111 protein-coding genes, 8 tRNA genes and 1 other RNA gene (1 of these 120 only partly in view) are annotated in these 114,879 nt (G+C 48.8%); 69 read left to right on the top strand and 51 right to left on the bottom strand.

Annotated features, from left to right (window positions below):
• The 10 genes in view from Q365_RS0109045 to Q365_RS0109000 are tightly spaced (at most 44 nt apart) and all read left to right on the top strand, a layout consistent with a single transcriptional unit that may run on beyond the window.
• Window positions 1-2,054 carry the 3' portion of a chemotaxis protein CheA gene (locus tag Q365_RS0109045; protein ID WP_028023038.1) on the top strand. The gene continues 25 nt to the left of window position 1, outside the view, so only the last 2,054 of its 2,079 coding nucleotides appear in the window; its start codon lies beyond the left edge, outside the window; it ends in the stop codon at window positions 2,052-2,054.
• A gap of 9 nt (window positions 2,055-2,063) precedes the next feature.
• Window positions 2,064-2,570 carry a chemotaxis protein CheW gene (locus tag Q365_RS0109040; RefSeq protein WP_028023037.1) on the top strand — a complete coding sequence of 169 codons (507 nt, stop codon included), beginning with the start codon at window positions 2,064-2,066 and terminating at the stop codon, window positions 2,568-2,570.
• Window positions 2,571-2,579: 9 nt separating this feature from the next.
• On the top strand, window positions 2,580-3,053 hold the full coding sequence (locus Q365_RS0109035; protein ID WP_028023036.1) for a chemotaxis protein CheW: 474 nt from the start codon (window positions 2,580-2,582) through the stop codon (window positions 3,051-3,053).
• A gap of 5 nt (window positions 3,054-3,058) precedes the next feature.
• Complete coding sequence (gene aer2, locus Q365_RS0109030) at window positions 3,059-5,443, top strand: aerotaxis transducer Aer2 (RefSeq protein WP_028023035.1); 2,385 nt, start codon at window positions 3,059-3,061, stop codon at window positions 5,441-5,443.
• Window positions 5,444-5,445: 2 nt separating this feature from the next.
• Window positions 5,446-6,297, top strand: a complete 852-nt coding sequence (locus tag Q365_RS0109025; protein WP_035024720.1) for a CheR family methyltransferase — start codon at window positions 5,446-5,448, stop codon at window positions 6,295-6,297.
• Window positions 6,298-6,341: 44 nt separating this feature from the next.
• Window positions 6,342-6,983, top strand: coding sequence for a chemotaxis protein CheD (locus tag Q365_RS0109020; RefSeq protein WP_035024718.1), 642 nt, complete (start codon window positions 6,342-6,344; stop codon window positions 6,981-6,983).
• On the top strand, window positions 6,983-8,026 hold the full coding sequence (locus Q365_RS0109015; RefSeq protein ID WP_028023032.1) for a protein-glutamate methylesterase/protein-glutamine glutaminase: 1,044 nt from the start codon (window positions 6,983-6,985) through the stop codon (window positions 8,024-8,026). The genes Q365_RS0109020 and Q365_RS0109015 overlap by 1 nt, the downstream gene beginning before the upstream one ends.
• Window positions 8,019-9,185 (top strand): methyl-accepting chemotaxis protein, encoded by a 1,167-nt coding sequence (locus tag Q365_RS0109010; protein ID WP_035024717.1) that lies wholly within the window; start codon window positions 8,019-8,021, stop codon window positions 9,183-9,185. Before Q365_RS0109015 ends, Q365_RS0109010 begins: the two co-directional genes overlap by 8 nt.
• An 8-nt stretch (window positions 9,186-9,193) precedes the next feature.
• The gene (locus tag Q365_RS0109005) at window positions 9,194-9,493 is read left to right on the top strand and encodes an STAS domain-containing protein (RefSeq protein WP_028023030.1); all 300 of its coding nucleotides are present in this window, start codon (window positions 9,194-9,196) and stop codon (window positions 9,491-9,493) included.
• A gap of 44 nt (window positions 9,494-9,537) precedes the next feature.
• Window positions 9,538-11,229: a SpoIIE family protein phosphatase gene (locus Q365_RS0109000; RefSeq protein ID WP_028023029.1), complete on the top strand. Its 1,692-nt coding sequence runs from the start codon at window positions 9,538-9,540 to the stop codon at window positions 11,227-11,229.
• A gap of 273 nt (window positions 11,230-11,502) precedes the next feature.
• On the opposite strand, the gene Q365_RS0108995 is transcribed toward Q365_RS0109000, so the two are convergent.
• The 7 genes from Q365_RS0108995 to mutY form a co-directional block, all read right to left on the bottom strand.
• Window positions 11,503-11,578, bottom strand: a tRNA-Asn gene (locus tag Q365_RS0108995).
• Between the two features lie 52 nt (window positions 11,579-11,630).
• Window positions 11,631-11,706, bottom strand: a tRNA-Phe gene (locus Q365_RS0108990).
• Window positions 11,707-11,744: 38 nt separating this feature from the next.
• Window positions 11,745-11,820, bottom strand: a tRNA-Thr gene (locus tag Q365_RS0108985).
• 47 nt (window positions 11,821-11,867) lie between these two features.
• Window positions 11,868-11,937, bottom strand: a tRNA-Phe gene (locus Q365_RS0108980).
• A 140-nt stretch (window positions 11,938-12,077) separates the two neighbouring features.
• Window positions 12,078-13,220, bottom strand: a complete 1,143-nt coding sequence (mltC, locus tag Q365_RS0108975; RefSeq protein WP_028023028.1) for a membrane-bound lytic murein transglycosylase MltC — start codon at window positions 13,218-13,220, stop codon at window positions 12,078-12,080.
• A gap of 91 nt (window positions 13,221-13,311) precedes the next feature.
• Window positions 13,312-13,584 (bottom strand): oxidative damage protection protein, encoded by a 273-nt coding sequence (locus Q365_RS0108970; protein WP_028023027.1) that lies wholly within the window; start codon window positions 13,582-13,584, stop codon window positions 13,312-13,314.
• 16 nt (window positions 13,585-13,600) lie between these two features.
• Complete coding sequence (gene mutY, locus Q365_RS0108965; RefSeq protein ID WP_028023026.1) at window positions 13,601-14,692, bottom strand: A/G-specific adenine glycosylase; 1,092 nt, start codon at window positions 14,690-14,692, stop codon at window positions 13,601-13,603.
• A gap of 265 nt (window positions 14,693-14,957) precedes the next feature.
• Between mutY and trmB the strand changes: the two genes are divergently transcribed.
• The 3 genes from trmB to Q365_RS0108950 all read left to right on the top strand — a co-directional run bounded on the left by trmB (window position 14,958) and on the right by Q365_RS0108950 (window position 17,516).
• Complete coding sequence (gene trmB / locus Q365_RS0108960) at window positions 14,958-15,674, top strand: tRNA (guanosine(46)-N7)-methyltransferase TrmB (RefSeq protein ID WP_017012210.1); 717 nt, start codon at window positions 14,958-14,960, stop codon at window positions 15,672-15,674.
• Window positions 15,675-15,778: 104 nt separating this feature from the next.
• Window positions 15,779-16,699: a glutaminase B gene (gene glsB, locus Q365_RS0108955; RefSeq protein WP_028023025.1), complete on the top strand. Its 921-nt coding sequence runs from the start codon at window positions 15,779-15,781 to the stop codon at window positions 16,697-16,699.
• Window positions 16,700-16,754: 55 nt separating this feature from the next.
• Window positions 16,755-17,516, top strand: coding sequence for a DUF2884 family protein (locus Q365_RS0108950; protein ID WP_028023024.1), 762 nt, complete (start codon window positions 16,755-16,757; stop codon window positions 17,514-17,516).
• Window positions 17,517-17,682: 166 nt separating this feature from the next.
• On the opposite strand, the gene Q365_RS0108945 is transcribed toward Q365_RS0108950, so the two are convergent.
• The 8 genes from Q365_RS0108945 to Q365_RS0108910 all read right to left on the bottom strand — a co-directional run bounded on the left by Q365_RS0108945 (window position 17,683) and on the right by Q365_RS0108910 (window position 24,610).
• On the bottom strand, window positions 17,683-19,656 hold the full coding sequence (locus Q365_RS0108945; protein ID WP_028023023.1) for a DUF3857 domain-containing transglutaminase family protein: 1,974 nt from the start codon (window positions 19,654-19,656) through the stop codon (window positions 17,683-17,685).
• 68 nt (window positions 19,657-19,724) lie between these two features.
• Window positions 19,725-20,876: a radical SAM family heme chaperone HemW gene (gene hemW, locus Q365_RS0108940; protein ID WP_028023022.1), complete on the bottom strand. Its 1,152-nt coding sequence runs from the start codon at window positions 20,874-20,876 to the stop codon at window positions 19,725-19,727.
• A 6-nt stretch (window positions 20,877-20,882) separates the two neighbouring features.
• Window positions 20,883-21,482, bottom strand: a complete 600-nt coding sequence (locus Q365_RS0108935; protein ID WP_028023021.1) for an XTP/dITP diphosphatase — start codon at window positions 21,480-21,482, stop codon at window positions 20,883-20,885.
• 149 nt (window positions 21,483-21,631) lie between these two features.
• Window positions 21,632-22,069: a DUF4426 domain-containing protein gene (locus Q365_RS0108930; RefSeq protein WP_028023020.1), complete on the bottom strand. Its 438-nt coding sequence runs from the start codon at window positions 22,067-22,069 to the stop codon at window positions 21,632-21,634.
• Between the two features lie 53 nt (window positions 22,070-22,122).
• Complete coding sequence (gene yggU / locus Q365_RS0108925) at window positions 22,123-22,437, bottom strand: DUF167 family protein YggU (protein ID WP_028023019.1); 315 nt, start codon at window positions 22,435-22,437, stop codon at window positions 22,123-22,125.
• A gap of 3 nt (window positions 22,438-22,440) precedes the next feature.
• Window positions 22,441-23,010 (bottom strand): YggT family protein, encoded by a 570-nt coding sequence (locus Q365_RS0108920; RefSeq protein WP_028023018.1) that lies wholly within the window; start codon window positions 23,008-23,010, stop codon window positions 22,441-22,443.
• Between the two features lie 9 nt (window positions 23,011-23,019).
• Complete coding sequence (gene proC, locus Q365_RS0108915; protein ID WP_028023017.1) at window positions 23,020-23,838, bottom strand: pyrroline-5-carboxylate reductase; 819 nt, start codon at window positions 23,836-23,838, stop codon at window positions 23,020-23,022.
• A 61-nt stretch (window positions 23,839-23,899) separates the two neighbouring features.
• On the bottom strand, window positions 23,900-24,610 hold the full coding sequence (locus Q365_RS0108910) for a YggS family pyridoxal phosphate-dependent enzyme (RefSeq protein WP_028023016.1): 711 nt from the start codon (window positions 24,608-24,610) through the stop codon (window positions 23,900-23,902).
• Between the two features lie 26 nt (window positions 24,611-24,636).
• Between Q365_RS0108910 and Q365_RS0108905 the strand changes: the two genes are divergently transcribed.
• Together Q365_RS0108905 and Q365_RS0108900 are read left to right on the top strand one after the other, a co-directional pair.
• Window positions 24,637-25,674 (top strand): type IV pilus twitching motility protein PilT, encoded by a 1,038-nt coding sequence (locus Q365_RS0108905; protein WP_028023015.1) that lies wholly within the window; start codon window positions 24,637-24,639, stop codon window positions 25,672-25,674.
• 2 nt (window positions 25,675-25,676) lie between these two features.
• Window positions 25,677-26,792, top strand: a complete 1,116-nt coding sequence (locus tag Q365_RS0108900; RefSeq protein WP_028023014.1) for a PilT/PilU family type 4a pilus ATPase — start codon at window positions 25,677-25,679, stop codon at window positions 26,790-26,792.
• Window positions 26,793-26,824: 32 nt separating this feature from the next.
• On the opposite strand, the gene ruvX is transcribed toward Q365_RS0108900, so the two are convergent.
• From ruvX to metK, 7 genes are all read right to left on the bottom strand, one after another.
• The gene (gene ruvX / locus Q365_RS0108895; RefSeq protein ID WP_028023013.1) at window positions 26,825-27,253 is read right to left on the bottom strand and encodes a Holliday junction resolvase RuvX; all 429 of its coding nucleotides are present in this window, start codon (window positions 27,251-27,253) and stop codon (window positions 26,825-26,827) included.
• Between the two features lie 10 nt (window positions 27,254-27,263).
• Complete coding sequence (locus Q365_RS0108890) at window positions 27,264-27,827, bottom strand: YqgE/AlgH family protein (RefSeq protein WP_028023012.1); 564 nt, start codon at window positions 27,825-27,827, stop codon at window positions 27,264-27,266.
• Window positions 27,828-27,990: 163 nt separating this feature from the next.
• On the bottom strand, window positions 27,991-28,938 hold the full coding sequence (gshB, locus tag Q365_RS0108885) for a glutathione synthase (RefSeq protein ID WP_028023011.1): 948 nt from the start codon (window positions 28,936-28,938) through the stop codon (window positions 27,991-27,993).
• A 47-nt stretch (window positions 28,939-28,985) separates the two neighbouring features.
• Window positions 28,986-29,717: a 16S rRNA (uracil(1498)-N(3))-methyltransferase gene (rsmE, locus tag Q365_RS0108880; protein ID WP_028023010.1), complete on the bottom strand. Its 732-nt coding sequence runs from the start codon at window positions 29,715-29,717 to the stop codon at window positions 28,986-28,988.
• A gap of 132 nt (window positions 29,718-29,849) precedes the next feature.
• On the bottom strand, window positions 29,850-30,560 hold the full coding sequence (locus Q365_RS0108875) for an endonuclease (RefSeq protein ID WP_028023009.1): 711 nt from the start codon (window positions 30,558-30,560) through the stop codon (window positions 29,850-29,852).
• A 127-nt stretch (window positions 30,561-30,687) separates the two neighbouring features.
• Window positions 30,688-31,179 carry a SprT family zinc-dependent metalloprotease gene (locus Q365_RS0108870; protein ID WP_028023008.1) on the bottom strand — a complete coding sequence of 164 codons (492 nt, stop codon included), beginning with the start codon at window positions 31,177-31,179 and terminating at the stop codon, window positions 30,688-30,690.
• Window positions 31,180-31,284: 105 nt separating this feature from the next.
• Complete coding sequence (metK, locus tag Q365_RS0108865; RefSeq protein ID WP_017012191.1) at window positions 31,285-32,439, bottom strand: methionine adenosyltransferase; 1,155 nt, start codon at window positions 32,437-32,439, stop codon at window positions 31,285-31,287.
• Window positions 32,440-32,799: 360 nt separating this feature from the next.
• Here metK and tkt point away from each other — a divergent pair, with 360 nt between their 5' ends.
• From tkt to gcvH, 7 genes are all read left to right on the top strand, one after another.
• A complete protein-coding gene (tkt, locus tag Q365_RS0108860; protein WP_028023007.1) occupies window positions 32,800-34,797 on the top strand; it encodes a transketolase in 1,998 nt (665 codons plus the stop codon).
• A gap of 229 nt (window positions 34,798-35,026) precedes the next feature.
• Window positions 35,027-36,067, top strand: a complete 1,041-nt coding sequence (epd, locus tag Q365_RS0108855) for an erythrose-4-phosphate dehydrogenase (protein WP_028023006.1) — start codon at window positions 35,027-35,029, stop codon at window positions 36,065-36,067.
• A gap of 69 nt (window positions 36,068-36,136) precedes the next feature.
• Entirely contained in the window at window positions 36,137-37,300 is a 1,164-nt protein-coding gene (locus Q365_RS0108850) for a phosphoglycerate kinase (protein ID WP_028023005.1), read from the top strand.
• A 226-nt stretch (window positions 37,301-37,526) separates the two neighbouring features.
• A complete protein-coding gene (fbaA, locus tag Q365_RS0108845) occupies window positions 37,527-38,603 on the top strand; it encodes a class II fructose-bisphosphate aldolase (RefSeq protein ID WP_016960320.1) in 1,077 nt (358 codons plus the stop codon).
• A 157-nt stretch (window positions 38,604-38,760) separates the two neighbouring features.
• Window positions 38,761-39,672, top strand: a complete 912-nt coding sequence (mscS, locus tag Q365_RS0108840) for a small-conductance mechanosensitive channel MscS (protein WP_028023004.1) — start codon at window positions 38,761-38,763, stop codon at window positions 39,670-39,672.
• A gap of 241 nt (window positions 39,673-39,913) precedes the next feature.
• Complete coding sequence (gene mscS / locus Q365_RS0108835; RefSeq protein ID WP_028023003.1) at window positions 39,914-40,747, top strand: small-conductance mechanosensitive channel MscS; 834 nt, start codon at window positions 39,914-39,916, stop codon at window positions 40,745-40,747.
• A 256-nt stretch (window positions 40,748-41,003) separates the two neighbouring features.
• Window positions 41,004-41,396: a glycine cleavage system protein GcvH gene (gcvH, locus tag Q365_RS0108830; protein ID WP_028023002.1), complete on the top strand. Its 393-nt coding sequence runs from the start codon at window positions 41,004-41,006 to the stop codon at window positions 41,394-41,396.
• 162 nt (window positions 41,397-41,558) lie between these two features.
• Here the strand turns inward: gcvH and Q365_RS0108825 are convergent, their stop codons facing one another.
• The 4 genes from Q365_RS0108825 to ygfZ all read right to left on the bottom strand — a co-directional run bounded on the left by Q365_RS0108825 (window position 41,559) and on the right by ygfZ (window position 44,373).
• Window positions 41,559-41,762 (bottom strand): DUF1107 family protein, encoded by a 204-nt coding sequence (locus tag Q365_RS0108825; protein ID WP_028023001.1) that lies wholly within the window; start codon window positions 41,760-41,762, stop codon window positions 41,559-41,561.
• A 214-nt stretch (window positions 41,763-41,976) separates the two neighbouring features.
• On the bottom strand, window positions 41,977-42,903 hold the full coding sequence (locus Q365_RS0108820) for a LysR family transcriptional regulator (RefSeq protein WP_028023000.1): 927 nt from the start codon (window positions 42,901-42,903) through the stop codon (window positions 41,977-41,979).
• 5 nt (window positions 42,904-42,908) lie between these two features.
• On the bottom strand, window positions 42,909-43,400 hold the full coding sequence (locus Q365_RS0108815; RefSeq protein ID WP_028022999.1) for an aminoacyl-tRNA deacylase: 492 nt from the start codon (window positions 43,398-43,400) through the stop codon (window positions 42,909-42,911).
• Complete coding sequence (gene ygfZ, locus Q365_RS0108810; protein WP_028022998.1) at window positions 43,393-44,373, bottom strand: tRNA-modifying protein YgfZ; 981 nt, start codon at window positions 44,371-44,373, stop codon at window positions 43,393-43,395. Before ygfZ ends, Q365_RS0108815 begins: the two co-directional genes overlap by 8 nt.
• 488 nt (window positions 44,374-44,861) lie before the next feature.
• Between ygfZ and Q365_RS0108805 the strand changes: the two genes are divergently transcribed.
• From Q365_RS0108805 to Q365_RS0108800, 3 genes are all read left to right on the top strand, one after another.
• Complete coding sequence (locus tag Q365_RS0108805; protein ID WP_028022997.1) at window positions 44,862-45,122, top strand: FAD assembly factor SdhE; 261 nt, start codon at window positions 44,862-44,864, stop codon at window positions 45,120-45,122.
• A complete protein-coding gene (locus Q365_RS26400) occupies window positions 45,094-45,501 on the top strand; it encodes a protein YgfX (protein ID WP_281173696.1) in 408 nt (135 codons plus the stop codon). Before Q365_RS0108805 ends, Q365_RS26400 begins: the two co-directional genes overlap by 29 nt.
• A 136-nt stretch (window positions 45,502-45,637) precedes the next feature.
• Window positions 45,638-47,446, top strand: a complete 1,809-nt coding sequence (locus tag Q365_RS0108800) for a methyl-accepting chemotaxis protein (RefSeq protein WP_028022996.1) — start codon at window positions 45,638-45,640, stop codon at window positions 47,444-47,446.
• Window positions 47,447-47,523: 77 nt separating this feature from the next.
• Here the strand turns inward: Q365_RS0108800 and nadB are convergent, their stop codons facing one another.
• Entirely contained in the window at window positions 47,524-49,140 is a 1,617-nt protein-coding gene (gene nadB, locus Q365_RS0108795; protein ID WP_028022995.1) for an L-aspartate oxidase, read from the bottom strand.
• A 451-nt stretch (window positions 49,141-49,591) separates the two neighbouring features.
• Between nadB and rpoE the strand changes: the two genes are divergently transcribed.
• The 12 genes from rpoE (at window position 49,592) to nadN (ending at window position 60,504) form a co-directional block, all read left to right on the top strand.
• Window positions 49,592-50,170, top strand: coding sequence for an RNA polymerase sigma factor RpoE (gene rpoE / locus Q365_RS0108790; RefSeq protein WP_028022994.1), 579 nt, complete (start codon window positions 49,592-49,594; stop codon window positions 50,168-50,170).
• Between the two features lie 29 nt (window positions 50,171-50,199).
• Entirely contained in the window at window positions 50,200-50,847 is a 648-nt protein-coding gene (locus tag Q365_RS0108785; protein WP_028022993.1) for an RseA family anti-sigma factor, read from the top strand.
• Between the two features lie 5 nt (window positions 50,848-50,852).
• Window positions 50,853-51,842, top strand: a complete 990-nt coding sequence (gene rseB / locus Q365_RS0108780; protein WP_028022992.1) for a sigma-E factor regulatory protein RseB — start codon at window positions 50,853-50,855, stop codon at window positions 51,840-51,842.
• The gene (locus tag Q365_RS0108775; RefSeq protein ID WP_028022991.1) at window positions 51,839-52,333 is read left to right on the top strand and encodes a SoxR reducing system RseC family protein; all 495 of its coding nucleotides are present in this window, start codon (window positions 51,839-51,841) and stop codon (window positions 52,331-52,333) included. The genes rseB and Q365_RS0108775 overlap by 4 nt, the downstream gene beginning before the upstream one ends.
• 76 nt (window positions 52,334-52,409) lie before the next feature.
• Window positions 52,410-54,206 (top strand): translation elongation factor 4, encoded by a 1,797-nt coding sequence (gene lepA, locus Q365_RS0108770; protein WP_028022990.1) that lies wholly within the window; start codon window positions 52,410-52,412, stop codon window positions 54,204-54,206.
• 22 nt (window positions 54,207-54,228) lie between these two features.
• Window positions 54,229-55,128 (top strand): signal peptidase I, encoded by a 900-nt coding sequence (gene lepB / locus Q365_RS0108765; RefSeq protein WP_028022989.1) that lies wholly within the window; start codon window positions 54,229-54,231, stop codon window positions 55,126-55,128.
• A gap of 11 nt (window positions 55,129-55,139) precedes the next feature.
• The gene (gene rnc, locus Q365_RS0108760) at window positions 55,140-55,814 is read left to right on the top strand and encodes a ribonuclease III (RefSeq protein WP_028022988.1); all 675 of its coding nucleotides are present in this window, start codon (window positions 55,140-55,142) and stop codon (window positions 55,812-55,814) included.
• The gene (gene era / locus Q365_RS0108755) at window positions 55,811-56,725 is read left to right on the top strand and encodes a GTPase Era (protein WP_028022987.1); all 915 of its coding nucleotides are present in this window, start codon (window positions 55,811-55,813) and stop codon (window positions 56,723-56,725) included. Before rnc ends, era begins: the two co-directional genes overlap by 4 nt.
• A 20-nt stretch (window positions 56,726-56,745) precedes the next feature.
• Window positions 56,746-57,456, top strand: coding sequence for a DNA repair protein RecO (gene recO / locus Q365_RS0108750; RefSeq protein WP_028022986.1), 711 nt, complete (start codon window positions 56,746-56,748; stop codon window positions 57,454-57,456).
• On the top strand, window positions 57,456-58,187 hold the full coding sequence (pdxJ, locus tag Q365_RS0108745; RefSeq protein ID WP_028022985.1) for a pyridoxine 5'-phosphate synthase: 732 nt from the start codon (window positions 57,456-57,458) through the stop codon (window positions 58,185-58,187). Before recO ends, pdxJ begins: the two co-directional genes overlap by 1 nt.
• Window positions 58,187-58,567 carry a holo-ACP synthase gene (gene acpS / locus Q365_RS0108740; RefSeq protein WP_028022984.1) on the top strand — a complete coding sequence of 127 codons (381 nt, stop codon included), beginning with the start codon at window positions 58,187-58,189 and terminating at the stop codon, window positions 58,565-58,567. The genes pdxJ and acpS overlap by 1 nt, the downstream gene beginning before the upstream one ends.
• A 110-nt stretch (window positions 58,568-58,677) precedes the next feature.
• A complete protein-coding gene (nadN, locus tag Q365_RS0108735; RefSeq protein ID WP_028022983.1) occupies window positions 58,678-60,504 on the top strand; it encodes an NAD nucleotidase in 1,827 nt (608 codons plus the stop codon).
• A 97-nt stretch (window positions 60,505-60,601) separates the two neighbouring features.
• Here the strand turns inward: nadN and Q365_RS0108730 are convergent, their stop codons facing one another.
• Genes Q365_RS0108730 through Q365_RS0108650 form a run of 17 tightly spaced genes read right to left on the bottom strand, consistent with a single transcriptional unit; the run spans window position 60,602 to window position 75,839 of the window.
• The gene (locus Q365_RS0108730) at window positions 60,602-61,834 is read right to left on the bottom strand and encodes a beta-ketoacyl-ACP synthase (RefSeq protein ID WP_028022982.1); all 1,233 of its coding nucleotides are present in this window, start codon (window positions 61,832-61,834) and stop codon (window positions 60,602-60,604) included.
• Window positions 61,831-62,556, bottom strand: coding sequence for a 3-ketoacyl-ACP reductase FabG2 (locus Q365_RS0108725; RefSeq protein ID WP_028022981.1), 726 nt, complete (start codon window positions 62,554-62,556; stop codon window positions 61,831-61,833). Before Q365_RS0108725 ends, Q365_RS0108730 begins: the two co-directional genes overlap by 4 nt.
• Entirely contained in the window at window positions 62,553-63,017 is a 465-nt protein-coding gene (locus Q365_RS0108720) for a hotdog family protein (protein WP_028022980.1), read from the bottom strand. Before Q365_RS0108720 ends, Q365_RS0108725 begins: the two co-directional genes overlap by 4 nt.
• The gene (locus Q365_RS0108715; protein WP_028022979.1) at window positions 63,014-64,210 is read right to left on the bottom strand and encodes a beta-ketoacyl-[acyl-carrier-protein] synthase family protein; all 1,197 of its coding nucleotides are present in this window, start codon (window positions 64,208-64,210) and stop codon (window positions 63,014-63,016) included. Before Q365_RS0108715 ends, Q365_RS0108720 begins: the two co-directional genes overlap by 4 nt.
• A 25-nt stretch (window positions 64,211-64,235) precedes the next feature.
• A complete protein-coding gene (locus tag Q365_RS0108710) occupies window positions 64,236-64,838 on the bottom strand; it encodes a DUF3261 domain-containing protein (protein WP_028022978.1) in 603 nt (200 codons plus the stop codon).
• Complete coding sequence (locus Q365_RS0108705) at window positions 64,835-67,141, bottom strand: MMPL family transporter (RefSeq protein WP_245621528.1); 2,307 nt, start codon at window positions 67,139-67,141, stop codon at window positions 64,835-64,837. Before Q365_RS0108705 ends, Q365_RS0108710 begins: the two co-directional genes overlap by 4 nt.
• Window positions 67,125-67,742: a LolA family protein gene (locus Q365_RS0108700; protein ID WP_028022976.1), complete on the bottom strand. Its 618-nt coding sequence runs from the start codon at window positions 67,740-67,742 to the stop codon at window positions 67,125-67,127. The genes Q365_RS0108705 and Q365_RS0108700 overlap by 17 nt, the downstream gene beginning before the upstream one ends.
• Complete coding sequence (locus tag Q365_RS0108695) at window positions 67,732-68,160, bottom strand: acyl-CoA thioesterase (protein ID WP_028022975.1); 429 nt, start codon at window positions 68,158-68,160, stop codon at window positions 67,732-67,734. The genes Q365_RS0108700 and Q365_RS0108695 overlap by 11 nt, the downstream gene beginning before the upstream one ends.
• Before the next feature lies 1 nt (window position 68,161).
• Entirely contained in the window at window positions 68,162-69,706 is a 1,545-nt protein-coding gene (locus Q365_RS0108690) for an HAL/PAL/TAL family ammonia-lyase (protein WP_028022974.1), read from the bottom strand.
• The gene (locus Q365_RS0108685) at window positions 69,699-71,384 is read right to left on the bottom strand and encodes a glycosyltransferase family 2 protein (RefSeq protein ID WP_028022973.1); all 1,686 of its coding nucleotides are present in this window, start codon (window positions 71,382-71,384) and stop codon (window positions 69,699-69,701) included. The genes Q365_RS0108690 and Q365_RS0108685 overlap by 8 nt, the downstream gene beginning before the upstream one ends.
• A gap of 14 nt (window positions 71,385-71,398) precedes the next feature.
• The gene (locus tag Q365_RS0108680; RefSeq protein ID WP_035024712.1) at window positions 71,399-71,749 is read right to left on the bottom strand and encodes an ApeI family dehydratase; all 351 of its coding nucleotides are present in this window, start codon (window positions 71,747-71,749) and stop codon (window positions 71,399-71,401) included.
• A 10-nt stretch (window positions 71,750-71,759) separates the two neighbouring features.
• Window positions 71,760-73,136 carry an AMP-binding protein gene (locus Q365_RS0108675; RefSeq protein WP_028022971.1) on the bottom strand — a complete coding sequence of 459 codons (1,377 nt, stop codon included), beginning with the start codon at window positions 73,134-73,136 and terminating at the stop codon, window positions 71,760-71,762.
• A complete protein-coding gene (locus Q365_RS0108670) occupies window positions 73,136-73,690 on the bottom strand; it encodes a COG4648 family protein (protein WP_028022970.1) in 555 nt (184 codons plus the stop codon). The genes Q365_RS0108675 and Q365_RS0108670 overlap by 1 nt, the downstream gene beginning before the upstream one ends.
• Window positions 73,687-73,947 carry an acyl carrier protein gene (locus Q365_RS0108665; protein WP_028022969.1) on the bottom strand — a complete coding sequence of 87 codons (261 nt, stop codon included), beginning with the start codon at window positions 73,945-73,947 and terminating at the stop codon, window positions 73,687-73,689. The genes Q365_RS0108670 and Q365_RS0108665 overlap by 4 nt, the downstream gene beginning before the upstream one ends.
• An 8-nt stretch (window positions 73,948-73,955) precedes the next feature.
• Window positions 73,956-74,213, bottom strand: coding sequence for a phosphopantetheine-binding protein (locus tag Q365_RS0108660; protein WP_181163560.1), 258 nt, complete (start codon window positions 74,211-74,213; stop codon window positions 73,956-73,958).
• Window positions 74,214-74,223: 10 nt separating this feature from the next.
• Window positions 74,224-75,015, bottom strand: coding sequence for a lysophospholipid acyltransferase family protein (locus tag Q365_RS0108655; protein WP_028022968.1), 792 nt, complete (start codon window positions 75,013-75,015; stop codon window positions 74,224-74,226).
• Window positions 75,012-75,839, bottom strand: coding sequence for a beta-ketoacyl synthase chain length factor (locus Q365_RS0108650; RefSeq protein WP_035024709.1), 828 nt, complete (start codon window positions 75,837-75,839; stop codon window positions 75,012-75,014). Before Q365_RS0108650 ends, Q365_RS0108655 begins: the two co-directional genes overlap by 4 nt.
• 56 nt (window positions 75,840-75,895) lie before the next feature.
• Here Q365_RS0108650 and Q365_RS0108645 point away from each other — a divergent pair, with 56 nt between their 5' ends.
• Genes Q365_RS0108645 through Q365_RS0108635 form a run of 3 tightly spaced genes read left to right on the top strand, consistent with a single transcriptional unit; the run spans window position 75,896 to window position 78,660 of the window.
• Window positions 75,896-76,291, top strand: coding sequence for a hypothetical protein (locus tag Q365_RS0108645; RefSeq protein WP_028022966.1), 396 nt, complete (start codon window positions 75,896-75,898; stop codon window positions 76,289-76,291).
• 24 nt (window positions 76,292-76,315) lie between these two features.
• Entirely contained in the window at window positions 76,316-77,392 is a 1,077-nt protein-coding gene (locus Q365_RS0108640) for a methyltransferase (protein ID WP_028022965.1), read from the top strand.
• 38 nt (window positions 77,393-77,430) lie between these two features.
• Window positions 77,431-78,660 carry an NAD(P)/FAD-dependent oxidoreductase gene (locus tag Q365_RS0108635; protein ID WP_028022964.1) on the top strand — a complete coding sequence of 410 codons (1,230 nt, stop codon included), beginning with the start codon at window positions 77,431-77,433 and terminating at the stop codon, window positions 78,658-78,660.
• Between the two features lie 119 nt (window positions 78,661-78,779).
• Here Q365_RS0108635 and barA read toward each other — a convergent pair whose 3' ends face one another.
• A complete protein-coding gene (barA, locus tag Q365_RS0108630; RefSeq protein WP_028022963.1) occupies window positions 78,780-81,524 on the bottom strand; it encodes a two-component sensor histidine kinase BarA in 2,745 nt (914 codons plus the stop codon).
• A gap of 210 nt (window positions 81,525-81,734) precedes the next feature.
• On the opposite strand from barA, the gene rlmD reads away from it, so the two are divergent.
• The 5 genes from rlmD (at window position 81,735) to eno (ending at window position 89,539) form a co-directional block, all read left to right on the top strand.
• Window positions 81,735-83,051 carry a 23S rRNA (uracil(1939)-C(5))-methyltransferase RlmD gene (gene rlmD / locus Q365_RS0108625; RefSeq protein ID WP_028022962.1) on the top strand — a complete coding sequence of 439 codons (1,317 nt, stop codon included), beginning with the start codon at window positions 81,735-81,737 and terminating at the stop codon, window positions 83,049-83,051.
• Window positions 83,052-83,171: 120 nt separating this feature from the next.
• Window positions 83,172-85,385: a GTP diphosphokinase gene (gene relA / locus Q365_RS0108620; RefSeq protein WP_028022961.1), complete on the top strand. Its 2,214-nt coding sequence runs from the start codon at window positions 83,172-83,174 to the stop codon at window positions 85,383-85,385.
• A 177-nt stretch (window positions 85,386-85,562) separates the two neighbouring features.
• Complete coding sequence (gene mazG, locus Q365_RS0108615; RefSeq protein WP_028022960.1) at window positions 85,563-86,381, top strand: nucleoside triphosphate pyrophosphohydrolase; 819 nt, start codon at window positions 85,563-85,565, stop codon at window positions 86,379-86,381.
• A gap of 139 nt (window positions 86,382-86,520) precedes the next feature.
• On the top strand, window positions 86,521-88,155 hold the full coding sequence (locus tag Q365_RS0108610; protein WP_028022959.1) for a CTP synthase: 1,635 nt from the start codon (window positions 86,521-86,523) through the stop codon (window positions 88,153-88,155).
• Window positions 88,156-88,237: 82 nt separating this feature from the next.
• Entirely contained in the window at window positions 88,238-89,539 is a 1,302-nt protein-coding gene (gene eno, locus Q365_RS0108605) for a phosphopyruvate hydratase (protein WP_028022958.1), read from the top strand.
• Between the two features lie 210 nt (window positions 89,540-89,749).
• Here the strand turns inward: eno and Q365_RS0108600 are convergent, their stop codons facing one another.
• The 3 genes from Q365_RS0108600 to Q365_RS0108590 form a co-directional block, all read right to left on the bottom strand.
• Window positions 89,750-90,961: an FAD-dependent 2-octaprenylphenol hydroxylase gene (locus Q365_RS0108600; RefSeq protein ID WP_028022957.1), complete on the bottom strand. Its 1,212-nt coding sequence runs from the start codon at window positions 90,959-90,961 to the stop codon at window positions 89,750-89,752.
• Window positions 90,961-92,166: a 2-octaprenyl-6-methoxyphenyl hydroxylase gene (ubiH, locus tag Q365_RS0108595; RefSeq protein ID WP_028022956.1), complete on the bottom strand. Its 1,206-nt coding sequence runs from the start codon at window positions 92,164-92,166 to the stop codon at window positions 90,961-90,963. The genes Q365_RS0108600 and ubiH overlap by 1 nt, the downstream gene beginning before the upstream one ends.
• A 78-nt stretch (window positions 92,167-92,244) precedes the next feature.
• Complete coding sequence (locus Q365_RS0108590) at window positions 92,245-92,820, bottom strand: YecA/YgfB family protein (protein WP_028022955.1); 576 nt, start codon at window positions 92,818-92,820, stop codon at window positions 92,245-92,247.
• Window positions 92,821-93,101: 281 nt separating this feature from the next.
• Between Q365_RS0108590 and zapA the strand changes: the two genes are divergently transcribed.
• The 5 genes from zapA to serA all read left to right on the top strand — a co-directional run bounded on the left by zapA (window position 93,102) and on the right by serA (window position 96,557).
• Window positions 93,102-93,410: a cell division protein ZapA gene (gene zapA / locus Q365_RS0108585; RefSeq protein ID WP_028022954.1), complete on the top strand. Its 309-nt coding sequence runs from the start codon at window positions 93,102-93,104 to the stop codon at window positions 93,408-93,410.
• Window positions 93,411-93,423: 13 nt separating this feature from the next.
• Window positions 93,424-93,607: non-coding RNA, 6S RNA (gene ssrS, locus Q365_RS26395), on the top strand.
• Between the two features lie 42 nt (window positions 93,608-93,649).
• Entirely contained in the window at window positions 93,650-94,252 is a 603-nt protein-coding gene (locus Q365_RS0108580) for a 5-formyltetrahydrofolate cyclo-ligase (protein WP_028022953.1), read from the top strand.
• Window positions 94,253-94,369: 117 nt separating this feature from the next.
• Window positions 94,370-95,023 (top strand): ribose-5-phosphate isomerase RpiA, encoded by a 654-nt coding sequence (gene rpiA, locus Q365_RS0108575; protein ID WP_028022952.1) that lies wholly within the window; start codon window positions 94,370-94,372, stop codon window positions 95,021-95,023.
• Window positions 95,024-95,327: 304 nt separating this feature from the next.
• On the top strand, window positions 95,328-96,557 hold the full coding sequence (serA, locus tag Q365_RS0108570; RefSeq protein WP_028022951.1) for a phosphoglycerate dehydrogenase: 1,230 nt from the start codon (window positions 95,328-95,330) through the stop codon (window positions 96,555-96,557).
• Between the two features lie 111 nt (window positions 96,558-96,668).
• Here serA and Q365_RS0108565 read toward each other — a convergent pair whose 3' ends face one another.
• On the bottom strand, window positions 96,669-97,367 hold the full coding sequence (locus Q365_RS0108565; protein WP_028022950.1) for an oxidative stress defense protein: 699 nt from the start codon (window positions 97,365-97,367) through the stop codon (window positions 96,669-96,671).
• Between the two features lie 114 nt (window positions 97,368-97,481).
• Window positions 97,482-98,378, bottom strand: coding sequence for a LysR family transcriptional regulator ArgP (locus Q365_RS0108560; protein ID WP_028022949.1), 897 nt, complete (start codon window positions 98,376-98,378; stop codon window positions 97,482-97,484).
• A 129-nt stretch (window positions 98,379-98,507) separates the two neighbouring features.
• Here Q365_RS0108560 and Q365_RS0108555 point away from each other — a divergent pair, with 129 nt between their 5' ends.
• From Q365_RS0108555 to rpoS, 10 genes are all read left to right on the top strand, one after another.
• Complete coding sequence (locus Q365_RS0108555; RefSeq protein WP_028022948.1) at window positions 98,508-99,137, top strand: LysE/ArgO family amino acid transporter; 630 nt, start codon at window positions 98,508-98,510, stop codon at window positions 99,135-99,137.
• A 3-nt stretch (window positions 99,138-99,140) separates the two neighbouring features.
• Window positions 99,141-99,647: a YbaK/EbsC family protein gene (locus Q365_RS0108550; RefSeq protein WP_028022947.1), complete on the top strand. Its 507-nt coding sequence runs from the start codon at window positions 99,141-99,143 to the stop codon at window positions 99,645-99,647.
• 195 nt (window positions 99,648-99,842) lie between these two features.
• A complete protein-coding gene (gene ftsB, locus Q365_RS0108545; RefSeq protein WP_028022946.1) occupies window positions 99,843-100,115 on the top strand; it encodes a cell division protein FtsB in 273 nt (90 codons plus the stop codon).
• Between the two features lie 30 nt (window positions 100,116-100,145).
• On the top strand, window positions 100,146-100,871 hold the full coding sequence (gene ispD / locus Q365_RS0108540; RefSeq protein WP_028022945.1) for a 2-C-methyl-D-erythritol 4-phosphate cytidylyltransferase: 726 nt from the start codon (window positions 100,146-100,148) through the stop codon (window positions 100,869-100,871).
• A gap of 30 nt (window positions 100,872-100,901) precedes the next feature.
• A complete protein-coding gene (ispF, locus tag Q365_RS0108535; RefSeq protein WP_028022944.1) occupies window positions 100,902-101,384 on the top strand; it encodes a 2-C-methyl-D-erythritol 2,4-cyclodiphosphate synthase in 483 nt (160 codons plus the stop codon).
• Window positions 101,377-102,435 carry a tRNA pseudouridine(13) synthase TruD gene (gene truD / locus Q365_RS0108530; RefSeq protein WP_028022943.1) on the top strand — a complete coding sequence of 353 codons (1,059 nt, stop codon included), beginning with the start codon at window positions 101,377-101,379 and terminating at the stop codon, window positions 102,433-102,435. The genes ispF and truD overlap by 8 nt, the downstream gene beginning before the upstream one ends.
• Window positions 102,416-103,165, top strand: a complete 750-nt coding sequence (gene surE, locus Q365_RS0108525) for a 5'/3'-nucleotidase SurE (protein ID WP_028022942.1) — start codon at window positions 102,416-102,418, stop codon at window positions 103,163-103,165. Before truD ends, surE begins: the two co-directional genes overlap by 20 nt.
• 12 nt (window positions 103,166-103,177) lie before the next feature.
• Entirely contained in the window at window positions 103,178-103,798 is a 621-nt protein-coding gene (locus Q365_RS0108520) for a protein-L-isoaspartate(D-aspartate) O-methyltransferase (RefSeq protein WP_035024746.1), read from the top strand.
• 10 nt (window positions 103,799-103,808) lie between these two features.
• Window positions 103,809-104,756 carry a murein hydrolase activator NlpD gene (gene nlpD, locus Q365_RS0108515; protein WP_081796206.1) on the top strand — a complete coding sequence of 316 codons (948 nt, stop codon included), beginning with the start codon at window positions 103,809-103,811 and terminating at the stop codon, window positions 104,754-104,756.
• 56 nt (window positions 104,757-104,812) lie between these two features.
• Window positions 104,813-105,790, top strand: coding sequence for an RNA polymerase sigma factor RpoS (gene rpoS, locus Q365_RS0108510; protein WP_028022939.1), 978 nt, complete (start codon window positions 104,813-104,815; stop codon window positions 105,788-105,790).
• Between the two features lie 93 nt (window positions 105,791-105,883).
• Here the strand turns inward: rpoS and mutS are convergent, their stop codons facing one another.
• Window positions 105,884-108,418, bottom strand: a complete 2,535-nt coding sequence (gene mutS, locus Q365_RS0108505) for a DNA mismatch repair protein MutS (RefSeq protein ID WP_407637574.1) — start codon at window positions 108,416-108,418, stop codon at window positions 105,884-105,886.
• A 159-nt stretch (window positions 108,419-108,577) separates the two neighbouring features.
• Here mutS and pncC point away from each other — a divergent pair, with 159 nt between their 5' ends.
• From pncC to Q365_RS0108460, 9 genes are all read left to right on the top strand, one after another.
• A complete protein-coding gene (gene pncC / locus Q365_RS0108500) occupies window positions 108,578-109,066 on the top strand; it encodes a nicotinamide-nucleotide amidase (protein WP_028022937.1) in 489 nt (162 codons plus the stop codon).
• A gap of 124 nt (window positions 109,067-109,190) precedes the next feature.
• Complete coding sequence (recA, locus tag Q365_RS0108495; protein WP_028022936.1) at window positions 109,191-110,234, top strand: recombinase RecA; 1,044 nt, start codon at window positions 109,191-109,193, stop codon at window positions 110,232-110,234.
• Window positions 110,231-110,683, top strand: coding sequence for a regulatory protein RecX (locus Q365_RS0108490; protein WP_028022935.1), 453 nt, complete (start codon window positions 110,231-110,233; stop codon window positions 110,681-110,683). Before recA ends, Q365_RS0108490 begins: the two co-directional genes overlap by 4 nt.
• Window positions 110,684-110,838: 155 nt before the next feature.
• Entirely contained in the window at window positions 110,839-113,421 is a 2,583-nt protein-coding gene (gene alaS, locus Q365_RS0108485; protein ID WP_028022934.1) for an alanine--tRNA ligase, read from the top strand.
• 470 nt (window positions 113,422-113,891) lie between these two features.
• Window positions 113,892-114,089, top strand: a complete 198-nt coding sequence (gene csrA, locus Q365_RS0108480) for a carbon storage regulator CsrA (RefSeq protein ID WP_017011859.1) — start codon at window positions 113,892-113,894, stop codon at window positions 114,087-114,089.
• Window positions 114,090-114,301: 212 nt separating this feature from the next.
• Window positions 114,302-114,393, top strand: a tRNA-Ser gene (locus tag Q365_RS0108475).
• Window positions 114,394-114,468: 75 nt separating this feature from the next.
• Window positions 114,469-114,545 (top strand) — tRNA-Arg (locus tag Q365_RS0108470).
• Between the two features lie 49 nt (window positions 114,546-114,594).
• Window positions 114,595-114,686 (top strand) — tRNA-Ser (locus Q365_RS0108465).
• A gap of 99 nt (window positions 114,687-114,785) precedes the next feature.
• Window positions 114,786-114,862, top strand: a tRNA-Arg gene (locus Q365_RS0108460).
• The last annotated feature ends 17 nt before the right edge of the window (window positions 114,863-114,879 follow it).

Genomic DNA, 114,879 nt, shown 5'->3' with positions numbered 1-114,879 from the left:
GTCGGATTTTCTATGAGGAGTGTCGTGAGAACCTTGAAATCCTTGAGAGAGAGCTACTTTCACTCGATCCTGATGGTGATATCGATCTCGATATTATTAACACCATCTTCCGAGCGGCTCACTCTATTAAAGGTGGTGGCGCGACCTTCAACCTCAATGAGATAAGCCAGTTTACTCATGTCATGGAGACATTGCTTGATGAAGCGAGGGAAGGTAAGCGTCGTTTAGATGCCAGTACCATCGACCTCCTTCTGAAAGGTGGTGATTGCATCAACAGCATGTTGATCGCATATGAAACGAGCTCTGATTTTGATCACGTCCTAAGAGATGCATTGACTGACGAGCTGAACAAGTTGCTTCAGAACGGGCCGTCGGCCTCTGCTGACAGTGAGCCTGCCGCGCAAGAAAACGAAGACGCTGCAGCGTCGTCGGATAACGATGGTGACGGTGACTGGATTGTGCAGTTTAAACCGCACAAAGACATGTTCTTCACGGGCAATGATCCTGTCCGTATTCTTCGAGAGCTTTTTGATTTAGGCGTTCATTGTCAGATCGAGTGTTTGATCGATGCGCTGCCTACATTCAGTGAGTTAGAACCTGAAATGTGTTACCTCACTTGGTGTATTACCGTCGAAGGGCACGTTGATAAGGCGTTGATTGAAGAGATCTTTGAGTGGGTTGAAGACGATTGTGATCTCGATATATCGCGTGCAAATAAAGAAGGTAGCCAAAACCAAGAAGTTGCGACTGTCGATAATGCTTCACCATCGGAAGAAGTGGCACCAACAGCTCCCAAGCCTCCTGTTGCCAGTAAGCCAGCGGCAAAGCAAGCAGCGGCCAAAACCGATGCGGTTTCTTCAATTCGCGTAGAGATAGACAAGGTTGATAACCTCATCAATCTCGTGGGTGAGCTAGTGATCACGCAGTCTATGTTGACGGAGCTGAGCCAGAACTTTTCAGAAAGCAAAATCGAGCGCCTGCAAGCTGGCCTTGATCAGCTTTTACAAAACACCAAAGAACTACAAGAAAGCGTATTGAACATTCGCATGCTACCCATCAGTTTTGCGTTTAATCGGTTTCCACGCTTGATTCGAGATTTGTCCTCTCAGCTTGGAAAAAATGTCGAGTTGGTAATTGAAGGTGAACAAACCGAACTGGATAAAACTGTGTTGGAAAGGATCACCGATCCCTTAGTTCACTTAGTTCGAAATGCTGTCGATCACGGCTTAGAGTTGCCAGAAACCCGTGTCGCCAACGGGAAAGGTGAAACGGGTAAAGTGTCACTTTATGCCTACCACCAAGGCGGATCGATAGTGATCGAAGTGCGTGATGACGGTGCGGGTTTAAACAAAGAAAGAGTGTGGAAAAAAGCCATTGAGAAAGGGCTACTCCATCATGATACCGCGTTGGACGATCTCTCTAACCACCAAGTTTATAACCTGATCTTTGCCCCTGGATTTTCAACCGCCGAAATCGTCTCCGACGTGTCAGGTCGCGGTGTAGGCATGGATGTAGTGAAGCGTAATATCGAAGACTTAGGCGGTCACATTGAAGTGGATTCCGAGCCTAATGTCGGTAGTGTTTTCCGTATTAGCTTGCCACTCACATTAGCCATCCTCGATGGTCAATTGGTTAAGCTTGCCGATCAAGTTTTTGTTGTTCCGCTAATTTCTATTATCGAGTCCATTCAGATTGAATCTGACCGAGTGAAAGTCGCCACGGGCGGCGTCGAACTCTATCGCTTGCGTGACGAGAACATTCCAATACTCCGGCTTAAAGAAGAATTTGGGCTGGGTGAGTCAGGAGCCCTCGACAAACAGCTGTTGTGTTTGGTGGAAGCGAGCGGAAATCGCGTCGGCTTGCTACTGGACGAAATGCTCGGGCAGCAGCAAGTGGTGATTAAAAGCCTCGAATCAAATTATACACGCGTCAACGGTGTGTCCGGCGCGACGATTCTTGGCGATGGTTCAGTGTCACTGATTTTGGATATTCAGGGACTGATGACCGGCTTCCTAAGCCGCGTTGCTGATACAAACGCCCACGTGGCGGCTTAGGAGGATAGCATGACGAACCAAGCAGTCGCTGCGACCGTCACACATGATGAACCCAATGAAGGGCAAGACCGTTTGCAAGGGTCGGACTTCCTGAGCTTCGACTTGGCGCATGAACTTTATGGCGTGGATATTCAAGCGGTAGAAGAGATCCGCGTTTGGGAGCCCCCTACGGTAATACCGCGCTCGCCTGAGTTTGTGCTCGGCGTTATTAATCTCCGCGGCATGATCGTTCCCATCATGGATTTAAGGGTGCGCTTTAATATCGGCACCGTTGAGTATTTGCCAACAACCGTGGTTTTAATTTTGAAAGCCGGTGAATCCGCAGGAAACCGAATGATGGGTGTCGTGGTTGATGCGGTTTCAGACGTAATAGATCTGGGTGATAAGAGCTTAATTCCCCCCATAGGCGACTCGCAAGTCATGCCATTTGTCAGTGGACTACTGAACGTGGATGCTCAGGTGATGAGCTTGTTGGATGTTGATGCGCTGCTCAGCATCGAAGGACTGGTTCATTAAGGAGGCACCATGTCAGAAGAGGTGATGGAATATCTGAGCTTTTTGATCGACGACGAAGAGTATGGGCTGAACATCCTTGATGTGAAAGAAGTCCGTGGTTGGTCAGAAATCAGGAAACTTCCTAATAGTGAAAGCTACCTATTGGGCGTACTTGAGCTTCGAGGAGAATACATTCCCATTATCGATCTCAGGCAAAGATTCAATATGTCACCGTCAGTATTGAGTAAAACGACGGTGGTGGTGATTGTTAGAAATGAACAAGGACAATCACTGGGAATAATTGTCGATGCAGTAGCTGAGGTATATCAGTTATCGGCGAGTCAAATTAAAACAGCACCCAGCTTTGTGAAAATTGACGAACGATTCATTGAAGGGATCGCCTCAGTCAGTGGCAACCATGTGGTGTTAATACAATTAGAACGACTATTTGATTTCGACGTGTTGCATGAAGTAACGCAGCCAGATCTGGTTAGCGAGGATTGACGGTTATGTCTTGGTGGAAAAAAGAGAAGGTAACAGACGCAGAAAGCACACAAGAAGATCTGGGGTTAAAAGCGCACATAGTGTCTGCGCTGGATACGGCTCAGACTGCATTGATGATGGTTGATAGAGATTTCAAAGTCTTTTACGTCAACAAAAAATCAGTGGAACTGCTTAAAACACATGAAGAGTTGTTTCGCTCTCAGTGGCCTAGCTTTCGAGCAGAAAAGGATTGGATAGAAGGGACGTGCATTGATTTGTTCCACAAAAATCCAGCTCACCAACGACAGATGCTGTCCAATCCAGCGAATTTGCCCCATGAAACCATCATTACCGTTGGCGATGTCTCCCTGCGTTTGGTTGTAGGTGCAGTGATTGATGCCAGCGGCGAGTATGTTGGCAACACATTGGAATGGGATGATGTCACTGAGAAGCTGCAAGCGGACACCGAACGTGCTCGTCTTCGTGCAGCAATTGATCAGTCATTGACCGCGATGGTATTGATCGACCGAGATCTGAGTATTACCTACATCAATGAGCAAACCTTAGCGCTGTTTAAAAAGCATGAAGGATCGTTCAAGCAGATGTGGCCAGGATTTACGGCGAGCAGTGAGTGGTTGATGGGGCGTTGTATTGATGAGTTCCACAAGGACCCGTCGCATCAACGTCAGTTGCTGGCAAACCCGGCCAATCTTCCTTATAAAACAGATATTAGCGTTGCAGATCTTACGATAGAGCTCAACGTCGCCGCCATTGTTGACGACAACGGTCAGTACATTGGCAATAGCTTAGAGTGGCGAGATGTTACCGAGCTACGTAATCGTGAAGTCGAAGTCGGTCGATTGGTCTCCGCCGTAGAAGGCATGACCACCAATATCATGATGGCCGATAAAGACGGCAACATTACCTATTACAACCCAGCACTGAAAAAATTGTTGGGTAAACGAGAAGACGACCTGCGTAAGCACTTCCCTGGATTCCAAGCTGACAATTTAAATGGGAAGAATGTCGATATCTTCCACAAAAATCCCGCGCATCAGCGCGCGATCATCAGTAATCCTGACCGCTTGCCTTACACCGCGAATATCAAAGTGGGTGAGTTGGAGTTCACACTCACCTGTATCGCCATGTACGACTCTGCAGGAAACTTCATTGGCCCTGCGTTGCAGTGGGAAGACATTACCGAACAAATGGCTGGGCAGCGTGATGTAGAAGGCTTGATTCGAGATGCTTCGGAAGGGCGCTTAGGTTCACGCATGGACACCAATAAGTACACGGGCTTTATGGCGAACCTAAGTGAGGGTATCAACGGCCTACTCGATAATATGGTTGAGCCGCTAAATAACTGTCGTGATGTGATGAGCAAGGTCTCTGAGGGTGACCTGAAGGTCAACATGCCTGAAGACTACAAAGGCGATTTTGCGGCACTGAGTAACGCAGTGAATACCTCTATCACGAACTTACGCGACATGGTTGAGAAGATCACAGCGTCATCGGCTCGAGTGGCGACAGCGTCCGGTGAGATTGCCGAAGGCAATAGTGACTTGAGTGAGCGCACCGAAGAGCAGGCCGCCAGCCTTGAAGAAACGGCGGCGAGCATGGAAGAAATGACCTCGACAGTGAAGCAAAATGCGGAAAGTGCAAATTCCGCTAATCGCTTGTCGCAGAATGCGAGTACCAAGGCACAGCAAGGTGGGGAAGTGGTCAAACAGACTGTGTCTGCCATGGGGGAAATCAATAAAGCGAGCAAACGTATTTCTGACATCATTAGCGTGATTGATGAGATTGCTTTCCAAACCAACTTGCTTGCCCTGAATGCGGCTGTTGAAGCCGCGCGTGCGGGAGAACAAGGCCGAGGTTTTGCCGTAGTGGCAGGGGAAGTTCGTAACCTTGCTCAACGAAGTGCGGGTGCCGCGAAAGAAATCAAAGACCTCATTAAAGACAGCGGAGAAAAGGTATCCGAAGGTTCACGTTTAGTGGATGAATCAGGTGAAATGCTGAATGAAATTGTTGATGCTGTCGGCGAAGTCTCCACCTTGATTGGCAAGATCAATTCAGCCAGTCAGGAACAAGCGACAGGTATTGATGAGATATCAAAAGCCATCGTCAAAATGGATGAGATGACTCAACAGAATGCGGCACTGGTAGAAGAAGCCTCTGCGGCCAGCCAATCTCTTCGTGATGAAGGCAGCGAGTTGCTCAATCTGATTGGATTCTTCCGCGTAGACAATTCACGCACGGGGCTAAACAACCCGAATGCGGGGCCAGTTAAAAGCTTCCAACAACCCTCTCCTTCGCCTATGAGGGCACCTTCTGCGCCGGCGGTGAAAAAAGTAGCCAATGGGCTGTCAGTATCCGCCGCGGATTCAGATGACGATTGGGAGGAGTTCTAACGGTGAATGCAATTGAGGCGCTGAGTCAAATTGAAGAGCAGCGTGAATTTGAATTCACGGATAGCGATTTCAAGTACATTCAGGAGTTTATGCTCAGAGAAACCGGTATTTCCCTTTCTGAGCGTAAAACCTCAATGGTGTATGGACGGCTTGCAAGGCGATTGCGTCGCACTGGATTAGACAGTTTCCATGCCTATTTCACGCTGGTGAATAATGACCTCGATGAGAGAGTTGCCTTTGTTAATTCACTAACGACAAACAAAACGCAGTTCTTCAGAGAAAAGCACCATTTTGACTTCATGACCAACACCATGGTGCCAGGATGGCAAAGCCAAAAGAAAAAGCGAATTCGTATTTGGTCAGCGGGGTGTTCGACGGGTGAAGAGCCTTACACCATCGCATCAACGTTGGCTGCAAGTGGTTTACTGACGCCAAATCATGACTGCAAGATTTTGGCCACGGACTTAGACACGCAAGTGTTAGAAGTGGCTAAAAATGGGACCTATGGCATCGAAGCGAGCAAAGTGATTCCTTCGGCGATGCTACACCATGGATTCATTCGCGGTAAGGGGAAGAAGCAAGAGTTATTAAAAGTGAAGCCTTCAGTACGTAAGGCAATCACGTTTAAACAGTTAAATCTAACGGCTACCTGGCCTCACAAAGGCCCCTTAGATGCAATATTTTGCCGTAACGTTATGATTTATTTTGAGAAAGACATGCAGCAGCAACTTATATATCGTTTCTGGGAAAAGCTGGGCAGTGGCGGCATTTTGTTTATAGGTCACTCTGAAAGCATCGGACAAATGGGCAGTCGATTTGAGAACCTTGGTCAAACCATGTTTCGCAAACCGTAAAGGCAATCACTGCAACTTCGAAACAACAGCAAACTGAGCCTTGTATGCATAAAATTCTCGAGCTTACTGGCTGCCCTATTGGGGCAGGGGCGAGGCGCTTTTTCCACCCCGGTAAGCAAATGATGATGGTGAAAATTCAGCCGGGAGAGGTATACGTTACCTCGGAACGCGAGCTGATTTCGACAGGGTTGGGCTCCTGTATTTCCGCTTGCGTATGGGATCCGTTTATAGAATTAGGTGGCATGAACCACTTTATGTTGCCGTTTGGCGATTCAGATAATATTGAAGGCTGGGACCCAACACAATGGCGTTCAAATGCTGCCCGTTATGGCAACTATGCCATGGAACTATTAATCAACACTATGATTCAGCAAGGTGCGATTAAAAGCCGGTTACGCGTGAAATTATTTGGCGGCGGCATGGTCATGGGTAAGCAGGCGAGTATTGGCGAAAAGAATATTGCCTTCATTAGGAACTATGTTCAAAACGAAGGCTTAAACATCGTGGGCGAGGATCTAGGCACTGAATTCCCACGCAAAGTCGTATTTGATCCCATGACAGGAAAAGCATGGGTCAAGAAGCTCAGAGGATACCGCGGTGAAGTAGAAGCGGAGGAGATCAATTATAAACGCCGTCTGGCAAACGAAGCGAAACGTGATGACGGCGATAGTGCGGAGCTATTCTAATGGGAAAACGGGTACATAGAGTACTGATTGTTGATGACTCTGCAGTTTTTAGAGCCTTGCTCAGTGATGTTATCAATTCAGATCCTCAGCTCGAAGTCGTGGGATTAGCAGTCGACCCTTACGAAGCCAGAGAGAAAATTAAGAAACTCAAACCTGATGTGATCACGTTAGATATTGAGATGCCGAAAATGGATGGCGTTCAATTTCTTCGTAATTTGATGCGTCTCCATCCTATGCCAGTCGTCATGATATCCACACTCACTCAACATGGTGCTGATGCCACGTTGGCTGCGTTGGAAATCGGTGCCGTAGATTATTTCCCCAAACCGACAGAAAACGTTGCTTCTGAACTGAGCAACTATCGCCAATTGGTGGTAGAGAAAGTAAAAATGGCTGCTAACGCGAATATTGCAGGCGCGGTACATAATTCGGCGTCTGAAATCAGCGTCTCTGGTCGCAGCTTGGGATCGTCTTACGACATTATTGCTATCGGTGCTTCAACAGGGGGAACCGAAGCCATTCGTCACGTACTCGAAGCCTTGCCGGCAAAAATGCCACCCATTGTGATCACTCAGCACATCAAAGCCGTGTTCAGTAAGTCCTTCGCTGAGCGCCTCAACCGAGCATCTCAATTACATGTGGAAGAACTCGCCTCGGATATGGCGCCACTGGTGAGTGGTCGAGTCTATGTCGCGCCAGGGGATACACACCTTAAAGTCGTTAAGCGTTCTGGGTGCTATTACTGCACGCGTTGTGATAGCGACCCGGTTCAACGTCACAAGCCTTCTGTGGATGTCATGTTCTCGTCTGTTGCCAAAGCCGCGGGCGGACGTTCCTTGTCTGTCATTTTGACGGGGATGGGAAAAGATGGTGCTCAGGGAATGCTGGAAATGCGCGAAACCGGCGCATTGACCGTCGCGCAAGATGAAAACAGTTCAGTGGTCTGGGGTATGCCTCGTGCCGCCGTTGAAATTGAAGCAGCCCAACAAGTGCTGCCACTGGATAAAATCGCCACCTACCTAGTGGGTAAAGTTTATGGTTAAAACAAATATAAAGGCCTTCGTTGCGCTTTTGGCCGTCACCGCTGGTGGTGTACTTATTTACTTGCAGCAATCGCTGTCGAGCGCGGTGGCTGTTGCCATTGTTATATCCTGTGTATTGTATTTGTGGCGATACCAGCCCGAGGAAAGTCTTTCAAATGAGCAGTACGAAACCCCCATTGACGATGGAGGAGTGTCTGTTGAATCCACGGCTGTCTTGCAGAAAATTCACAACATTCTAACCATTGAACTGATCCCAATCAGAGAGCAGTTAGATCGACAACAGGAAGTGATCAATGACTCTGTTCATAACCTCAACTCCAGCTTCTTTGGTATGGAGCGGGCGGTGAGTGAACAGGCCACATTGGCGAATCACATGGTCGGGGGCTTGTTAAACAATGAAGACAGTGAATTTAACCTCGCCAAAGTACTGCCTGAAACAGAGCAGGCAATCGATCAGTACATTGACCTATTGGTGAAGGTTTCTGAAAAAAGTATCACAGCCATTCACTGTATTCACGACATGTCGGAAAAGTTAGATGCGGTGTTTAACCTGCTTGATCAGGTGCAAGCCATGTCGGATCAAACCAATCTCCTCGCCCTCAATGCAGCGATTGAGGCTGCGCGGGCAGGCGAGTTAGGTAGAGGGTTTGGGGTGGTTGCTTCAGAGGTAAGAGACCTTGCAAATCGAGCCTCCACGTTAAACAGCCAAATTCACAAAGACATCAATCTTGCTCAAGACACCGTAAAGCAAACCAATAGCATCGTTGGAGAAATTGCGACGTTGGATATGACCTCTTCCATTGAATCTAAAACCCGAATCGAGCAGCTATTAAAAGGGGTTCAGGGTGTCAATCAGGAAGTCACACTCGAGATTGGTAAGGTGACAGAAAAAGGTGAAATGGTTCGTGGAGAGGTGGCTAAGAGTATTCAAGGGCTGCAATTCGCCGATATCGTGTCACAGCAAGGGCAACACGTACTCAATAACCTTCATATTTTGGAAGATCTCAATGCTCTGATTACTGAGAGCTTAACTGCGAATAAGGTAGATTGGGTCGCACTGCATGCCGCGGTGGATGAAATAGAAGAACTAGCAGGCTCTGCGGATAGAGCCCCAGCAAAACAAATGTCAGCCGATGAAGGCGACATAGAACTGTTTTAGGAGACGGTATGGCTATCAGTCGCGAAGAAAGAAATGACGGAAAATCTGTTGTTATCCATGTAAACGGGCAGTTTGATTTTAGTGTGGTGCAGGAGTTCCGCGATGCATATCAGGACTGTAAAGGAAAAAACATTGAAGTCGATTTCCGAGGTACTGAGTACATCGACAGTGCGGGTCTTGGGATGCTATTGAATATGCAGACTTTCTTGAATAAGAAAGAAGGTGATATTCGATTAACCAACACCATGCCTCAGATTAAGCGAGTACTGGTTATTGCACGCTTTGAGAAAAAATTCATCATTGAGTAAATCGATGTATCCAAGCTTATTGTGGTAAATAGGGGAGATCGCGATTGAAAGTACTTATCGTTGAAGATGAAGTTTCATTGCAATGCTTCCTCGAGCATGTGCTTAGAGATGAATTTGACGAGTTATTGATTGCCGACAACGGTCAAATGGCGCTCGATATGCTGGAGTCCATGGACGAGTTGCCGAATATCGTGATCATGGATGTGTTGATGCCCGTGATGGATGGCTTTGAAGCAGCAAAGCAGATTCGAATACGATACAAAAATGCATACCTTCCCATCGTGTTTCTCACAGGTATAACCGATAACGACGCCTTCAATCGTTGCATGACATTGGGTGATGACTTTTTAACAAAGCCCATAAGTCGAACCACGATTGTTGCTAAAGTTCGTGCGCATTGTCGTAATGTACGTTTGTATAACGAAGTCGCCGTTCAACGCGATGCACTCAAACACTTTCAGGCTCATACCCTCTATGAGCACACCATGGCGGAAACCATTTTTAGCAACTTAATGCAGGGCTGCTATCAAGACGCCGAAGGGGTAGAGTTCTATACCAGCTCCTACACTAACTTCAATGGTGATGTCGTACTCGTCACGCCAAGACCACAAGGCGGTATCTATGCGCTACTTGCAGATGCCACCGGTCATGGGTTGCCCGCCGCTATTTCGTCTATTCCTGCTACAAAAGCCTTTTTTGCTATGACAAAGAATGGCTTTGCGTTGGGCGATATAGTGAAAGAAATGAACTCGACATTAAAGACGTTTCTACCCCCAGGCATGCTAGTCGCCGCCAATTTGCTGGAAGTCTCCGCCAATGGACTGGAGATAAAGTGGTGGGGAGGCGGTATGCCTGATGGCTACATTGTTGATGCTTACGGAGAGATAAAACAGCGCCTGCCTTCTGCGCACATGGCATTGGGCGCCATGGATTCAGAAGAATTTGAGGCGAACCTTGTGGTGTTGAAATTGAATGAAGGCGACAAGCTGTTCTTCTTTACCGATGGTGTGATTGAAGCGCGTGACGCGCAAGGGCAAGAGTTAGGAGAGGAAGGCTTAGAAGCGTTGATATCTTCCCCTCATAAGAGCGTCATAGAAGCCACTCGTGAGCATATTACGCAGTTTACTAGTGGTGGTGGGGTAGGTGATGACATGTCGATGTTAGAGCTTACGGCACCGATACAAAGCCGTGTTGAACAGCAACCGGGTGATATCGATTACTATGACCGCCGTTCTCCCGCCCAGCTTAATGTTTATTTTGGTGCATCCGAGTTACGCAAAGTAAACCTCGTTGGGGAAATCCGACGCATGTTGAAGGGAACGCTTGGCAGCAACATTGATGTGGACTTAATGTGCACCATTTTATCTGAATTGACGAACAACGCTCTTGAGCATGGATTACTAAGGCTCGAATCGAGTCTGAAATCTGATGATGATGGCTTTTTGGATTATTACATGGAGCGTCAATCTCGTCTCGAATCACTCGACCAATTCGCTTACTTGGAAGCCGGTATCTCTTTCAATCCTTCAAAACGTGAGGTGAGTTTTTACATCACCCATAACGGAGAAGGTTTCTTGGTTGAAGATACGGATAGCACGCTAGACGAATTACTGGCGACAAGCGGTCGTGGTATTGCGCTGGTGACCGAACTTTGTGAATTCTTTTGCTATGAGGACGAAGGACGCACGGCGAGGGGCACATACAAATTGGCGGCGGGAATGGAGAATAACTTCTAGTGCTCGCGACTATTCACTGCGTTCTTTGACTCGCAGAAGCCCAATCGAAAGGTTGGGCTTTTTTGATCGAGCCTGAGGTATCATTCACTGAGACTCGAGTGAACGGAACTGCTCACCAAAAAACAGGCGAAAAAAAACCAGTCCGAAGACTGGTTTTCTTAAAGTGGCTCCCCCTGCAAGACTTAACGGGCCCGCCTAGGGTTGCGACAATCAGTGCAGCGCACTGAAAAAAAGGCGAAAAAAAACCTAGTCCGAAGACTAGGTTTCTTAATGTGGCTCCCCCTGCAAGACTTGAACTTGCGACATACGGATTAACAGTCCGCCGTTCTACCAACTGAACTAAGGGGGAATTGCTGGAAACTTACTTAGCCTAAGCTAAATGAATCACCATTTTGCAATTATGGTGCCTCGAGGCGGAATCGAACCACCGACACGGGGATTTTCAATCCCCTGCTCTACCGACTGAGCTATCGAGGCTTTGATTAAAGAGTTCTCTAAACTCAATATCAAAATAATGGTGCCGGCTACCGGAGTCGAACTGGTGACCTACTGATTACAAGTCAGTTGCTCTACCAACTGAGCTAAGCCGGCACACAAACCTTGGAAACGTTGCGTACTTAACACCATCTCACTAAATATGGTGCCTCGAGGCGGAATCGAACCACCGACACGGGGATTTTCAATCCCCTGCTCTACCGACTGAGCTCTTTGTTGTTGGGTGCATTAAACGGATTTTCAGGGTTTTCGTCAACACCTTTTTTTAAAAAAAACGTCAAATAAGACTGTTTGATGTCTTTTTCGCCATTTTGAATTAAAAACGCACTGAATTTATGGATTTCCCCACGGTTTTATTGCATGGAACGAAATTCTTTTTGAAAGTTAGTGACCTTCTGAAGATAGCGCCGAGACTCTGAAGACGGGTGTTTGTTGGTTAATGCCCAATAAACTTGGTTGGGTTTTAAGCTATTTAAATCGTTCATGGCTCGTTTTCGGTCAGAACGGTGGAATGTTTTAAGTACATTGCCTGCTCCGCCGTTGTACGCAGAGATCATGCTGTAGTGTTTTGACAACGGATCACGGACATCTTTTAAGTATCTTGTTTTCAAAATATAGAAATACGCCGTACCCGCATCAATATTTCGTGCTGGGTCAAATAAGTACTCAGGGCTCGGTTCTCCAGAACGCTTTTTCACGAGCTTAAACACATCACGCCCCGCGGTTTTTGGTACCACTTGCATCAAGCCGTAGGCGTTTGCCCAACTTACCGCATAGGGATTGAAGCTGCTTTCCGTTTTGATGATGGAATAAATAAGTTCTTCTGAGATGCCATATTGACGTGAAGACTTGCGAATCAAATCCGCGTATTGATAGCGTCGTTTACTGGAGTGATCAGACACCATGGGGATCTGCACATAGAAAACTTTTTGAAAACGCAGTGACTTGGTTTTGATGTCGGTATCAATCAAATGCTCTGCGTATCGGCTAGCACGCCATTCCCATGCGATCTCTTTTCCGTCTTGATCAAGAATTTGGCCTTGCAAGAAGGGGCGTCCCTCCTGTGGGACGTCAGCGGCAGAGTATAGATCCACCGAAGCCGGATCATTGGGCGTGAGCAACGTGGTGATGATCGCCTGTTTGAGGTGCTTTTTGGGATCAGTGGTAGCGACGGTTTCAATGGTGACTAAGCCGTTGGCAAAATCAACGCGGGCGCGGCTCAGATAATTATCTGTATATTTGACGTAGTCACTTTTGCCGGAGACGTAAACTTCGTTTTCCCCCCAACGCACTTGAATATCACCAGTAAAGCCGCTGATCAGGGTATCGAGGGCGGCAAGGTCTTTCTCAAATTGACCAGGCAGTGGTGCGAGGTTTTTGGCAAATCGATTCGTCGTTTCATAATCAACAGAGTAAATGGCTTCCACCATTTCTCGGCTGCAACCCGAGAGAGAAAAAACGATCAGTAAACTAGTGAGCAGGCGAAGAGGTTTCATGGGTACCATACATTGAAAAAGCATCCATGATCAGCGTAATCAGGATGCTTTATTTTACAAAGTGTTGATGTGAAATTGTGAGGTAAGAGTCTTACTCAGAAGGCGGGGTGTAGCCCTCGATCACAGTATCGTGGCCTTCGAACAGATATTTCACCATTTCTTCTTCAAGCAGTTTGCGGTGGTCTGGTTCCATCATGTTGAGCTTCTTTTCGTTGATCAGCATGGTTTGTTTGCTTTGCCATTGGGCCCACGCTTCTTTCGAAATGTTGTCAAAAATGCGTTTACCTAGGTCGCCCGGATACAATTGAAAATCCAGCCCTTCTGCGTCTTTCTTCAAACGCTCACAAAAAACAGTACGGCTCATCATTAAGCTCCAAATATTATGATTTTTCGGCACTTGCCGAAGTCTGAAATTCTCGTGTTAGGCTTTCGAGTAGCTTCTGCACGGGGGCAGCAAGCCCAACTTTTGCTGGTTGGGTTAAGTTATACCAAAGCCCGCCTTGACCTTCCATGATCCCGTTCTCCCCAATGTTATTGGGCTTACTTTGCAATTTGACGCGAATAGGCACGATATCTAAGTGAAAATGACTGAACGTGTGACGAAATGCGGTAAGTTGCTCCGGCGTATCAAATTCACCACGTTGCAATTTACCTTCAATGAAAGGGGCGACATCGCCTTCTTGTGTTTCTGGTAAGCACCATAAGCCCCCCCATAATCCTGCGGGTGGACGTTGTTCTAGCCAAACCTGATCTTCATATTGGAACAAGACAAAGCAGGTTTCTTTTTCTGGAATGGTCTTTTTCGGTTTTTTTCCTGGGAAGTCAGCTTGTCGGCCTAGCGCATTGGCATCGCAGCTGTAATTCACGGGGCAAATCTCGCACTTGGGTTTACTGCGCGTGCAGACCATGGCGCCCATATCCATCATGGCTTGGTTGAATCGCTGTACACCAATGGCCGGCGTATGCTCCTCGGCGAGTGCCCAAAGTTGGTTCTCGACAGGCTTTTTCCCCGGCCAGCCTTCTACGGCGAAGTGGCGAGAGAGGGTGCGCTTTACGTTACCGTCCAAGATGGGATGGTGCTGCCCAAGTGACAGCGAAAGCACAGCGCCTGCGGTAGAGCGTCCTATACCCGGCAGGGCGAGAACATCGTCGATATCGGTTGGGAATTCGCCTTGGTAGTCCGTGGCAATTTTCTGCGCGGCTTTGTGCAGATTACGGGCACGGGCGTAGTAACCAAGGCCTGTCCACAAGTGCAGCACTTCATCAAGTTCGGCGTTAGCCAGATCTGTGACGGTCGGAAAGCGTGCCATGAAGCGTTCAAAATAAGGAATCACGGTAGCGACTTGAGTTTGTTGCAGCATGATTTCTGAGAGCCACACTTTGTAAGGTGTTTTCTCTTGCTGCCATGGTAGGGTTTTACGGCCATATTTGTCATACCAGGCCAAGATTGCATCGGAAAAGGACTGACTCACTTTGTTCGCTCTTTTGTTATCTTTATTGGGGGGCACTGCCCACGAGATTGCTCGTACAACAGTCTATACCCAAATAACCTCTCGCTGAACAAGCACCTTGAGGTTGTTTGGGTATAACAAGTCTGTGCAGAAAAAGGCCGCAAACTTGTAGGCATCTCAGGTAAGATACGCGCCGTCAAATGATCAGGCTTGCACACTTGCTCGATCTTTGGATAATGCGCGATCCGCTTAACTTTTCTTCGTTACTGAGTTACAGGCATAGAGAATGACTGAAGTTACCAAAACCGAATTGACCGAAGACGGCAAAATTCTTCGCAGAATCAGAAGCTTTGTACGCCGAGAAGGTCGTCTGACCAAAGGCCAAGAGCAAGCAATGAATGATTGCTGGCCAACCATGGGTATTGATTTCGAAGAGAAACAACTAGATTGGGCCGAGGTTTTCGGCAACAACAATCCAGTCGTTCTCGAAATCGGTTTTGGTATGGGTGCCTCGCTGGTTGAAATGGCAAAGAACGCGCCAGAAAAAAACTTTGTGGGCATTGAAGTACACAGCCCAGGTGTCGGTGCATGCTTGATGGCAGCCCGTGATGCAGGCGTTACTAACTTGCGCGTGATGTGTCACGATGCAGTAGAAGTGTTCGAGCACATGCTGCCAGTGGCAAGCCTTGAAACGGTTCAACTGTTCTTCCCTGACCCTTGGCATAAAGCGCGCCACCACAAGCGCCGTATCGTTCAGCCTGAATTCGTTCAAATGCTGCGTGATAAGCTAAAAATCGGCGGGATTTTCCATATGGCAACAGACTGGGAAAACTATGCAGAGCATATGGTTGAAGTGATGGACGTGGCGCCGGGTTATAAAAACACGGCGACTGACGGTTCTTACATTCCTCGCCCAGATGATCGTCCGTTGACGAAATTCGAAGCGCGTGGTCACCGTTTAGGTCACGGTGTGTGGGACATGAAATACGCCCGCACCGAATAAGAAAAAACTCATACCTTTATTTGTAGCGCGACACTGTAAAGTGCCCGTTGATGAATGACTTAAAGCCAACCTCGTGTTGGCTTTTTTGACCACTGGAGATAGTGATGAAACCAAGCCCAGAGCTGTTGAGCGAGATCCTAGAAGAAGTTCGCCCATTAATTGGACAAGGTCGTGTTGCCAGTTACATCCCTGCACTTGAAAGCGTGTCGGCGGATAAATTAGGCATTGCTGTTTGCTATAACGACGGCGAGATTATCACTGCGGGAGATGCGCTAGAAGCCTTCTCTATTCAATCTATCTCTAAGGTGTTGAGCTTAACGTTAGCGCTTCAAAACTATAGCCAAGAAGAGCTGTGGCAGCGCGTGGGAAAAGAGCCTTCTGGTCAGGCATTTAATTCCATGATCCAGTTAGAGATGGAAAAGGGAATTCCGCGTAATCCGTTCATTAATGCGGGCGCATTGGTGGTGTGCGATATGCTCTACAGCCGTTTGTCGGCACCGCGTCAGCGCATGTTGGAATTTGTTCGTCGCCTCTCTGGTAACGAGCATATTTGCTATGACAAGATCGTGGCTAGCTCGGAAATGGATCACAGTGATCGCAACGCATCGATTGCGTATTTGATGCGTGCATTTGGTAATTTCGAAAACGACGTGATGCCTGTGCTATCTAATTATTTTCATTACTGTGCACTCCGCATGAGCTGTGTCGATCTCGCAAAGACGTTTAACTATCTGGCAAACAAAGGACTTCCTTTAGGCGCAGAAAAAACAATTGTCAGCCAGACTCAGAGTAAGCAGGTTAATGCGCTACTAGCGACCTGTGGTTTGTACGATGGTGCAGGCGAGTTTGCTTACCGAGTAGGTATGCCCGGCAAGTCGGGTGTCGGTGGTGGGATTGTAGCAATAGTACCGGGTGAAATGTCGATTGCGGTATGGTCACCTGAGCTTGATCCCTCTGGCAACTCTTTGGCAGGCACAGCAGCATTAGAATTGCTGGCTGAGCGCATCGGACGTTCAATTTTCTAACGCTTGAATGGGTGACTGCCTGTTGCTCATTCATCCGGCGAGATGGAGAGCGGATATGGGTAGTCACAACCACACTTACGCATCACGCGTTTTTTGTTTTATTTTGGCCACGTTGCCATTTTTTGCTACAGCGGAAACCTGCCAACCAGAACTTCATGGCAACCTTGCCATCGAAGCAGATAACGTCGTTTTTGAAAACAATAACGATATGTTTCGTATCGATGCCACTGGCAACCTTTTCTACGATGTTCATCGTGTCGCATTGAGTGATGCGCAAAGAGCGTCTTTAACCGAATACAACCAAATTATCCGTACTGACTTGCCGTTCATTGGGCGCACGTTGACGGAAGAATTGCACACGTCTTGGTTGGCGCTAGATGGCGTTATCAGTGCTGAGTTGGGTGAGAAGAGTGAGCTGCGCGGGGAAGTCGGGAAATTTCATCAGTACTTACAAGATCGCGTGAATACATCGTTGTACTCACCAGAGAGCCTGCCAGTTCTTAACCATCAAGCGTTGACCTTAGTGGTGCGTGAGGTGGAAGCCAGTATCCCACAGTTGATTGCGACGGTGGCAAGCCGAGGCTTGATGGATATTGCCTTATTGAGCGAAGGCAAAAGTAACAAGATGCAGTTTATTTCTCAAAAAATGGCAACCTTACAAGATAAGCTCGAGGACGAAGTGAAGCAGCAACGCAATCGTACCTTAATCGCGCAGCAAGAAGTCTGCGAACGTTTTGAGCAATGGCAAATGCAAGAGGCTGAGATTGCCTCATTGATCCCTGCATTGTCTGGTTGGAAGACGGTGACAATTCGCTAAATTCGCTTTGTAATACCTTGGCTTTTGAACAAGAATTTTGGCTTTTCAACAAGAAAGCATAAGCGGATCAGCATGAAAAAATAAAACGCGGAGAGTGCCCTCTTCGCGTTTTTTTATGTGTGGCGATCATCAATGGCTTAGCTGTTTTGCAGCTTGGCTACTTGGCTTATTGTCGGTAGCTAAACTCGTAATCAACGTTATTCCATGCATCATCCACATGGCGCATGTATTGGCGCAGATTTTTGGCGTCAACATGGCGCTTTTTGGCGCGGTAGTAATAGTCTGCTTCGACGTAGGTTTTGTCTAACAAGGTTTCACCCGGGCCCGACACGGTTTTCAATGAGCTTTTGAATTCAAAATAGGGGCTGCTAATAGCATGATCAGATTGATCGATATCCCACGATTCCGGCAGGCTGAGGGTGATTTTTTGATGGACGCCGCCCTCTGTGCCATATCGGAAGGGGGTTTTTCGACGAACAAGATCGGGCTTGGTCAGATAGTCATCCACGATGTCGCCGGAGATCATAAAGAAATAGGTGTCTTCACTTTTCGACCAAAGATCATTGATGACATACGCCTCGTTGATCACTAATTCATTGGCGTTGCGATCGTCGTCCACGCTCAGCGGGCGGAGGAAATCTAACCCGCCAAAATCTCCTGCATAATAATTGGCATACTCTTCACCCAGTTCTTTCAAAGGCTTGGATTCGAGATAACGACGCCATTGCTCGGCTTCAAGGCCGCGGTAGGTCGTTGTGACGGTCAGGTAGCTCTGCTGATTGGCATGATTGACTACATAGCGTTGTTCTACGTCTTGTGTAATGGGCACGTCTGATGAAGGCATGGCGTCGAGATCTTGAGTATGAGGGGCGAGCACCAATGCATAACCAAGGTTGGCTTGCGCCAATGTATCTAGGCGATTGCCTTGATGGGTACGGGTGGCATCAATCCACAGTGGTTTGCCTTGGTGTTCGATCTGCACGATCACGTGGTTAAAGCTGTACGGTGCTGTAGGTTGCTGTGGTAATTGATCGCGCCAATACGTGTCCACCAATGCGGGATGTGCCGTCACACCTAGCGCACCAAGCACAGAAACAAGCAGTAGGGCTTTGTCTTTGCAATCACCATAACCTTGGGACAAGATTTGCTGCGGCGGGCGAGGCTTATGGGAGCCAATACCATTTTCTATGCCTAAATATCGAATGTTGTTTTGCACGTAATGGATAGCGGCAACCATTTGTTGTTCGAGATCATCTGGGTAGGTTTGTGCGAGTTTTTTCGCTAGCGCTTGGACATCACTGTCGCTCGGTGATGCTTGATACAGCGGCAATGCCCAGTCCACCACGTCCTTCCACGAGCGATAACTCGATACATGCAAGTAAGGGTAGGGGTTAAACCAACGTGGCTGCTCTGACTCGTCAAAGTCATACAAGCTATTGTTTTCAATGTAAGTGTATTCGCGCACTTTACCGCGAGTGATTTCTTTGAGTACGCCTTTCCCTTTGCTACTCAAGTTCACCACGGAAATGGGACTCGATTCTGGCACAAGAATTCGAGCATTGACCAATGCAACGCTGGTTGCCCACCCTGTCTTGATGTACCACTCGCGATTGCTTCCAAACACGGGATTGAAACCCGTGATGGTATAGCTGTAATCGAGAACGTCACCCACTTGCACATCATTCAGCACGACATGCAGGGTTTCATCACCATTGTAGAGCAAGGAATCTAAGTCAGTTTCGCGTTTAAACTGCGACGTTTTGGCATGACTTGTATGATCGATAACCTGACCATTGCGCACGAGTTCTAAGCGGTGAATCGCCACTTTTTGATAGCTAGGATCAAAGTCGATGGAGATTTGCGAGCCCGATTCTAGCCCTTCAATAGATACAATTTTGGTGGTGTAGCGTTTGTATTCAACGGGTGTGCTGGGCACTAAGTTGAGTTGTCTATCGACCAACAAGAATTCTTGATCGTAATGATGACCCGTTGGATCGGAGGTTGGGATCGTGGCGATGGGTGTCACCCAATCGGGAAGAGGCGCAAACTGCTCATTTTGCGTTTGAGCAGTTTGTGGTGTTCCGAAAGCGGTGTGCGGTAAACATAGAGCGATAATAAGGGCAAACAGATACGTCTTCATCTACAGCGCTGTCCTTTGCTTTGCCTGACGGCGAATCAATCAGGGATCAGACAGCGACCGTGCTGCCTTCATTCGTTGATGAAGGCGGAAAGAAGATCGTTCAAGAACAGACGGCCTTTGGCGGTAACTTGCCAGTGGGTATCGGTTTCGCTTAGCAGCCCTTGAGCGATGACATTGGCAATCGGCTCGGCAATCACATCTAGCGTTAAACCTGTTCGTGCAGAAAAATCTGCTTTCGGACATGCTTCCACTAAGCGGAATCTGTTCATGAAAAACTCAAACGGCATTTCATCTGCTTCCACTATATGCAATTCGCTGAGGTATTCTTTCTCAGGATCGAGATAACCGCGCGGGTGTTTCACTTTTACTGTGCGTTGTACGGTTCCCGTTGGTGCGGTGATCTTGCCATGCGCCCCGCAACCAATGCCCAAATAGTCCCCAAAACGCCAGTAGTTCAGGTTGTGCTGGCACTGATAATCCGGCTTGCTGTAACCGGACGTTTCATACTGTACATAACCTGCATCCGTAAGGAGCTGGTGGCCTTGCTCGAAAATATCCCAAAGATCATCGTCGTCAGGTAGCGTGGGCGGTTTGGAATAGTATTGGGTATTGGGCTCGATGGTGAGCTGATACCACGACAAATGCGGCGGGTCGAGTTCGATGGCTTGTCTAAGATCGCTCAAGGCGCTCTGTAAGGTTTGGTCGGGCAGGCCGTGCATCAAATCAAGGTTAAAGCTGTTTAGCTCTGCATCATGTGCCAAGGCTGCTGCGCGTTTGGCTTCGCCTGAGCCATGAATTCGTCCCAGACGCTTGAGTTTTGCGTTGTCAAAGCTCTGCACACCAATCGAGATACGGTTTACACCCACACTACGATAAGCGATGAACTTGTCTGCTTCTACAGTGCCGGGATTCGCTTCCATGGTGATTTCGATGCCGTCTTTAAACGGAATTTGCTCATCAATACCCACCAATAATCGAGATATCTCTGCTGGTGACATCAGGCTTGGCGTGCCGCCACCAATGAAGATGGAATGCAGGTGACGTCCGCTCACTCCCTCAAAACGGGCGAGATCTCGCTTCAAGTCGTCCAATAGCGCAGTAATGTAGTCTTGCTCTGGAATTTCCCCTTTCAAGGTGTGCGAGTTGAAATCGCAGTAGGGGCACTTTTGCACGCACCAAGGGATGTGAACATAAAGACTGAGTGGGATTTGAGCAGCCATGATGATTTACTTCTTCTCGTCACGAAGGGCGGCAAACAGTTTCTTTAATGCCTGACCACGGTGTGATAATTGTTTTTTGATTGCAGGTTCAAGGTTCGCCAAGGTGCAGCCATGTTCTTTGGTGTAGAACACCGGATCATAGCCAAAGCCATGTGAGCCTGACGCTTCGCGCGTGATTTCGCCTTCGAATACACCATGGCACACCAGTGGCGTTGGATCATTCGCGTGGCGCATGTACACCAATACACAATGGAAACGAGCACTGCGTTGGTCGTCAGGCGCGTTAGCCATGCACTCCAGCAGCTTGTCGATATTGGCTTGGTCGCCTTTGCCTTCACCGGCATAGCGCGCACTGTAAACGCCGGGTGCGCCGTTAAGGAAGTCGACTTCTAGGCCAGAATCATCAGCAATCGCAGGTAAGCCCGTTTCTTTCGCAGCGTGACGTGCTTTGATGATGGCATTTTCAATGAAGGTGGTTCCTGTTTCATCAGCGTCACTGATGCCGAACTCACTCTGTGCAAGCACATTGAAGCCGAAATCTTGCAGAAGGTCGGCCATTTCTTTGACCTTTCCTGCATTGCCTGTCGCGAGAACCACTTTGCTCATCATTTTACTCCTGAAGGTGTTGCTCGTGCTGATACCCGCAAAGGGCGCACTAGAGCAAACGCAAATTGTCGTCTGATCGCCACCCATAAAAAATGGCGCTTCATGTGAGCGCCATCATACCTGAATGTGATGTGGTGTCATCTACCACGCTATTCGCTATAAAACTGCTGTTGGAAGGAGAGTTTGCCTGAGCGATTACCTTGCGCTTGAACCTCGATGTCGAAGATCAGCTTTTCTTCGTTAGCGAAGCGAAACTCTGCCAAATAGTAGATAGCTTTGCCTTCACGCACTTCGCGAAAAGTGAGGGGTTTGGTTGTGCCAAGTAGGTTGCGCGCTTTACCCGTGATGTTCGCAGTGAGAGCCGGTTTACCTGCTTGATTTTTATCGAGGATAGCAATGTTAATCAGTGCATTTACGCTACTACGTTTAATGCCATAACTCTTGGCCACAGCCGGGGGAATAAACGTGGCGTTGAGTGCTGAGTAATGCACTTCTAACGAGCCAATATTCTTCAATTGTTCCGCGTGTGAGAGCGGCGACATCAGCATCAACACGGTGCTGATAAGGAATAAAATGCGCGATTTCATGACTGGTTCCTTGTCTGATGGAATAAACGCACCACGAGGTGTGCGTTCAATACTTACTTACTGGATAGCGTGGGGATCAGATCACTGATGGCATCAGGATAGACGGCGGGGCTTTTTACCCTGACTTGTTTGTGTCTGCCTAGCTCGCCTTTTTCTATCGCGATAAGTCCTTTTGCGACTTTGAATTGTTTCGACAGGTACTTGGTGAGGTGGGCATTGGCTTTGCCATCCACCGGTGGGGCGGTAATGGCGAGTTTGATTTCCTCGCCATGTATGCCCATCCACTGGTCACGGCTTGCTTTAGGCTGGATATACAACCTGAGGATCAGATCCTCGTTATCCAGCCATGCAGTGCGCGGTGCGCTCATTGATTACAGCACGAACCACAAATTGCCGAAGTAAGGGCTGAGAAGGTCGCCGATAAAGAAGTTCAAGAACTGCAATACGATGAACAATACAAGCACGCTTAAATCTAGGCCGCCCATTGATGGCAGAACACGACGGATAGGCGCGACCAAAGGCTCAGTCAACTGAACCATCACAAATTCAATAGGGCTACGACCTTGGCTAACCCAGCTCAAGATAGCGCGCAGAATCAGTACCCAGAACAGCAAACCGCCTGCCGCTTTGATCATGGCAATGAGACCAATCAACAGGTAGGTCGCATCAAACGGAGGCATACCGCCCGAACTCACCATTTGCAGGACAAAGAACTTGGCGACACACAGTACATAAGCAAACAGAACGGTTGCTAAGTCAAACGCCCCGATTGAGGGAATGACGCGACGCAGTGGCGCAACGACAGGTTGGGTCGCTTTGACGACAAACTGGCTGAATGGATTATAAAAATCTGCACGTGACCATTGCAGCCAAACTCGAAGCAACACCACCATAATGTAAAGGTCGAACAGTGTTGAAACGAGGAAGTTCATTGAGTTCATAAATTAGCCCTAAAATAGCGATTCCATTTCTTCAGCGCGGCGCACAGCTGCCTGCATGGCTTCTGCTACCGTCTCTGACAGTTGGTTGTTATTAAATACGTTCAGTGCCTCAGCGGTGGTACCGCCTTTGGATGTCACTTGTTCTCTCAAGGTTGCCAGTTCAATGTCTGGGTTGGCAACTACCATTTTAGCTGCGCCGAGTGCAGACTGCTGCACAAGAAGGCGTGCCGTGTCTTTATCAAAGCCTTGGCGTTCAGCTTCCGCTTGCATGGCTTCCATAAATCGGAAGAAGTAGGCAGGTGCACTGCCTGCAGCGGCAATAATACCATTGATGCCTGATTCTTCGCTGACCCAACAAATATTGCCGACGGCTTGCATTAAGTCGCCCGCAAATTGGCGATCACCTTCAGATACAGAGTCTGGAGCATAAAGCCCGCTCATACCCTCACCAACCAGCGAAGGTGTGTTAGGCATCACACGAACAAGATTGAGTGGTACGCTAGCCATCTCAGACAGGCGCGCAACAGAAATACCCGCCGCGATGGAAATGGCGAGTTTTTGGCTCCAGTCGATGTCGGTCAAACTCGCGAGCAATTCTTCCATGCCTTGTGGTTTAACGCCTAACACGACCACATCGGCCTGCTTAGCGCTTTCAATGGCATCTTCATTGGCATTGATGCCAAAGCTGTCACGAAAGGCTGCGCTCTTTTCGGGCGTGCGATTAACCGCCGTCAACAAAGATGCTGGGTAGCCAGATTGAATGAGGCCAGCAATGATTGAGCGAGCCATGTTGCCCGCGCCAATAAAGGCAATGGTACGTTGTTCCATCAAATAAATTCCTCGTTGTCGGGGAAGCCGTAACAGGCTTACCTGAAAAAGTGTGTCGCTATTACTTCTCGCCGCGCTGGCTGTAATCTCTTGCCCCAAATAGCGCTGTACCGATTCGCACCATGGTACTTTTGGATGCTATGGCAGCATCCATATCACCACTCATCCCCATCGATAGCGTATCGAATTGAGGTCGGTTGGCTTTCATTTCTTCAAATAGAGTCGACAAAGGCGCAAAAGCGGCCATTTGCGCTTCATGATTTTCTTCTGGCTGAGGAATGCACATTAGCCCCCTTAGCGTCAGGTTCGGCATGCTTTCGATTTCTTCCGCCAATGCTCTAACGTCATCAAAGCCAGCGCCGGATTTCGAAGCTTCGCCGCTGGTGTTAATTTGGATAAGCACTTGTAGCGGTGGCATGTCACTTGGACGCTGCTCGCTGAGCCGACGGGCGACTTTGCTGCGATCAATCGAATGCACCCAATCGAAGTGTTCAGCGATCGGGCGCGTTTTATTGGACTGGATTGGGCCAATGAAATGCCATTCCAGATCGGGCTGAAGAGGACGGAAATGAGTGATTTTATCCACCCCTTCTTGCACATAGTTTTCGCCAAACTGACGATGGCCTGCCTTGATGGCTTCGGCGATCGCCTCGATAGGCTTGGTTTTACTCACCGCCAACAATTGCACGCCAGAGGCGTCTCTCCCGCATTTTTGTGCGGCATTGTCTATTTGGCTGGTGACCTGCTCTAGGTTTTGTCTGATACTACACATGGCTAATTCTGCGAGGAAACGTATTAATGGATATTACTGAATTATTGGACTTTAGTGTAAAGCATAATGCCTCAGATCTACATCTTTCTGCGGGTGTGCCGCCAATGGTCCGCGTTGATGGTGATGTCCGCAAGCTGAGTCTACCTGCGCTTGAGCATAATGACGTGAATCGTCTTATCTTCGATGTGATGAATGATTCACAGCAGCGCGAGTTTGAGCAAAACCTCGAAGTTGACTTCTCGTTTGAGCTCGCGTCCGTCGGTCGCTTTCGTGTGAATGCCTTCCACCAGGCTCGCGGCTGCGCAGCAGTGTTCCGAAACATTCCATCTAAAATCCCAACCTTAGAAGCGATTAATGCCCCTGCTGTGTTTGAGCAGTTTGTGAATTATCAAAAGGGATTGGTGTTGGTAACAGGGCCAACGGGATCGGGTAAATCCACCACGTTGGCGGCGATGATCGACAAAATTAATCGTGAGCAACATCGTCACATCCTCACCATTGAAGATCCGATTGAGTTTGTCCATGAGCAGAAAAGCTCGTTGATCAACCAACGAGAGGTTCATCGAGATACCCATTCATTTAAGAATGCGCTTCGTTCCGCATTGCGTGAAGACCCCGATGTGATTTTGGTGGGTGAGCTACGTGATCAAGAAACCATTAGTCTGGCATTGACCGCAGCTGAAACGGGCCACTTGGTGTTTGGCACCTTGCATACCTCCAGTGCTGCGAAGACCGTTGACCGTATCATTGATGTCTTCCCGGGCGCAGACAAACCTATGGTGCGTTCGATGTTGTCAGAATCTCTAAGGGCGGTCGTATCACAGAAACTGTTGAAGCAGGTAACGGGCGGCCGAGTTGCGGCGCATGAAGTCATGATTGCGACACCAGCCATTCGCAACTTGATCCGCGAAGACAAAGTGGCGCAGATGTATTCAATGATTCAAACCGGATCCGGTATGGGCATGCAAACCATGGAACAAGCGCTGCGCAACCTAATGATGCAAGGCGTGATAGACAGCCAAGAAGCCAACAAGGCACTGGACAGTGCAGGGACAGGATTTTAAGGATGACAGCAAAAGCACCGCTCTTTGAATTACTCGATGAAATGCTCACGCGACGTGCGTCGGATTGTTACATCACGGTTGGGGCATCTTGCATGCTTCGTGTGGACGGCAGTTTGAAGCCAGTAGGAGACAGACTGGATGAGGCTGGCGTTAATGGGCTGATTAAACAAGCCATGGACGCAGACACTTACCAAAAGTTCATCATAGAGCGGGAAGCCAACTTTGCTTTGGTCACCGAGACTGGCCGTTTTCGTGTCAGTGCATTCTGGCAACGAGATTTACCCGGCATGGTTATGCGCCGCATTGAGACCAACATCCCTGATATCCACTCATTGGGTTTACCAGATGTTATTCAGGATTTGTCGATCGCAAAACGTGGGTTGGTGTTGATCGTTGGGGCGACGGGGTCGGGGAAATCGACGTCGATGGCAGCCATGGTGGGCTTTCGAAATACCCACCGCAGCGGACACATTCTGACGGTCGAAGATCCTATTGAGTTTATTCACCCGCACAACAAGTGCATTGTGACCCAGCGTGAAATTGGCATTGATACCGAAAGCTATGAGATCGCGTTGAAAAACTCGCTACGCCAAGCACCTGACATGATCATGATCGGTGAGATCCGTACCCGAGAGACCATGGAGTACGCGATGCAATTTGCCGAAACTGGCCATCTATGTATTGCGACGTTGCACGCTAACAATGCCAACCAAGCACTAGAGCGCGTGCTGCACTTGGTGCCAAAAGAACGCCGTGAGCAATTCTTGTTTGATTTGTCACTGAACCTTCGTGGGGTGCTCGCTCAACAATTGGTACCAGATATTAGTGGCGTTGGACGCCACGGTGCTTACGAGCTACTGCTGAATACCTCACACGTGTCGGATTTGATTCGTCGTGGTGAGTTGCATGAATTGAAAGCCAGTATTGGTAGGGGTGAAAACGCGGGTATGTGTACCTTCGACCAATCACTGTTTACGTTGTATCAGGCTGGGAAAATCTCCCAAGAAGAAGCCTTGCATCATGCGGATTCTCGCAATGAATTGAAGTTGATGATGAAAATGGCAGAGCAGTCTGATGGCTCGTTGTCGTTGGCAGACGTAAGCATCGAAGGTCGATAGCGAAATAAAAAAAAGCGCCATTGGCGCTTTTTTTAGCTGTATTGATGTTCAAACCAACTTTCGACAATGATGACGGCGGATTGACAGTCAATATTGCCTTTTCCTAGTGCGCGATAACCGCCTTGTTCAAACAGTGATGAACGCGCCTCTGTGGTGGTGAGTCGCTCGTCGTGTAGTTCGACGTTCACACCAAAGCGCCCTTTAAGACGATTCGCAAACTTGCGCGCACGAGGTGTAATGGTTTCGAGCTCGCCGCCTTGTAAGTCTAGAGGTAATCCAACCACGACCACATCAGGTTTCCACTCTTTTAAAATGGCTTCAATCGCTTCCCAGCTAGGAATGCCGTCTTTGGCTTTGAGCGCTTTAAGCGGCGTTGCTGTACCTGTAATGGCTTGCCCGATAGCGGTGCCAATACTTTTTGTGCCGTAGTCGAAACCCAGCACGGTTTGGATGTTACTCATGGGATGTCTCTTATGCGTGTCCAATATCGGACGATAGATTGAGCGCACTGATACCCAAATGCTTCAACGCGGTCTCCCAGCGCTCATTGATTGGGGTATCAAAAATGACGGCAGGGTCAGCTTCAATGGTTAGCCAGCTGTTTTCCGCCAATTCTTTCTCTAATTGACCTGCATCCCAGCCGGAATAACCCAGTGCGACAATGAACTGCTCTGGCTCGTCATTCGTGCCTAAGATGGCCAAGATGTCTTTTGAGGTGGTGACCGTCAGCGCATCTGAAAGTTGAATGCTTGAACCAAATGTCTGTTTGTTTTTGTGAAGTACAAAACCACGGTCTTCTGATACGGGGCCACCAAACAGCACTGGTTGATCAAGGCTCAAGGGCTGAGTGACATGATGATCGCGATCGACTTCAATTTGCTCCAGCATGTTAGCAACAGAAATGTTGATAGGCTGGTTTATCACAAGCCCCATCGCGCCGTCTTCATTGTGTTCGCACATGTAAATGACACTGTGCTTAAAACGGTCGTCTGCCATGCTAGGCATCGCGACAAGAAAATGGTTTTTAAAATTCATGATGCCCTTCCACTACTAAGTTGCGTTGGCGCAAAGGTGCTTGTTTTCAAAAAATGCGTAATGATGGCAGGTGCGAACATTGCAGAGTGCCTACGTTCAGTATGAGCGGTAAGCGAAAGAAAGTCAGCCTTGTGCAGAGGAAACTGCACAAGACTGTGTACGATTACTTTTGCAGGCGAGCTTCGATGGCATCCATCAACTTGCCGCTGATGTTGATATCAAAGGCCGCTTCAATTTCACGGATACACGTTGGACTCGTGACATTAATTTCAGTCAGCTTGTCGCCAATGATATCCAGACCGACAAAGATCAGGCCTTTTTCTTTCAGCGTTGGTGCGACAGCACGGGCAATGGCCCAGTCGGTGTCACTTAAAGGACGCGCTTCACCGCGACCACCTGCTGCAAGGTTACCGCGTGTTTCGCCTTTGGCTGGAATACGCGCCAAACAGTATGGCATCGGCTCGCCGTCAACCACTAGAATACGCTTGTCGCCATTGCTGATGTCTGGAACGAACGTCTGCGCCATGCAGTAGTTAGTGCCAAGACTGGTCAGTGTTTCGATGATCACGGATAGGTTAGGATCGCCCTTCTTCACGCGGAAGATAGAAGAACCGCCCATGCCATCAAGCGGCTTCAAAATCACGTCGCCGTGTTTTTCATGGAACGCTTTGATTTGGTCGTCACGACGCGTCACCAAGGTGATTGGCGTGTGCTCTGGGAACCAAGCGGTGAATAGCTTTTCGTTACAATCACGGAGGCTTTGCGGTTTGTTAACGATTAAGCATCCTTCCACTTCCGCGCGCTCAAGAATGTACGTTGCGTAGATGTATTCCGTGTCGAACGGCGGGTCTTTACGCATCAAGACAGCATCAAGATCGGCCAGTGCGATCTCTTGCTCGCTTTTTACGTCAAACCACTTCTCAGGGTTTTGTTCTACGCTGATGATCTTGGTGCGAGCAAGGGCTTTTCCTTGCTCCAGCGACAAGTCATTCATCTGCATGTAGTGAATTTCCCAGCCACGCGCTTGTGCTTCTAGCATCATGGCAAAAGAAGAATCTTTCTTGATGTTGATGGACTCAATTGGGTCCATCACGATACCCAGTTTGATCATTCTGTCTTCCTTATCTGGCAAGTTCGTCGCCGTTAAACTTGGTGTCATTAACCAAGGTCACCAAAGCGAACCTGCAATGCCGTAATTGCGGTCAATGCTGCGGTTTCAGTGCGCAGCACACGCGGTCCCAAAAGTGTTTCTTCAAACCCGTGCTCACGGGTCTTTTCAATTTCTTCTGCTGACAAACCGCCTTCAGGGCCAATCAATAGGCGCACGCGATTAACAGGCTGCGGCAGGGTATTGATGGAATATTTGGCGCGAGGGTGAAGGTTGAGTTTCAAACCATCAAACGCTTCCTGACTCCAGGCATCCAACGCCATCACTGGGCGGATTTCTGGGACGATGTTTCGGCCAGATTGTTCGCAGGCAGCAATCGCAATCTTCTGCCATTGCTGCAATTTCTTGTCAAAGCGGTCGGCGTTGAGTTTGACACCACATCGTTCAGAGATCAGTGGCGTAATCACATTGACGCCAAGCTCGACAGATTTTTGAATGGTGAACTCCATTTTGTCGCCGCGACTGATGACTTGACCAAGGTGCAAGTCTAGCGGCGATTCAATGCTGCGCTCGACACGTTCAGTGATATCGACGTTGACGTTCTTTTTTGAAACGTCACAGATCACTGCGGGGAATTCAGCGCCGCTGCCATCAAAGAGCAGGACTTCTTGTCCAACTTGCATACGCAATACACGGCCAACATGATTTGCCGCATCATCATCAAGTGCGACACGGCCGCTGTTAGGCAGCAATTCAGGATGGAAAATTCTTGGGATACGCATGGTGGTTTTGGTCTTGGAAATAATGAGCAGCAGTTTAGCATGCTACTGCTCATTGACTGTAGTTTTGCCTGTAATTTTGGCCGTAATCTCGGGTGTAAGGTGAGCGCAAGTTTACGGCCTTCTAAGGTGAGGTTATAGACCTGCCTTTTCGCATGCCACTTTCACGAACGGGTTGTGATTCCCTTGATTACGGGCAATGCGACGGTCACGCTCACATTCCCAAGCAGTGACTGGATAGGTTTTATCCCACGCGTTCATGAGCTTTTTCTGTGCTGATGCTAAACGAAAATCGTATTGCTGATTCATGTATTGGTAGATACGAGCAATCGCGCCTCGGCTTTGCGCTGGGGGATCGACAGCACGCTGCTTGAAGTCGACTTTCATGTCGCACTGGCCATAAAACGCGCCTTTGTCGCCGTTCCATTGTGAGAAACGGTAGTTTGAGCGGTCGCCATTCACTTCGCCAATCGCGGGGACGAGGTTGTGCAGGTCAGCTTCCATCAAACGAAATGCTGGGTCGGTTCTGCCACAGTTTTTGCGTCCGCCATCTTGCCAGCATTGACGCTGGTGGCCGAACTGCCATGCCGGAACCACATGTTCCCACTCGATGCGGCTTGCTCGCTTGAGTTGCTTTCGGACTTGGTAACCACAATCATCCAATTGCGGGACGCCTTTCTTACCTTGCCATTCGATATCACAGCCACAGTAAAAAGAGGTCGGGTAGTCTTGATAGATTTTTTGCGCGATGCGCTTGGCTTTCGAAAAGGATTGAGGATGCTCTGGGGCTGACATCGCCAACGGGGATATCAACAGAGCAGAAAGCAGTAAGAGATACTTCTTCATCATGAATCAAAGTCTTGGTGGAAATAAGTACTTTGATTATTGCAGATGTTTGCGAGTTAAATCTCACTAAAGTTGTGCTAATTGAGATGCTTGCTCGTTAAGAGGCTGTTATCACCCAAAAGTGAGACTAAGAGGAAGCAGGTTTCCACACCAGTGGCTGCTTACAACGCCGACACATATATTGAACTTGTTGACGTTGTACTTTGTTGTGGCGACGAACAGACAAGGGGATCACGTCGCATTGGCAGTGGTAGGGGAAGGTTTTTCCTTCCACAGATTTAATGTCAAAGCTGTGTGTGGTTTTCGGTTGAACATCAAAGACCTGTGACATGACTGCCTGCCACTCTTTGCCATGGGGGCGAACGCGTCCGAAACGCGCAAAGACAATCAAGTGACTCACTTCATGGGGCACGACTTCTTCAATAAAGGCGTCAGGGTTCTCTGCCAGCAAGACAGGGTTAAAGCGAAGTTGCCAGCGTTGAAGCAGCGCCATTCCCGCGGTTTTTCCTCGAATATCAAAACGGATTGCTGGCACCGCAAAATCGGTACCTAGGGTCAGGTTTGCATGAGAGATGCATTCGCTTACGCGTCGAGTAATACGGTAGTGGAGTTCGTTCATCGCCTTGGCAGATTGGATTGTCACTGCGGGTAGGGTAAAGATAGGCATGAAAAAAGGGAAGCCGAAGCTTCCCTTTTCTTAATCTGTCGTGCTGCGTTTTCGCGATTACTTGATGTTTGCGAAATCGCGCAGTGCTGCAACTTTGTCGGTTTTTTCCCAAGGGAATTCTTCGCGACCGAAGTGACCGTATGCTGCTGTCTTCTTGTAGATAGGTTGCAACAGGTCCAGCATCTCTTGTAGGCCGTATGGGCGCAGGTCAAAGTGCTGACGAACCGCTTCGATGATGATCTCTTGAGAGACTTTCTCAGTGCCGAAGGTTTCAACCATGATAGACGTTGGGTCTGCAACACCAATCGCGTAAGACAATTGGATTTCACAGCGGTCTGCTAGGCCAGCAGCAACGATGTTTTTCGCAACATAACGTGCTGCGTATGCCGCTGAGCGGTCAACTTTTGATGGATCTTTACCAGAGAAAGCACCACCACCGTGACGGGCTGCGCCGCCGTAGGTATCAACGATGATCTTACGACCCGTCAAACCACAGTCACCCATTGGGCCACCGATAACGAAACGACCGGTTGGGTTGATGAAGAATTTGGTTTCTTTGTTCAACCATTCTGTTGGCAGTACAGGCTTGATGATTTCTTCCATGACCGCTTCACGTAGGTGCTCAGTGGTGACTGAATCACAGTGTTGGGTAGAAAGAACAACCGCGTCGATACCAACAATCTTGCCTTGGTCGTATTGGAAGGTCACCTGTGATTTCGCGTCTGGGCGAAGGAAATCGAGTTTACCGCTCTTACGCACTTCAGCTTGTTTCTTAACAAGAAGGTGAGAGTAAGTGATAGGTGCAGGCATTAGCACGTCAGTTTCGTTACATGCATAACCAAACATGATGCCTTGGTCGCCTGCGCCTTGCTCTTTCGGATCAGCGCGGTCAACACCTTGGTTAATATCAGGTGATTGCTTACCAATGGTATTAAGTACGGCACACGAATCAGCATCGAAACCCATGTCTGAGTGAACGTAGCCGATTTCACGCACGGTTTGACGCGTCAGTTCTTCGATATCAACCCAAGCTGAAGTGGTGATTTCACCGCCAACCATGACCATGCCGGTTTTTACGTATGTTTCACAAGCAACGCGGGCTTTTGGATCCTGCTCTAAAATCGCATCAAGTACGGCATCTGAAATTTGGTCAGCAATTTTGTCTGGGTGACCTTCCGAAACCGATTCTGAAGTAAACAGGTGTTTGGCCATGTCGCGTTCCTTAAAAATAAGTAATGAGCTAAATATAGGTTGATATACGTTTAAATGGTTAGATGTTTTACCATCTGGACGTCTATTCTACGCTGGAGCGATAAGAAATCAACCATGCAATTTGTCTGTGTAAAAGGGAAACGATTGCGTTCCTCATCGCACTGTGCCGAAATTAAACGATTCCTTCATACTAAAATCATCAGAATGCCTTCAAATCAGACATGTAAATCGTTTGCAGACGAACAGCAGTCTTGCGACAATACGACCCCGCCAAGTTCTGCGATCAGGCCTCTCTAAACTATTTCAGTATTGCGCCTGTTTGCATATAAAACAAAACGTCTATTGATCTCAGGAGCAGACATGTCTTCCCGCAAGGTATTAGCAAACGCGATTCGTGCACTTAGCATGGACGGTGTACAACAAGCCAACTCTGGCCACCCAGGCGCCCCAATGGGCATGGCTGATATCGCCGAAGTGCTATGGCGTGACCACATGAACCACAACCCACAAAACCCTGAGTGGGCTGACCGCGACCGTTTCGTGCTTTCGAACGGCCACGGCTCAATGCTGATTTATTCTCTGCTTCATCTCACCGGTTACGATCTGTCGATTAGCGATCTGAAAAACTTCCGTCAACTGCATTCAAAAACCCCAGGTCACCCTGAGTACGGTTATGCACCAGGCATCGAGACCACAACCGGTCCACTAGGCCAAGGCATCACCAATGCGGTAGGCATGGCGATGGCAGAGAAATCTCTGGCAGCGCAATTTAACCGTGAAGGCCACGACATCGTTGACCACAACACTTACGTGTTCTTGGGCGATGGCTGTTTGATGGAAGGTATCTCTCACGAAGCATGTTCTCTGGCGGGTACGCTAGGTTTGGGCAAGCTGGTTGCGTTCTGGGATGACAACGGTATTTCTATCGATGGTCACGTTGAAGGCTGGTTCACCGACAACACGCCTCAGCGTTTTGAAGCCTATGGCTGGCACGTTATTCCTGCTGTTGATGGTCACGATGCTGACGCAATCAACGCGGCAATCGAAGCAGCAAAAGCAGAAACCGGTCGTCCTACGCTGATCTGTACCAAAACCGTGATCGGTTTCGGCTCACCAAACAAAGCAGGCACGCACGATTGTCATGGCGCACCACTGGGCGCAGACGAAATCGCAGCAACTCGTCAACAACTTGGCTGGGAACACGGTCCGTTTGAAATCCCTGCGGATATCTACGGTAAGTGGGATGCTAAAGAAGCGGGTGCAGCGAAAGAGTCTTCTTGGAACGAGAAGCTTGCAGCGTACGAAGCGGCTTACCCAGAGCTTGCGGCTGAATTCAAACGCCGCGTAAACGGCGATTTACCAGCAGAATGGGAAGCGAAAGCCAACCAAATCATTGCTGATCTGCAAGCAAACCCTGCAAACATTGCATCACGTAAAGCGTCTCAAAACGCGCTTGAAGCGTTTGGTGCGATGCTCCCTGAATTCATGGGCGGCTCTGCTGACCTTGCACCTTCAAACTTGACCATGTGGTCTGGTTCTAAAGCCGTCACTGCTGACGACGCATCGGGCAACTACATTCACTACGGTGTGCGTGAGTTCGGCATGACAGCGATCATCAACGGTATCGCGTTGCACGGCGGTTTCGTTCCTTACGGCGCAACCTTCCTGATGTTCATGGAATACGCACGTAACGCAATGCGCATGGCTGCACTGATGAAAATTCAGAACATCCAAGTGTACACCCATGACTCAATCGGTCTGGGTGAAGATGGCCCAACACACCAACCTGTTGAGCAAATCGCATCACTGCGTCTAACGCCAAACATGAGCACATGGCGTCCGTGTGACCAAGTAGAGTCTGCGGTTGCATGGAAACTGGCTATCGAGCGTAAAGACGGCCCAACCTCACTGATCTTCTCTCGTCAAAACTTGGCTCAACAGCCACGTGATGCAGAGCAAGTGGCGAACATCGCGAAGGGCGGCTACGTTCTGAAAGATTGTGCAGGTAAGCCTGACCTCATCTTGATTGCGACGGGTTCAGAAGTGGAACTGGCGGTTGAAGCGGCGGCGCAATTGTCTGCTGATGGCAAGCAAGTACGCGTTGTTTCTATGCCAGCAACTGACATCTACGACAAGCAAGATGCGTCTTACCGCGAATCTGTATTGCCTTCAGACGTGACAGCACGTGTTGCGATTGAAGCGGGTATTGCTGACTTCTGGTACAAGTATGTAGGTTTCGACGGCCGCATCATTGGCATGCACACCTTCGGCGAATCTGCACCAGCAGGCGAACTGTTCAAAATGTTCGGTTTCACCGTTGAAAACGTGGTTGATACGGCAAAAGAACTACTCGCATAATACCGAGAAGATGACAAAGACAACCGAGCCATTAGGCTCGGTTTTTTTTCGCCTAAAAGGGAGGGGTTGCTTTCGAGTTGGTCATTAAATCTAGCGTCTTTCAGCGCAGTTAGGTCGGTGGATATTGGTGAAAGCGCTTGCTTCGTGCAGATGCGATTCTACGGATGCGATTGTGATCTTTATCATGTAATATCTAGACCATTAAATTCGTGTTAGGACACAGGGTGTAATGCTAAAGGTTGCGATCAATGGATTTGGGCGTATCGGGCGCAATGTTTTACGCGCCGTTTATGAAAGCGGAAAGAGTCAGCAAATTAAAGTGGTGGCAGTCAATGAACTTGCCCAGCCTGATGCGATGGCGCACCTCCTGCAATACGACACCAGCCACGGCCGATTCCAGAAAAAAATCACCCACAATCAGGAACACCTTTACGTACATCACCAAGACGGTGATTACGATTCTATTCGTCTCCTGCATCTTGCGGACATAGAGTTACTTCCTTGGCGTGACCTAGACATTGATATCGTGCTCGACTGCACGGGTGTTTATGGCAATCGCGAACATGGCCAAGCGCATATCGATGCGGGTGCTAAGAAAGTCCTGTTTTCTCACCCTGGCAGCAACGACCTCGATAACACCATTATCTTTGGTGTGAATGAAGACACGTTGAAGACGTCTGACCTGATAGTGTCCAACGGTTCTTGCACCACAAACTGTATCGTTCCAGTAATAAAAGTACTGGATGAGCAGTTTGGAATTGAATCCGGCACGATCACAACAATTCACTCTTCCATGAACGATCAGCAGGTGATTGATGCCTATCACCCAGATTTGCGACGCACACGTGCTGCCAGCCAGTCTATTATTCCTGTCGACACCAAATTACATTTAGGAATTGGAAGAATATTTCCGAAATTTTCTGACAAATTTGAAGCGATTTCAGTTAGAGTTCCTACGATAAATGTCACAGCGATGGATTTAAGCGTCACAGTTAACACAAAAGTGAAAGTTAATGACGTAAATCAATCACTCGAAGAGGCTGCTCGGTGTACATTGAACGGCATCGTCGATTATACCGAGGCACCATTAGTCTCGGTTGACTTTAACCATGATCCTCACAGCGCCATTGTCGATGGCTCGCAAACACGGGTAAGTAACCACAATTTGGTGAAAATGCTGGTGTGGTGCGACAACGAGTGGGGGTTTGCTAACCGGATGTTAGACACCGCGTTAGCCATGGATGCAGTTTCCAGTGGCTCGAAGGCTTGAGTCACGGCTTTTACTTCGTAAAAGCTAAAGCAAATTTATTTATTTTTGCAACTTATAGAGAGGACGAACATGTCTGTAATTAAAATGACCGATCTGGACTTGGCTGGCAAACGCGTATTTATCCGTGCCGATCTGAACGTACCAGTGAAAAACGGTAAAGTAACTTCTGATGCACGTATCCTAGCGTCAATCCCAACCATCAAAACTTGCCTAGAAGCTGGCGCGAAAGTGATGGTGACTTCTCACCTAGGTCGCCCTACTGAAGGCGAGTACGCAGAAGAATTCTCTCTACAGCCTGTTGTTAACTACTTGAACGACGCGCTTGATTGTGACGTTAAACTAGCAAAAGATTACCTGAACGGCCTAGAGCTGAACGCGGGTGAGCTAGTGGTTCTAGAAAACGTTCGCTTCAACAAAGGCGAGAAGAAAAACGAAGACGAACTGTCTAAGCAATACGCTGCACTGTGTGACGTATTCGTGATGGATGCATTCGGTACTGCGCACCGCGCACAAGCATCTACCTACGGTGTAGGCGTATTTGCTCCAGTTGCATGTGCTGGTCCTCTTCTAGCAGCTGAACTTGAAGCACTAGGTAAAGCAATGGACAACCCAGAGCGTCCATTGGTTGCTATCGTTGGTGGTTCTAAAGTTTCTACCAAGCTGACTGTGCTTGAATCTCTATCTAAAATCGCTGACCAATTGGTTGTTGGCGGTGGTATCGCAAACACTTTCATCGCAGCTGAAGGCCACAATGTGGGCAAATCACTGTACGAAGCTGACCTAGTAGACACAGCTAAGAAGCTAATGAAAGAGTGTGCAATTCCAGTCGCGACTGACGTTGCATGTGCGAAAGCATTCGACGAAAACGCAGAAGCTGAAATCAAAAACGTTGCTGACGTTCAAGATGACGACATGATTTTCGACCTAGGTCCTCAATCAACTGCAGCACTTGCTGAAATCATCAGCAACGCGAAAACCATCCTATGGAATGGCCCAGTAGGCGTATTCGAATTCAAAAACTTCGAAGCGGGTACTGCTGGCATTTCTAAAGCAATCGCTGAATCTGCAGGTTTCTCTGTAGCGGGTGGTGGTGACACATTGGCAGCTATCGACAAGTTCGGTATTAAAGCTGATGTTTCTTACATCTCAACTGGCGGTGGTGCTTTCCTTGAGTTCGTTGAAGGTAAAGTTCTTCCAGCAGTAGAAATGCTAGAAGCGCGCGCTAAAGCGTAATTCATGAAACGGAGGTTGATAGCCTCCGTTTTTTTATGTGTCTTTCGCCGAGATTTATGTGCAGAGACGCATACACCAAAGACAAAAATTAATGTGTTTGGTGAGACGTTTGGGTACAATGCGCAGCGCTGATCGCAAACGTTTGCCGATTTAGCCGAGTTGGTTGGGATATAGCCAGCTTGGTACTGATTCATTCAAAGACTACAGAGTAAATAGGACTATTGTCATGTCTAAGATTTTTGATTTTGTAAAACCTGGCGTTATCTCTGGTGACGACGTACAGAAAGTGTTTGAAATTGCTAAAGAGAACAAGTTCGCTCTTCCAGCGGTAAACGTAGTAAACACGGATTCAATCAACGGTGTTCTAGAAGCTGCTTCTAAAGTTAAAGCACCCGTTGTTGTTCAGTTCTCTAACGGCGGTGCTGGCTTCTTCGCTGGTAAAGGCGTTAAGCTAGAAGGCCAAGGTGCACAAATCCTTGGTGCTGTTGCTGGTGCGAAATACGTTCACGCAGTAGCTGCTTCTTACGGTGTTCCAGTTATTCTGCACACTGACCACGCTGCGAAGAAACTTCTTCCTTGGATCGACGGCCTGCTAGACGCTGGTGAAGCACACTTCGCTGAAACCGGTAAGCCACTATTCTCTTCTCACATGATCGACCTTTCTGAAGAGTCTCTAGAAGAAAACATCGAAATCTGTGCTGCATACCTTGCTCGCATGGAAAAGATGGGTATGACGCTAGAAATCGAACTAGGTTGTACTGGTGGTGAAGAAGACGGCGTAGATAACTCTGATATGGACGCGTCTGAGCTATACACTTCTCCAGAAGACGTTGCATACGCATACGAGAAACTGAGCGCTATCAGCCCACGTTTCACTATCGCAGCATCTTTCGGTAACGTACACGGTGTTTACCAAGCGGGTAACGTTGTACTGACGCCAACTATCCTACGTGATTCACAAGCGTACTGTGCAGAGAAATTCGGTATTGCACCTAACGCTCTGAACTTCGTATTCCACGGCGGTTCTGGTTCTTCTGAAGCAGAAATCCAAGAGTCTATCGGTTACGGTGTTATCAAAATGAACATCGATACTGATACTCAGTGGGCAACGTGGGATGGTATCCGTACTTACTCTGCAGACAACTTTGATTACCTGCAAGGTCAAATCGGTAACCCAACTGGCGAAGCTGCGCCTAACAAGAAGTACTACGACCCACGCGTATGGCTACGCGCTGGTCAAGCTTCAATGGTTACTCGTCTAGAGAAAGCATTTGCTGACCTGAACGCTATCGACGTTCTGTAAGTTCGTTTTTTAAAAAAACGGATTACAAATCTCTCAAAACCCGCTAAATTTAGCGGGTTTTTTTGTGGCTGAAATTTAGTCATGTGACCAAGCCAATTTTGATTGCAGGAAACTGCAGTAGGAATTGGCTTGTGTGATCTTAAGATGAGAGAAAGAGATGACTGAGCAAAATGCAATTCAGGTTGTTGAAGAAACAGCAAATGAAGCAATGAGTTGGTTGGCGTCAAACCATGAACTGATGATTCAGTATGGCGTGAATATTATTACCGCAATCATGATCATGCTTGTGGGTAATTGGGTTGTTAAGAAAGTCGCTGGCTCTGTAGCCGTTGTGCTGAAAAAGCGTGAGTTGGACCAATCCGTTGTCGATTTTATCGAGAACTTGGTTCGCTACGTGATGTTTACCATTGTACTGATTGCAGCTCTAGGCCGCGTTGGCGTTGAAACGGCATCTATTGTTGCGGTTATCGGTGCGGCAGGTCTTGCTATCGGTTTAGCGCTTCAAGGTTCACTGTCGAACTTTGCTGCGGGTGTATTGATCGTGACATTCCGCCCGTTTAAATCTGGCGACCACGTAGAAGTGGGTGGTGTCTCAGGTTCCGTTGCGTCGATTCAGATCTTCTCTACCATTTTGACTACACCAGATAACAAAATGGTTGTCGTGCCTAATGGCACCGTGATTTCTAGCCCAATCACCAACTACTCACGCCATGATACGCGCCGTATTGATTTCGTTATCGGTGTGTCTTACAAAGCCGATCTTAAAAAGACCAAAGAAGTGCTAACGCGTGTTGTTAAAGCTGACCCACGTGTTTTGCAAGATCCTGAGCCAACTATTGGTGTGCATGCATTGATGGACTCTTCAGTGAACTTCGTTGTTCGCCCTTGGGTAAACACGGCTGATTACTGGGCAACGTATTTCGACTTGATGCAAGCTATCAAAGAAGGCCTAGACGAAGCGGGTATCGAGATTCCATTCCCACAAATGGATGTTCACTACCACGTGGCAGCTGCAGAAGCGAAAGCGAAAGCCAATGAAGAAAAACAGCCAGTCGCCGAAGCGCTTTAATCGCTCGCACTGCTGAATAAAGCCCTGCAAATATGCGGGGCTTTTTTATATCTATGCCATAGATAAGTCACAAAAAGATCAGTTCCATTGTTTTAAGTTTGAGACACTCTTCAATGGCGCTTAAACTGTAAACTCACTTCTGATTTTTACCTGTGAGACTTAAATCAGGTGATTGGGGTGCGATTGCTCTCAGACGTATCTCGGGACTATTTACGTAAATAAATTTATCAAGGACATTGCAATGGAAGATGCAACTCAAGAAGCGATGAGCTGGTTTACAAACAACCAAGACATTTTGCTTCAATACGCGGTTAACGTTATTTCCGCTCTCGCTATTTTAATCATCGGTAATTGGGTCGTTAAAAAGATCGCCGGTGCTGTCGCGGCAGTGATGCGCAAGAAAGAACTCGACAATGCCGTTGTTGAGTTCGTGCATACATTTATCCGCTATTTATTGTTCGTTATCGTGCTTATCGCAGCACTTGGTAAGCTGGGTGTTCAAACTGCGTCAGTGGTTGCGGTCATTGGTGCGGCCGGTCTTGCGGTTGGTTTGGCGCTTCAAGGTTCCCTGTCAAATTTCGCAGCAGGCGTGCTGATTGTTGCATTTCGTCCATTTAAATCGGGCGACTATGTGGAAATCGGCGGTGTTTCGGGTTCAGTTGATTCAATTCAAATCTTCTCGACTGTGCTAAAAACCCCTGACAACAAGATGATTGTTGTTCCAAATGGCGGCGTTATTTCTAGCCCAATTACCAACTATTCTCGTCATGACACGCGCCGTATCGATTTTGAAATTGGCGTGTCTTACAGCGCGGATTTGAAGAAAACTAAAGAAGTGCTTGGCCGTGTGTTAGCTGCAGAGCCTCGTCTTCTTGCGGAGCCAGAGCCAACTATTGGTGTGGTGGCGCTAGCAGATTCATCGGTGAACTTTGTTGTGCGCCCTTGGGTTCGTACTGCTGATTACTGGGCGGTTTACTTTGATTTGCTGCAAGCGATCAAAGAAGGGTTAGATGATGAAGGCATCGAAATCCCATTCCCACAAATGGATGTACACGTGCAAAAAACGAGTGACTAATCGTCGCTGAGTTAAACAAAACGCCAATGGTTGAGGATATCGCCATTGGCGTTTTTGTTTGTCGTCAGTTTGGCTTCCCTTACTTATTGATGCGTCAATGTCGGGACAAGGATTGATCGAGTTAAAACAATTGCTTTTTGTACGGTGATTTTACTTGCGATTAAGTGAAGGCTTTCCTAACTTGCGTATCTGATGCAATTTGCTTTTTAAGTGACTGATGATTGGTCGCACAAAATTTCTAGAAGGAAGCTGATTTATGAGTGACATCCCATCTGAATTGAAATTTGCCGCCTCCCATGAGTGGGTAAGACCTGAAGGTGACGGCGTGTATACCGTTGGTATCTCTGATCATGCACAGGCGATGTTAGGTGACATGGTATTTATTGACCTACCTGATGTGGGTGACACTGTCGATGCGGGAGACGATTGTGCAGTGGCTGAGTCTGTTAAAGCTGCATCAGATATTTACTCTCCGTTGACGGGTGAAATCGTCGCTATCAATGAAGATTTGGAAGGCTCGCCAGAGTACGTTAACTCGGATGCTTACGGTGACGGCTGGTTGTTCCAAATTCGTATCAGTGATACCACAGAGCTTGATGAGCTGCTGGATGCTGCCGCATATCAGGAAACCTTGGAAGAAGAAGAGTAATTGATCAATCGACGCTGACCCTTTGGTGAACTCGACAAATTCCAAACAGAAAAAAACACCGCGCAAGGCGCGGTGTTTTTGTTCAAGCGAAGTGTTTGAAGCCACATTCCCTTATCTCAATATTCTTGCCAAACAAGCTTCTTGAGGGAGCGGGTATTTTTGTTAGCACTGTTCTTTCAAGCGACGGATCTCGGCATTAATTTCTTTTACCGTACGATAATGCTCAAAATCCGCATTTGATTGCGCCTGCATCATTCCCTGATGAAAGTCGAAATTTCCACGACCATCAATGTAAATACGTCCGGTGAACAAACGGTAGACGTGTTTTGCAATGAGGGTGGGGACATATCGATTAAACATCCGCATTCGCAGTTCCTTTTAATTTTTATTGTTGTGCCTCTCGACACGGCTAGCCAACATCCTTTTTCCAGCGATAAATTCTGGAAATTTGGCGGACGGCATTATAACGATGCGAGCATGACTACAATGTGACAGCTAAGACATCTGGCTCAATAAAATGCGGTTCAATCTAATGTATCTGGGATAGGTCACATTCTAGATAATTAGACACCGAGTTGAATTATCTAGCACGTAAATCTTGCACTTGCTGGCGAACAGTTTGGTGAATGGTTTTTCGGATCCATTGATTTTTGGTGCTGCTGGCGTGTTTCTTGTGCCAAATCTGACGGATAACAAAATTACTGACATTAACGGGCGTCGGGCTTATTGCCAGTTTGGTGTTGAACATGTCTAGTTTTGCCATCAATTCTGCCACGGTACAAATGAGGTTTCTCCCTGACAACAAATGGCGAACGGTCAGAAAGCGTTGCGAGCCCATGACTACTTGGCGGTCACAGCCCAAAGCTTTGAGTGTGTCATCGACAGGGCTGCTGAGCTGCCCATCGACTGTCACAAGGGCGTGTGGCGATGTGATGTAATCTTCTAGCGTGAGTGGCTGGTTAATGCCCGTTGCTTGAGGGTCAAATAAGCAAACATGCTTTTCAGTGTAGAGATCTTCCATATCGAGCGTCGGCTCTTGCGGCTCTACCGCGCCCAACACCACATCGACGTGATCCGCTTTTAGTGCTTCTCGATAGTTAACGCGGTCGACGGGGCGACAGCTCAACTGGCAATGAGGGGCTTGTTGACGGAACACATCAAACAGCGCAGGGGCAAAAACCAACTCTGCATAATCCGTCAGGCCAATTCTGACCGTTCCTTGGTAGTTAGCAGGATCGAATGCGACAGGCGAGAGAACATCGTGCGCGATGGTCTCTAACATTTGATTGATGATGGGCTCAAGCTCAAGGGCACGGCTGGTGGGCAGCATTTCGTGGCCTTGGCGATGAAATAGAGGATCATCAAGCAAGGCACGAAGTCGTGAGAGATTGTGGCTCATAGCGGATTGGCCAATGGATAGCTTTTGCGCTGCGCGGGTGACACTGCGCGTCTCCATCAATGCGGAAAAAGCCACAAGTAGGTTTAAGTCAATGCCACGCCAGTTCAATTGGGTTACTCAGCGTCAGGTTGCGCGTCGCGGGAAATATCGGCGACGATAGGTTGGCAAAGAGTCACGAGATCGTCGTACGCCAGCTCCACGCCAGCCAGTGGCGTGCCACTGCTGATATTAATATGCTCGAACTCACTCAGCGCTGGGTCGAAGAAAATCGGCATCGCGCCCATGACCGCAATCGGTGTGATCATGCCTGGAGAGTATCCCGTGATGCTCTGAACATGCGTGCTATCAACGCACGTCATGCGTCTACAGCCCAGTAATGCACGGACTTTCTTCGGGTCAACTGAAGCGGTTCCTGGAAGACAAGCCAGTGCATATTGACCACTCATGTCTTTAAGAAGCATAGATTTGACTAATTGTCTTGGGTCAACGCCGCGCTGTGCAGCGGCGTCCAATATCGTTGTTGCCGCACTTTCATGCGGCAAAATGCGGTGAGGAATATTGCTGCCTTGCAGCACCGCAATGATGGGGGTATTTAGATCAGGCATCGTCTTCAACACTGTAAGGCAGAGCGACTTTCTGCCATAACGCTTCGGTTTCAGGAAGGCGGAATTGACTATCATCATCTAGGTTATTTGGAAGTACGACCAAAGCCAGCGCTTGCCCGTCATCAAAACGATACCCAGACAGCACGGTGCCCCCAGTACGCCAATTCTCGCCTACGCTGCGGTCAAATACATCGCCTGCTTTTGGTGCTTGTTTCGCTTCGCCTTGCAGCAAGTAGGATGCGCGTTTGTTGATGCCACGATACTTGGCACGAGCCACGGTTTCTTGGCCGGTGTAACAGCCTTTTTTGAAGCTAATACCGTCTAGCGCTTGAAGGTTCAGCGCTTGGGGAATAAATTCATTCGTTGTGGCTTCAGCAATGGCAGGAATCGCGCTGCGAAGTTCGCAAAGATCCCACAAGCTATTATCGCTTAGCACGGCACGTTCACCCATTTCATGAATGATGCTATCCGCTTCTTCTGCGTCTACCGCGAGCAACCAGCGGTTGGCTTCGATTCTAACGGCTGTGCCAGTTTGCGTTGGGCGTACGTCGCCATCACCTAAAAAGCGCGATTGCATAGCGTTGTCGGCTTTGTCACCCACAACACCTAACAGAACTTGTTCACTGAGTGAAAACGTTAGCTTAGAGAATACGGCATATTTTTTAATTTCAGCCAGCTGTTTTTCGGCGATAGATGCTGGTTGCGTGTAGGCAATGCCTTCTTGATGATGGAAAAGGCGGATTGCCGACCACACCTTACCTTTGGCGTCGCAATGCGCGGCCAGTGTAGAGCGTGTTTTTTCCAATGACACCAAATCACACGTTAACTGGCCTTGCAGATAACTGATGGTGTCGGCGCCTACTGCGGTGATCAGTGCAATATGGTCAAGCGCGATCACTGACAATGCTGGCAGTGCACTGTCTGAAGAAAGTGGCAGTTTAGAAAATGTGTGCGTTTGGTACCAAGTTGTCATGGTGTCTCTCGCTAATAGAACGGATACGTTATGGTAATGCTGTCTGTGATGAATGTCAGCACTATCCCCAAAACGAGCATCGAGAACTTGCTGGGAATAACTCTTTATACCCAAACAACCTGAAGATGCTCGATTTCAGAGGCCGTCAGAGTGTTCAATTCGAGGCAAATTTTTGTAGGAATAGTCATTCTATTTCACAGGAATTTAACGATGAAGTGAGCGCTCTGAGGGCCTCCCTTCGGGCGAGTTTACTGACGCCATGCTCGGTGTTGTCCCTTTTTGATGGAGCTCACTACATTGGCAAAGTGACGCCTTGATCATTGCGCCAGTCAATCTCGCTGAATCCTGCATCTTCAGGTTGCTTGGGTATATGTATGGGTGAGTTACCTAGATCACAAGGTCAACACCCTTAAATCAGCAGTAATAGCACCATAGACGGGGCACTGTTACTATCTGGACAGATATGTTTAGTTTTGAATGAGGTAATCATGCTGACCGCTGAAGATAAACCGCGGATCAAATGGGCGTGCCGTCGTGGCATGTTAGAGTTGGACGTGATCATTATGCCTTTTTTCGAAGAGTGCTTTGATGATCTGACCGATCAAGAGAAATTGGATTTCGTCGCGTTGTTAGAAAGTGACGATCCGGATCTGTTTTCTTGGCTGATGGGTCACACCCGCAGTGAAGCGCCAACACTGTCTGCGATGACGGATAAAATCATTGCACATAACCGCAGCAAATTGCGTTAATACTCGACTCCAGCGCTCTCAATGGTTGCGCTGGGGACTTGTTTGCCTCTATGCCTTTCCGGTCATACTTCTTTTTGCATCAACAAGTGTGCCGCTTGAGCTGAGTGCTTTGATTCTCTCTTTTCTTCTCGCAGAAGCGCACCGTCGCATGGCTACACTCGTTGAGTTGGAAGGTGATATCCTGTTGCACAGCAGTGGGCATTGTCTCTATCGCGGTCAATCCTATCAGGTCGTGCGAATAGCCTTACTCTCTCGTTGTCTTATCGTGCTCGATCTACGTTCAGCGCAACATCATCTTCGTTTGCCAATCACCTCAGATGCAGTCTCTCACGATGTTTTTCGCCACATTAGTCGAGTAAGTGTGTCACTTAAACATTGAGCGATGTCTCATATTTTTACAGTTTAACGTACATCATCCCTAAACCATTCATTGAACCCGCCGATAAGGGCTTAAGTCGTTATTTGTCTTATCTGCTATCAATTGCGGCGCCCATGAATTTTAAGGGAAGGATGACATGAAAATTAGAACCAAACTGTATGCATTGACCGCGTTTTCCGCGGTGTCATTGGTCTTATTTGGCCTTGTGAGTTTCCAAGCATCAGAGAGAATGGTTGATCTGAAAACCAAGTTAACATTGGTTGGAGATTTGGAAGTGAGCCTTCTCAATTTGCGCCGTAACGAAAAAGACTTTTTGGCGCGATTGGATGATAAATACATCGATACTTTTGAGGGCAATGTGTCCCAATTCGAGGGGCAGTTGTCGCAATTGCAGCAAGAAGCAGAGGCTTTGAATTTAACCTTGCCACAAATCGGCGCTGTCAAAAACGCCATGAAAAATTACCATAATGGCTTCGTGAAATTGGCAAACGGCTACCGTGACTTGGGGTTGAATCGCGAGTCTGGCACGTGGGGTGAGCTAACCGCGACGAACAGTGCACTGCTTGACCAGCAGTCGGGTAACGCTGAAGTTGAGCACTTGATTACACTGGTTCGATTATTGGTGGCAGATACTTCGACGACACGATTTGATGAGTTCTCAGCAAATTGGTCTGATATTTCTTCACGCGTAAACTCTCCGCTATTGGATCAGCAAAAATCCTTGGTAGAACGTTATCTGCAATTAAAGCGCACTGTGGGGTTGGACCATAAGTCTGGCTTGCTAGGAAATATTCGAGAGCAAACCCACCAAGTTGAAGCGGATTTTGATGCGATGCGTATCCAGCTCCAAGAAGAGCTCAATTCATCGACCCAAACTCTAGTGATGATGACGGGATTGGCGCTTGTTATTGTGTCACTTCTTCTTATCGCGATCAGTATTTGGCTTAACCGTGACATTCAACGTAGATTGAAAACACTGACGAGCACAATGGAGCGAGTGGCATCAGAGCGCGACTTAACATTGCGAGCAGTGACTGAAGGTGATGATGAGATTGCGGTTGTGGCAACTGATTTCAACATGGTGCTAGAGCATTGCCAGACGCTGATCGCCGGCGTGAAAATGTCGATCACGACCTTGAATGCGACGGCTTCTGATGTGCAAGCGCGCAGTAGCCATGCAGAAGTTGCATTGGATAAGCAGCATTCCGAAGCCGAAATGGCTGCAACGGCAGTGAATGAAATGGAAGCGACGATCCGTGAGATCGCGTCTAACACAGAAGCCGCTGCTGCTAATGCAGATCAAAGCCTGTTGCGTGCGCAAAAAGGCCATCAAACCGTTCAAGCAACGCGCAGCGCGATTGTCACCTTGTCCGAAGGGCTGGGGATGGCCAACAGCGACATTCACAGTTTGGTTTCTTTGTCTCAGCAAATTGGCAGCGTGGTTGATGTCATCAAAGACATCTCAGAGCAAACCAATTTATTGGCCCTGAATGCTGCTATCGAAGCGGCGAGAGCGGGTGAGCAAGGGCGTGGCTTTGCGGTGGTTGCCGATGAAGTGCGTTCATTGGCAACACGTACGCATAAGTCGACAGATGAAATCGCTACCATGATTGGCTCTTTGCAGCAGCAAACGAATCACGTGGTTGAGAGAATTACGTCTTGTCAGCATGACAGTGAACAATCTGTTTCGTATGTCGAAGAAGCGGCAGGCGAGTTGGATAACATTATTATCGATATGCAGCAGATCATGGACATGAGCACACAGATTGCCGCAGCGATTGAAGAACAAAGCATGGTGGCGAAAGAGGTGAACCTTAACGTTCACTCGATTCAAGATATTACCTCGTCAAATACTGAGGCAACCAGCGAAAACGCGCGTGCAGCGGCTCGCGTATCAGAGCAAAGCAAAGAGCTAGAAACTGCCATCGCGGCGTTCCGTTCATAACATCGTTCGCATCGACAGACAGCGAACACAAAAAAGCCCTCATCAGAGGGCTTTTCTTATGATTTCAGCATATCGGCTCAGCACGGGAAGTCGGGAACCAAAATGGTCGGACCGCTGTCTTCCTGTTTGTTTGGGTAATCGATGGTGTAATGCAGGCCACGGCTTTCTTTACGTGCCATGGCGCAGCGCACCATGAGTTCGGCGACTTGCAGCAAGTTGCGCAGTTCTAACAAGTTGTTCGAAACACGGAAATTGCTGTAGTACTCGTTGGTTTCTTGCTTGAGCAATTCAATGCGTCGTAATGCGCGCTCGAGACGTTTGGTTGAGCGAACGATACCCACGTAATCCCACATAAACAGGCGCAGTTCATGCCAATTATGCTGGATAACCACTTCTTCGTCTGAACAACAAACTTGGCTGTCATCCCAATGTGGCAGGGACGGTGGTATTTCAGCCGCAGCCGCGTTATCACCAATATGCATGGCCGCAGCCCATGCGTACACGACACATTCGAGCAGGGAGTTAGAGGCCATACGATTCGCACCGTGTAGGCCGGTATAACTGACTTCACCTATCGCGTAGAGGCCTTCAAGGTCCGTTTGACCATTCAGGTCAACCATCACACCGCCACAGGTATAGTGCGCCGCAGGTACAATTGGAATGGCGTCTTGGGTCAAATCAAAACCATAGGTCAGCAGTTTTTCATAAATCATCGGGAAGTGTTTCATCACAAAATCCGAGTCTTTATGGCTGATGTCGATGTACATGCAATCTGCACCAAGGCGCTTCATTTCATAATCGATAGCACGTGCGACCACATCGCGAGGCGCAAGCTCTGCACGCTCATCGAAATCCAGCATGAAGCGTGAACCGTCAGGTCTGCGCAAATAGGCGCCTTCGCCGCGAAGTGCTTCGGTGATCAGGAAGTTTCGTGCTTCTGGGTGGAACAAACAGGTTGGGTGAAATTGGTTAAATTCAAGATTGGCTACCCGACATCCTGCACGCCACGCCATTGCAATACCATCACCCGATGAAACATCAGGGTTAGATGTATATTGATACACTTTCGATGCGCCGCCAGTGGCAAGAACGACAAACTTTGCGCGAACGGTCTCAACCGCTTCACGGTCGCGGTTCCAGATGTAAGCACCAAGCACGCGATTCCCGCCTGAAATGCCAATCTTTTTACGCGTGATCAGGTCGAGCGCATTGTGGCGTTCAAGCACTGAAATGTTAGGGTGGAGCATGACGTTTTCTTGAAGAGAGGTTTGCACCGCCATACCCGTTGCATCGGCAGCATGCAAAATACGTCGATGGCTGTGGCCACCTTCTCGAGTGAGATGAAACTTGGGTTCATCGCTATTGCTGTTTTCTTCGCGATCAAAAGGAACACCGCCATCAATCAGCCATTGCACACACTCTTTGGCGTTCTCAGCAATGAAATGGACAATGCTTTCGTCACAAAGACCATCGCCAGCAATCTGCGTATCTTCAACGTGAGATTCAACAGAATCATTTTCGTCAAAAACAGCGGCAATACCACCTTGAGCGTAATAGGTTGCCCCTTCGCTGCGAGGTCCCTTGCTCAGTACCATCACTTTTTGTGTAGGCGCCAAATGCAGTGCTAGCGATAAACCCGCTGCACCACTGCCAATAACCAGTACGTCACAGATATGTTCGGGGTGATTGCTCATTGATTATGTATTCCTTTCACTCAAATGAAGCTGCTAAATCCGCCTGCTTTCATTTGAAACAACGAGATATTCAGGTGGTTTGGTCAGTTTACACTAATCTTACAAGCCGTAGAATGCTTACTGAGTCGACGATATGCTATTGATGACCGTGATAAGGTAGTACTCATTGATTACAGAGTAGTCGTGCAATCTGGTAGACTTTGCGATCGGGATCGGATCACAAGACGAATCCCACTTTTTTAGGGAACTTTATTTTACGGTGTTACTCATACACTTTGCTCACTCTTTACGACGTGTCATTTTTTCATGTAGTGACAGCAAAGTGACAACGAGCGAAAAGAAATACCAAATGCTGACGGTCTACTGACGTTGTTAAGTGCCACTTTTGTGACGATGACTCTGGCACAGTAGAAAAGCATATTGGTATCAATAATAAGGAGAAGGCGCTCGAATGAGCGAGCAGTTAACTGATCAAGCCCTAATAGAGCGAGTACAAAACGGCGATAAACAGGCATTTAATCTGTTGGTCATCAAGTATCAGCATAAGGTAAGTAACCTGATTGCCCGCTATGTAAATAATAGCGGAGATGTCCCAGATGTCGCTCAAGAAGCCTTCATTAAAGCCTATCGTGCTTTGCCAGGCTTTCGAGGTGAAAGTGCCTTTTATACGTGGTTGTATCGCATCGCAGTCAATACCGCGAAAAACTATTTAGTGGCTCAGGGGCGACGCCCGCCATCCAGTGATATTGATGCTGAAGAAGCTGAAAATTATGAAAATGGTGGCGCACTGAAAGAAATTTCGAACCCTGAGAACCTTATGTTGTCTGAACAGTTGAAGCAGGTGGTATTTAGCACGATTGATGCTTTGCCTGAAGATCTGAAAACGGCGATTACCCTGCGTGAAATTGACGGCTTGAGTTATGAAGAGATCGCAGAAGTAATGGACTGCCCGGTAGGAACAGTACGCTCGCGTATTTTCCGTGCCAGGGAAGCGGTAGACAAACGTGTTCGTCCACTCATGAACCAATAACAGTATTTCTGTTTAGAACGGTGAAATAAATGGCTGAAAAAGAAAACCTTTCCGCATTGTTTGATGGTAACGAGATAGATCAGGCGTTAATTGATGCGCTAGAGAATGATCCATCGTCGCAAGAAGCATGGAAAAGCTTTGCCGTTACTCGTGATGTAATGCGTGGAGATGCGCCTCAGAATCCAAGTTGGGATATTGCCGCCAGTGTCGCGGCTGCGTTGGACAATGAACCAACGTATGGCGTGCAAACGGCTGCATCACAGCATGAAGGCGCACAAGTTGCTCCCAATGTTGTGCCATTGCATGAGTCTCAACCTTCGCCTCAAGCCGCAAGAAAGTCATTACCTTCTTGGCTGCAACAACTCACGCAAGTGGGCATGGCCGCAGCAGTATCGCTGGTTGTTATTGTTGGTGTTCAACAATATAACGGCGGCTTTGATGCCAACTCGACGTTTGCGAGTAGCCAACCGCCTGTGCTGCAGACGATCCCATTGAGTGGTTCCGCGGAGCCAGTAAGCTTGAGCAGAAACTCAGTACAAGGGAACCCTTCTGAAGCGTTGTTGATGGAGCAACGTCGCCGTGTCAATGCGATGTTCCAAGACTATGAGTTGCAGCTTCGACTCAATGCTGATGAAATCGACCAAGGCGTTATGCTATCACCTGACATGAGCAAATAAGATTGATTAAACCATTCCTTATCGGTGTGGTTGCACTGGTTAGCTTGGCCGCCAATGCCTCGACGGAAGAGAATCCCGCCGAGGCATTGCTGCATCAGATGGGCCAAGCCACTGAGCAACAGAACTACGAGATATCCTACATTTTGGTGCGTAAAAATAGCATCGAACCTCTTCGTTTCCGTCACGCTGTCGTGGATGGTGAATCCTTTGGTCACATTGCTTATCTTGCAGGGCCGCCAAGAGAAGTGATTCGTCGCGGTAATGAAGTCAGCTACTTCGAACCAGGAACCGATCCTTTCACCATTGAAAGTAGTCAAATGATTGCGCCACTGCCGGCCATCATGCAGACCGATATCGCCCACCTTGCGACTTTGTATGACTTTGTTCCGCTAGGCCGCGCAAGAGAGGCGGGAGTAGCGAGCGATGTGGTACGTGTCTCTCCTAAAGACGGTGAACGCTATTCATACGTGTTATGGATTGATCAAAACAGCAAGCTGTTAGTCCGAGCCGATCTTTTGGATCGCGATGGCGACCCGATTGAGCAATATCGCGCATTGTCCCTCGCGCTTTCTCCGCAAATCAGTGAAGCGATGGGGCAATTGTCATTGCTAGAATTGCCACCTGTGGTGCAAGTGCCTCGACAGACGAGTGCTCAGTTAAAATGGCAGGTGACGGGTTTGCCTGAAGGGTTCACGCCGATTTACCAAAACCGTCATCGACTGCTTATTACTGAGCGTCCAGTCGAGAGCCAAATGTTCAGTGATGGTCTGTTTAGCTTTTCCGTGTATTTATCTGAAGCGGATAAAATGTCGGTAAGAGAGCAGCTTGTTCGCAAAGGTAGTCGAACGCTTCATAGTCGTGTGGTTGGCAATGCGGAAATTACCGTTGTAGGCGATATTCCGCCAGCGACGGCAAAGAAAGTTGCTGAGTCTGTGAAGCTATCGTCAGCAACCGAATCTCCGGATTCTCCTGCCGTTGAGACTTCGGCACCATGATCAAAGCGTTGGCCGAAGTGACGGACAATGGTGATGGCTATGTCATGGTTCGTTGTCAGCAAAAAACCAGTTGCGGTAGTTGTGCATCGAAAAGTCATTGCGGAACCGGCATTGTCAGCAATGCTTTGCCGGGGAAGGTGCTCGATATTCGAGTGCCTTCACCTCAACCCGTAGCGGTCGGCAGTGTGATAGAAATCGGCCTGGAAGAGCAAACCGTCCTCACGTCGGCATTGTTGGTTTATATCCTCCCTTTATTTTTTGCGATTGCCGGTGCGCTTTCAGGACAGTTTTTAGCGACATTGTTGGCAATGGGTGAGGGCATTGTGATTTTGTGTTCACTGCTCGCAGGTGCATTAGGCGTGGCTGTAGCACGCCACTTTTCACGTAAGGTTGAACAAGATACGCGTTCAATACCGACACTTTTGCGTGTCCTTGGCAGTGCTATTCCAAGTGCGGCGGTGATAAATGCCGCAACAGAAGATAGCGACTAGCCATTAATTTCGGTAGAATCCCGCCACTTGATCTATTGATCGTCCCATTTTCATTAACGAGTTAGTCACACCATCTATGAAGCACATTCGTAACTTTTCGATTATTGCCCACATTGACCACGGTAAGTCGACATTATCAGACCGTTTAATTCAGGTTTGTGGTGGTCTTACAGACCGTGAAATGGCTGCACAGGTTCTGGATTCTATGGATCTTGAGCGCGAACGCGGTATCACCATCAAAGCACAGAGTGTGACGCTGAATTACACAGCCAATGATGGGGAAACCTATCAGCTGAACTTCATCGACACCCCAGGACACGTTGACTTCTCTTACGAAGTATCGCGTTCTCTGGCGGCCTGTGAAGGTGCTTTGCTGGTGGTTGACGCGGGTCAGGGCGTAGAAGCTCAAACGCTAGCTAACTGCTACACCGCTATCGAGATGGACCTAGAAGTGGTTCCAATCTTGAACAAAATCGATTTACCAGCAGCCGATCCTGATCGTGTGGCTGAAGAAATTGAAGACATCGTTGGTATCGATGCGACTGAAGCTGTCCGTTGTTCTGCGAAGACCGGCCTAGGCGTTGACTTAGTGCTTGAAGAAATCGTGAAGAGCATTCCTGCGCCAGAGGGTGATCCGGAAGGTCCGTTACAAGCACTGATTATTGACTCATGGTTCGATAACTACTTGGGTGTTGTCTCTTTGGTTCGTATTAAAAACGGCGAACTAAAGAAAGGCGAAAAGATCAAAGTGATGAGCACTGGCCAAGTATGGGGTGTGGATCGCATCGGTATCTTCTCGCCAAAACAAACTGACACCCAAGGTCTTCGTACCGGCGAGGTTGGTTGGGTTGTTTGTGGCATTAAAGACATTCTAGGTGCGCCAGTTGGCGATACGCTGACTCTGGCCAAACATGGTGCAGAGCAAGCGCTGCCAGGCTTTAAGAAAGTGAAGCCTCAGGTTTACGCGGGTCTGTTCCCTGTATCGTCTGACGACTACGAAAACTTCCGTGATGCTTTGGGCAAATTGAGCCTTAACGATGCATCTCTGTTCTATGAACCAGAGAACTCAGCAGCACTTGGCTTTGGTTTCCGTTGTGGCTTCCTTGGCATGCTGCACATGGAAATCATTCAAGAGCGTCTAGAGCGTGAATACAATCTTGATTTGATCACCACGGCACCGACCGTAGTGTATGAAGTGAAGAAAACCAACGGTGACGTTATCTACGTTGATAGCCCGGCGAAGCTGCCAGCGACTAACGACGTGGAAATCATGGGTGAGCCAATTGCTCGCTGTCACATCTTGGTGCCATCTGAATACCTAGGTAACGTGATTACCTTGTGTGTTGAGAAACGCGGTACACAGGTAGACATGGTTTATCACGGCAACCAAGTGGCGTTGACGTATGACATTCCAATGGCAGAAGTGGTACTCGACTTCTTTGACCGTTTGAAATCAACCTCACGTGGTTATGCGTCACTGGATTACAACTTCCAGTGTTACCAAGAATCAAACATGGTTCGTGTCGATGTATTGCTTAACGGCGATAACGTGGATGCACTGGCGATCATTACTCACAAAGATCACGCGCAAACTCGTGGCCGTGATTTGGTTGAGAAAATGAAGGAATTCATTCCTCGTCAACAATTTGATATTGCGATTCAAGCGGCGATCGGTACGCACATCATTGCGCGTTCAACCGTGAAACAGCTGCGTAAGAACGTAACCGCTAAGTGTTACGGTGGCGATATCAGCCGTAAGAAGAAACTACTGCAGAAACAAAAAGATGGTAAGAAGCGCATGAAGCAGATCGGTAACGTAGAACTGCCTCAAGAAGCCTTCCTTGCAATTCTGCATGTAGGCAAAGATAAGTAATAAAAGGATTTAAGGGAACATAATGGCTAATACTTTCTCGCTGATTCTGGTGCTCGTCACCCTGTTTACTGGGATTATCTGGGCATTGGATAGATTCAGATGGGCACCTCTGCGTCAGCAAAAAGCGGCGGATACGCTCAATCTGGAAAGCGGCGAGATAAGTGCCGAACAAGTCGCTAGCGTCGCCCCTCAGCCTAGCTGGGTGGAGACGGCTGCGTCAGTGTTCCCTGTGATTGGCTTGGTATTGGTACTGCGCTCGTTTATTTACGAGCCGTTCCAAATTCCGTCAGGCTCAATGATGCCGACCTTATTGGTGGGCGACTTTATTCTGGTTGAGAAATACGCTTACGGTTTAAAAGACCCTGTTTTCCGTCATCAATTGGTGGAAACAGGTAAGCCAGAGCGTGGTGACGTGGTGGTGTTCAAATACCCGCCACAGCCTAGCATCGACTTCATCAAGCGCGTGATCGGTTTACCGGGTGACACGATTCGCTACAGCGAAGAAAAGCGTCTGTGTGTTCAAAAGCAAGGTGAGGCAACGTGTGAGTTAGTGCCAGTTGATGATGTTCATAAAAGTGAATTTGAACAACGTGGTGTTAATTTGATTCAAGCACAAGAACAGCTAGGCCAAGAACCACACCAAATCCTAGTTAACCCTTACATGCCAAACCAAGAAGGTCAGTATTATCCGACCCCTGGCGAGGGTGAATGGGTTGTACCAGAAGGCCAATACTTTGTAATGGGTGATAACCGTGACAACAGTAAAGACAGCCGTTTCTGGGGGTTTGTGCCTGAAGCCAACCTAGTGGGTAAAGCCGTCGCTATCTGGACCAGTTTTGAATTTGACGAACAAGGCGATAGTTTCCTACCGTCTTGGGTACCTGTCGGCGTGCGCTTTGAGCGTATCGGCGGCATTGATTAACTTGGAAAGACATGACAACACCTACAAATAAACTACAACGTCGCATTGGTTATGAATTTAACGATGCGGCGTTTCTCAGTCTTGCCCTTACACACCGAAGCGCCAGTGGAAAACACAACGAGCGTTTGGAGTTTTTGGGCGATTCTATTTTGAGTTTCGTTGTTGCTGACGATCTCTACCATCGTTTCCCGAACGTTGATGAAGGCGACATGAGCCGCATGCGTGCAACTTTAGTTCGTGGTAACACGTTGGCCGAACTGGGCCGCGAGTTCGAACTAGGGGATGTCCTGCAGTTGGGTCCAGGTGAGTTAAAAAGTGGTGGTTTCCGCCGTGACTCAATTCTGGCTGATGCTGTAGAAGCGATCATTGGTGCTATCTATCTCGACAGCGATCTGGAAACGGTACGTGGAATAGTGCTGAGTTGGTACAAGCAGCGTCTGGATACCATTATGCCGGGCGTGAACCAAAAAGATCCTAAAACGCGTTTGCAGGAATTCCTGCAAGGACGTAGAAAGCCACTGCCAGCCTATAATGTAACAAAGGTGCACGGTGAAGCGCACAACCAACAGTTTACGGTTGAGTGTGAAGTAGCAGGTTTGGAACGACCTGTAATTGGTAAAGGCAGTAGTCGTCGCAAGGCTGAGCAAGCGGCTGCAGAACTAGCATTAGAAAAGCTGGACTCATGACAGACACGCACGAAATTCACCACTGTGGCTTTATCGCCATTGTTGGTCGCCCAAACGTCGGTAAATCGACACTACTGAACCGCTTAGTGGGTCAGAAACTGTCTATTACTTCGCGTAAACCACAAACCACACGCCACCGCATTATGGGTGTTGATACACGTGATGGTTTTCAAGCGGTTTATGTGGATACTCCGGGGCTTCATATCGAAGAAAAACGCACCATTAACCGCTTGATGAACCGCGCCGCGGCGAGTTCACTAACGGATGTGGAACTGGTACTTTTCCTTGTTGACGGTACACATTGGACCGAAGATGACGAAATGGTGCTGAACAAGCTTAAAAAGTCTGAGTTGCCCGTTGTTCTGTTGATCAACAAAGTCGACAACGTAAAAGAAAAAGCTGTCTTGTTCCCACACCTTCAAGCACTAAGCGAGAAGATGGATTTCGTTGATGTTGTGCCTGTCTCTGCGAAGAGCGGTAAAAACATTGATGTGGTTGAGAAATTGGTTCGTTCGCATTTGCCAGAAGGCGAGTGGTACTTCCCTGAAGAATACGTGACCGATCGCTCTCAGCGTTTTATGGCATCTGAAATTATCCGTGAAAAGCTAATGCGTTTTACGGGTGACGAATTGCCATACTCCGTTACTGTAGAAATCGAGCGCTTTGACTACAATCCTGCGACAGATGGGTTCGAAATCAATGGCTTGATTCTGGTGGAGCGCAATAGCCAGAAGAGAATGGTTATTGGCAAAGCGGGCGACAAAATTAAAACCATCGGTCGTGAAGCACGACTGGATATGGAAGGTTTGTTCGAGCGCAAGGTCTACCTTGAGCTTTGGGTAAAAGTGAAATCGGGTTGGGCTGACGACGAACGCGCACTGCGCAGCCTTGGCTACATCGACGATCTTTAATCCTCAAATAGGAATGCACTATGGAAGGCTTGCAGCGCTGCTTTGTTCTGCACTCACGCCCTTACAGTGAGACCAGCCTGATCCTCGATGTATTCAGCGAAAGCCACGGGCGCGTCAGCATTATGGCGAAAGGTGCTCGTGGCAAGCGCTCTCCTCTTAAAGGGGCTCTTCAGCCCTTTACTCCACTTTTGATGAAATGGTCTGGTCGCGGTGAAATGCGTACCCTTCGACATGCAGAAGCCATGGGTCTTGCGATCCCGCTTTCTGGCAACGCGCTGTTCTCTGGGTTCTACCTGAATGAGATATTGAGTCGCGTGGTTGAACCGGAAACGGGCTATCACCAGTTGTTCTTTGATTACGTGACCGCATTGACGGAGTTGGCCCAACATGCCAATCCCGAGCCCGCGTTGCGCCGTTTTGAGCTGGCCTTGCTCGACTCTCTTGGTTACGGTGTCGACTTTCTTAATTGTGCAGGCAGCGGTGAACCCGTTGATGAGCGTATGACGTATATATTTCGTGAGCAACTTGGGTTTGTGGCGTCATTGATGAAGAGCAACAACCTCGTGTTTACGGGCAGCGACTTAATGGCGCTATCTTCGAGACAATTCTCAACGGCAGACCAGCTAAAAGCGGCGAAGCGCTTTACACGGCTGGCACTCAAGCCGTATCTTGGCTCTAAGCCTCTAAAAAGCCGAGAGCTATTTTCGTTAAGAACAAGGAAATTAACGTAATGAATACCATTTATCTGGGCGTCAACATTGACCACGTCGCAACCGTTCGCAACGCACGTGGTACCAAATACCCTGATCCTGTTCATGCCGCAGAAATCGCGGAGCGTGCAGGTGCGGATGGTATCACTGTGCATTTACGTGAAGATCGCCGCCATATTAAAGACCGCGACGTCTACATTCTTAGAGACACGCTGCAAACGCGCATGAACCTAGAAATGGCCGTGACAGATGAAATGGTCGCCATCGCATTGGACGTAAAACCGGCTTACGTGTGTTTGGTGCCAGAGAAGCGTGAAGAGCTGACGACTGAAGGTGGCCTAGACGTTGTCGGTCAACTTGAGAAAGTCAAAGCGGCAACGCAAACACTGACCGAGGCGGGCATCAAAGTCTCCCTGTTTATTGATGCTGATCGTGCACAGATTGATGCAGCTAAAACGTGTGGCGCACCGTTTATTGAATTGCACACTGGCAGCTACGCGGATGCTGAATCTGATGAAGAAATGCAAGCGGAACTGAAGAAAATTGCTGCGGGCGCAAGCTATGCCGCCGACCAAGGCATCAAAGTAAACGCCGGCCATGGTCTGACGTACCACAATGTCACGCCTATCGCTAAAATCCCGGAGATTTACGAACTCAATATTGGTCATGCGATCATTGGCCGCGCTGTGTTTGATGGCCTGCCAAAAGCGGTTGCAGACATGAAAGCCATCATGCAGGACGCGCGTCGCTAATGGCGGTTGTCGGTTTAGGAACTGACATTGTAGAAATTGAGCGACTAGAGAAAGTGGTCGCTCGAAGTGGAGACGCGTTTGCAAGACGCGTTCTCACTGATAGCGAAATGGAAAAATACAACAGTACCAAGTTTCAGGCTCGCTATCTGGCAAAGCGTTTCGCGGTCAAAGAAGCCGCGGCAAAAGCGCTGGGCACCGGAATCGCGTGTGGTGTCACTTTCCACGATTTCGATGTCAGTAATGACGATCTGGGCAAACCGATTGTGACCTTCTCCGGTGTTGCCAAACAACGTGCTGACGAGCGAGGTGTGACCAATATTCTGCTGACCATTGCGGATGAAAAACGCTATGCGGTGGCCACTGTCTTACTTGAACAATAGCTTGTATCAATTCTGATTTTTCTTTGTTTTGTCATGTTTTAGTTACCTCAGTGAAACATGACAAATCTAGCGTATTGCCACGTACGCAACTTCACAAGGAAGAACGAAGAATGAAAACCACCGTTATTGCCGCTGCTGTCGCAGCGCTATCCATCCCGCTCACAGGCTGTTTTGAGCGTCCAATGGATCTCACCATTGCACACATCAATGATCACCACTCACACCTTGAAGCTGACGACGGCTTTGACATTACCGTGGGTGGCGAGGAAACACGAGTAGAAGTCGGTGGTTTCCCCCGCGTTGTGACCAAAATTCGTGAAATAGACGAGTCCAAACAAAACGTGCTTAAGCTTCATGCGGGTGATGCGATCACGGGTGACCTCTATTACACACTGTTTGGTGGCGAAGCTGATGCGGCCATGATGAACCAAGTGTGTTTCGACGCGTTTGCGCTGGGTAACCATGAGTTTGATGATGGCGATGCAGGCCTAAAAACCTTCCTCGACCAACTGGCAGGCGGCGACTGTAATACCAAAGTGCTGGCGGCAAACGTTCGTCCTGAAGTGGGTGTTTCACCATTAACGCCTGAAAAGAAATGGGATTCTTTCCGCCCATTCGTGGTGAAAAAATTCAACGGTCAAAAGGTCGGTATCATCGGTATCGATATCGCTACCAAAACCAAAAACTCATCCAACCCAGATGCAACCACTGAGTTTTTGGATGAAACTAAAATCGCCCAGCGCTTTATCAATAAGCTCAAGAAAAAAGGCGTGAACAAAATTGTGCTGCTGACACACTATCAGTACGGGAACGATCTCGAACTGGCGAAGAACCTGTCAGGTGTTGACGTCATCATTGGTGGCGATTCTCACTCTTTGTTAGGTGATTTCGAGGAAGTGGGTCTAAACAGCATGGGTGATTACCCAACGATGGTGACAAACCTAGATGGCGATCCTGTATGTGTTGCCCAAGCGTGGCAGTACGCCTCTGTTGTGGGTGAGCTAGACATCAGCTTTGACCGCAAAGGCGCGGTAGAAGCGTGTTCCGGTACACCGCATTTGCTGTTGGGTGATACCTTTAAACGTCGCAATGATGACGGTGATCGTGTCGAGCTTGAAGGTGCTGATCGTGATGCGGTTTACGCAGATATCGAAGAAATCCCAGTGCTGACGATCGTGGATACAGACACGGAAACACAAACCCTGTTAGACACCTATACCCAGCGTATCGAAGAAGAAACACAAACCGTGATTGCTAACGCAGCGACGGATCTATGTCTTGAGCGTATCCCAGGACAAGGCCGCAGCTCACTGTGTGACGTGACTGAGACCGCATCGAATGGTTCTGATGTCTCTAATCTGGTCGCTAAGGCCTTTATGACACAGAGCCTTGAAGCGGACGTTGCAATTCAGAATGCGGGTGGTGTGCGCATTGATGTACCAATGGGCGATGTCACGATTGCAACGGCGTATCAGTTGCTGCCATTTGCGAACACGCTCGTGAACCTCAACATGAGCGGTGCGGAAGTTAAGCTGGCGCTGGAGCAAGGTGTGGATTATGCACTGAGCCCAGACGGTTCAAGTGGTGCTTACCCATATGCTTCAGGCCTGCGTTTCGATGTCGATATTTCGAAAACGTTCGGTGAGCGCGTGACCAACATTGAAATCAATTCTCGCCTCGCGGGAGATTGGACTGCGCTCGATACCACCAGCACTGAAGCCAACATTCAAGTGGTGACGAACAACTTTGTTAGCGCAGGCCGTGATGGTTACTTTGTGTTTGGCGACGTGACGGATGAGGGGCGTGCGGTGGATACGTACCTCGACTATGCGAAGTCTTTCGTGGATTACGCAGAAGCGATTGGTACGCTGAGCAAGCTGCCTTTGGAAGAATACAGCACCCAGCGTTTTTATGACGCGGATGGGAACCTGCAATAATCCGATTCAACCTGAAAGAAAAATGCCCGCGAACTGTGGGCATTTTTTTATCTTGTTAGCTTAGCGCGCTGAACGCCGCCGTTGTTCAGTGTGGCGTTTACGCCTGAAAACGCTTAAAGATGAGGGAGGTGTTCACACCACCAAACGCAAAGTTATTGCTCATGATGTAGTCGCAATCAATATAACGGCTCTCACCTCGGATGTAATCAAGATCGCCACAGGCTGGGTCGATGTTTTCCAGATTCAGCGTCGGGCTAAAACGGCCTTCATTCATCATCTCGATAGCAAGCCATGCTTCAATCGCGCCACATGCGCCGAGCGTATGGCCAAAGTAGCTTTTCATCGAACTGATTGGCATTTGGTTGCCAAACACGTTTGAGGTCGCTTGAGATTCTGCGATATCGCCTTTTTCAGTTGCCGTGCCGTGCGCAGACACATAGCCAATTTGAGAGGGCGTTAAGCCTGCATTTTGCAGTGCCATTTCCATGCAAATTTGCATGGTTTCCATTTTAGGCTGTGTCACGTGGGCAGCATCGCAGTTGCTGGCAAAGCCCACCAATTCGGCCAAAATCGTTGCGCCACGGGCAACCGCATGCTCGTATTCTTCCAGTACCAAGGTACCTGCACCTTCGCCGATCACAAGGCCATCACGGTCTTTGTCGTACGGGCGCGGTGACGTTTCAGGGGTATCGTTTCTCAAGCTTGTCGCGAATAAGGTATCGAACACAGCAGATTCTGTTGGGCAAAGCTCTTCTGCACCACCAGCAACCATGGCCGTTTGATAGCCGTGTTTAATGGCTTCAAACGCATAGCCGATGGCTTGGCTGCCTGACGTACAGGCGCTGCTGGTTGGAATAACGCGGCCTTTTAAGCCAAAGAACAAGCCGACGTTAACCGCCGTGGTGTGTGGCATCATTTGCACATAGGTGGTCGCGGTAATGGCTTTGGTGGTTTTGTCATTCAGCATCACACCAAAGGCACCGATAGCTGGCGTACTGCCTGTAGACGAGCCGTAGGCGATGCCGGTACGACCATCGGTAAGCGTGTTGCTGCCAATCAACCCACTTTGCAGCAAGGCGTTTTCTGTCGCCACGGTGGAAAGTTTAGAGACCCTGCCCATGCCGCGAAGTTGTTTGCGGCTGTAATGAGAAGGGACTGCGAACTCGTCGATCGGCGCGGCGAGTTTGGTGTTTAGTCCGTCATACTGTTCGTAATCTGGCATGTAACGTACCGCATTTTTAAGCTCATCAAGCTTCGCGCTAACGTCTTGCCAGTTGTTACCAAACGCAGTGACACCGGACATACCAGTGACAACAACTCTGCGATTCATATGAGGCCTCCATTGACTGAAATAACTTGTCGAGTGACATACCCTGCGATGTCTGACATCAGGTAGCTGACAAGACCCGCGACTTCTTCAGGTTCGCCCATGCGGCGCAAAGGAACCTGTGGCAACGCGTGTTCTTTAACATGCTCGTCAATCATGCCTGTATCGATCAAACCGGGAGCGACGCAGTTAACCGTGACTTTTCGTTTAGCCAGTTCTAAGGCCAGTGCTTTCGTTGCGCCGATAATGCCTGCTTTCGCTGCGCTATAGTTGGTTTGACCGCGGTTGCCCATCATACCTGAAACAGACGCCATGGTGACAATGCGTCCCCCTCTGCGGCGTTGAAGCATTGGCATGATGCAAGGGTGCAGCACATTGTAGAAACTGTCTAAATTGGTATGAACCACGCCATCCCACTCTTCTGCCGTCATGGCGGGGAATGCGGTATCGGCGGTAACGCCCGCGTTGTTCACGACGCCGTAATAGCCGCCGTGTTCAGCAATATCCGTCTCTAAGGTTTCGCGGCATTGTTCACGGTCGCTGATATCAAAACTGATGAGGCGACCTTGTCCATTTTCAGCCTGAATGGCGGCAAGTGTTTCTTCTGCGCCAGCTTTATCTCGGCCATAGTGCACCACCACAGAAAACCCATCTTTCGCGAGTTGCAGCGCAATCGCTTTACCGATGCCTTTGCTGGCACCCGTTACAAGCACATCTCTGTTCATTGGGTATCCCTGTTCATCATCTGTTCGAGTTTTTCTTTTGGCGGTACAAATGCGTTGAGCTGCGCGGTGGCAAGTTCAACGCCGTCATGTTCAATTCGGCAAGCAAAAACGGCCATGCCATTGCTTTCCATCATATGATCGGCACGAATGTCTAACACTTGCCCTGCAGGAAATACGCTGGTTTCAGTGTTGTAGCGACGACTGCCGAGTAAGAAGCCGACAGGCGGTTCGCCACCTTCATGCCATGCGTGATACCCGGACCACGCTGCAATGGTTTGGGCCATTAACTCAATGCCGACCCAACCTGGAATTGCCTTTATCTCTTGGTCAAAAAAGAGGTTGCTCTCTTTTGAGGTAACGCGGCAGTGAATGTGTTTTTCACCCACATCGATCATGTCGTCGATCAAGATCATCGGTGCTTCATGAGGAAGCAAATCATTCACATGAGGTACTGTTTTCATACGTGTCCAAAAATCAGGCTGATATTGTTACCGCCAAACGCAAAGGAGTTGCTCAAAATGGTCGGTTTTTCCAAGGCATCGCCGAGTTGAGCCAATCGAATCGGCGCAACATCCTTTGCATGCGCTTGTTGATGCAGTGAGACGGGCAACGGTAGTGCGTGCTTCAATACGTGCCAGCAAATACTGGCTTCAATGGCACTGGCTGCGCCTAATGTATGTCCCGTCAGCGGCTTTGTTGAACTGACAGGGACTTGTTCACCCAATGTGCGTAAAATCGCCTTGGATTCCATCGCATCGTTCAATGGCGTAGACGTACCGTGCGCATTCACATAGCCAATGTCGCTCGCGGTGAGACGCGCATCATCCAGTGCTTTTCGCATCGCGCGTTCAGCGCCATCGCCTTCGGGGTGAGGCGCAGAAATATGGTGTGCATCTGAACTGTCACCCGCACCAAGCAAAGCAATAGCAGGTTGATCAGGCGCTAGCGCGGAAGGCTTCTCAAGCGAGAGAAGCATAAATGCCGCTGCTTCGCCGATGTTAATGCCGTTTCGATTTTCACCAAACGGGTTACAAAGTTCGGGCGACACAGAGTCAAGTCCGTGGAAGCCGTTGACTGTTAATGCACACAAGCTATCAGCGCCGCCCACTATCACTGCATCGGCAAGCCCTGCTTTTAATAAACGCTTGGCAGTCAGAAAAACACGGCCACTGGAAGAGCACGCGGTTGATACCGTATAGCGCAACCCCGTTAGACCAAAATAGTCACTGACGAAGTCTGATAGGTTACCGAGTTCTTGCTGGTGGTAATGGTAAGTTTTTGGGAATTCCCCCTGATCAATGTGATGTTTTAACGCGCGCTCGCCCTCTGAAATGCCTGAGGTACTTGAACCTAACACCACTGCGATACGATCTGGGCTGAACTGTGACTTGGCGTCGTTAACGGCATCAGACAATGGCAACAACGCAGAGAGTGCCAGTTGGTTGTTGCGTGTCTGGTGATGTGAAGGCGCGCTTTCCAATGAGGGAAGCTCTCCGACTGCGCGGCCGACGGTCACCATGGTGTCATCGTTTAACCGAAAGCGCTCGCCGGACATGCCTGGGCTAATGCCACTTTTTAAGCTGGAATGAATCTCATCGAGAGTGCTGCCAAGTGCGGAATGCGCACCGCAGGCATGTATGTAAACGGGAGTCATGATGTTTACCGCCTTGGTGTTGAATTTAGCGTCCGTTCGGGCTCAGGGTTTTAATCGTAATGCGATAATGTTGTTGCTTGTGTTCGTATTGGATGAAGGCTGGCACCGTCCCCAACTTGAAGGGCTCATCATACTGTATTTCAATCACGGTTTCGCCGCTCTCATCACGCAAGATGCGATGCTCATCTTGTTCAATTAGCGTCCAATTGATGGGCTTGAGATGCGGTGCCCACGCTTCGACAGGCCAGAGTGCAATCATCAAGTTCATCAATATTTGTCGGCTGTCTGGCAGCACAATGCCAAGGCCTGCAAGCGCATCTTCTTCGAGTCGACCATTCTCATACGTGGCCGTAATCAAACGTGTTCCCCATGCTGAGAACCCGACTAACACCACGCGTTCAGGGGTGATTTCTAAATGCACAGGAAGCGTATGCGCTTCACCTTCCCAATCCGCGTTAATGAGCTGACTTACACTCACTCTGCCACCGAATTCTGCTGGTGTAGGCAGGGTGACAGACACACCTTTTGCCAACGCAACACGGCTTTTAGGTTCCGGGGAACCTAAAAGCGAGGAGCAGCCCATAAGGCTTATGGACAGGGCGATGAGAAGCGTAAATCGTTTGATCATTGGGAATGAACCTTATCGCTCGTGCGAATCGCGATGGGGGAAAGAAACCAAGCCGCACTGATGCCAACGAGCACCGTAATGCCAAAGCTATGAATCGCTTCTGTGTTACTGAGTGAAAGCAGGCCAAACGCGAGCAAGGTAGTAAGCGCTGCTAAGGTGTTTGCTACCCACGCCCGCAGGCTGTCTTTCTGCTCGGCAAAGAAGAGGGCGTAATCAATGCCGATGCCCATCACGAGGAACAAAGCCAGCAAGTTAAACAGATTCATTGGCACGCTGCTCAATGCACCTGCGGCCAAGCCAACACCTGCGGCTAACACAGGGGCGATGAGAATTCGACACGCGTTTTTCACGCCAAAGCGAAGGCTAAGTACGATAAGAATGACGATGCACGACAACCCAATGAGCACGCTGATACGTTGACGGTAATCGCCAAACAGACGCGACACTTCCTCGGCTTTGTTTAGCCAAGTAACATGAGGTTGATGGGCAATGGCGGCCTTCACGTTGGCGGGAGAGGAAACGTCTTGAAGCAGCACAAGTGCCGCGAACTGATCGTCAATGTCCCCGAGCCAAAGCGGCTGAAACTCACGGCCACTCGGCGACTGTAAAAAGTCGCGCAGTGTGAATGGCGTAAAAGCCTGTTGGAGAGTCGGTATCTCTGCCAATCCGAGTTGCGTTGCCAGCGTCTCACCTTGAGTAGCGTAAAGTGCTTCAACGCGTTGATAGTTGTCTTTTTGCACCGATAACGGCGGCACATAATCCGAGAGGGTTTGATAACCACGGATGTCACCAAAGGCTTTAAGCGCATCAAGAGAGGGCGTTAATGCACTGAGCGAGGTGAGCACGGCTTGTTCGCTATCGCCTCGCACCAGCAACATAGGCTGGCTGCTTCCAAGCCCTGCTATATCTTGAATGCGTTGTTCTTGTTGTTTCAGTGAGGGTGGCAGTGACTGCAACTGCTGAATGTTGTCATCGTAATCGGCATACCATAGGCCGAGCGCGCCAATACCCAGTGCAATGCACATTGCGCCCCGTTGCCATGAAGTGTTTTGCCAAGGTGCGAGACACCACGCCGCTGCGCATTGCCATGGCAGTGTTCTTTTTTTCGCAGGCTTAGCCGCAAGTAAGGGATACCAGCACATCACGCTGAGGTAAGCACCAATGAGGCCTGCTGCTGAGAACACCGCAAGTTGTTGAAGGCCGGGGAAAGGCGCAGCAAACATGCTCAGGTAGGCAATTAACGTTGAGGCGAGGCCAAACGTGATAGGAACGGCGACCGCGCGCCAACCTTCTTTAGCGTTCCACTTGTCACTCATTGCCATTCTTTCGGTTAAGAAGTGGAATGAATAATCGATGGAAACACCGATCAAACTGGCACCAATGACCAGACTGAACAAGTGAATTTGCCCAAAGACTAACAAGCTGACGGAAAAGGCGGTTATAACCCCAGAACCAATGGAAAGCAGCGCAAGGTTGACGGGCAACACACTGCGATAAACAAACAACACCAAGAGCAAAATGCCCACCATGGAGCCAATACCAATGGTGCTGATTTCTGACCGAGCACTCTCTGCGCCAAAGGCCGCGTAGAACACCGCACCAGTATGCAGAACATCCACACCGTACTGCGTTTTCAGCTGCGCTTCTGCCTGATACAAATCCGCGAGCTGTTCTTGCATTGGCACACTGTAAGCGCTGCCTGACAGGTTTGCTCGCAGCAGCGTGTAAGTCTTGCCTTCAAACTGGGTTGTGAGCACATTGTCTTTTAACGTAAAACGGCTGTTTTGCGCACCGAGGTGTAACAAGAAATCGCGGAACAATAAGAAAGGATCGTGCGAGAGCTCGGCTCCGGTCACGCCTGAAAAGGGGTTGTAGATGGATTGAATGACATGCGCTGTTTGTGCAGCGGGGTTGTCAGTGAGCCTTTGACGTTGCTCTGTCGTCAGCAGTTGTGCTTTGGCAGGCGCAAAGACAGTGCCCCATGCCGCTTGTTCATCGTCAGAAATCTCTGCGGTAACGCTATCAAACAAAGGAAGCTGTGTTAGTTGATTGGCGAGTGCTTTGGTGGCATCAATGGCAATACTTGGCGACGCATGACCGACAAGAACAACAACTTGATCTTCAATGTTCTCTGCCGCTTGTTGGAATGCCTTTTGCGCCAATGGGTCTTGCTGATTTTTAGGCAGAAGGTTGAGGACATCAGTGTCCAACATCGGCAAGTCACTAGGCTGGCGCCAAAGTGAGGTTGCGAAGAGCAAAACAAGAACAAGTAACCAGCCAGTTGCTTTAGTCACCAAATTCACGTTGTTCTTCTTCTGTTAGGCTCGAGGGGGTGAAGGTCACGCGGGTAAAGTGAATCTCGGAATGATCGCCTCTGACTTCGTGCAAGGTCAACATATCGATATGATCTGCACCTTGAAGCGTGATTTCTTTAAATACCTGAGACAGTGGCGTTTGTTTTGGGGTTAATACCAATGCCCACCTTTCTGTGGTGCCGGTTAGCTGCAAATCAAACTGTGCGGCCAGTGCGTCAGTATCACCTTGGAACAAAGACAAAAACAAACGGCTGAAATAGAACACCATCGGATTGTCATCGGCATTGACGATGTTGTCTGCTTGTCCCGGAATACGCTGAGTGAGGGTTTGCCCCGTTAACACCAAGGACAATGGGAAGGGTGTTATTTGTTGCCACAATAGGCCATCCGCTTGGCTTAATAGGAACGCACCTTGGGATACCAACGGCATGTCTAACATGGCGAGATGACGCGTTTGGGTAAAGTTACCGCGCGTGATGTCATGTGCTGAAAGGCGGGTTTGCAAATCAGACAGGGTTAATGCGTGCACCGGAAAGGCGCACACAAACAGCAATAACGCGGAAAGCAAACAGCGGCATTTATTGAGCACTCAGGTACGCCTCGAGTTTTTGGGTAAAGACAGTCGGAGAGACAAAGCACATCTCTTCCGTGTCGATGCTTACTGCCACTTGAATGGTGTGGCCTTTGGTGAGGCGTTTGCGTGTGGCTGCATCGTAAATCACGTAATCGGTGCGAAGGCGGTTTTCCCACTCGGTGAGTTTGGCAGTCACGATGATGGATTGGTCAAACTTGATGGGCTTTACGTAACGTACTGCCGCATCAATGATTGGCCACATGTAGCCAGACTCTTTCATCGCCATGTAGCTATAATCGAGCTGTTCCATCATGGCGCGACGGGCTTCTTCGAAAAAGCGGAAGTAGTTTCCGTGGTAGATCACACCCATAGGATCGGCATCCTGAAACGCCGTCCTAAGAGTAACCTCAGCCTGTAAAGTGGCTTCTGGCATACTAGTAAAGCTCCCAACCTTGATGCTGGATACGGTCGATAAAACGACGCAGATCCTGCTCCAACGGGCGGTCTTCAACAACAAAATCAAAATCACTTTGCACGTTTTTCATCATTTGACGAAGTGCTGGGCTGAAGTGATTCATGTTGAGCTCGCCTTTACGAATGCGAATTTCAAGCGCTTGTGTCGCAGCCAGCAAACTGGCGGCAGTCACTTGCTCGGTCAATTCCAATACACGAAGACAATCGCGCGATGCGATGGTACCCATGCTGACCTTATCTTGGTTATGACATTCGGTAGAGCGTGAAAAGACACTGGCAGGCATGGTGTTTTTCAACGCTTCCGCTGTCCATGCTGAAATGCCGATTTGTACGGCTTTAAAGCCATGGTTAATTGGCTTTCTCTCACCTTCTGCGCCTGTCAGGTTAAATGGCAGTCCGTTGTTGAACTTGTAGTCCATCAATTGTGCCATTTGTCGATCAAGCAGATCAGCGATGTTCGCTACGGCGGTTTTCAGTGTGTCCATGGCCATGGCAATGTGGCCACCGTAGAAGTGTCCGCCGTGTAATACGCGCTCGTTGTCGCCATCAATGATGGGATTATCGTTCGCGCTGTTTAGCTCGTTTTCGATCATTTGGCGCAGCCACGGCAAGGTATCTTGAAGAACACCGATAACGTGTGGCGCACAGCGTAGCGAGTAGCGGTCTTGCAGACGATCGCTGTTTCGTGGTGGACGATCAGCTTGTAGATCATCACGCAGCCAAGCGGCAATTTGTTGCTGACCTGGGTGAGGTTTTACTGCAAACAAGGCTTCGTCAAAGTGGAAGTCGTTACCTTGCATTGCCAACGACACCATGGCGGTAATGCGCGTTGAAAGCTGAGTCAGGTATTCAGCTCGTTTGAACGCAAGACACGCGAGCGCTGTCATGACTGACGTGCCATTCATCATCGCCAAGCCTTCTTTTGGCTTGAGTTTGATGGGCTTAATGCGAAGCTCAGCAAATACTTCCGCCGTTGGGCGAATTTCACCTTTGTAAATCACTTCACGTTCGCCGATAAGGGTCGCTGCAACATAAGAAAGCGGCGTAAGGTCGCCACTTGCGCCCACCGAACCTTCTTGTGGAATGCGTGGTGAGATGTCGTGATTGATCAAGGTCGTGAGCTGGTTGAGCAATTCCATGCTCACGCCAGATACGCCTTGGGTTAAGGAGTTCAGGCGCGTCGCCAATACTGCTCGGCTTTGAGCATGGTTTAGGTTTTGCCCTAGTCCGCAACCGTGGAAACGGGTGAGGTGAAGGGGAAGTTCATCGACAAGAGAAGGTGGAATCGCCACGGTACAAGAATCCCCGTACCCTGTGGTAACGCCATAAATCACGCCTTCTTCTTTCAACAAGCGCTCTAAGAATTTGGTGCCGCGGTCTATGCGCGCGCTGAATTCAGGAGAGCTGTTCAACGCAGCCTGTTGACCATTCGCGATGGCGACAACAGACTCGATGGTGAGCTGATCATCCCCAAACACAATAGGGTTGTCAGAAATCTTATTCATTATTTTTACCCGCTAACTGCCAGAAATTGAAAAAGTTATACCATTGGAGTGGTGCTAAAAGGGTGTAGTGCTCCAAACGCGAAGCGTATTGTTGTACTACGTCTTGAAGTGCTTCTTCTCGCTTTCCGCGAGGCAGTACAATCGGGTCATGAAAAGGTTCGAAGTAGACGTTGAAGTGCGGACCACTTTCGCTTTCGGCTCTGAGGCCAAACAGCAGAAATACGGGGGCTTTCAACACCGACGCGAGCACAAATGGACCTTGTGGAAATGGCGCTGGTTGACCAAGAAAATCGGCCATCACTACGCGCCCTTCACGGGTCACTGATGTCCGGTCTCCAACAATGACTATCCATTCCCCTTGATCGATTTTTTGTTGCAACATGATCGCGGTGTCAGGGCCAAGGCTGGTAACTTGAATCAGGTTCACGGCGGAGTCTGGGTTAACAGCTTCCATTACCGAATTAAATTGAACTGCATGTTCAGTAAACACCAAGGCGTTTATTTTCACACCAGTGTGTCGACGGCTCAACGCTCTACACAGTTCAATATTTCCCAGATGCGAGCCTAATAACACTGCACCTTTGCCTTGCGACACTGAGTCATGAAAATGTTCCGCGCCACTTATAGTTAAATTGCTCTCGTCGAAGTCACCTTGCCATGCCGCGAGTTTATCGAGCATGGTTTCTCCGAAGGATAACAAGTGCTTATACGATGTCATCTTTTCAGGGAACGTGATGCTTTGCTCTGCGCCGTAGGCATTCAGTCGTGCTAAATATTGCTCAGATGCGCGCTTCGCAGATTTGCCCGTTAGCCAGTAATACGCCATGACGACGCGCAACAGCAGACTGAAAAATCCGCGCCCTAATAAGCGGTAAGATCCCAACAGAATTTTAATGCCAAGGATGGTGCCACGTTCTTTTTGCGTTGACCAATGTTTGGCTTTTCGGCGCTTTCTGCTGAGCAAATGCGGGATTTTAGGAAACATCGAGAAGAACAATTTGCTGTGCATTTTGCTGATGCGTACGTTGTCTTTCAACGCATCAAAATGCGAGATACCGTCTTCCGGGTAAATCACCCGTGTATCGACAAACAAGATGTCAGTGTCGTTCCAGTAAAGGCGAACCATGATCTCAATGTCGAAATCCATGCGTGTGCCAATGGCTGCCCCGTCGATGACCGCCAGCGTTTGCGCTAATGGATAGGCACGAAAACCACACATGGTGTCTTTTACGGATGTGGAGAGGGTTTCTAACATCACCCAGAAATGCGTGATGTATCGGCCATAGCGGCGAGAGGCCGGAATGGACGCATCATAAATGGGTTTACCAGAGACCAAGGCGTTCGGGTTATCTTCCGAGGTTTGGATTAGTTCGGGTAATGCCTGCGTGTCGTGCTGACCATCGGCATCGATTTGAATCGCATGGGAGTAACCCAGCCTCTGCGCTTCTTTCAGCCCTGCCATTACCGCGCCGCCTTTGCCTTGGTTTTCTTCCAATGTCAGCAAGGTGACGTTCGGTGAAAGGGCAGCGTCGGCGAGGGCAGCTTTGGTATTAGCATTGCTGCCGTCATCCACTAGCAATACGTCAAAGCCAAAGGGCATCAACTGCTGAACAACGCCGTGCACCGTGTTGCCATGGTTGTAACAAGGGATCAGAAAACAGGGTCGATAACTACTCATACGACGTTAATCACTCATTGTGCCTGACGAAGGATCACTCGGCCTGATGAGTGCGCAGTGCTTCCGGATTGATAACTGAAGTGCAGCTTTTCTTTGTCTGGATGCCACGTGAGTGTCAGGTCGACGATGGCATCGGGCAAAATTGGATCTTGGAATTTGATCACTTCCATGCCGCCAAAAGTGCCATTCACGCCAAGGGTATCGCGCGCGTAGCGCATCGCCAGATCAATTTGAGTCACGCCAGGGAGAAGTGCGAACACAGGAAAGTGGCCTTTGAAGTCTTCAAGGCTTGCGTCCACTTTCAAGGTTAATGTGGCGCTGTTCTCACCCAATGTTGTATTGAGTAAAGTGGGTTTTCTTTGCATGATTTACCTGTTACTCGTTCGTCGACGATGCGGGTGAAAATAAAGATTCAATCACCTGTTGCTGTCGTTTTCCCTGACTGTTTTGCGGTATTGCATCAACAAATCGGAGTTGGCGCGGAATCGCAATCGGCTCTAACCAATCCCGAAGTTGTTGTCTCAGTGCTAGCTGGAATTTTCCTTTCCCAACGTCGGCAACCTTCTGTTGTCCTTCGGGAGATAATACCACGACTGCGGCGACAACTTGACGTTCATCAAGTGACAAAACCAAAGAAGCGGCATCTGAAATCCACGCATTTTCGCAAAGTCGTTGTTCTATCTCAGATAATGAAACGCGCTTTTCTTCCAATTTTATGACGCGATCTGCGCGGCCTTTTAGCACGAACTGCGTGTGGTTGATGAGGTCGCAAAGATCAGCAGTTTGGTACCACGCATTGGCATCAATGTAGGGAGACAGCAAGCGCAGACAGCCGTGCTCATCCAGTTCGGCGCGAATGTCATCAAACAAGTGCCACGGCTGAGTCGAAAGGGTTTGTTGTCTAAAGCCAATACCGCCGGTTTCTGTGCTGCCATAGACCTCGACAGGGCGTTGACCGAGTAACTGCTCACTGTGCGTTGCCGCATCAAAAGGAAGCGGACCGCCGGACGAAAATACCGCACGGTACTCGCCGTGTTTGCATTGGCCTTCCAAGCGTTTTAGCAGCGCCGGGCTGCTGATTAACACGGCATCGGATTGCGCGGCGGCGGTGACTTGTTCAGGGTAAACCAAATCACTGCATGAGAAGGCGCGGCCTGCACTTAACGGCCAAAGAACGCGGAACAACAAGCCGTAAATGTGCTGGTGGGACACCGTGCTTTGAACGCGTGTGTTCGACAGTGTGCCTCCCCATTGAAACTCAAGTTGGTTGAGTTCTGCTTGGAGTTGACTGAGCTGTTTCACGATGGCCTTCGGCGTCGAACTTGAACCTGACGTAAACAAGGTCAGCGTGACGTTATCGAACGGAGTTGGGCATGTCGTTTTCGCTTGCGCGTTTATCTCTGCGTTTGGAAGAGAAATAGCAGGGGTGTTTGCGAGCAGTTTAATACGTTCATCATGCACAATGGCATCGAAATGCGGACGCAGTTCATTGAGCGCACCGGGCTGGAGGTTTCCGGGCAACACAATGTTTTTCCGTGCGTGACATAGCGCGAGAAAGGCGGTCGCAAACAGATAACTGTCACCGAATGCCAAGGCCCAACGTTGTTCTTCTTTGGCGTCGAAATACGCAGAAAGTGATGACACGTCATGTTGAAACTGTGCCCATGTTGTCGTGTGATTATCACTGAACGCAACAGGTTGATCATGCGGACGTTCACACGCCAGCAAATGTGCGAGAGGAATGAGAGACATTAGGATGCCTGAACCCTTTTTCTGACCACAAACTCAATGCCGAACAAAACGCCTGCCGCAACATAGCTTAATAAGCCGTTGTAGAGTGTCCAAGATGTCAGGGGCATAAAACAGGTTGCTAACGCAATGCTGCCATTCACCAGAAAAAACACACACCAAATTTTGGTGACGTTACGGGTATAACGCACACCGGAAGGTGGGAGGTCGGGATCTTGCAACCGTGCGAGTCGTTCAATCATGGATTGAGATTGAGTCAGACTATAGGCAAACGCTGTCAGCATGACGCTATTGACGGCAACCGGGTAAAACAATAGCCAATCGTGTTGTCGAAACAGATACCCAAGAGACACGAGCACAATACCGATTGCGCCAGTGACGACTGCGAGGTGTTTCAATGGTCCACGATTGGCTAAATGACCAGAAGCGATGCGAAACCCAAAAAGGATGACGAGCACAAGTGCGAGGGGAGCCATCCCGAAGTTTGATAGTCCTGTGTATACCGCTAGCGGATAGGCAAGTAACAGCAAGCCCGCTAAAACGGTAAGTAGCCTCATTGGGCTTCAGAAAGCAGATTAACTACGGAATCAACAACATCTTGTACTGTGCGTACTGATTTAAACTCTTCAGGTTTGATTTTTTTACCTGTGAGGTTTTGCAGATGAACAACCAAATCAACCGCATCAATACTGTCTAAATCAAGTTCTTGGTACAGGTGGGTTTCTAGCGTGATGTCCGCTGGGTCAAGCTCAAACAGCTCAACAAGAGCATCACGTACCTGTTCAAATACTTGGGTTTTGCTTACTTCTGTCATTTATTTACTTACGCTTTGTTGGCAGAGATGAACGTAGCCAAGTTAGCGACAGAAGCAAAATGCTCGCGGGTGTTGCTGTCATCAGCATCCAGTACCACGTTGTACGCTTTTTTAATGGCTAGCCCAAGCTCTAGGGCATCAATAGAATCAAGCCCAAGTCCTTCTCCGAAGAGAGGAGCATCGGTTTCAATATCGTCAATAGTTAGATCTTCAAGGTTCAATGCCTCGATGATCAACGTTTTTAGCTCGTTATGTAGTGTATTCACCATAGCCTTCTTATGTTGAGTGTTGATGTTTGGAATTGTCAGTGTTTGGAAATAGTGCCGATGCCAGCGTTTTATTTAGCCGACGAGCAAGTGTCGCTTCCGTTACATCACAATCTGTGAATTCACTCGCGACTATCTTACCTTTCACCTCCACATGAAAAAAGGGTCTCGTGTCTGGAACTTGATACCATTTCTTTTCTTTTGTGAGAAAACTGGGGGTGACGGTGATATGAATGATGCGGATATCTGTTTGTGTTCTTACGGCAATTTGTGAAGCGCCACGTTGCAACTCTGCCCGCTCATTGGGCGTGGTGCGCGTCCCTTCAGGGAAAATGAGCAACACGTTGCCGTTACCGAGGCGTTCACTGCAACGTGAGAAAAGATCGTCAGGGCTGTTATTGGGGATATAACCTGCGGCTTTGACGATGCCCTTCATGAAGGGGTTATGCCATATGGCCGATTTCACCAAGCAATCACACTGCGGTAATTGCGATGCGATGAGTACGTAATCGATCAAGCTCGGGTGGTTGGCGAGGATCAGGCAGTTTCTGTCTTCCTTCAGCTTTTCTGCACCCGTAATACGAAAATTGATCGCACCGGTGTATTTCATGATCAAACAAAACAACAAGAAGGTTTTTTGGATGATCCGTTGAACTCGCCTTTCCCTGTCTTGATGATCTTTTGCGGTAAAGGTCATCACCGGAAAAACGAGGAATGTCAGCAACAATGCGCCAAGCCCAAACAGGCTGAAGCAAAAACCGGTAGCAAAAACCCGCCATCCTTTGCTGACGACTATGATCATTTTTCTACCCGCTCGATGTTCCAGCGCCAAGATTGGCGTGCACTGTCAATATAAAAACGGGCTTCGCTATTTAGCCACTGCGAGTAGAAAGCAAGCCCTTGTGGCAAGGCATTTTCTTGAATCCCGCCGCCGTTAACATCACTCATTGGGTGTCGCTCAATGCGAATGTCGTCACCTTTCGTAAGTAACAAACCCAATGCATAAGGCTGAAACGTTTGCTGTTCAAACTCATCATACGGTGCGGGTAAAGGGGCATCAAAGTCGATCACCAGTACACGATGATCGGGATGCTCGCTGAGATAAATCGCCGCTTCCGTCAAGGCACAGTGAAACGTATCTTCTCCTGCTGCTAATGACGTTGCAGGCACCGGAGTTTTGGTGGCGATGGTAAACAAGCCGGCAGCCGTATTGTGAACCGATTGCGAGAACGCTGTCGGAGAAGCTGGCTCACCCAACTGGATGTCTTTTAACAGCGCCACCGTGCGTTGCAGTTCGCCATGACGGCTTGAAAACACAACAAAATCGATGTGCTCATCGCGAGAAAGCTCTGTGGCAACTTGCACCGCTAACTTGCTGATTGGACTCATTCTACGCTTCATCATGGCGGGAATGGCGTCTGCTCTAGGTGCAGGCGCGTCCTCTGGCCAAGCGTGGTTTTGCCGACACCAATTCTCCCACGCCTCAGTGTTTTCAAGGCCTGGTGACAGTGCATTTAGTCGTTGCAGATTGAATTGAATACTACTCATGGGAGGTGCTATAACGTCGTTGATTATGTCATTGATCAATATTCTTACGCTTCGATCAATGTTGTAATACATGATCATATCGTAATCTTCGGTATAGGTAATCAACCCACCTGTGAAATAACAAGGAGTGTGTCGTGAAAATTAAAAAATATCTGGTTTTACTTACTTTATCTGTCTTGTTAGTTGGTTGTGGTCGAGTGCAACCGATCAGAAATGTTGAAAACGCCCCTATCGCGTATAACCTGCCAACGGCGACGGTGAAGCAAGCCATTATTGAGTCTGGGTCAAACCGTGGATGGGTGATGACGGAGATTGAGCCTGGCGTTATCCGCGGCGAATTATTTGTACGCTCTCACAGCGCGGTCATTGACGTGAATTACAGCGACAAGGTGTATTCCATTCACTATGTCGACTCTGACAACTTAAAATACAGCGATGGCAAGATTCACCGTAATTACAATCGCTGGATCAACAACCTAGATGTAGACATTCGTAAAAAGCTTTCAATGCTGTCTGCATCTCAAAAGTAACTGATGTTAAGTAGTAGGTTTAATTTGAACACCTTTGATGTGGATACCATTAGCGCATTTGATGCTAAGACCGAGGCGCAAAAGCTTGCTTTTGCGCCAATTGTTTTTCATACCGCCAGAACGTTACGTGACCTTGGTATTTTGAAAACACTGGATGATGCAGGTACTGAAGGCTTAGATGCAGTGCGTCTCTCTGAGCTCACGGGGGTGTCTGAGTACGGCGTTAAAGTGCTGCTCGACATGGCGTTATGTGCAAAGTTGGTGACTTGGCACGAACCACATTATCGACTCGCGAATATTGGCCATTTTGTGCTGCATGATGGCATGACGCGCGCCAATATGGATTTCACGGCAGACGTTTGTTATGCCGCAATGGCTCACCTTACGGATGCCATCAAAGAAGGTAAGCCTGCTGGATTGAAAGAGCTGGGTGAGTGGAGCACGATTTACGAAGGCTTGTCTGAGTTGCCTGAAAAGGCCAAGGAGAGTTGGTTCCAGTTTGATCACTTCTACTCTGATCGTTCTTTCCCGCTGCTGCTTAAAAAAGTGTTCGCACGTTCGCCGAAGAAAATTTTCGATATTGGTGGCAATACCGGCAAATGGGCGATGCAGTGCTGTCACTATGACGAGAACGTCGACGTCACCATCATTGATTTGCCGAAGCAAATTAACATGGCGCTAGAAAACGCCAAGCAGCAAGGGTTTGAAGACCGTATTCATGGTCATCCTTTTGATGCACTGAACACCTCACTGGCGCTGCCACAAGGGGCGGATGTGTGGTGGATGAGCCAATTCCTTGATTGTTTTTCGCCGATGGAAATTCTGAGTATTCTTCGTCGAGTCAGACAAGCCATGGCACCGGATGCGGTAGTGTATATTCTTGAACTGTTTTGGGATGCGCAAAAATATGAAGCCGCGTCGTACAGTTTGAATGCGACTTCGCTATATTTTACGTGCTTGGCAAACGGCAACAGTCGTTTTTACCGCTGTAATGAATTCCTTCAAATTGTTGAGGAAGCAGGTTTTGAGGTGGTCGAGCAAACGGATAATATCGGTCTTGGGCATACCTTGTTGACACTAAGCGCTCGCCAAGATTCATAATACCGCCACGCTCTGTGAATATTGAAAGGAGATACTGTTTGAAGATGGAAACGACTCAGGTTGCAATTATTGGTGCTGGGCCATCAGGGGCAATTGCCGCCGCTTTGTTAAATCAAAAAGGCATTGACGTGCTAGTGCTTGAGAAAGCCACGTTTCCACGCTTCTCTATCGGTGAAAGTCTGTTACCTGCTTGCATGGAATCGATACGAGCCGCGGGAATGCTTGATGCCGTTAATCAAGCCGGCTTTCAGTTTAAAAATGGTGCGGCGTTTAGCCATCGCGGACGCTATGTCAATTTTGACTTCACAGACAAATTTTCCATCGGGATAGGTACGACCTTCCAAGTTCAGCGCGGTCAGTTTGATAAAGTGCTTGCCGATGACGCCGAGCGTCAAGGCGTCACCATTCGCTATCAACATGAGATTGAATCGGTTGAGTTGGATGGCGATAAACCTCGGCTGATTGTGAAAAATCAAAATGGCGATGCTTATACATTGGCCGCGGATTTTATTCTTGATGCCAGTGGCTTTGGACGCGTGCTACCGCGTCTATTAGAACTTGAAACCCCTTCATGCTTACCTCCTCGTCAGGCGATTTTTACCCATATCGTTGATAATATTGAAGACTCTCAATATGACAGAGATAAAATTCTCATCTCAGTTCATCCTGAGCATCACGATGTGTGGTACTGGCTGATCCCATTTAGTAATGGTACATGTTCCTTTGGAATTGTTGGCGAACCTGCGTTTTTTGAGCGCTACCCAGACAATCACATCGAGGCCATTCGTCAGCTTGCTGCGGAGGAGCCACGATTGGCGGTGTTACTTGCGAACGCTGAGTACCCGAATCCATCAGGTCAAATTGGTGGATATTCGGCCAATGTATCAACACTGGCTACCAACAAATTTGCCTTACTAGGTAACGCAGGAGAGTTTCTTGATCCGGTGTTTTCTTCTGGCGTGACCATTGCTATGAAGTCCGCGGAATTGGCCACGGAAGTGTTAGCTCGCCAATTGGCCGGCGAAGACGTTGATTGGGCCGCTGACTATGAACAGCCTCTCTTAAAGGGAATTGATACGTTCCGTTGTTATGTGGAAGGCTGGTATACGGGAACACTTCAAGACGTAATTTTCTACCCGAGGCCTGATACCAAGGTTAAGCAGATGATTTGCTCGATTCTTGCAGGGTATGCGTGGGATCAAGATAACCCGTACGTGAAAGAACCTGTTCGACGTTTGAATGCGTTGGCCAGTATTTGTGCGCCTTAGTATTTTTGCCTGACGGTTAACTTAGCCAAAGTGCAATCCCATTCCTGAGGCTTGTTGGGCAGATAAAAAAACGGCAGAGACGAGCAACGTCTCTGCCGTTTTTTATTGTCTCGACATGATCACGCCGTATCGTTGAGATAGTGTGGCGACTGCTCCCGAATGTTACGTATTTCATCAAGCAATTCGCACAATTCCGGCTCAAGGTCTTCGTTGTTAGCCCCTTGCTTGTACTGAGTTTCTAGCTCATGGCACAGGTTTTTAAGTCGAGGTACGCCGCTGTAGGCGCAACTGCCATGCAGCTTGTGAATGACAGGCCAGAGTTCAATGGAATCGCCGTCCAGTGCCAGGTTCACTTTGTCTTCCACTTCATCAAATGAGCGCACCAGCATTTGCAGCATTTCTTTCGCCAATGCCTCTTTGCCAGATGCTTGCTTCATAGCTTGTGACCAATCAACACTGAGCGATGAGCTAACCGCATTAGTATGGGTCAATGGACTGTAGGAAGGCACATCTCCAGATTGTGGGTGAGTCCAATGGTGCAGGACTTGTTCGAGAATATGTTCTTCAATTGGCTTGGTGAGGTAGTCATCCATTCCTTCACCGAGCAAGCGCTCACGCTCTCCTGCCATCGCATGCGCGGTGACGGCAATAACGGGTGTTTGGTGATTCAGAGGCGAACGACGAATTTCCTGACACGCTGTTACCCCATCCATTTCTGGCATTTGAATGTCCATCAATATCAGGTCAAAGCGTTGCGAATGCGCTCGCTCGACGGCGTGCTTACCATCATGCGCGGTTACCACGTTGGTCACGCGCTCTTTTAATAGTGCAGCGATGAGCTTGAGGTTCGCAGGGTTATCATCCACTGCCATGACAGTCATTGGCAGTTTGTTTACATGTGTTTGAACCACGGCGGGCAGGGCTTTGGGTCTTTGTGGTTCACCTTGCAAAAGTTCCACCAGCTTACGCACTGACAATGGTTTAGGAAGGCACGCATCGACACCCGCATTTAAGAGATGTTCTGACAGCGCGAGCTCGGTCGTGGGCAAGCAAAATACCACTTTGTCACTGAATGTTTTTGCGCGAGAGGCTTGCGAAATCAAGGCATCAGGCTCGGGCACTGCATCGGCGTTAATGCAGATCATCACACAAGAGACGGGATCGGAATGTTCAGGCAGTTCATCAACGCTTCGAATGCTCAAGCCAAATTGAGCGAGTTTCTCGCTGGTGATCTGACGACTTTCAAGGTCGCTCTCAACCAAAATTAGCGAACTTCCTGCAAGCGCCTGATCATCGACAGGTTGCACCAACGGTAAGTCGGTTTTCATTAGCGACAAAGTAAACCAGAAGGTAGAACCTTGATGTAATCGGCTACTAAAACCAATGTCGCCACCCATTTGATTCACAAGATTTTGGGTGATCACAAGGCCAAGCCCCGTCCCGCCATAACGACGGCTGATACTTGCATCCGCTTGTCGGAATGCTTGGAAAAGTTGAGCTTGCTGGCGTTCGGAGATACCGATGCCAGAATCTCGAATCACGAACTGCAGTTCTAATTGCTCGTCACGCTGTTGCTTGAGTTCAACGCTGATACGAATATGACCGCGTTCGGTAAACTTGGTGGCGTTACCAATCAAGTTAGTGAGTACTTGCTGAATCCGAAGGGGATCGCCAATCACCCCTGAAGGAATGCGAGGGTCAATGCGAAGGTTTAGCTCCAAGCCTTTCTCGTGCGCCATTGGCGCAAGCAAGCGCATGACTTCTTCCAGTGAGTCTTCGAAATCAAATGGAATATTCTCCAACAACAATTTGCCCGCTTCTAGCTTCGAGAAGTCGAGAATATCGTTGATAATGGTCAGCAAGTTGTTGGCTGATTTCTCGATGGTTTGGAGGTAATCGCGCTGACTGCTACTCAATTGTGTTTTGAGCATTTGGCGAGTAAAGCCGATAACACCATTGAGCGGCGTACGCAGCTCATGAGACATGTTGGCGAGAAATTCGGATTTAACGCGTGCGGCTTCTTGCGCGTTTTTCTTGGCGATATCCAATTCAACGTTTTGAATTTCAAGTTGTTCGAGCGTTTCACGCAAATCTGATGTTGCCTGATCGATGCTCTGTTGCATCTCCAAATGGTATTCAGACAAAGAGATTGCCATGGCATTGATACCGTTCTTCAAGGTATCAAGCTCACCCAATAATTTGCCTTCAATCCGAACATCGAGATGCCCTCGACGGATTCTGTCGATCATATTGATCATTTGCTTTATTGGCGTTTCGACATCAAGCAACAAGCGATAGGCGAAAAATCCCGATAGAATAACGCCGAGAATGAGCACCACACTGGCGGAAATGATTTCCTGATACTGCTTGAGCTTCACCGTGGACAAATCCATTTCCATCGTGATGTAGCCGATGGGCATTTCAGGTGCCAGCGCGTTATTGAAATTGCCGATGGCGCGAATAGGCGCACGTAACAGCAAAGTGTCTTGCAGTCGGCTTATTTCCAAGCGATCGGGGATGGGCTGACCATCAGGGACGGCCATTAAATCGAGGTTGCGGTGGTAGTTCGAGGTGACGAAGAGGTCATTCTTGCCCGAAAATACCGCGATACTTCGAATATATTGACTGTGCTGCCGGTGAGTGTGGCCGATGAGACGACGCACGTTTTCACGGCTTTCGTTAGAAAGGCCGATTTCACTAGCAATTGCTAGTGGCTCTATGATTGCCTGACCCGCCACGCTCAATTGCTGTTCCAGCTCTTGATAGCGGTTTTTGATAAAATAGGCACTCAGTAAAATGCCGATGATCAGAGTCGGTGCAATGGTAAGGGTAATTACTCTGGCGCGAAGTCCGTATTTGGTCATGCTGTTTGTTCTGTGGGAGAATTGCCGCCATTTTCATGACGTACCTAATTCACGACGTACCTAGGGTTACATTCTAATCCTTGGTTCGGCTGTACACCAAAGCTGTCGGCGAGAATTCAGCAGGTTATCACAACACGCTGTTCGCCAATATATGATTCACTGCTGTGATCACGGAGAAAAAGTGATGACGGCCGACATTGGAATACCAACATGGCGCGTTTTTTTAAGCCGCAGAAAAAAAGTCTCGATACCAAACACAAGGCGATGAGCGTTGAGCGTCTTGATCACCAAGGCGATGGCGTAGCCTTTGACGGCAAAAAGCCGGTGTTTATTGCTGGCGCGCTACCGGGCGAAGATGTCGTGGTGCAGGTGACGGAAGATAAGCGACAGTTTGCGCGCGCCAAATTGATCAAAGTGAGCAAGCCAAGCGCTGAACGTGTGAAGCCATTTTGTCAGCATTATGGCCGATGCGGAGGCTGCAACTTGCAGCACTTAGCGCATGACGCTCAGATCGAAGCAAAGCAAGAAACGCTTTCTCAATTGATGAAAAAATTCGCTGCTGCGGATTTAACGCAAGATGCGCCAGTGCGCTCAGAGGATTTGGGCTATCGCCGTCGTGTGCGCTTGAGCGTAAAAATTAGCAAAGATGGAAAACTCGAAATGGGCTTCCGTCAACGAAGCTCAAAAGACATTGTCACCGTAACGCATTGCCCGGTATTGGATACCGATCTCGATTCGCTGCTTCCAAAGGTTTATGCCCTATTGGATGGTCTGCGTGGTCGACGCATTATTGGGCACATCGAGCTGGTGGGCTCGGATGCCGGACGCGTCCTGTTTGTTCGTGCGGTGAAGCCTTTGCATGATGAAGACGTGGCGAGCCTCAAGCAGTTCGCAGACGAACAAGCGTTGATTTTGTATGTGCAACAAGCCGATGCTGACGCAGAGCGACTCAGTGGCGAGTCACCGCATTACTCGCTAGATACCTTGACGTTGGCGTTTGAACCTCAAGACTTCATTCAAGTGAATGCCGATATCAACCAGAAAATGATTGCGCAAGCGCTCGATTGGTTGGCACTGAGCGATGACGATAACATTCTTGATTTGTTCTGTGGTCTAGGCAACTTCAGTCTGCCGATAGCAACACAAGTGGCATCGGTGGTTGGCGTTGAAGGCGTGGACGACATGGTGCAACGAGCGAGCGAAAACGCGAAGCGCAATGGCTTAGGCAATGCGTCTTTCTATCATGCCAACCTTGAGCTGGATGCTGCTGGCAGTGATTGGGGTAAACAGCGCTATAGCAAAGTTTTGCTCGATCCAGCACGTGCTGGTGCTTTAGGGGTTATGCCTTATGTGGCACAATCTGGGGCTGAGCGTGTTGTGTATGTTTCGTGTAACCCTGCAACCTTAGCAAGAGACAGCCAAGCCTTGCTAGAGCGTGGATACACCTTAGCGAGATTGGGCATGTTGGACATGTTTCCGCACACTGGGCACTTAGAGTCGATGGCGTTGTTCATCAAAAAGGCTTAGGTGGCAGAATACCAGCAACCATGAGGGTTGCTGGTTTATATACTCAAACCTCTTCCTTGTTCATGGAACAGGCACTCGAGGCGGTTTGTGTATATGGACTAGAACAAACAGGACAGTGAAATGGTCGCAATTCGTGGCGCGCACCTAAATGACAATAAAGATTTCTTGCTAGAACGCTGGGTAGATGGCCTAGCCCAAGATGCGGATGTCTCACAAGCACTGATTGACGCTTACTATGACTGCCAATCATTGGGCGATGAGCAAACGCTGGCTCAATCTCTGTGGTTTGGCCGCGAGATGATTGAAATTCTTGTCACTCTTAGCATGGACAAGGAAACCTTGATCGCAGCGCTGCTTTTCCCTGTAGTGGAAGATGGCCTGTTAACACAAGAAGCGCTGAAAGAACGCTACGGCAGCAACATCGCCAAATTGGTCGATGGTGTGCAAGAGATGGCGTCGATTCGCCATTTGAACTCCAACAATGAAGAAGCCACCGCAGCCCAAGTGGATAATGTGCGCCGCATGTTGCTCTCGATGGTTGATGATTTCCGCTGCGTCGTGATCAAGTTGGCTGAGCGAATTAGCTACCTGCGTGAAGTGAAAAATGAGCCAGATGACGTTCGTCAGGCTGTCGCGAAAGAATGTGCAAACATCTACGCACCACTGGCTAACCGCTTGGGTATCGGTCAGCTCAAATGGGAAATTGAAGACTATACCTTCCGTTATCAGCATTCGGGCATCTACAAGCAAATTGCCAAGCAACTGGCAGAACGCCGTATCGATCGCGAAGAGTACATTGATACCTTCGTGACTGACTTGCAGCAGGCGATGGGCGCGTCCAACATCAATGCACAGGTGTATGGTCGCCCTAAGCACATCTATAGCATCTGGCGGAAAATGCAGAAGAAGAGCCTCGATTTTGATGAGCTTTTTGATGTACGTGCCGTGCGTATCATTGCTGACCAACTACAAGATTGCTACGCCGCATTGGGTGTGGTGCATACCAAATATCGCCACCTTCCAAAAGAATTCGACGACTATGTCGCCAACCCGAAGCCCAATGGTTATCAGTCTATCCACACCGTGGTGCTCGGCCCTGAAGGGAAAACCGTTGAAATCCAAATCCGCACCAAGCAAATGCATGATGATGCTGAGCTTGGCGTAGCGGCGCACTGGAAATACAAAGAAGGTGCATCCGCGGGCGGACGCAGTGGCTACGATGAGAAAATCACCTGGCTACGCAAACTGTTGGCATGGCAAGAAGAGATGTCTGACTCGGGTGAAATGCTCGATGAGCTTCGTAGCCAAGTCTTTGATGATCGTGTTTATGCCTTTACACCAAAAGGTGATGTGGTCGATTTGCCTATCGGCGCTACGCCGCTCGATTTCGCTTACCACATCCACTCCGAAGTGGGTCACCGTTGTATTGGTACCAAAGTGGAAGGGCGCATTGTGCCGTTCACTTACCACCTGCAAATGGGCGATCAAGTCGAGATCATCACCCAGAAAGAGCCGAACCCTTCGCGTGACTGGCTAAATCCAAGCTTGGGTTTCGTCAATTCAGGCCGTGCTCGCGCCAAAATCAATGCATGGTTCCGCAAGCAATCACGTGAAAAGAACATGATTGCGGGCAAAGAGATCCTCGATGCCGAACTGGCGAAAATTGGCGCGGTGAGCAAAGATGCCTCGCTGGCGATGAAACGCTTCAACATGAACAGCTTGGAAGAAGTGTATGCCGGTGTTGGCAGTGGCGACTTGCGCATCAACCAAGTGGTCAATTACATCAATTCCTTGGTCAATAAACCGACCAAGGCACAAGAAGACCAGCAGCTCCGCGAAAAACTCGAACAAGCCGAAACCTCGTCAGCGCCGAAAAAACCTCGCCGTGATGCGGTGGTGGTTGAAGGGGTTGATAACCTGATGACCCATCTTGCACGTTGCTGTCAGCCGATCCCTGGTGATGCGATTGAAGGTTATGTGACGCAGGGGCGGGGTATCTCGGTTCACCGTTCGGACTGTGATCAATTATCTGAGCTTCGCCATCATGCACCAGAACGTATTATCGATACGGTATGGGGCGGCGGATTTGTGGGTAACTACCAAATCACGGTTCGCGTGTTGGCGTCAGAGCGTAACGGTTTAATCAAAGACCTAACTAACGTACTGACCAATGACAAAGTGAAAGTGGCAGGCATGCAAAGCCGTGTCGACTACAAGCAAAACATGTCGATCATGGACTTCGATCTGGAACTGAGTGATTTAGAAGTGCTGAGCCGAGTGATCTCTCGACTCGAACAAGTGCGCGATGTGCACGAAGCCAAACGACTTCACTGAGTTCGAAGACTGAGTGAAAATATTCGGTTTAAAAAGGGAGAGCCTCGGCTTTCCCTTTTTGTTATTGAACGCGTGTTGTTAAATGGCAGGAAAATAAGGGGTAAGAGCTTGGAAGCTAGAACCTGACTCCGAGGCCATCACAACACGTTTTGACACACTGACAGCGGGCAAATAGACATGAAAAAAATGTCGCGAATGCAAGAATTATTAGAAATTATGGCGACCCTACGAGACCCGAAAAATGGCTGTCCGTGGGATAAAAAGCAGACGTTTGATTCCATAATTCCTTACACCATCGAAGAAACTTTCGAGACCGTGGATGCGATTGAACGCCAAGATTGGGCGGATGTGCGTGATGAACTCGGCGATCTCCTGTTCCAAATCGTGTTCTATAGTCAACTCGGTAAAGAGCAGGGCGACTTTGATTTTGACGATGTCGTTGGGGCTATCTGTGACAAATTGGTGCGTCGTCACCCGCATGTGTTTGGTGAGAAAGACGCGGATGGCAATCCACTCCAGTCAGCAGATTGGGAAGGCATAAAAGCACAAGAGCGTGCTCAAAAAGCAGCCCCAGATGCAACCTTGAGTCTCTTAGACGATGTGCCGAACGCATTGCCTGCGTTAGGCAGAGCAACCAAGATTCAAAAACGTTGCGCCAGCGTCGGGTTCGATTGGGATGCGATTGGCCCTGTGGCTGAAAAAGTGCAAGAAGAGCTTGAAGAAGTCATGGAAGAAGCCTTGATGGTGGACGTTAATCAAGCGCGTGTTGATGAAGAAGTAGGCGACTTGTTGTTTGCCGTGGTGAATTTAGCTCGCCATGTTGGGACAAATCCCGAAAGTGCATTAAGAAAAGCGAATTTAAAATTCGAAAAGCGTTTTCGTCAAATTGAAATGAAATTACGCGAAAATGGTAAAAACTTGCAGGAAAGTCAGACAGATGAGCTAGAAAATCTCTGGCAAGAAGTGAAACGTGACGAAGGCAACAAAGCTGTGTAAATCACTCCATTGATTTACGACAAAAAAAAACGTTCGGCTGTGTGATAGTTTTCACGTTGTGGGAAGTTTCGGGCTCTGGTAACATGTCGTCCCGTCCAGATTTCCAATATTTCCCCTAAATCCAACTCTCAGGTTTAGCATGACAACGAATTACATTTTTGTAACTGGCGGGGTGGTTTCCTCCCTCGGTAAGGGTATTGCTGCAGCGTCTTTGGCAGCGATTTTAGAAGCACGTGGTCTTAACGTGACCATGATGAAGCTCGACCCTTACATCAACTTGGATCCGGGCACGATGAGCCCAACCCAGCACGGTGAAGTATTCGTTACGGAAGACGGTGCAGAAACCGACCTAGATTTGGGTCACTACGAGCGTTTCATCCGTACCAAGATGACTAAGCGCAATAACTTTACGTCTGGTCGTGTATACGCCGATGTATTGCGCAAAGAGCGCCGCGGCGACTACTTGGGTGCAACCATTCAGGTTATCCCACATATCACTAACTCGATTAAAGAGCGCGTGCTTGCTGGCGGCGAAGGTCACGACGTGGCTATCGTTGAAATCGGCGGTACTGTTGGTGATATCGAGTCATTGCCATTCCTAGAAGCTATCCGTCAATTGGCGGTAGAACTTGGTCGCGAACGCACCATGTTCATGCACCTGACTTTGGTTCCTTACCTTGCTGCGGCAGGTGAAGTGAAAACCAAACCTACTCAACACTCTGTTAAAGAGCTGCTGTCTATCGGTATTCAGCCAGACATTCTGGTTTGCCGTAGCGACCGTGTGATCCCTGCAAACGAACGTTCTAAGATTGCCCTGTTCTGTAACGTGCAAGAAAAAGCCGTTATTTCAATGAAGGACGTGGATTCTATCTACAAAATCCCTTCACTGATCCGTTCACAAGGCCTGGACGATTTGGTTTGTCAGCGTTTTGGTATCACGGCGCCTCAAGCAGATTTGTCTGAGTGGGAACAAGTTATTTTTGAAGAAGCGAACCCGACCGGTGAAGTCACTATCGGTATGGTTGGTAAGTACATCGAACTGCCAGACGCATACAAGTCTGTCAACGAAGCACTGAAGCACGCTGGCCTAAAAAACCGTCTAACCGTGAACATCAAGTATGTTGACTCTCAAGACGTAGAAAGCAAAGGCGATGAAGCATTACTGGGTCTAGATGCAATTCTAGTACCGGGTGGTTTCGGCGATCGTGGCGTTGAAGGCAAGATTCTGGCAGCGAAATTCGCACGCGAAAACAAAATTCCTTACTTGGGTATCTGCCTCGGCATGCAAGTGGCGTTGATCGAATACGCACGCAACGTTGTTGGCATGGAAGGCGCGAACTCTACTGAGTTCAATAAAGAAAGCAAATTCCCAGTTGTTGGCCTGATCACTGAGTGGGTCGACGGCGAAGGTAAGGTTGAAGCGCGTACAGAGAAATCTGACTTGGGTGGCACCATGCGTCTTGGCGCACAGCTATGTCACTTGAAAGACGGCACCAAAGCGCGTGAGCTATACGGTAATGCGTCTATCCATGAACGCCACCGTCACCGCTATGAAGTCAACAACGTGCTGCGTCCGCAGCTTGAAGAAGCAGGCTTAGTTGTATCTGGTCTGTCAGCGGACAAGAAGCTGGTTGAAATTATTGAAAACCCTGAGCACCCATGGTTTGTGGCGTGCCAGTTCCACCCTGAATTTACCTCTACGCCACGTGACGGACATCCTTTGTTTGAAGGTTTTGTTGCTGCGGCAGGTAAAAATCAGCGTGGCGAGCTGTAACTGAGAACAAGAGGCGGTTGCGAAGGTAGTGCAGCCGCTTTTTTCGCATTTTTAAGCTATATGACATACGAGAGGAAACACAATGTCTAAGATCGTTAAAGTTCTAGGTCGTGAAATTATCGATTCACGCGGTAACCCAACTGTAGAAGCAGAAGTTCACCTAGAAGGTGGCTTCGTTGGTATGGCAGCTGCTCCATCTGGCGCATCTACCGGCTCTCGCGAAGCTCTTGAACTACGTGACGGCGACAAAGCTCGTTTCCTAGGCAAAGGCGTACTTAAAGCAATCGGCGCAGTAAACGGCGAAATCGCTAACGCTCTTGAAGGTAAAGACGCGACAAACCAAGCAGAAATCGACCAAATCATGATCGACTTGGACGGTACTGAGAACAAATCTAAGTTCGGTGCTAACGCAATCCTAGCGGTATCTCTAGCGAACGCTAAAGCAGCAGCTGCTGCTAAAGGCATGCCACTGTACGAGCACATTGCTGAGCTAAACGGCACTGCTGGTCAGTTCTCTATGCCACTACCAATGATGAACATCATCAACGGTGGCGAGCACGCTGACAACAACGTTGACATCCAAGAGTTCATGATTCAGCCAGTTGGCGCTGCAACTTTGAAAGAAGCTGTTCGCATGGGCGCTGAAGTATTCCACAACCTAGCGAAAGTATTGAAGTCTAAAGGCTACAACACTGCAGTTGGTGATGAAGGCGGTTTCGCTCCTAACCTTAAATCTAACGCTGAAGCGCTAGAAGTTATCGCAGAAGCTGTTGCAGCTGCTGGTTACGAGCTAGGCAAAGACATCACTCTTGCTATGGACTGTGCAGCATCTGAGTTCTTCGACAAAGAAGCTGGCATCTACAACATGAAAGGCGAAGGCAAAACCTTCACCGCTGAAGAGTTCAACCACTACCTTGCTGGTCTAGTTGAGCAATTCCCAATCGTTTCTATCGAAGACGGTCTGGACGAGTCTGATTGGACTGGTTTCAAACACCAAACTGAGCTTCTAGGCGACAAAATTCAACTAGTAGGTGACGATCTATTCGTTACTAACACTAAGATCCTTGCTCGCGGTATCGAAGAAGGCATCACTAACTCTATCCTGATCAAGTTCAACCAAATCGGTTCTCTAACTGAAACTTTGGCTGCGATCAAGATGGCTAAAGACGCTGGTTTCACTGCAGTTATCTCTCACCGTTCAGGTGAAACTGAAGATGCAACTATCGCTGACCTAGCTGTTGGTACTGCTGCAGGCCAAATCAAGACTGGTTCTATGAGCCGTTCTGACCGTGTTGCTAAGTACAACCAACTTATCCGTATCGAAGAAGCTCTGGGCGAACGCGCACCTTTCAACGGTCTGAAAGAAGTTAAAGGCCAAGCGTAATCGCTTAGCACTTCATTCAGTCGGCGATAAGCTGATTTAGATATGAAAACGGCTCCCTCGGGAGCCGTTTTTTTGTTTGTCGGATAGGGAATGTAAGGACCTAGGAAGAGCAGGACCTAGGAAAAGAAGGTCCTAGATCCTACGAAGAGCGAAAGCGAAAATCTTTATCGTCTCTTAGGCCTTCAACAACATTTTGCAGTACCCAGTACCTTATTTCTTCGCCAGATCTGGCAAATCCCCACTCAAGCCCAAAGCTCTTTTAATAAACTGTGTTTTGATACCCGGTAGCGTCGCCGCTGCCATTAAACCAATGCCACGGAACAGTTTCTTAGCAGGGTTCTCTCCTGAGAAAATATCGCGAAACCCTTGCATGGCAGCAATCATGTGAGCCGCTTCGGCTTTGCGCCAGCGTTCAAAACCGCGAAGGTTGGCTTTCTCGCCAATGTCTTTGCCTTCTTCATGCAAGCGCACTAATTCCTGCGCCAAGCTGGTGGCATCTAACAACCCGAGATTTACCCCTTGGCCTGCCAACGGGTGAATCGTGTGAGCAGCATCCCCGATGAGCGCGACGCGATCGACCACGAAGTCGCGGGCGTAACGCATCTTCAAAGGAAATGCAGCGCGTTGGCCTTCTACAGAGCAAAGCCCTAATCGAGTATCAAATGCAGCAGTCAGTGCTTTGTTAAAGTCTTCATCTGACATGCTGCAGCGCTGGTCTGCAAGCTCAGGGGATTGTGACCATACAATAGAGCAAAGGTGTGGGTCTGAGAGTGGCAAGAACGCTAATGGGCCATCTGGTGTGAATATTTGACGAGCAACGCCGCCATGAGGCTCTGCCGTGCGAATGTTAGCGACGAGTGCGCTATGCCCGTAATCCCAATGCGTGAGTGGAATCGAAAGCTGGTTTCGTACCCATGAGTTTGCGCCATCAGCACCGACCACCAGCTTCGCGGTAATGGCGTTGCCGGAATCGAGCGTTAGCCATGCTTCGGTTTCACCGAACATCAGGCTCGCGCATTTGTCTGGGCAAAATAGGGTGACATTGTGCTGCTGCTTGATGCGTTCAAACAATGACAGTTGGATAACACGGTTTTCTACGATATAGCCGAGGTTAGGCTGACCCATGTCCATGGCATCAAAATCAATCGCGCCAAAGCTGTCTTGCTCCCATACCGACATCTTTTGATATGGGCTGCTGCGTCGAGACGTTATCCCGTCCCATGCACCCACGTTTTTTAAGATGTTTTCGCTGGCTCGGCTGAGTGCAGAAACACGCAGGTCGGGAAGGGGAGGCAGATCGGTGTCTGGCATTTTCCCTTCAATCACCGCAATGCGAAGGTCGCTGTCTGCGAGGGCTGCCGCCAGTGTTAATCCCACCATGCCGCCACCAATAATGGCGATGTCTACGTTTGTCATTTTCATTATCGTTCTACCAGCCCCATTGCGCGCGTTAGCAATGGCGCTTTTAATCCGCTAAAGACGGACATGGCCGCCAGTCCTAAATTGCGCCCAACAATGAGTGGCGCAGACGTGTTGGAAAAACCATGAACAAGCCCTGATGTCATGGCGACGGTCGCGTCTCTGTCTGGTTCTCGACGATGCAGATAACGCTGAAGCATCATCATGTTACCGCCGTCTTGGTGTTCGTTATGTGCCTGTGCAATTTCTTCTGCCAAGGTCACCACGTCGCGAAGCCCAAGATTGAAACCTTGGCCAGCAATAGGGTGAAGCGTTTGTGCCGCGTTTCCTACAACAGCAAAACGGTGGCTCACAAGCTGCGTGGCTTGGCGTAGAATCAGCGGATAGCTGCTGCGCTGCCCAACATGCAGAAGTTGACCAAGGCGCCAGCCAAACATGTGTTGAAGCTTGTCAGTGAACTCACCATCAGAAAGCGCAAGCAGATCGTCGGCTTGATGCGGTTTAACGCACCATACCAGTGAGCTGCGACCTTCAGACATCGGCAGTAATGCGACAGGGCCCGTTTCGGTAAAACGCTCAAAGGCTTTGCCTTGGTGAGGCAATGATGTGGTCACGTTGGCAATCAAGGCGACCTGCTCAAAATCATGTTCGTGACGCGCAATGCCTACCATGTCACAACACGATGAGAGTGCGCCGTCGGCAGCAACCATTAACTTGGTGGTTAGCACTTGTCCGTCGTTGAGCGTTATCGAGACCTTGTCGGTTTCACGGCGCAATTCAGTGACGAAAGATGGGCAGTACAAGGTGATGTTTTTGGCTTGATGCAGGGCTTGATGGAACACACGACCTGCGTCGGCTAATTCAATGACATTGCCCAAGTAGGGCAAGCCTTCCTTGCGAGCGTTCATTTCGGTGAGGCCGAAATGGCCGCGATCAGAAACATGAATGGTGTTGATTGCCGTGGCGAATGGGGCGACTTTTTGCCAAATACCGAGTTGTTCCAGCAATTGGCAACTGCCATACGAAAGCGCAATGCTTCGCGCATCATATCCAGGGTGTGCATTGTCAGGGATGGCAGCTTCCACCACGGCAACGGACAGTTGAGCCTGCGTTAAACGCTCTATGGCGAGTGCAAGCGTGGCACCGGCCATTGCGCCTCCGGCGATGATCACATCATAGGTGTGTGTTGACGGCGCTGTTGCGTCCATTCCCTGCCTTACTCCAACGGTTGTTTCTGATAACAACGGCTTATTGATTCTTCGTGATGCGTTGGCGTTAACGCGCCATTAATGCAGCGTTGGCTTTGCATCTTCATCGTCTTGGGCTTTGGCACCGAGCTCAATGTGCAAGGTCATGGCGCATACACGAACGTGCTCAATCACTTGCTCAAGCAGCAGCGCTTGTTCTTCCAAATCTTCGTCTTCATCAATGCCAAGTTGGGCGATTTCAGACAAATCAGCAAGCACTTCTTTGGCATCGTCAGATAGCTTACCTGCGCTGACACCAGCAAGGCCCACACCGGCGATAAAGGCATTAACCCACTCAGACAAGCCGTCTGCTCGCTCCATGAGATCGACGTTTTCATCAGGCAGTAGAGGATCGAAGTCCATTTGGCCTGAGTGTAGTTGTGTATTTGCAATGCCGAGAGAAGTTGCAGCTAGCGTTTTTGATTCATGCGGCCAACCAGCACCGTCATTGGTGTAGTCATAAAGCATTGGCATCCAATTGCCGAGTTCTGGGTCGAGTCCACCGCAAAGCATACCGCAAAGCAAACCTTGCATTTCAGCGGGAGTCACCGCCAAGCTGTCGGATTTTAAAGTGGTAGCGATGATGCTGTATTCGGGTAAAGTTACTTGGGTCACGAGGGCCACCTTGGATGCCGTTAATTTCTTGCCGTATGCTACCACTTAGCGCAATGTCACTGAACATCTCAACCTAAAAAGTCCATGTATGCCCACGGAAACGTGTTTCAGATTTTCAAAATAGCTCTGATTTTCATCACATTGACGACTTTTCGTGTAATCAGTGCATCGAGAGACACAAGACATTAGGATAAACTTGCAGTTTAATCTGCCATTTTCTATAGTTTGTGCCCGTTACGTCAGGGTGCGACATCGCACTTTGAAGGGAGCTCAAAAAGAACATGACTACGCAGGCTGTTGAAATTCAAATCCTAGGCAAGACGATGCGCGTTAACTGTCCAGCAGGGCAGGAAGAAGCATTGATTGAAGCAGCGAACGACTTTGATCAACGGTTGCATGAATTGTCTGGGCGCACTAAAGTAACGAATACAGAGCAGTTGCTCACCATTGCGGCACTGAATGTCTGCTACGAATTGTTGGCAGAAAGACAAAAAAGTGTCGACGAAAAGAATGACATGGAACAGCGTATTACGCTGTTGCAGCAAACGATTGAAGAGGCGTTGTTGAAACACAGCGCGTCGAAAGCCTAAGGGCTTTACCTGTTTGACCCTGGAGTGTGCGTCAGTGGATCTGAGTCCCTGAGCCGATAAGCACATCTAAGGGTGAGTTGTTACAGGCTTTTGTGCAAGCTCGGCTCGTACCGAGAAGCCTACGGTCTGTTCTGCCCATCCGCCTTGAACCGCAGGGTTCAAGGGCGTAAGATCCCCAACGGCACTCCGGGGCCATCCCTTCTTAGATAGACCATTCAGCAAACGGCAAGGACAGCCCGATGCCAGTGAGCACTTCCGATCAGCGCCAAGCGCTACGCAAGCATATCCGCCACCAACGTCGCTCTCTATCCGAACAAGATCAGCAATACGCTGCTGCGCAATTACTGATGCGCTTTCAGCAATCTGACTCAGTCAGCCAAGCTAAGCATATTGCCCTGTATCTGTCGGTGGACGGTGAAATCGATACAACACCCTTGATTGAGCATTGTTGGATTACTGGCAAGTCAGTGTACTTGCCAGTGCTTCACCCTTTCAGCGCTGGGCATTTACTCTTCCTCCATTACCATCAGCAATCCATTCTCTTACCCAATCGATATGGCATTTTAGAGCCTAAACTGGATGTGCGAGATGTGTTGCCCGTCGACAAGCTGGATCTGATCTGCACGCCGCTAGTGGCGTTTGATCAAACCGGTCAACGCTTGGGAATGGGCGGGGGGTATTATGATCGCACCCTTGCGCCTTGGTACGAGACACAGCAAGGCGCAAAACCCTTGGGCGTTGCCCATGATTGTCAGCAAGTTGATGCCCTTCCGATTGAAGCATGGGACGTGCCGCTTCCTGAAATATTAACGCCATCGCGACATTGGCACTGGTCGGTATGATGGAATTGGATCAGATAAGCAGGAACGGGATCTTGGTACGCAAAAATCCCCACCTTATGTAATCAGTTCTGTATAATCGGCCTCGCGTTTTTCCCCCTAAATTAGCAGGAGATCCTCATGACTCAGGATGAAATGAAGAAAGCGGCTGGCTGGGCTGCGTTGGAATATGTTACCAAAGGCAGCATTGTCGGCGTAGGTACAGGCTCAACCGTGAATCACTTCATTGATGCCCTTGAAACCATGAAAGAGCAAATCAAAGGTGCGGTGTCGAGTTCTGTCGCATCGACTGAGCGCCTTGAGAAGATTGGTATTCCTGTGCTTGACGCCAATGAAGTGGCGAGCTTGGATATCTACGTGGACGGTGCAGACGAAATCAACCCAAGCAATGACATGATCAAAGGCGGCGGCGCGGCGCTGACGCGTGAGAAGATTGTCGCAGCCATTGCAGAGAAATTTATCTGCATTATTGATGACACCAAGAAGGTCGATGTTCTGGGCCAATTCCCATTGCCGGTTGAAGTGATCCCAATGGCGCGTTCTTATGTTGCTCGCGAACTGGTTAAGCTTGGTGGTGACCCTTGCTACCGTGAAGGCTGCGTGACTGACAATGGCAACATGATTCTTGACGTGCACAATCTTCAAATCACTGATGCGAAGCAATTAGAAGATACCATCAATGGTATTGCTGGTGTGGTGACTGTGGGTCTATTTGCAAATCGCGGTGCTGATGTGGTGCTAGAAGGCACACCAAACGGCGTTGTGAAAAGCTAAATTCTCTTTGACGGGCAAACCCTTACCTTTCTGCATTTTTTTGCCACGAAAGCCAAACGTTTGCGTTCAAGGAACTCAATAAGTTAGCGGCGCCTTTTAGGTGCCGTTTTTTTTCGCTTTTATAACGTAATATTCTTACCCTTTCGAACAACTTTTTGTTACCTTAGTCACTAATTGTGAGGCGTTCATGACCACTTTGGTTGATAAATGTTCAATCTAGCCCAGGTTTGATCGAAGCCCTCAGCCACTCGGATGGCAAAACCAATTTTTGTAATTCTGGTTTGTTTTTAAGGATGAGAACCACATGGCTAAAGTGTCGCTTGATAAAGACAAAATAAAAATCCTTCTTCTTGAAGGCGTCCACCCAACTGCATTAGAAGTGCTGCAAAGCTCTGGTTACACCAATATTGAGTATCACAAAGGGTCATTGGCGGGTGAAGAGCTAGAAGCAGCAATTGCTGATGCTCACATTGTTGGCATTCGTTCTCGCACTCAGCTGACTGAAAAAGTCTTTGAAAAAGCAAAGAAGCTGATTGCTGTTGGTTGTTTCTGCATTGGTACTAACCAAGTCAGCCTGACTGCTGCTGCAAAGCGTGGTATCCCTGTTTTCAACGCACCTTTCTCAAATACTCGTAGCGTTGCAGAATTAGTGCTAGGTGAGATCCTTCTTCTTCTTCGCGGTATTCCTGCGAAAAATGCTCAGGCGCACCGTGGTGAGTGGATGAAGTCTGCTGACCGTTCTTTTGAAGCGCGTGGTAAAAACCTCGGCATTATCGGTTACGGCCACATTGGTACTCAGCTTGGTATTCTTGCGGAAAACCTTGGTATGCGTGTTTTCTTCTATGATATTGAAAACAAGCTATCTCTTGGTAATGCGCAGCAAGTGGCGTCGATGTCAGAGCTGCTGAACAAGAGTGACGTGATTACCTTACATGTGCCAGAAACCGCATCTACGCAAGACATGATGGGTAGCGAAGAGTTTGCTCGCATGAAGCCTGGTGCTGTATTCATCAACGCCGCTCGCGGCACTGTGGTGGATATCGATGCGCTATGCGGTGCACTGGAAAGTGGTCACATTGGCGGTGCAGCAATTGATGTATTCCCAACTGAACCAAAAACAAACAGCGACCCATTCATGTCGCCGTTACAAGCCTTTGATAACGTTATTCTGACGCCACATATCGGTGGTTCTACGCAAGAAGCGCAGGAAAACATCGGTATCGAAGTCGCAGGTAAAATGGTGAAATATTCCGACAATGGTTCAACCTTGTCGTGTGTGAATTTCCCTGAAGTGTCTCTGCCAGAGCATAGCGGCACATCACGTTTGCTTCACATTCACCAAAACAAGCCTGGCATCCTAACCAAGATCAACACCATCTTCGCTGAAGAGGGCATCAACATTGCTGCTCAGTATCTGCAAACTAACGCAGAGTTTGGTTATGTGGTTATCGATGTGGAAACGGAGCATTCAGAGAAGGCCCTTGAGAAGCTAAAAGCGATCGATGGCACCTTGCGTGCGCGTATTCTTCACTAATTTGGGTTGACGCGTTTGTTCCCCCTCAAACCGTCTTCCGCCCATTAATAAGGCCGCATTAGCGGCCTTATTTTTTTGTCTGTTGTCTGTTCTTTGTTGGCGACTCCGCGACTATTCCCCTAGCGCATAGACAACGTCGACACGATCTCGGATGGTGATTTCCGCGTCTTTGTAAGTCGCGCTTACGTCAGCTGCAGCCTCTGCCATGCGCATCATCACTGGGCGAATCGGCGATTGATCGACGTAACGGATCTCCCAAACGCCCGCCAAGGTTTCACCAAAGCCTTTGGCTAAGGATTTTGCCTTCGCTTGTGCGTCAGCAATGGCTGCCATGCGGGCTTTTTCTTTTAGTTCAGCTTCTTTGCTGGAAGAAAATGCGATGCCATTTACGCGGTTAATTCCGTCGGCTAATGCGCCATCCAATACACGGTTTAGGTTATCGAGATCGTTGACCGTGACTGTGACTGTGCGAGTTGCACGATAGCCAGTGAGCTTCGGCTCGCTATTCTTGGGATAGCTGTATTGAGGTTGTAGCGACAGGTTAGCGCTGTCTATGTCTTTATCTGCAATCCCCATTTTTTGAAGGCGCTCAACGAGAGCGGCGATGGCGTTGTCTGACGCTTTCTTGGCGGCTTGTGCAGATGTGCGGTTGAGTGACACGGCGACGTCAATATTTGCCATGTCTGGAGTGGCAATCACTTCGCCCACGCCCACGGTTTGCAAATGCGGAAAATCAGGTGACGCGATAGCGGCAAAAGGCGACAAAGTCACTGCCGCGCCGAGCAAAGTCGCAATGAGGTGCTTTTTCATAGGAGAGTTTCCATTTTTATCAGTTTCAACACGGTTTGACCGCAAGTCTTTCTCGATTATCCCTGACGTTGAGAAAATACGAAACACCCAAACCTTCTCGGGCAGAGCGAATAGCTAATGGGGTAATACACGTCGAGCATAACTTAAGCATGCATTGGTCATTTGCGCCAGTACGCCACTTTCAGTTGCAAAGTGATGCCAATACAGGTGTCGGGATACGCCATCGCCAGGACACAGGTCGACTAACTCTCCGCTTGCGAGTTCTTGTTCAATTTGCAGCTTGGGTATGAGGCAATAGGCAACACCGAGTTTCGCCATATTCACAAAGGCTTCAGACGAACGAACCATGTGGCTGCGCCATCCGACGGTGGGTAGATTGAAGCGTTCAGATACGAATAGAGTGTGCATGTCATCAAGGCGGTCGAACACCACGGCGGGGGCCTTGCTGACCGTTTCAGCATTCATGCCATTAGGGAAGAAGCGATCTTTGAAATCGGGTGTGGATACGCACAAGTACTTCATTTCACCGAGATATTGCGCTATGCAACCATGTAATGGATGCGCTTCTGTGCTGATAGCTACGACTGCTTCACCAGAGCGAATGCGATTGAGGCTGCGCACTTCATCGTCAACGATTAGGCTCAGCTCAAGAGCTTGTGCCTGCATGAGCGGCGTCAGTGCGGGAAGTAGCCAGGTTGCGAGACTATCGGCATTGGTAGCAATGGGCACGGTCACCGCGCTCGATTGCCCATCTGGCATCAGTTCGGGAATCAGTTCTTGCTCCAACAGTTGAACGCGTTGATGAAGCCCTAGTAGTTTCCTTCCGATAGCGGTTGGTTGTGGCGGGTTATCTCTTATCAGTACGGGCTGTGCCACCAGCTTTTCAAGTTGCTTGATACGTTGAGAGACTGCCGACTGAGTGATGAAAAGCGTATCCGCAGCCTTTTCAAAACTGCCATTGGCGATCACCGCATCCAATGCAGCTACCCAGCGATAATCGAGTCCTTTCATCCCAGTATCCTTTATTGAATTCGAATATTAGCTTATCTAATGTAGCATCAATTTTATTAGTTTTACTTACATCCTTGTCGCCCTTATCGTGTGGCTTTCATCAGAGCCTAAGTCAAAGGATGTCGAGCCATGAGCAGTGCAATTATTTTCCAAGGATTTGGCCTCGGACTGAGTATGATCATTCCGATAGGAGCACAAAATGCATATGTGCTTAATCAGGGCATACGTCGTCACCACCATGTTGCAACAGCCACTATTTGTTTTCTCTGTGATGCCATCTTGATTGCGTTGGGGATTTTTGGTGGCGGTGCGATGTTGGCAAGCAACGAGATATTGCTCAATGTGGTAACGATTGGTGGTGTTGCCTTTCTGGTGACGTACGCGCTGCAGTCACTATATCGTGCTTGGCAAGGTGAAAAAGACGACGTACCCGAGGGAGACACGGTAAGCCGAAAAGGCGTGTTTGCGGTTGTACTTGGCGCTCTGGCGGTTACGGTATTAAACCCGCATGTGTATCTGGACACTGTGGTGGTATTGGGGTCTATTGGTGGTCAATTTGAGCCTTCGCAGCGTATTGCTTTTGCCATCGGCACCGTGCTTGCGTCTTTTGTGTGGTTTTATGGTATCTCTTTAGGGGCAGCGAAAATGTCGCCTGTCTTGTCTCGTCCTCGTGTGCGTCAGGCGATTGATGTGTTGGTGGCCACGATGATGCTTTATGTTGCGTATTTATTGATGCTGAAATGGTTAACAGGGTTGTAAGGGATGAATCAAAACGTACTTGAGGATATTTTCCAGCGCAATGTCTCGCTGCTGGATGCTTGTGGTGTGGATTATCAGCAATGGAAGCATGAACCCATCTTGGACTTTGCGACCGATGAGCAAGTTGGGAAGCGATTAGGTTGGACGGCGACGCCCACCAAAAGCCTGTTTCTGTCCTTTAAATCTGGAGAGCATGCTTTGCTGCTGACGCATAAAAACGCGCGCCTCGACAGCAAAAAAGTCAAAGCCACCATAGGGAAGCGGCCCTCAATTGCGTCAGATGACGAAATGATCAGAGTACTTGGCTGTGTGCCCGGTGCAGTTTGTCCCTTCGGCGTGCCAGCTTCTGTCCCAGTGCTGGTTGATGAAGCACTGTTTGGCTTTGAATCATTGATGTACACCCCTGGGCATCCGGATGTCACTTTTGCCTTTGCAGCAAAAGATTTACCGGTTTTATTGTCTGCGTTAACCAACCCCATTCATATACTCGGCGAATCCATCACTCAGTGATCGCTACCCTCATGCGCTAAGCTTCAACTGTTTGACAGATATAATCACACGTTTGTCGTTGCCATGCTGGTGTGGCAATGACGAATGTGGGAATATTACCCTTCTTTATTATGTTCTTGAGATTACTCGGTTACCGTGCTGAGTGTCGTGGCAAAGCCATATCCAATATGCGTGTGTAGGGTCGGAGGAAACGCAATGCGAATGCTGACAGTGATGCTTATCGTTTTGTTCGGTTGGCTCCAATACCACCTTTGGTGGGGCAAAAACGGAATTGACGATTACCTTAGCGTCAGTGCTGTCACAGAATCGACCGCCCAAGCCAATGACAAACTGCATCAGCGTAACCAGCAAATGTTCGCAGAGATTGCGGATCTCAAGCGTGGACAAGAAGCGATTGAAGAGCGTGCACGCAATGAACTGGGCATGATCAAGCCGGGAGAAACCTTCTTCCGTATCGTTAACGATTAACCCTCTCCCCCTTATAGAACGAAGAGAATCATGACTACCCCGGCAAGTAATGAACAACAATGCTCGCCTCGCTCCGTCGTTTCCGACGTTGTGGCCATTGTGCCAGCAGCGGGTGTTGGAAAACGTATGGGCGCAGCTTGCCCCAAGCAATACCTGACAATCCAAGACAAAACCTTGCTAGAGCACACTGTTTACGCGCTTCTTGCACACCCAAGTGTGTCGAAGGTCGTTGTGGCGATTGGTGCAGAAGATGAGTACTTCCAAACCACGTCGTTAGCCAGTGACGCTAGAGTGATTGTGACGACAGGTGGCGCTGAGCGTGCTGATTCTGTGCTCGCTGGGTTGCATGCGACCCAAGCTAAATGGGTGATGGTGCATGATGCGGCTCGGCCGTGTGTACGTCATCAAGATATCGATGCGTTAATCGAAGCTGCAACCTCTCACGAAGATGGGGCGATATTGGCTTCTCCCGTGCGAGACACCATGAAGCGCAGCAATGCGCAAGGTGACATTGACCATACCGTTTCTCGAGAGCAACTATGGCACGCACTGACCCCACAAATGTTCCAGAGAACGACATTGTTGGCGGCATTGGAAAGTGCGTTAGAACAATCCTTAGCGGTGACTGACGAAGCGTCTGCAATTGAATTTGCGGGCGGAATGCCTAAGCTCGTCGTGGGACACGCAGACAACATTAAAGTCACCCAGCCAGAAGATTTGACATTAGCGGCGTTTTTCTTAACGCAACGCACCTAGCTGGGATTGAGAGTAAGAGGACAGATTATGATGCGCATTGGACACGGTTTCGACGTACACAAATTTGGCGGAGAAGGCCCTGTGATTATTGGTGGCGTCGCAGTGCCTTATGAGCAAGGCTTGATTGCACACTCCGATGGTGATGTTGCCCTTCATGCTGTTTGTGACGCGCTGCTAGGCGCAATTGCCGCGGGTGATATTGGGCGTCATTTCCCCGATACTGATGCAGAGTGGGAAGGGGCTGATAGCCGATTCTTACTGCGTGACGTTTACGCAAAAGTGAAAGCAAAGGGATATGTTATTGGCAACCTTGATGTGACCATCATGGCGCAAGCACCGAAAATGGCACCGCATATTGATGCCATGTGTGCAGCGATTGCTGACGATCTTGAAACGGATATCACGAATATTAATGTGAAAGCAACGACCACCGAGCGACTCGGCTTTACCGGACGTAAAGAAGGGATTGCCTGTGAAGCGGTCGTTATTATCCGTAAGGAATCTCATGAGTGATGTAATGACTTCGTTGGCTTATCTGCATGGTAAACCAACCGCGACAGGTTGCCTTAAGGCAAAGCCTGAGCACTTCTTTGTTAGCGAAACCCTCGATTTCACCCCCGTCGGTCACGGCGAGCATTTTCTTGTTCGCATCCGTAAAATCGGTGAAAACACCAAATATGTCGTCAACGAGTTAGCGAAAGCGTGTGGCGTGAAATCGCGTGATGTGAGCTGGGCGGGACTGAAAGATCGCCATGCCGTGACCGAGCAGTGGTTTAGCGTGCATCTGCCGGGCCAACCTGATCCTGATTTGACCGAGTTTGTTGAAACACACGAAGGCATTGATGCGATTTTAGAGACCACTCGTCATGACAAAAAGCTGCGCCCAGGCGATTTGATTGGCAACCGCTTCTCGCTAGTGATCACAGATTTCAATAGTGATGATGAGATTGAAGCACGTCTCGCCAGCATTCGCGACCAAGGTGTACCAAACTATTTTGGCAGCCAGCGCTTTGGGCGCAATGGGAACAACGTCGTATCAGCACGCGAGTGGGGACAAAACAAGTTTCAAGTGCGTGATAAGAGTAAGCGAAGCTTCTATTTATCAGCGGCACGTTCGTATCTGTTCAACCAAGTGCTGTCCGCTCGTATTGAATCAGACATGGTACAAACCCCAATGCGCGGTGACATGCTGATTGATAGCGCTGAGCAGTTGAAACTGGTGTTAGATACGGCCAAAGCCGATGAGTGGTTGAGCAAAGGCACATGGCAGATTTCGGGCCCGATGACCGGTGACAATGCACTGCCAACCGAGGCTGATGCGCGTAAGTTCGAACAGAATATTATCAACCAAGAGCCTGACTTGCTCGCGGTGATCCGCAGTAACCGTATGCGACATGACCGTCGTGCACTCATGCTCTATCCGCAAGATATGGATTGGACGCGTGAGGAAGATACATTAACCGTGTCTTTCTCACTACCGGCAGGAAGCTTTGCTACCGCGGTGATGCGCGAACTCATCGACGATACTTCCAATGGAGAACTTGATGCACATATTGATCAGTAACGACGATGGCGTGTTTGCTGAAGGCATCAATGTACTGGCTGACACGTTAGCAGAAATCGCGACGGTCACTGTGGTTGCGCCCGACCGCAATCGCTCTGGCGCATCAAACTCACTGACACTCGAAAACCCATTGCGTATTCGTGAGGTTGGTGAGCGTCGCTATGCCGTTCAAGGCACGCCGACAGATAGCGTTCATATGGCGCTAAATTCTCTTATTAAAGAGAAAGTGGATTTCGTTATCACGGGTATCAATCACGGTGCGAACTTGGGTGATGATGTACTCTATTCCGGCACCGTTGCAGCAGCAACAGAAGGCTTTTTCCTCGGTGTACCTGCGATAGCTGTCTCTCTTTGTGGGTCAACGCATTTTCATACTGCCGCGCAGGTGGTAAAAAAAGCGGTGCTTTTTGATAAACAGAACCCGTTGCCGCGCAATCGTATTTTGAACATCAACGTGCCTGATTGTCCTCTAGAAGATTTAAAGGGCTGGCAGGTAACACGTCTTGGAGCGCGTCATCGAGCTGAAGACATGATTGAACAAACCGATCCGAGAGGACAGCCTATCTATTGGATTGGTCCTCCGGGCGCCAAACAAGACGCTGGGTCAGGAACGGATTTTCATGCGATTGAAAACAATTGTGTCTCTTTGACACCTTTGCAGGTCGATTTAACAGCGCATGACACGTTAGAGACATTGTCTCATTGGGCAACATACGCAACGGAACAATAAAAGGTGACATTGGTGAATTACTCGCATTCACTTATTCAACAACTTCGTCAGCAAGGGATTTCGGACGAACGTGTGCTTAACGCCATCGAGCGTTTGCCGCGACATCTCTTTGTTTCTGAGGCGATGGCACATCAAGCTTATGATAATAATGCTTTGCCGATTGGGTTTGGTCAGACTATTTCTCAGCCCTATATTGTGGCGAAGATGACAGAGCTGCTTGCGCTTCGTTATGACAGTAGAGTGTTAGAAGTCGGCACGGGCTCGGGCTTTCAGACATGTGTGCTAGCGCAACTGGTTGAGCATGCTTACTCCGTGGAGCGAATTAAGCAGCTTCAAATGATCGCAAAGCGCCGTTTTAAACAGCTAGAGCTTTATAACATCTCTACAAAACATGGAGATGGATGGGAAGGTTGGGCAAGCAAAGGCCCTTTTGACGCCATCATCGTTACCGCCGCTGCATCACGCATGCCAATGGCACTTTGCGAGCAGCTCGCAGAGGGCGGATCCCTGATTGTACCTGTCGGTGAGACCGATCAGGTTCTCTATAAAGTCACTCGTGTGGGTGATGATTTTGAAACAACAGCAATTGAAGCGGTACGTTTTGTCCCATTGGTTGCTGGTGATTTGGCATAGGTAAGAATTAGTGGAAGGGGTTTCAATTCAGTTGAAAATACTGGTTTTTCTTTCTGTATTGGGATTTCTGTCCGCATGCTCTGTTTCCAGCCCTGCGCCCGTTTCAAGTGTTGGTCCTGACTACGGTGGGATCGAGCGAGGCAGCTATAGAGGCAGCTATTACGAGGTTCAGAAGGGCGATACCTTGTATTATATCGCGTATGTGACCGACCGTGATGTTAAAGAAATAATCAGCGCGAATAAGCTTGCTGCGCCCTACACAATCTTCCCCGGACAACGCCTAAATCTTTGGCAGAAGAAGTACGTGCCTCCTGCGTATGGTAAAAAAGGCGATGTTCCTGTAGTTCCCGTTGTTGCCGCTCCTGTAGCAGTTGCAGCTGCGCCAGTCGTGGTTGCACCGAAGCCAAAAACCACTACAGGATCATCTGCTAAATCGAGCAAAGATAATCAAAAAAACGCTTCGCAAAAGAAGTCGGAATCTGCTTCACAGAATAAGAAAAATGTTGAACAGCAAAAAGTGAAGGAGTACAGTCAGCCTGTAACAAAAAACAAACCACCTGTTGATAAATCTGCAAATAAATCGAAAGCCATAAGTTGGCGTTGGCCAGTGAGTGGACGAGTTGTCTCTGGTTTTTCAAGCTCAGAGCTTGGAAATAAGGGGGTTGATATTGCAGGTAAACGTGGGCAAAGCATCAGTGCGGCAGCCGACGGTAAGGTGGTATATGCGGGCAATGCGCTGCGCGGATATGGGAATTTGATCATCATTAAACATAACGATGATTACTTGAGCGCTTATGCACATAACGACCGCATTTTTGTTTCGGAACGCCAGAATGTCAAAAAAGGGCAAAAAATAGCCTCAATGGGTAGTTCTGGTACCAACAGTGTCCGGTTGCATTTTGAGATTCGCTACAAAGGAAAATCGGTGAATCCGTTAAGGTATCTGCCGAAACGGTAAACCGGGACAGATGTTGCTGTACTGTCTTGCTGCTTATGCCAAAATTGGGAGGCGCTATGAGTCAGAATAATACCGCAAAGAAAGTCGACGATTTGAATGTTGAAGAAGCTGATATCGAGCAAATGGAACTTGATACCGAAGCTGAAACGACAGAAAGCGTCGAAGAATCAATATCCTTTACTGCATCATCCAAAGCATTGGATGCGACACAACTTTACTTGAGCGAAATCGGCTATTCGCCTCTGCTGACAGCAGAAGAAGAAGTGTTGTACGCCCGTCGTGCTCTTCGTGGTGATGAAGCTGCTCGTAAGCGCATGATTGAGAGTAACCTCCGCTTGGTGGTGAAAATATCTCGACGCTACTCCAACCGTGGTCTCGCATTGCTTGATCTCGTCGAAGAGGGAAACCTAGGTCTAATTCGTGCGGTTGAGAAATTTGACCCTGAACGAGGCTTCCGTTTTTCTACTTATGCGACATGGTGGATTCGTCAGACCATCGAACGTGCGATCATGAACCAAACTCGCACCATCCGCCTCCCTATTCATGTTGTTAAAGAGTTGAATGTTTACTTGCGTACTGCTCGAGAGCTGGCGCAAAAACTCGACCATGAACCGACAGCAGAAGACATCGCATTTCAGCTAGATAAGCCTGTTGAAGATGTAAACCGCATGCTTCGTCTAAATGAACGCATTAGTTCGGTGGACAATCCGATTGGTGGTGATTCCGAAAAAGCGCTTCTTGATATCATCCCTGATGAAAAAGAAGGCGGACCGGAAACGACCACGCAAGACGATGACATGAAGAAATCTATTGTTCATTGGCTGCAAGAGTTAAACCCTAAACAACGTGAAGTGTTAGCGCGTCGTTTCGGATTGCTGGGTCATGAAGCGTCAACACTTGAAGATGTTGGTCGTGAGATAGGCTTGACGCGTGAGCGAGTACGTCAAATTCAAGTAGAAGGCTTGCGCCGTCTGCGCGATATGTTGACTCACCAAGGCCTGAATATCGAATCACTTTTCAATACTGAACATTAAGCACATCTCCTTTTTGCTTTTCCTTTTCAGTGCTTAATGAAAAGCCCCTTACGGGGCTTTTTCGTTTTATAGAGCTAGAGACGTTATTGTTGCTTAAAGAAGCGCTTTGAGTCGATACAGTGCGTCTAACGCTTGTCTTGGTGTTAAGTTGTCGGGCTCGATGTCGGCTAACGCTTTTTCTGTTTCGCTCAATTCAGGTAACAGTGACAGTTGCGCTGCGGCAGATGGTTTAACCGCTTCACCCGTGACGACTTCATGTCCGCTAGCTTCTAGCTGACGTAACTTGTTTTTAGCTCGCTGGATTACCGTTTTCGGCACACCAGCAAGCCCCGCCACGGCGAGACCATAAGATTTGCTTGCAGCGCCTTCTTGAACAGCATGCATGAAGGCAATTTCATCACCATGCTCTACAGCGTCAAGGTGAACATTTACCAACCCATCAACCTGTCCTGACAGTTCGGTTAACTCAAAGTAGTGAGTGGCGAACAGGGTCATGGCTTTTAGCCTTTCAGCCAGCCATTCCGCACTTGCCCAAGCCAGAGAAAGACCATCATAAGTGCTGGTTCCGCGGCCGATTTCATCCATCAAAACCAAACTATTTTCAGTCGCATTGTGAAGGATATTGGCCGTTTCCGTCATTTCCACCATGAAGGTAGAGCGGCCTGAGGCCAGATCATCGGAAGCGCCAATGCGGGTGAAAATACGATCAACAGGCCCTAGCGTGACGGACTCTGCTGGCACATAAGAACCGATATGAGCTAGCAAGGTGATCAATGCGGTTTGGCGCATATAGGTCGATTTACCGCCCATGTTCGGGCCAGTAATGATCAGCATACGACGATCGGGATGAAGCGACGTTGGGTTGGCAATGAACGGCGCGTCCAGCACTTGTTCAACCACAGGGTGACGACCCCCAGTGATATCAATGCCACGTTTATCGCTCAGCGAAGGGCGACAGTAATTCAGTGTATCGGCGCGCTCAGCGAGGTTAGCCATGACATCAAGCGTTGAGAGTGCATCAGAGATGCGTTGCAACGTTTCAAGGTTCGGGAGCAGCATGTCGAACAACTCTTCCCAAAGCTTTTTCTCTAATGCGAGTGCTTTGGATTTCGAGTTAAGCACTTTGTCTTCATGCTCTTTGAGTTCGGGAATGATGTAGCGCTCAGCATTCTTTAGCGTTTGGCGACGCACGTAATGAGGCGGCACTAAGTGGCTTTGGCCTCGGCTCACTTGAATAAAGAAACCGTGGACTTGATTGAATCCAACCTTGAGCGTGTCGATATCATGTTGCTCACGTTCACGACGCTCTAGTTCGTCGAGATAACGCGTCGCGCCATCGGCAAGCTCACGCCATTCGTCCAGCTCCGCGTTATAGCCGGGTGCAATCACCCCACCATCGCGAATAACCACAGGTGGTGCTTCAACGACCGCATCAACCAAGAGTTGTACTAACTCAGGGACAGGTTCGCAGGCAGCTTTTAGCGGCACAATAGACGGGTTATCGATTTCACCTAACAGTGACTCGACGTCTGGCAATTGCTGCAACGCACCGCGGAGTCTTGCCATATCGCGTGGACGCGCAGAACGCAGTGCTAAACGCGCCAAGATCCGCTCCATATCGCCGACTGGGTGTAATGTCGTGGCGAGGTCAGAATAGATCCCGGTTTCTTTTAATGCCGTAATGGCGTCTAGGCGCGCGTTGACGACAGTAAAGTCTCGCATCGGCTGATGAAGCCAACGTTTTAGCAGTCGGCTGCCCATTGCGGTGGTGGTTTTATCCAACACAGAGGCGACGGTATTTTCCAACCCGCCAGACAGATTTTGCGTTAATTCAAGGTTGCGGCGCGTGGCAGCATCTAAAATCACTGCATGGTCTTTGTTTTCTTTCACCAAAGCGCGAATGTGTGGCAAAGCAGTACGTTGAGTGTCTTTCACGTATTGCATTAAGCATCCGGCAGCAGCTAGACCGAGCGAGCAGCTTTCAACACCAAAGCCAACAAGATCGCGCGTGCCGAACTGCTGATTGAGCTGTTGTTTGGCCGTTTCAATGTCGAATTCCCAAATTGGGCGACGGCGGCTGCCTTTACTCATGGCGGTGAGAGCGGGAAATGCAAAGTCCTCAGGGTAGAGCAATTCTGCGGGGCGTGTGCGCTGAAGCTCGGCCTGCATTTCTTCTTCGGTGCCAGGTTCACTTAATAGGAAGCGACCGGAAGTAATATCTAGCGTGGCGTAACCAAAACGTTCGCCTTGCGCATAAATGGCAGCAACAAGGTTATCGACGCGTTCACTGAGCAAAGCTTCGTCTGATACGGTTCCAGGGGTGATGATGCGGACCACTTGGCGGTCAACGGGCCCTTTGCTGGTGGCAGGATCGCCAATTTGTTCACAAATTGCAGCGGATTCTCCGAGCTGAACCAGACGCGCAAGGTAACCTTCGACAGAATGGTAAGGAACGCCAGCCATCGGGATGGGTTCGCCTGCGGAAGCACCACGTTTAGTCAATGAAATGTCGAGCAGTTGAGAAGCTCGCTTTGCATCGTCAAAAAACAATTCGTAGAAATCACCCATGCGATAGAAAAGAAGTTCTTCGGGATGCTGAGCTTTAATTCTTAGATATTGCTGCATCATCGGCGTGTGATTAGTGGGTGCTTGTACTGTCACGTTCTGGCCTGCAAAATTACAAAGGTAAGAGAAGGCAACAAGGATACGTGAATCGCGGTGAAAGGGTAAAGTATCGATCTCGCGATGGCTGAAAGATGTTGAAAAAAATGACCGTCAGAGGGAAGCATGGAACAGTTAGTGAATTTGGCGACAAAAGTCGGTGAACGACTTAAAGAGAATCAACAGTCGGTGACCACTGCAGAGTCATGCACAGGTGGCGGGATAGCCTATATGTTGACGGAAATTGCAGGAAGTTCAGCATGGTTCGAACGCGCATTCGTGACATACAGTAACGAGGCGAAGCATGACTTGGTTGGAGTGTCAGAGGCAACCTTGACGGCTCATGGCGCAGTGAGTGAAGAGGTGGTCGCGGAAATGGCGCAGGGTGCACTTGATGCGGCCAGTGCCGATTTTGCGTTGGCGGTAAGCGGTATTGCAGGCCCGACAGGGGGCAGTGACGAGAAACCCGTAGGCATGGTGTGCTTCGGCTGGGCCACTAAGAAAGGCGTTGTAACAGAAACCTGTTTGTTTGATGGTTCACGGTATGAAATTCGCAGAAACACCATTGCCCACAGTTTGTGTCGTTTGCTGAGTTACCTCGAAGCAGAAAAATAAGAGACGTAACACGAAAGCAAAGAAAAATGTTACACAGGGCTAGACACTGTATAAATGGACAGTATACTTAGCATCAATTAACGAACAGTTATCTGAACGAATATTGCTTCCGTTGGAGAATCAAATGGACGACAACAAACAGAAGGCGTTAGCCGCAGCTCTAGGCCAGATCGAGAAACAATTTGGTAAAGGTTCGATCATGCGCCTTGGCGATGATCGCACCATGGATATTGAAACCGTATCGACCGGTTCATTGTCGCTGGATATCGCGCTGGGAGCGGGTGGCTTGCCATTCGGTCGTATTGTTGAAATCTATGGTCCTGAATCTTCAGGTAAAACAACGCTCACGCTGCAAGTTGTCGCTGAAGCGCAAAAAGCGGGCAAAACCTGTGCGTTCATCGATGCAGAGCACGCCCTTGACCCTGTTTACGCAGGCAAGCTAGGCGTTGATATCGATAACCTGTTGGTTTCACAGCCAGATACTGGTGAGCAGGCTCTGGAAATTGCTGACGCATTGACTCGCTCAGGTGCTGTTGACGTTATCATCATTGACTCCGTGGCGGCATTGACGCCAAAAGCGGAAATCGAAGGCGAAATGGGTGACTCTCACATGGGTCTCCAAGCTCGTATGCTTTCTCAAGCCATGCGTAAGCTGACCGCCAACATCAAGAACAGCAACACCTTGATGATTTTCATCAACCAGATCCGTATGAAGATTGGTGTGATGTTTGGTAACCCAGAAACCACTACAGGTGGTAACGCACTGAAGTTTTACGCGTCTGTTCGTCTTGATATTCGCCGTATCGGCTCTATCAAAGAAGGCGATGAGATTGTGGGTAATGACACCCGCGTAAAAGTGGTGAAGAACAAGATTGCTGCACCGTTTAAACAAGCTGAATTCCAAATCATGTACGGTGAAGGTATCAACCTTTATGGCGAATTGATCGACTTGGGCGTGAAGCACAAGCTGGTTGAGAAAGCAGGCGCGTGGTACAGCTACAACGGTGACAAAATTGGCCAGGGTAAATCGAACTCTTGTAAGTACCTGAAAGAGAACTCGCACCTTGCTCAAGAGCTAGACAAGAAACTGCGTGACATGTTGTTGAGCAGTGGTAAAGAAGAAAGCGCGAAAGAAGACGATAAGCAGCCAGAAGGCGAAGTGTTCTGACTTTAAGCGCTAGAGAATTAGCGGTGGGCATGCTTGCCCGCCGCGATCATTCTGAACTGGAACTTCGCCAAAAGCTGGCGCAGAAACAGTGCCCACCAGAAGACATTGATATTGCTATTGAGCATTGCCATTACCATGGCTGGCTGGATGACAAGCGTTTTGCCGAAGCAACGTTACGTCATGGCGTGTCGAAAGGACACGGATGGCAACGAATCTGCTTTGATGCCAAACGTAAAGGTATCACCACTGATATGCTGGAAACAGCGCAAGAAAATCAACAGCATGATTGGTATGAGTTAGCCAAAGAGTTAGCGACTCGTCGCTTTGCTGATCTTGACGGCGTTTTGCCGGAGGTTGATTTTAAGCAACGTGCCAAGTGGACGCGATACCTGCAAAGCCGCGGCTTTAGTTTCGATCAAATCAACTACGCACTATCAAAAGAAAGCTAAATCCTTGCCTTTCTTGGCTTGCACTGCGAGCTATCTTGTTTCTGCCTCTTTTCGACACCCCACAGGTTGTTTACAATAAGCCCCAATTGACTCTGGTAATATCGCATTCAATCGCGATTTTTTTGCCACCACCACTCCAATTTCAGGATTAGCCAATGTACATGAGCACCGACGAGGTTCGCACAGCGTTTCTCGAATTCTTTGAAAGCAAAGGGCACACCATCGTGCCTAGCTCATCGCTTGTGCCTGCAAACGACCCGACACTGTTGTTTACAAACGCAGGTATGAATCAGTTTAAAGATTGCTTCCTTGGCGCCGAGAAACGCGCCTATACGCGTGCAACATCAGCGCAGCGCTGTGTTCGTGCCGGTGGTAAGCATAATGACCTGGAAAATGTCGGTTTTACTGCCCGTCACCACACATTCTTTGAAATGCTAGGTAACTTCAGCTTTGGCGATTACTTCAAAGAAGATGCGATTAACTACGCATGGGAGTTTTTGACTGACGTTCTGAAACTGCCAAAAGATCGTTTGATGGTAACGGTTTACGAAACGGATGATGAAGCGTTCGCGCTTTGGAATGAGAAAGTGGGCATTCCTGCGGATCGTATCGTGCGCATTGGTGATAAAGAAGGTGGCAAGCCATTTGAGTCAGATAACTTCTGGCAGATGGGTGACACTGGCCCTTGTGGTCCTTGTACTGAAATTTTCTACGATCACGGCGATCACATCTGGGGCGGTCCTCCGGGCTCTCCTGAAGAAGATGGCGACCGTTACATCGAGATCTGGAACAACGTATTCATGCAGTTCAACCGTCAAGCCGATGGCACGATGGAACCACTGCCGAAGCCGTCTGTTGATACCGGTATGGGCATTGAGCGTATTGCTGCAATCATGCAAGGCGTTCACTCAAACTACGAAATCGACATCTTCCAAACCCTAATTAAATCAGCGGCGGAAGTGATCGGCTATGACGATTTGTCTAACCAATCACTACGTGTTGTGGCTGACCACATTCGTTCTTGTGCGTTCCTGATCGTTGATGGTGTGATGCCGTCAAACGAAGGTCGTGGCTATGTACTGCGTCGTATTATTCGTCGCGCAGTTCGTCATGGTAACAAGCTAGGCGCGAAAGGGTCTTACTTCTACAAGCTTGTTGGTCCATTGGCTGAGATCATGGGCACCGCTGGCGAAGAGCTGAAAAAACAGCAGGCTTTGGTTGAGAAAGTGCTGAAGATTGAAGAAGAAAACTTCGGTCGCACCTTGGATCGCGGTATGGCAATTCTAGATGAAGCGCTAGAAGGCCTGAAAGGCGATGTGCTTGACGGCGAGACAGTTTTCAAACTTTACGATACCTACGGTTTCCCTGCTGACCTTACCAACGATGTTGCTCGTGAGCGCAACCTGTCGATTGATGAAGAAGGTTTCGAAGTGGCGATGGAAGCTCAGCGTCAACGTGCACGTGAAGCGGGTCAGTTCGGTACAGATTACAACGCTGTTATCAAGGTTGACGGTGACTCTGAGTTTACCGGCTACGGCGAAACTGAAGGCCGTGGCTTAATTACCGACATCTTTGTTGATGGATTGTCAGCCGATACGCTAGCAACGGCAGATGAAGCGGTTATCGTTCTTGATCAAACGCCATTCTATGCTGAGTCTGGTGGTCAGTCTGGCGATGCAGGCTTCTTGATGACAGAAGCGGGCAAGTTTGAAGTGCTTGATACTCAAAAGTACGGTTCAGCGATTGGTCACCGCGGTAAACTAGTCGACGGCACACTGTCTGTTGGTGACAGCATGACTGCACAAGTAGATGCTGAGCGTCGCCAAGCGATTGCGTTAAACCACTCAGCCACGCACTTGTTGCATGAAGCGCTGCGAATTGTTCTGGGTGAGCACGTACAACAGAAAGGCTCTTTGGTTCGCGCTGAAGGCCTGCGTTTTGACTTCTCTCACCTTGAAGCGGTGAAGCCGGAAGAACTTCGTACTGTAGAAGCGTTAGTGAATGAGCAAATCCGACGCAACCACGACGTTAGCACTGAGCTGATGGACATTGAGTCTGCAAAAGCAAAAGGCGCAATGGCATTATTCGGCGAGAAGTATGACGAGCAAGTTCGTGTATTGACCATGGGCGATTTCTCAATCGAACTGTGTGGCGGTACTCACGCGAATCGTACCGGTGACATCGGTATGCTGAAGCTTGTTTCTGAAAGCGGTATTGCTGCTGGTGTGCGTCGTATTGAAGCTGTAACGGGTAAGGGTGCAGAAGAAGTATTCTACCGTCAGCAACAAGAGTTCACGTCAAAAGTGAATGAATCTCAAATCCGTGCGAAGGCACTGGAGAAAGAAATTCAACAGCTTAAAGAGAAACTGGCCGCGCAAGAGAGTGCAAGCCTGATTAACAACGTCACTGAAATTAACGGCGTGAAAGTACTAATCAGCAAGCTCGATGGCGCAGACAGTAAAGCCCTTCGTACCATGGTTGACGATCTGAAAAACCAAATGGGTAGCGGTGTGGTTTTCCTTGGTAACGTTGCTGACGACAAAGTGGCGCTCATTGCAGGCGTAACGAAAGATCTTGTTGGCAAAGTGAAAGCGGGCGAGTTGGTCAACATGGTTGCTCAGCAAGTCGGTGGTAAAGGCGGTGGTCGTCCTGATATGGCACAAGCCGGCGGCTCTGACGCTGCTGCGTTGCCTGCAGCACTCGACACAGTTTCACCTTGGTTGGCTGAGCGTCTGTAAGGCTGAGAATGACCTAGAGCATTCTTAATGAAAGGCTTCCGATTGGAAGCCTTTTTTGTCCCTATCGTTTATTATTTGCACTTTGGTTTTATCTCTGTATAGTGCATCGCCTTAATGCTGGTGGGGCTTTTATACAAAGTCTTATACATCAGAATTTTTGCACCGGTAGGATGAACTTTTCTTTCTATGCAGTATCTTAAAAGGTGATCTTCTGGGCACAGGAGTCACAATGTCTGGATTCTATGGGTAAATTCTCATTGGCAAACTGGAGTTGGCCAAAGAAATAAGCCATATTGAAAAACCAGACGAGTGCTGACGTTTGTATCCAGCACTCGACAAAGGATGCTCGCAAGGAAGGAAAGATGTTGATTGTCCATCTCGGAGCTTGAGCTGCCGCGTGAGTTTACTTCGTGCAGTAAGAAGACCAATGACTCAACTAAGAAAGTTGTAATTACTCAAGGAGTAGAAGAATGCTAATTTTGACTCGTCGCGTAGGTGAAACGCTGATGATTGGTGATGAAGTAACGGTAACCGTACTGGGTGTTAAAGGTAATCAGGTACGTATCGGTGTGAACGCGCCTAAAGAGGTTTCTGTTCACCGTGAAGAGATCTACATGCGTATCCAGGCTGAAAAAGGCAACCCAGCACCAACGACTGGTAATTTCTAAGTCTAAAGCACACGTATTTTATAAAAGGCCGATTAATACATCGGCCTTTTTGCGAATGTCAGGTTGTTCATTTAAAACACAAATGGCTGACATTTTGTTCGCCCAATGATGTAAGTGGCGGAGAAGTGTGCAAACGCAACGTGAATGCAGCTTTTTACGGATAAAGTGTTTGACATATTTTCGTCTCAAAGTAATATGTGCCTCCGCAAGACGGTGAGGTGGCCGAGAGGCTGAAGGCGCTCCCCTGCTAAGGGAGTATACGGTTTATCCCGTATCGAGGGTTCGAATCCCTCCTTCACCGCCATTATTTTGTTGATGGTTTGATATGACAATCAACACGTTTTCTCTAGCGAAGAGAACAGTTTCAAAAAGAAATATTGCGCGTGTAGCTCAGCTGGATAGAGTACCTGGCTACGAACCAGGCGGTCGGAGGTTCGAATCCTCCCACGCGCACCATTTTTTAAAGTAATGAGTTATTTGACTTATTATTGCACCAGATTTGTGCGGTGAGGTGGCCGAGAGGCTGAAGGCGCTCCCCTGCTAAGGGAGTATACGGTTTATCCCGTATCGAGGGTTCGAATCCCTCCTTCACCGCCATTCTTTGCCACCACTGAATTTACCTGTATGGTAATGTTCATTGGTGGCACTGTTCCTTTTGAAGCAAAGGGAACGCTTTATGAAAGAAGAAAGCACTGTGCGCGTGTAGCTCAGCTGGATAGAGTACCTGGCTACGAACCAGGCGGTCGGAGGTTCGAATCCTCCCACGCGCACCATTCTTTAAACGATAAGC

This window comes from Enterovibrio calviensis DSM 14347 (assembly GCF_000621165.1).
In the GTDB taxonomy this organism is placed as follows: Bacteria; Pseudomonadota; Gammaproteobacteria; order Enterobacterales; family Vibrionaceae; genus Enterovibrio; species Enterovibrio calviensis.
This window is presented reverse-complemented; position numbering and strand designations above follow the sequence as displayed.

Excerpts from the sequence above, each read along its gene's own strand:
- Q365_RS0109015 (WP_028023032.1), top strand. The coding sequence starts at position 6,983 with ATGGGAAAACGGGTACATAGAGTACTGATTGTTGATGACTCTGCAGTT.
- ftsB (WP_028022946.1), top strand. The coding sequence starts at position 99,843 with ATGCGAATGCTGACAGTGATGCTTATCGTTTTGTTCGGTTGGCTCCAA.
- yggU (WP_028023019.1), bottom strand. The coding sequence starts at position 22,437 with ATGAGCGCACCGCGCACTGCATGGCTGGATAACGAGGATCTGATCCTC.
- Q365_RS0108555 (WP_028022948.1), top strand. The coding sequence starts at position 98,508 with ATGAGCAGTGCAATTATTTTCCAAGGATTTGGCCTCGGACTGAGTATG.
- Q365_RS0108815 (WP_028022999.1), bottom strand. The coding sequence starts at position 43,400 with ATGCCTGATCTAAATACCCCCATCATTGCGGTGCTGCAAGGCAGCAAT.
- Q365_RS0108935 (WP_028023021.1), bottom strand. The coding sequence starts at position 21,482 with ATGAGCAAAGTGGTTCTCGCGACAGGCAATGCAGGAAAGGTCAAAGAA.
- Q365_RS0108775 (WP_028022991.1), top strand. The coding sequence starts at position 51,839 with ATGATCAAAGCGTTGGCCGAAGTGACGGACAATGGTGATGGCTATGTC.
- Q365_RS0108930 (WP_028023020.1), bottom strand. The coding sequence starts at position 22,069 with ATGAAATCGCGCATTTTATTCCTTATCAGCACCGTGTTGATGCTGATG.
- Q365_RS0108825 (WP_028023001.1), bottom strand. The coding sequence starts at position 41,762 with ATGCGGATGTTTAATCGATATGTCCCCACCCTCATTGCAAAACACGTC.
- Q365_RS0108670 (WP_028022970.1), bottom strand. The coding sequence starts at position 73,690 with ATGAGGCTACTTACCGTTTTAGCGGGCTTGCTGTTACTTGCCTATCCG.
- Q365_RS0108905 (WP_028023015.1), top strand. The coding sequence starts at position 24,637 with ATGGATATTACTGAATTATTGGACTTTAGTGTAAAGCATAATGCCTCA.
- Q365_RS0108665 (WP_028022969.1), bottom strand. The coding sequence starts at position 73,947 with ATGACAGAAGTAAGCAAAACCCAAGTATTTGAACAGGTACGTGATGCT.
- aer2 (WP_028023035.1), top strand. The coding sequence starts at position 3,059 with ATGTCTTGGTGGAAAAAAGAGAAGGTAACAGACGCAGAAAGCACACAA.
- Q365_RS0108560 (WP_028022949.1), bottom strand. The coding sequence starts at position 98,378 with ATGAAAGGACTCGATTATCGCTGGGTAGCTGCATTGGATGCGGTGATC.
- Q365_RS0108890 (WP_028023012.1), bottom strand. The coding sequence starts at position 27,827 with ATGAATTTTAAAAACCATTTTCTTGTCGCGATGCCTAGCATGGCAGAC.
- mltC (WP_028023028.1), bottom strand. The coding sequence starts at position 13,220 with ATGAAACCTCTTCGCCTGCTCACTAGTTTACTGATCGTTTTTTCTCTC.
- lepA (WP_028022990.1), top strand. The coding sequence starts at position 52,410 with ATGAAGCACATTCGTAACTTTTCGATTATTGCCCACATTGACCACGGT.
- Q365_RS0108875 (WP_028023009.1), bottom strand. The coding sequence starts at position 30,560 with ATGAAGAAGTATCTCTTACTGCTTTCTGCTCTGTTGATATCCCCGTTG.
- gcvH (WP_028023002.1), top strand. The coding sequence starts at position 41,004 with ATGAGTGACATCCCATCTGAATTGAAATTTGCCGCCTCCCATGAGTGG.
- Q365_RS0109040 (WP_028023037.1), top strand. The coding sequence starts at position 2,064 with ATGACGAACCAAGCAGTCGCTGCGACCGTCACACATGATGAACCCAAT.
- ruvX (WP_028023013.1), bottom strand. The coding sequence starts at position 27,253 with ATGAGTAACATCCAAACCGTGCTGGGTTTCGACTACGGCACAAAAAGT.
- Q365_RS0108650 (WP_035024709.1), bottom strand. The coding sequence starts at position 75,839 with ATGATCATGTATTACAACATTGATCGAAGCGTAAGAATATTGATCAAT.
- rpoE (WP_028022994.1), top strand. The coding sequence starts at position 49,592 with ATGAGCGAGCAGTTAACTGATCAAGCCCTAATAGAGCGAGTACAAAAC.
- Q365_RS0108710 (WP_028022978.1), bottom strand. The coding sequence starts at position 64,838 with ATGATCAAACGATTTACGCTTCTCATCGCCCTGTCCATAAGCCTTATG.
- Q365_RS0108910 (WP_028023016.1), bottom strand. The coding sequence starts at position 24,610 with ATGTGTAGTATCAGACAAAACCTAGAGCAGGTCACCAGCCAAATAGAC.
- Q365_RS0108580 (WP_028022953.1), top strand. The coding sequence starts at position 93,650 with ATGCCAGTGAGCACTTCCGATCAGCGCCAAGCGCTACGCAAGCATATC.
- serA (WP_028022951.1), top strand. The coding sequence starts at position 95,328 with ATGGCTAAAGTGTCGCTTGATAAAGACAAAATAAAAATCCTTCTTCTT.
- Q365_RS0109035 (WP_028023036.1), top strand. The coding sequence starts at position 2,580 with ATGTCAGAAGAGGTGATGGAATATCTGAGCTTTTTGATCGACGACGAA.
- Q365_RS0108655 (WP_028022968.1), bottom strand. The coding sequence starts at position 75,015 with ATGATCATAGTCGTCAGCAAAGGATGGCGGGTTTTTGCTACCGGTTTT.
- trmB (WP_017012210.1), top strand. The coding sequence starts at position 14,958 with ATGACTGAAGTTACCAAAACCGAATTGACCGAAGACGGCAAAATTCTT.
- alaS (WP_028022934.1), top strand. The coding sequence starts at position 110,839 with ATGTACATGAGCACCGACGAGGTTCGCACAGCGTTTCTCGAATTCTTT.
- epd (WP_028023006.1), top strand. The coding sequence starts at position 35,027 with ATGCTAAAGGTTGCGATCAATGGATTTGGGCGTATCGGGCGCAATGTT.
- lepB (WP_028022989.1), top strand. The coding sequence starts at position 54,229 with ATGGCTAATACTTTCTCGCTGATTCTGGTGCTCGTCACCCTGTTTACT.
- era (WP_028022987.1), top strand. The coding sequence starts at position 55,811 with ATGACAGACACGCACGAAATTCACCACTGTGGCTTTATCGCCATTGTT.
- mazG (WP_028022960.1), top strand. The coding sequence starts at position 85,563 with ATGAAAAAAATGTCGCGAATGCAAGAATTATTAGAAATTATGGCGACC.
- metK (WP_017012191.1), bottom strand. The coding sequence starts at position 32,439 with ATGGCCAAACACCTGTTTACTTCAGAATCGGTTTCGGAAGGTCACCCA.
- Q365_RS0108695 (WP_028022975.1), bottom strand. The coding sequence starts at position 68,160 with ATGCCAGAAGCCACTTTACAGGCTGAGGTTACTCTTAGGACGGCGTTT.
- ygfZ (WP_028022998.1), bottom strand. The coding sequence starts at position 44,373 with ATGACAACTTGGTACCAAACGCACACATTTTCTAAACTGCCACTTTCT.
- Q365_RS0108600 (WP_028022957.1), bottom strand. The coding sequence starts at position 90,961 with ATGAAAATGACAAACGTAGACATCGCCATTATTGGTGGCGGCATGGTG.
- surE (WP_028022942.1), top strand. The coding sequence starts at position 102,416 with ATGCACATATTGATCAGTAACGACGATGGCGTGTTTGCTGAAGGCATC.
- nadB (WP_028022995.1), bottom strand. The coding sequence starts at position 49,140 with ATGAGCAATCACCCCGAACATATCTGTGACGTACTGGTTATTGGCAGT.
- mscS (WP_028023003.1), top strand. The coding sequence starts at position 39,914 with ATGGAAGATGCAACTCAAGAAGCGATGAGCTGGTTTACAAACAACCAA.
- Q365_RS0108785 (WP_028022993.1), top strand. The coding sequence starts at position 50,200 with ATGGCTGAAAAAGAAAACCTTTCCGCATTGTTTGATGGTAACGAGATA.
- Q365_RS0108900 (WP_028023014.1), top strand. The coding sequence starts at position 25,677 with ATGACAGCAAAAGCACCGCTCTTTGAATTACTCGATGAAATGCTCACG.
- rpiA (WP_028022952.1), top strand. The coding sequence starts at position 94,370 with ATGACTCAGGATGAAATGAAGAAAGCGGCTGGCTGGGCTGCGTTGGAA.
- nadN (WP_028022983.1), top strand. The coding sequence starts at position 58,678 with ATGAAAACCACCGTTATTGCCGCTGCTGTCGCAGCGCTATCCATCCCG.
- Q365_RS0109005 (WP_028023030.1), top strand. The coding sequence starts at position 9,194 with ATGGCTATCAGTCGCGAAGAAAGAAATGACGGAAAATCTGTTGTTATC.
- Q365_RS0108945 (WP_028023023.1), bottom strand. The coding sequence starts at position 19,656 with ATGAAGACGTATCTGTTTGCCCTTATTATCGCTCTATGTTTACCGCAC.
- pdxJ (WP_028022985.1), top strand. The coding sequence starts at position 57,456 with ATGAATACCATTTATCTGGGCGTCAACATTGACCACGTCGCAACCGTT.
- relA (WP_028022961.1), top strand. The coding sequence starts at position 83,172 with ATGGTCGCAATTCGTGGCGCGCACCTAAATGACAATAAAGATTTCTTG.
- zapA (WP_028022954.1), top strand. The coding sequence starts at position 93,102 with ATGACTACGCAGGCTGTTGAAATTCAAATCCTAGGCAAGACGATGCGC.
- recO (WP_028022986.1), top strand. The coding sequence starts at position 56,746 with ATGGAAGGCTTGCAGCGCTGCTTTGTTCTGCACTCACGCCCTTACAGT.
- rsmE (WP_028023010.1), bottom strand. The coding sequence starts at position 29,717 with ATGCGTATCCCAAGAATTTTCCATCCTGAATTGCTGCCTAACAGCGGC.
- Q365_RS0109010 (WP_035024717.1), top strand. The coding sequence starts at position 8,019 with ATGGTTAAAACAAATATAAAGGCCTTCGTTGCGCTTTTGGCCGTCACC.
- glsB (WP_028023025.1), top strand. The coding sequence starts at position 15,779 with ATGAAACCAAGCCCAGAGCTGTTGAGCGAGATCCTAGAAGAAGTTCGC.
- rpoS (WP_028022939.1), top strand. The coding sequence starts at position 104,813 with ATGAGTCAGAATAATACCGCAAAGAAAGTCGACGATTTGAATGTTGAA.
- acpS (WP_028022984.1), top strand. The coding sequence starts at position 58,187 with ATGGCGGTTGTCGGTTTAGGAACTGACATTGTAGAAATTGAGCGACTA.
- Q365_RS0108950 (WP_028023024.1), top strand. The coding sequence starts at position 16,755 with ATGGGTAGTCACAACCACACTTACGCATCACGCGTTTTTTGTTTTATT.
- Q365_RS0108800 (WP_028022996.1), top strand. The coding sequence starts at position 45,638 with ATGAAAATTAGAACCAAACTGTATGCATTGACCGCGTTTTCCGCGGTG.
- Q365_RS0108690 (WP_028022974.1), bottom strand. The coding sequence starts at position 69,706 with ATGAATAAGATTTCTGACAACCCTATTGTGTTTGGGGATGATCAGCTC.
- rlmD (WP_028022962.1), top strand. The coding sequence starts at position 81,735 with ATGGCGCGTTTTTTTAAGCCGCAGAAAAAAAGTCTCGATACCAAACAC.
- Q365_RS0108805 (WP_028022997.1), top strand. The coding sequence starts at position 44,862 with ATGCTGACCGCTGAAGATAAACCGCGGATCAAATGGGCGTGCCGTCGT.
- Q365_RS0108715 (WP_028022979.1), bottom strand. The coding sequence starts at position 64,210 with ATGACTCCCGTTTACATACATGCCTGCGGTGCGCATTCCGCACTTGGC.
- Q365_RS0109020 (WP_035024718.1), top strand. The coding sequence starts at position 6,342 with ATGCATAAAATTCTCGAGCTTACTGGCTGCCCTATTGGGGCAGGGGCG.
- truD (WP_028022943.1), top strand. The coding sequence starts at position 101,377 with ATGAGTGATGTAATGACTTCGTTGGCTTATCTGCATGGTAAACCAACC.
- mutS (WP_407637574.1), bottom strand. The coding sequence starts at position 108,418 with ATGATGCAGCAATATCTAAGAATTAAAGCTCAGCATCCCGAAGAACTT.
- Q365_RS0108610 (WP_028022959.1), top strand. The coding sequence starts at position 86,521 with ATGACAACGAATTACATTTTTGTAACTGGCGGGGTGGTTTCCTCCCTC.
- ispD (WP_028022945.1), top strand. The coding sequence starts at position 100,146 with ATGACTACCCCGGCAAGTAATGAACAACAATGCTCGCCTCGCTCCGTC.
- Q365_RS0108870 (WP_028023008.1), bottom strand. The coding sequence starts at position 31,179 with ATGAACGAACTCCACTACCGTATTACTCGACGCGTAAGCGAATGCATC.
- hemW (WP_028023022.1), bottom strand. The coding sequence starts at position 20,876 with ATGGCTGCTCAAATCCCACTCAGTCTTTATGTTCACATCCCTTGGTGC.
- Q365_RS0108685 (WP_028022973.1), bottom strand. The coding sequence starts at position 71,384 with ATGAGTAGTTATCGACCCTGTTTTCTGATCCCTTGTTACAACCATGGC.
- ubiH (WP_028022956.1), bottom strand. The coding sequence starts at position 92,166 with ATGGACGCAACAGCGCCGTCAACACACACCTATGATGTGATCATCGCC.
- Q365_RS0108675 (WP_028022971.1), bottom strand. The coding sequence starts at position 73,136 with ATGTCTCTCATTCCTCTCGCACATTTGCTGGCGTGTGAACGTCCGCAT.
- proC (WP_028023017.1), bottom strand. The coding sequence starts at position 23,838 with ATGGAACAACGTACCATTGCCTTTATTGGCGCGGGCAACATGGCTCGC.
- pncC (WP_028022937.1), top strand. The coding sequence starts at position 108,578 with ATGGAACAGTTAGTGAATTTGGCGACAAAAGTCGGTGAACGACTTAAA.
- tkt (WP_028023007.1), top strand. The coding sequence starts at position 32,800 with ATGTCTTCCCGCAAGGTATTAGCAAACGCGATTCGTGCACTTAGCATG.
- mscS (WP_028023004.1), top strand. The coding sequence starts at position 38,761 with ATGACTGAGCAAAATGCAATTCAGGTTGTTGAAGAAACAGCAAATGAA.
- recA (WP_028022936.1), top strand. The coding sequence starts at position 109,191 with ATGGACGACAACAAACAGAAGGCGTTAGCCGCAGCTCTAGGCCAGATC.
- Q365_RS0108680 (WP_035024712.1), bottom strand. The coding sequence starts at position 71,749 with ATGCAAAGAAAACCCACTTTACTCAATACAACATTGGGTGAGAACAGC.
- gshB (WP_028023011.1), bottom strand. The coding sequence starts at position 28,938 with ATGATCAAACTGGGTATCGTGATGGACCCAATTGAGTCCATCAACATC.
- ispF (WP_028022944.1), top strand. The coding sequence starts at position 100,902 with ATGCGCATTGGACACGGTTTCGACGTACACAAATTTGGCGGAGAAGGC.
- eno (WP_028022958.1), top strand. The coding sequence starts at position 88,238 with ATGTCTAAGATCGTTAAAGTTCTAGGTCGTGAAATTATCGATTCACGC.
- Q365_RS0108565 (WP_028022950.1), bottom strand. The coding sequence starts at position 97,367 with ATGAAAAAGCACCTCATTGCGACTTTGCTCGGCGCGGCAGTGACTTTG.
- Q365_RS0108720 (WP_028022980.1), bottom strand. The coding sequence starts at position 63,017 with ATGAAAACAGTACCTCATGTGAATGATTTGCTTCCTCATGAAGCACCG.
- csrA (WP_017011859.1), top strand. The coding sequence starts at position 113,892 with ATGCTAATTTTGACTCGTCGCGTAGGTGAAACGCTGATGATTGGTGAT.
- barA (WP_028022963.1), bottom strand. The coding sequence starts at position 81,524 with ATGACCAAATACGGACTTCGCGCCAGAGTAATTACCCTTACCATTGCA.
- Q365_RS0108550 (WP_028022947.1), top strand. The coding sequence starts at position 99,141 with ATGAATCAAAACGTACTTGAGGATATTTTCCAGCGCAATGTCTCGCTG.
- Q365_RS0108920 (WP_028023018.1), bottom strand. The coding sequence starts at position 23,010 with ATGAACTCAATGAACTTCCTCGTTTCAACACTGTTCGACCTTTACATT.
- fbaA (WP_016960320.1), top strand. The coding sequence starts at position 37,527 with ATGTCTAAGATTTTTGATTTTGTAAAACCTGGCGTTATCTCTGGTGAC.
- rnc (WP_028022988.1), top strand. The coding sequence starts at position 55,140 with ATGACAACACCTACAAATAAACTACAACGTCGCATTGGTTATGAATTT.
- Q365_RS0108730 (WP_028022982.1), bottom strand. The coding sequence starts at position 61,834 with ATGAATCGCAGAGTTGTTGTCACTGGTATGTCCGGTGTCACTGCGTTT.
- Q365_RS0108725 (WP_028022981.1), bottom strand. The coding sequence starts at position 62,556 with ATGAACAGAGATGTGCTTGTAACGGGTGCCAGCAAAGGCATCGGTAAA.
- Q365_RS0108850 (WP_028023005.1), top strand. The coding sequence starts at position 36,137 with ATGTCTGTAATTAAAATGACCGATCTGGACTTGGCTGGCAAACGCGTA.
- Q365_RS0108970 (WP_028023027.1), bottom strand. The coding sequence starts at position 13,584 with ATGAGCCGTACTGTTTTTTGTGAGCGTTTGAAGAAAGACGCAGAAGGG.